The sequence below is a fragment of the Actinosynnema pretiosum genome (assembly GCF_024171695.1).
Taxonomy (GTDB): Bacteria; Actinomycetota; Actinomycetes; order Mycobacteriales; family Pseudonocardiaceae; genus Actinosynnema; species Actinosynnema pretiosum.
Genome location: NZ_JAMTCF010000021.1, coordinates 1 through 115,343, shown reverse-complemented (window position 1 = coordinate 115,343; position 115,343 = coordinate 1). Strand labels below are relative to the sequence as shown.

The window sequence follows — 115,343 nt, the reverse complement described above, 5'->3', positions numbered from 1 at the left end:
ACGTCATGACGTGGTGCTCCCCTCAGGGGTCGCGGTAGGGCGGTAGGTCGTCCGGGAGCGCCGTTCGCAGGCACTCCCGAAAGGCACGACCATGATCAGGTTCACCTCCGAGCAGCCCCTCGACGGCGGTCTGCTCGAACGCGCGTTCACCCTCGACGGCGTTCCCGGCCTCCTGTGGACGTCCGCGACCGCCCCCGGAACCGCTCCCGCGACCACCCCGCCGATCCTGCTCGGCCACCCCGGCGGGCTGGACGGGATGCGTCCCCGGCTGCTGGAGCGGGCCCGGCAGTGCGTCGCGTCCGGGTTCGCCGCCGCCACCCTCGAACTGCCCGGCGCTGGCGACCGGCCCCGGCTGCCCGGCGTCGACCTGGCCCGCGCCGACCTGCGCCGCGCGCTGGAGGCCGGGGAGGCGGTGGGCGGCGACGTCGTCGACCGGCTCGTCCTCCCGCTGGTCGAGCTGGCCGTCCCCGAGTGGCGGGGGCTCGTCGACGGGCTGCTCGCGCTGCCCGGCGTCGGCGGACCGGTCGGGTACTCCGGTGGGTGATCTCGATCGGGGTGCGGTTGGCGGCCGTCGAACCCCGCATCGCGGCCGCGGTGCTGTTCGCCGGGAGCTACGTGCCCCGGAGCATCGTCGAGGAGGCCCGGCGGGTCTCGATCCCGCTGCTGGTCCTGCTCCAGTGGGACGACCGGTGGAACGACCGGGGGATGGCGCTCGACCTGTTCGACGCACTCGGGTCGACCGAGAAGACCCTGCACGCCAACACCGGCGGGCACACCGGGGTCCCCGCGTTCGAGGGGGATGACGTCGACCGGTTCTTCCGGCGGCACCTGGGGTGAGTCGCGGGGCCGGGGGCGCGCGCGTCCCCGGCCTCAGCCCTCCCGCGCCTCGCGCTCGACCATGCCCACCAGGGTCGCGACCAGCTCCTCGGCCGGGACGCCCCACTTCGCCTCCGACGGGTCGCCGTTGGCCTCCATGGTCGTGATGCCGTGCGCGCTGGTCAGCAGCAGGCCCGCGAACCGGGGCGCCTCGGCCCGGCCCACCAGGTCGGTGACGGCGGCCAGGAACTCCGCCTCCGCGCGGCCCGCCGCGGCCCGCGCCGCCCCGACCGCCGCCTCGTCGCCCGCCGGGTGGGCGAACATCAGGCGGTACAGGTGCGGTCGGCGCCTGCCGACGGCCATCAGGACGCCCAGCGCCCCGGTCAGCCTGGTCGCCGGGGAGCCCGCGCCGCCCGCGCGCACCGCCCCCGCCTCGGCGGCCAACCGGTCGAGGGCCTCGGCGGCGATCGTGGACAGCAGGCTGTCCTTGTCCGGGAAGTGCCGGTAGGGCGCCCCTCGGGTGACGCCCGCTCGGGCGCCCACCTCGCGCAGGGTGACCGCCTCGGGGCCGCCCTCGTCCAGCAGTCCGGCCGCCGCGTCCAGGAGGGCGCGTCGGGTCGCAGCAGCCGACTCGGCTCGGGTGACCATGACCCGAGCATACAGTTGACGCTGTCATCCGATTTGGCTACCGTCAACCGGGTGACAACGTCATCTGAAATGTCGTCCGGTGATCGCCCGCTCGCCGTCGTGACGGGCGCGTCCACCGGGATCGGCGCCGCCACCGCCCGCGAGCTGGCCGGGCGGGGGTTCCACGTGCTCGCCGGGGTGCGGCGGGAGCGGGACGGCGACGCGCTGCGCGGGTCCGGCGTCGAGCCGGTGCTGCTGGACATCACCCGTCCGGAGCAGGTCGCCGCGCTCGTTGACCGGATCGGGGGACGCGGGCTGCGGGCGCTGGTCAACAACGCCGCCGTGTCCGTCAACGCGCCCGTCGAGGCGCTGCCGCTCGACGCGTGGCGGGAGCTGTTCGAGGTCAACCTGTTCGGCCACGTCGCCGTCACCCAGGCGGTGCTGCCCGCGCTGCTGCGCGACGGCGGCGGGCGGGTGGTGAACATCAGCTCGGTCGGCGGCCGGGTCGCCATGGCCACGTACGGGCCGTACGCGGGGACCAAGTTCGCGCTGGAGGCCGTCAGCGACGCCCTCCGCCGCGAACTCGCGCCGCACGGGGTGCGGGTGGTGGTCGTGGAGCCCGGCGGGGTGCGCACCCGGATGGGCGACCGGGGGATCGCCACCACCAGGCGGCGGGCCGAGGGCATGTCCGACGAGCTGCGCGCCCGGTACGGGCCGCTGGTGGAGGCGGTCACCGCGCACACGGCCGCGCACCTCGAACGGGGGATCTCACCCGAGCGGGCGGCCTCGGTGGTGGCGAAGGCGGTCACGGCGCGCAAGCCCCGCACCCGGTACGCCGCCGGTCTCGACGCGGCCGTGCTCACCAGGCTGGCGCGGGTGCTGCCGGATCGCCTCCTGGACCGGGTCGCCGCCGCCAGCCTGCGGCCTTACTTCCCGGCGACCTGACTGGCGGGGTAGACCGCCGGGGCCTGACCAGCGAGGGCCTGACCAGCGGGTGGGCTGTCTGCCGGGCGGCTTGGCTGCCTGGTGGCTTGGCCGCCGGGCGGCCTGCTTGCCGAGCGACTTGGCTGCCGGGGGCTTGCCGAGCGACTTAACCGCCAAGCGTCCTGTCTGCTGACTGGCTTGTCTGCCAGGCGACCTGACCGCCATGCGGCCTACCTGCCGGGCCATCTGACCGTCGCTGCACGCCTCCGGCACCCTGACCGTCCCGCGCGCCCACCCCTCTGCCTCTGTCCCTGCCCTGCCCCCACACCGGGCTTTTCCGCGTCCCGCCTTCGGTGCCTCACCTGCGCCCGTTGCGGTCACCGGGTCGCGGGTTCGGTCGTGAGCGTCCCGGCCTCGGTGTCCAGGTGCCCGACCGGTCCCAGGGCCAGGGACAGCGGGGTGTCGCCGTGGCCCACGTCCAGACCGCCGAGCACCGGCGCGGACAGCGCGCCCAGGCGGTCCCGCAGCACGTCGAGCACGGTCCAGCCCCGGTCCTCGTAGTCCTCGAAGCCGGGGAACCGGCCCAGCGCCACGCCCCGCACGCCGCGCAGCGCGCCGGAGCGCATCAGCTGGGTGAGCTGCCGGTCCACCTGCCCCAGCCCGATGCCGCGCGGGGCCTCCAGGAACAGGATCGCGCCGTCCAGCGGCGGCAGCCCCGCGCCCACCGCGCCCGCCACCGTGCCCAGGTGCCCGCCACCGTGCCCAGGTGCCCGCCCAGCACCGGTCCCGAGGCGGCGCCGGGGAAGCCGACCGCCGCCGTCAGCGCCGCCGGGTCCCGGCGCAGGACCGCGCCCGCGCCCGTCAGCAGGGCGCGGGTGGACTCGGCGGAGCGCGCGCCGGACAGGAAGCCGTGCACGCCCGCGATCCGGCAGTTCCGCCACAGCGCCAGGTGCAGCGCGGTGATGTCGCTGAACCCCACCAGCGGTTTCGGGTCCGCGCGCACGGCGTCGTAGTCGACCAGGTCGACGATCCGGTACGCGCCCGCGCCGCCCCGCGTGGCGAACAGGGCGCGCACACCGGGGTCCCGGTACGCCTCGTTCAGGTCGGCCGCGCGGTCCTCGTCGCGGCCCGCGAGGAAGCCCCGGCGGTCCAGCGCGTGCGCGCCGACCTCCGGGACCAGGCCCCAGGACTCCGGCACGCGCGCGGACTCCGCGAGCAGCTCCTCGCTCGGGTAGCTGGCCGGGGAGACCAGGCGGACGCGGTCGCCCTCGGTCAGGCGCGGCGGGATCAGGGTGGTGGGCACGGGGGTGATCGTGGCAGCGGGAGGGGCGGTGGCTCCGGGCGTCCCGCAGCGCGGACGCGTGGACGCGGTGACCGGATTGCCGTCTGGCTCACCAGACCGGCGGTCCCCCGATCGGCAGACCCGTGCTCACCCCGTGCTGGCGCGCACCCGCAGCGAGGTCGGCAGCACGCGGGTGCTCGGCGGCTCACCTGCCAGCCTGGCCAGCAGCTCGCGCACGGCGGCCCGCCCGCCCTCCTCCATCGGCAGCGCGACCGTGGTCAGGCTCGGGTGGCACACCGCCGAGTACAGCAGGTCGTCGAACCCGACCACGGCCATCCGATCGGGGACGACCACCCCTCGTTCGCGCAAGCGCTCCAGCGCGCCGAGCGCCATCAGGTCGTTGTACGCGACCAGCGCCGTCACCCCCGCGCTCAGCGCCTCGTCCGCGCCCAGCTCACCCCCGGTGAACGAGGGCGGGAACGGCCCGAGCGCGCGCAGCTCCACCCCGTGCTCGCCCGCCGCCACCCGCAACCCGGCGAGCCGCTCCCCGTTGGACCACGCCTCGTCCGGCCCGGCCAGGTAGGCGCACCGCCGGTGCCCGAGCAGCGCCAACCGCGCCACCGCCGCCTCCGCGCCGGAGCGGCTGTCCATCAGCACCGCCGACACGCCGGGCAGCGGCCGGTTGAGCAGCACCGTCGTGCGCAGGGCCACCAGCTCGGCCAGCTCGCTGCCGCTGGTCAGCGGCGAGCACAGCACCAGCCCGTCCACCTGGGGCGCGAGCGACCGCACCAGCGCGGCCTCCTGCCGCGCGGAACCCCCGCTGTCGCAGAAGAACACCGACCGCCCGGACTCGCGCGCGCTCGCCTGCGCGCCGCGCATGACGCCGGGGTAGAACGGGTTGCCCAGGTCGGGCACGACGATGCCGAGGTTGCCGGTCCGCCCGGTGATGAGGCTGCGGGCGGCCGGGTTCGGCTGGTACCCGAGCCGGTGGGCGACCTCCAGCACGCGCACCCTGGTCTCCGCGCGCACCAGCTCGGGCGCGGTGAGCGCCCGCGACACCGTGGACACCGACACCTGCGCCTGCCGCGCGACGTCGCGGATGGTGACCGGGCGGGTGGTGACCGGCATGGCAGAGAGGATCGGTCGGCGCTGCGGCGACGTCAAGATCGGACCTGCGGCCCTCCGCCGCGCGGGGGAGCGGCGGAGGGGCGGGTGGGGGGGTCAGTACTCCGGTTCGGGGGAGTGGGGGCTGAGCCGCTTCTTGATGTAGATGGTGCAGTAGCCCATGCCGATGACGCCGCGCTCCTGGAGCGAGGCCAGCTCGCGGCCGACGGTGCCGGGGGCGGCGCCGATGGCGGCGGCGAGGTCGGCCTGGGTGAGGCCCAGGTCGAGCATGACGCCCTCCGGGGTGGGCACGCCGCTCACGACCTGCTGGCGGCCGAGGAAGGCGACGAGCCTGCCTCGGACGTCCATCGTGGAGTGCGCGAGGTGCATGTCCCGGACGCGGAGCTCGTTCGCCAGCACGGCGAGCGCGGTGCGGGTGACCTCGCGTCGGTACTCGACGAAGTCGGTGAACCGCTCGCGCGGCACGGCGAGCGCGCGGGTCGGCTTGGTCGCGGTGTAGGTGATGTGGGCGGGGCTCCTCAGCAGCGCGTCGGCGGTGCCGGGGGCGTCACCGGGGAAGAAGAGGGTGATGAGCATCGGCGGGCTGTCGGGCAGCGCGGTCCGCGTCGCCTTCACCACGCCGCCGGTCAGCAGGTAGACGGCGGGGTGGTCGTCGCCCTGCGGGATGAGCGTCTCCCCCCTGCCGAACGAGGTGGGCCTGCCGAACCGCTGCAGGTGCGACCGGTCGCGGGGGGACAGCTGGTCGAGGAGGCTGCCGGGCCTGCGGGGCGAGGCCCCTCCGCGCGTCGTCGCGGAGGGGCCGGGGGCGGAGGGGCCGAGGGCGCGCGTCACGCCATCACCCCGGTGAGCACGAGGAGGATCGGCGGGAGCCCGGCGACCAGGCTCGTGACCGCGATCAGCGTGCGACCCAGTGCGTTGGGCACCCTGGCGGACAGCAGCCACACGATGAACGCGGTGAACACCAGGTAGAGGATGATCAGCGCGGCGAAAATGATCAACGCTGGGTAGCTAGGCAACAATCTGCCCACCCTTCCGTGTCTCTTGGCGAGTTCGGGTGAAACTTTTGAGTGAAAGGTGACGAGCGGAAGCGACTGGTAGTGGTCGATTCCACCTATCGAGACTAGATGTACGTCTCAGGCGTGGGAAGAGCGTTCCGCAGCCACCGTTCATCCGAATTCGACAAAAGCCGCTGTTGTGCGGACTGGGGCGCTACCGAGGGTCGCAAGTCAGGTCCGTATGGAGGACGGTGGCACTACTGCATACGCGGTGCCGCTGAAAACTGTTCACGAAAAAACTGGACCCGAATGCAACTTTTGCTGGAAAGCAGTACGGTGGTCCAGGCCATAATCATGGTCGCGGAAGCTCCGTGTCTCTTGGCGAGTTCGGGATTCCCGCAGGTAGATGGGGAGGTGGGCTCGGGGGTGGTAGCCCGCGCCCACCTTCTGCCTTTAGGGTGATCTGGGCCACTCTCACGCGCCGGGTCGGTCGGGACTTTACTTTAAAGTAACTCCAAGTGACCGCCGTGTGGCGGGCGTCGCGTTATGGGTGATACGCATCACAACTCTGCGTGTCGCAGAAAAGTGAATTAGCCGTACGGCTGTCCGCCTTTGTGGCGTCTTCGATCCGGGGGGGCATGTGCCCAGGTCGTGAGGTTTTCAAAAAACCTTTTCATGTTTTTTGAGGCACGTTTGGCCATTTCCGCATTCTTGCGGCCATTCAGTCGCCCTCGTGGGGAATCTTCGCGTTAGCGGTGCTGTTAGCGCTGCCCCAACGCCTTCCCGAGGGCTGGCACGCCGGAAGTAGCCGGTCCTACCCTGCTGGCCCGCCGACGAAAGGGGCCCGTCATGATCCGGACCTTCGCGCTCGCCCTCGTCTCCGCCTTCGGGCTCAGCTTGGTCGCCACCGGGACCGCCAGTGCCTGCAGCTGCTTCCCCGGCACCATCGGCGAGCACTTCGACCGGGCCGACGAGGTGTTCGTCGGGACCGTGGTGCGGGCCGGGCGGGACTTCGGGGACAGCGACGACCCCTACGACGACCGGTCCGTCTACCGGGTGAAGGTCAGCGTCCCGCTCAAGGGGGACGTCGGGGCCTGGGTGAACGTGGTCACCGCGACCGACAGCGCCCAGTGCGGGCTGTGGCTCCAGGTCGGCAAGCGGTACCTGGTGTTCGGGGCCGAGGGGGAGCGGGCCAACGAGGTCGAGGCCAACCTGTGCGGGGGGACCCAGCCCGTGTGACCCCGTACCGCGTGACACCACTGCGTGACCCGGCCGTGTGACCCCCGGAAGAACGAAGCGGGGCCGGGCCGGGGGATCAGTCCCCCGGCCCGGCCCCGCCCCGGTTCAGTACTGCGGGCCTGACGGCTCGTGCGAGTACTCCTCCTCGTCGCGGTCCACCAGGTCCTCGCGGTCCGCCAGCTCCTCCGTCGCGCTCAACGGCCTCGACTCGTCCACCGCGCCCAGCGCCTCCAGCTTCGCCCCGTCGGCGTCGATGAACTCGTCCACGGTCGGCTCACCCGGTTCAACAGACATGCCACCCGACTACCCGCCGGACCCCTGCCCGACACCCCAAGCCCGACACCCCAGGCCCAACACCTCAAGCCCAACCCCCTCAGCTCAGCGCAGGCAGCAGCTCCTTCTCCGCGAAGTCCAGGAACTCCTCCTGCTGCTCCCCGCCCACCTGGATCAGCGCCAGATCCGTGAACCCCGCGTCCCGGAACCGCGCCACCGCCTCCACGATCGCCCCCACGTCCGGCCCGCACGGCATCCCCGCCGCCACGTCCTCCGGCCGCACCGCCTGCGTCGCCGCCGCGAACCCGGTCGGGCCGGGCAGCTCCGCGTTCACCTTCCACCCGCCCGCGAACCACCGGAACTGCTCGTGCGCCCGCCGCACCGCCGCCTCCCGGTCCGGGTCCCAGCAGATCGGCAGCTGCCCGACCTTCCGCCCGCCCCCGCCCTGGAACGTGTCCCACCCGCGCACCAGGTCCGCGTCCGGCTCCACCGCCACCATCACGTCCGCCAGCGGCGCGAAGGCCTGCACCGACTGCGACCCCGACACCGCGACCGCGATCGGCACCCGCTTCTCCGGCAGGTCCCACAGCTTCGCCGAGTCCACCCGGAAGTGCTGCCCCGCGTAGTCCGAGTACCCGCCGTCGAACAGCTTGACGATGATCTCCAGCGCCTCGCGCAGCATCTCGTGCCGCACGTTCACCGGCGGCCACCCCTGCCCGACCACGTGCTCGTTCAGGTTCTCGCCCGCGCCGAGCCCCAGGGTGAACCGGTCGTCCGACAGCAGCTGCACCGTCGCCGCCTTCTGGGCGACCACGGCCGGGTGGTAGCGCATGGTCGGGCAGGTCACGTACGTCATCAGCTCGACCCGCTCGGTGACCTGCGCGACCGCGCCCAGCACGCTCCACGCGTACGGCGCGTGCCCCTGCTCGGCCAGCCACGGCGAGAAGTGGTCGCTGATCACCTCGAAGTCGAACCCGGCCGCCTCGGCCCGCGCCGCGTGCCGGACCAGGTCCTTCGGACCCGCCTGCTCGGTCATCAGGGTGTAGCCGATCCGCATGGGAGTTTCCTTCCGGGGGTGGGACGTCCGCGGGGTGTGGTTGCCCTGGTCGGGAGGGGGTTAACCGCGCGGGAGCGCGCTCGTCCGAGCCGGAGGGCCCGCCGCTCACCTCATCGGGCCGCGCTCACACCGCCCGCGCCATGACCACCCGCGTCGCCGGGTCGAGCCCGTGCGCGGCCTCGCGCGCCACCAGCTCCCGCAGCCCCGGCCCCGGCTCCGCCACCTCCGCGAACCCCAGCCGCCGGTAGTACGGCGCGTTCCACGGCACGTCCCGGAACGTCGTCAGCGTCACCGCCGCCAGCCCTTCGCCGCGCGCCCACCCCGCCACGTGGTCCAGCAGCGCCGCCCCCAGCCGCTCACCGGCGCGCTCGGGGGTCGTGCACACCTGCTCCACGTGCGCCCCGCCGTCCACCACCGCGACCGCGACCCACGCCACCGGCTCCGGGTCCACCAGCACCCACGCGCGCAGCGACGCCAGCACGTCCACCGACATCGGCTCGTCGTCCGCGATCTCCGGCATCCCGACCGCGCGGAACGCCTCACCGCCGCGCGCCTCGATCGCGCGCAGCGCGGGGAAGTCCTCGGGAGCGGCCACCCTGATCAGCACACCGCCGATCCTCAGTCCTGCGCCAGCTCCCGCTCAACCGATTTCCCGAGCGCCACCAGCAGCTTCGCCGCCAGCTCGCCCAGCTCCTCGTCCGACGACCCGGCGCAGTCCAGCTCCAGCTGCACCACGCTCCCGCTGACCCCGGCCAGCTCCGCGCGCAGCCGCGCCCCCGGACCGCCCTCGGCCAGCGGCTCCCAGGTCAGCTCCAACCGGTCGAAGTCGGCGAGCACCCGGAACTGGCGCGGGCGCCCGGCCACCGACACGATCAGCACGTCCCCGTTGACCCCGACCACGGCCAGCGGTTCCGGCAGCCACTCGGCGAGCCTCGGCGGTTCGGCCGCCGCCGCGAACACCAGGTCCGGCAGCGCCCCCACCTCACCGCGCACCAGCACGTGCTCACCCCGCTCGGAAGACGATTCTTCTTCAGGTCCCGGACTTCTGCTCTGGTACCCGTGGAGCGGGCGCGGAAACGGGCCGTCCGGACGCCGCAGAGGCGACGTCCGGGTAGTGCGGGAACAACCGGTCCAGGTCGGTGCGCACGAACACCCGGCGCACGTGCGGCGGCACGGCGGCCAGCCGCAGCCAGCCGCCCTCCCGCTGCGCCCGCGCCCGCGTGCGCACCAGCACGCTCATCGCCTGCGCCCCGCAGAACGACACCCCGGACATGTCCAGCACCACCCGGTCGCGGCCCTCCGCGATCAGCCGGTCCAGCTTCTCCAGCACCTTCCTGGCACCCGTGAGGTCCAGCTCCCCGGCCACGTCCACCACCGCGCACCCGGTGCGGTGGGACTCGACCGACAACGCCAGCATCCCTGTTTCCCCTTCACGCCACTACGACCAACCCGTCATCCCCACCCACCACCGCCCGCTCCAGCAGCAGGCCCTCCTTGGTGGACCACGGGCATATCTCGACCACGTCCCGCGCGAGCGCGGCCATCAGCGCCTCGGCGACCGCCGCGCCCGCCGCGGACTGCTCCGCGCGGTGCCGCGAGATCCCCGGCAGCCTGGCCCGCTTGCTCGCGGGCATCCCCGCCAGCCTCGGCGACCACCGCCGCAGGTCCTCCAGCCACAGCGCGCGCCGCACCAGCGGCCCCTCGTGCTGCGGCCGGGCCCCGGACAGCCTCGCCAACTGCTGGAACACCTTCGAGCAGCCCACCGCCCGGTGGCCCGCCGCGTCCAACCCGGCCAGCTCCGCGCGCAGCCGCCGGTCCAGCTCCCGCCTGTCCACGCCGCCGCGCGTCACGGTGCGCGCGCCCAGCGGGAACGAGCGGGTGTACGACGGCGCCGCGTCCGAACCCGCCGCCACCTCCACCGTCCCGCCGCCCACGTCCAGCACCAGCAGCGGCCCGGCCGCGAAGCCGAACCAGTTCCTGGCCGCCACGTAGGCCAGCCGCGCCTCCTCCTCGCCGGGCAGCACCCGCACGTCGACGCCGGTGCGCTTGCGCACCTCGGCGAGCACCTCGCGGGCGTTCGCGGCGTCCCGGATCACCGAGGTCGCGAACGCCGCCGGGTCGGACACCCCGGCCTGCCGCGCCGCCGAGGCGGCCGATCGCACCGCCGCGCACACGGCGGCCACTCCCTCCGGGCCGATCCTGCGGTCGCGCGTGAGCGCGCGGTCCAGCCGCAGTCGGGTCTTGTGCGAGAGCACCGGGTTCAGGGGTGATCCCTCGACCACCACCAAGTGGGCGCTGAAGCACCCGATGTCCAGTACTGCCGCTCTTCCGGGTCGCCCGGCCACCGCACCTCCCCTGGCTGCACGAGAGCGGGGGCGGGGTTCCCACTCGTACAGGTGGTTAAACCACAAATTGAGTGAGGTTCGCTCGGCTAGAGCAATACCCGCAGTGGTATTCCATGCGAAGGCCTCACACTTGCGGGCTAAGGCGACCCTAACAGCGCGGGGACTCTGCGTGGTGGAATCGCCCCCGTGGTGTGTCACACGTGCGGGGGAGTTCGGGGAGGTGCGCTTTCCCGCCCGGCGGGTGCGGCGCACGCTCGGGTGCGGGGAGCCGCCCGCGTGCGACGCGGGCGGCCCCCGTTCGACCGGCGGAGTTCGTTGCGGCGCAAGGGAAAGCGGGCGGCGGGGGAGCGGGCCGGTGGGCGCGGCCGGTCGCGGGTCGGGCGCGGTGCGGCGGTCGCGGTGGTCGCCGGGGAACCCGTGCTGGTCGTCGCGGAGCGGTGGTGGGCGCGGGTCCGAGCGGCCCGGCTCGCGGCGGCGGGCGGTGGTCCGGCGGCGCGCACGCGCGTGGACCGGCCCAGCGCAGAACGATTCGGTCTCGCATCGCCGGGCGTCCGCCTGGTGGGACGCGCGGGAAGGCGCTTGCCGGGGCGCCACGACCCGCCGCGAACGGACGGTGGTGGCGGGACTCACACCGACGATCTTGAGCGTCCGGCGGGCGCTCCCGCCGACCGGGCGGAGCCCAGGGCTCAGGCGCCCGAGCCCTCCGCGAGCTCGGCCCACACGACCTTGCCGGACGAGGTCAGGTCCGTGCCCCACGCGCTGCTCAGCTCGCGCACGATGATCAACCCGCGACCGCGCGCCGAACCGACCTCCACCGGGCGCGGTTCGGGCAGCTTCCGGGAGGTGTCCGCCACCGCGATGCGCAGGCCGGACGCGGTGCGGGTCAGGGTCAGGGTCAGCGGGCCGCTCGCGTGGTCGACGCCGTTCGACACCAGCTCGGTGACCACCAGCGCCGCGTCGTCCTGCAGGTCGTCGGACAGCCCCCAGGTCCGCGCGGACTCGCCCACGACCCGGCGCGCGCGCGCCGAGGAGCCGCTCTCCGCGGGCAGGGTGACCGCCACCGGCACCACAGGCTCGTTCCGCACAATACGCTCCCGTTGATCGGCCGTAGCGGCATCGTCGCACACCTGCCTCCTCGCCCACCCAGTGGTCGCGCCCCTAGGGTCGGTGCTGCACGATCTGTGGCGGCACGAACCTCGTGCGGGAAGGCGCGGTGCGATGGACTTGCGGGTGCGCGGTGAGGAACGCGGCGACTGGAGGGTGGTCGTCGTGACCGGCGAACTGGACGCCGACACGGTTCCGGTGTTGTCGGACCACCTGGAGGAGACACCGGCTCGGCGGATCGTGGTCGATCTCGCCGGGGTGACCTTCATGGACACCACCGGGTTGTCGCTGGTGCTGGACTGGCACCGCAGGCTGGTGGACACCGGCGCGGGCGACTTCCGGCTGGCCTCGCTGCAGCCGTCGGTGCACAAGCTGTTCCGGCTCACCGAGCTGGTCGACGTGATGCGCATCCACGACTCCGTGGACGAGGCGCTGGCCTGAGGCGGGCGCGGTGGGGGCGGCGCCGGGGACACCGGCGCCGCCGCCCCCGTCAGTCCTGCTCCACCCCCAGGTAGAACGCGATCAACCGCAGCAGGTGGTCGGTGTCCACCGGCTTGGTCACGTAGTCCGTCGCGCCCGACGCCAGCGACTTCTCCCGGTCGCCCTTCATCGCCTTCGCCGTCACCGCGATCACCGGCAGGTCCTCGTAGCGGGCCATCGCCCGGATCGCCGACATCGTCGCGTTGCCGTCCAGCTCCGGCATCATGATGTCCATCAGCACCAGCGTCACGTCGTCGTACTGCTCCAGCGCGCGCACCCCGGTGATCCCGTTGTCCGCGTAGATCACCTGGAGCCCGTGCAGCTCCAGCACGCTGGTCAGCGCGAACACGTTGCGCAGGTCGTCGTCGACGATCAGCACCTTCTCGCCGTGGAACCGCATCGGCGCGGGCGGCAGCTCGGCGGGCGCCACCACGGCCTCCGCCGGTTCGTCCACCGGGGTCAGCAGCTCCGGCAGCGCCTCCGGCTGCGGCCGGACGTCCACCAGGCTCTGGTCGCCCAGCGGCAGGTAGAGGGTGAACGTCGAGCCGAAGCCCGGTTCGCTGCGCACGTCCAGCCTGCCCTCCAGCAGCGCCGACAGCTCCCGGCTGATCGACAGGCCCAGGCCCGTCCCGCCGTACTTGCGGCTCGTGGTCCCGTCGGCCTGCTGGAACGCCTCGAAGATCACCGACAGCTTCTCCGCCGGGATGCCGATGCCGGTGTCCTGCACGTCGAACGCCACGCTCGGCCCGGCCGTGCGGATGCGCAGCCGGATTTCACCTTCGTGGGTGAACTTGACCGCGTTGGACAGCAGGTTGCGCAGGATCTGCTGGAGCCGGTGCTCGTCGGTGTGCAGCGTGGACGGCACGTCCGGCTGCACCGACACGTCGAAGTCCAGGCCCTTCTCGGCGGCCAGCGGCAGGGTCAGCGACTCCACGTACCCCACCACGTCCGACACCCGCACCGGGTCGGTCTGCACCTGCATGTGCCCGGACTCGACCTTGGTCAGGTCCAGGATGTCGTCGATCAGCTGGAGCAGGTCCGTGCCGGAGGAGTGGATCGTGCGGGCGAACTCCACCTGCTTCGGGTTGAGGTTCCCGTCCAGGTTGTCGGTCAGCAGCTTCGCCAGGATCAGCAGGCTGTTCAGCGGCGTGCGCAGCTCGTGCGACATGTTCGCCATGAACTCCGACTTGTACTTCGAGGCCGACGACAGCTGCCGCGCCCGGTCCTCCAGCTCCACCGAGCCCGCCCGCAGCTCCTCGGTCAGCCGCTGCGACTCCACCAGCAGGCTGTCCGTGCGCGCGTTGGCCTGCATGGTGTTCACGTTGACGCCGATGTTCTCCTTGAGCTGGTCCAGCAGGTCCAGGTGGCTGTGCCCGAACTCGCCGAACGAGGCCAGCTCGATCACGCCCAGCGCCTCGCCCTGGAACATCACCGGCACGATCACGATGCTCGCGGGCGTCGCCGCGCCCAGCCCCGAGCCGATCTCCAGGTAGCCGCGCGGCACGGACGAGACCACGACGGTCTTGCGGTCCGCCGCGACCTGCCCGACCAGCCCCTCGCCGAGCTGGAACCGCTTGGGCCGACCGCCCGCGCGCCGCCCGTAGGTCGCGGTCAGCTCCAGCGCCCCGGACTCCTCGTCGACCAGGTAGAACGCGCCGTGCTGCGCCCCCACCAGCGGGGTCAGCTCGCTCATCACCAGGCGCGCCAGCGCGTCCAGGTCCCGGTGGCCCTGCATCAGGCCGGACAGCCGGGCCAGGTTCGTCTTGAGCCAGTCCTGCTCGCGGTTCGCGCGGGTGGTCTCCTTGAGGTTGGAGATCATCCGGTTGATGTTGTCCTTCAGCTCGGCGACCTCGCCCGAGGCGTCGACGGTGACCTGCCTGGTCAGGTCGCCCTCGGTCACCGCCGTGGCCACCACCGCGATCGCGCGCACCTGCGTGGTCAGGTTGCCCGCCAGCTGGTTCACGCTCTCGGTGAGCTTCTGCCAGGTGCCGGACACCCCGTCGACCTCGGCCTGGCCGCCGAGCTTGCCCTCGGTGCCGACCTCCTTCGCCACGCGGGTGACCTCGTCGGCGAACGAGGAGAGCTGGTCGACCATCGTGTTGATGGTGGTCTTGAGCTCCAGGATCTCGCCGCGCGCGTCCACGTCGATCTTGCGGGTGAGGTCGCCGCGCGCCACCGCCGTGGTCACCTGCGCGATGTTGCGGACCTGGCTGGTGAGGTTGTTCGCCATGAAGTTGACGTTCTCGGTCAGGTCCTTCCAGGTGCCCGCCACGCCGGGGACGCGGGCCTGGCCGCCGAGTCGCCCGTCGGTGCCGACCTCGCGGGCGACGCGGGTGACCTCGTCGGCGAACGCGGACAGCGTGTCGACCATGCGGTTGATCGTGTCGGCCAGCGCGGCGATCTCGCCCTTGGCCTCCACGGTGATCTTCTTGGACAGGTCGCCGCCCGCGACCGCCGTGGACACCAGCGCGATCGACCGCACCTGGCTGGACAGGTTGTCCGCCATGACGTTGACGTTGTCGGTGAGGTCCTTCCAGGTCCCGGCGACGCCGGGGACGCGGGCCTGGCCGCCGAGTCGGCCGTCGGTGCCGACCTCGCGGGCGACGCGGGTGACCTCGTCGGCGAACGACGAGAGCTGGTCGACCATCGTGTTGATGGTGCTCTTGAGCTCCAGGATCTCGCCGCGCGCGTCGACGGTGATCTTCTGGGACAGGTCGCCGCCCGCCACCGCCGTGGTCACCTGGGCGATCGAGCGCACCTGCGCGGTGAGGTTGTTCGCCATGAAGTTCACGCTGTCGGTGAGGTCGCGCCAGGTCCCGGCGACGCCCGGCACCTGCGCCTGGCCGCCGAGGCGGCCGTCGGTGCCGACCTCGCGCGCCACGCGGGTCACCTCGTCCGCGAACGAGGAGAGCTGGTCGACCATCGTGTTGAGGGTCTCCTTGAGCTCCAGGATCTCCCCGCGCGCGGTCACCGTGATCTTCTGCGACAGGTCGCCGCGCGCCACCGCCGTCGCCACGCCCGCGATGTTGCGGACCTGGCTGGTGAGGTTGCCCGCCATGAAGTTCACGCTGTCGGTGAGGTCGCGCCACGTCCCGCCGACGCCCGGCACCTGCGCCTGCCCGCCGAGCCTGCCGTCGCTGCCCACCTCGCGGGCCACGCGGGTCACCTCGGCGGCGAACGAGGACAGCTGGTCGACCATCGTGTTGATCGTGGTCTTGAGCTGGAGGATCTCGCCGCGCGCGTCCACGTCGATCTTCTGCGACAGGTCGCCCTGCGCCACCGCCGTGGTCACCTGCGCGATGTTGCGGACCTGGCTGGTCAGGTTGCCCGCCATCGAGTTCACGCTCTCGGTGAGCTTCTGCCAGGTCCCCGAGACGCCCTCGACCTCGGCCTGGCCGCCGAGCTTGCCCTCGGTGCCGACCTCGCGGGCGACGCGCGTGACCTCGTCGGCGAACGAGGAGAGCTGGTCGACCATCGTGTTGAGGGTGTTCTTCAGCTCCAGGATCTCGCCGCGCGCGTCGACGGTGATCTTCTGGGACAGGTCGCCGCGCGCCACGGCCGTCGCCACCTGGGCGATGTTGCGCACCTGGGCGGTCAGGTTGCCCGCCATGAAGTTGACGTTGTCGGTCAGGTCCTTCCAGGTCCCCGCGACCCCGGACACCTGCGCCTGGCCGCCGAGGCGGCCGTCCGTGCCGACCTCGCGGGCCACGCGCGTCACCTCGTCGGCGAACGAGGAGAGCTGGTCGACCATGGTGTTCATGGTCTCCTTCAGCTCCAGCATCTCGCCCGCGACGGTGATGGTGATCTTCTGGGACAGGTCGCCCTGCGCCACCGCCGTCGCCACCTGGGCGATGTCGCGGACCTGCGCGGTCAGGTTGCCCGACATGAAGTTGACGTTGTCGGTCAGGTCCTTCCAGGTCCCGGCCACCCCCGGCACCACGGCCTGACCGCCGAGGCGGCCGTCCGTGCCGATCTCGCGCGCCACGCGGGTCACCTCGCCCGCGAACGTGCGCAGCGTCGACGTCATCGAGTCGAAGCTGTCGACCAGCGCGGCCAGCTCGCCCCGCGAGCTCACGGTCAGCTCCTGCGACAGGTCGCCGCGCGCCACCGCCGCCAGCACCCGGCTCAGCTCGGTCGTGGGTGCGCTCAGGTCGTCGATCAGCCCGTTCACCGAGTCGGTCGCCATCGCCCAGCCGCCGGGGCCGCCCGCGCCGGGGCTGAGCCGCTCGCCGAGCCTGCCCTCCTGGCCGACGGACTGCCGCACCCGAACCAGTTCGCCCACGAGCGCCTGGTTGCGCTCGGCGATCTCGTTGAACACGGTGGCCACCTCGGCGAACCTGCTGCCGAACGGCACCACCAGGCGGCGGCGGAAGTTCCCGTCGCGCATCTCCCTCAGTGCGGCCAGCAGCCGGTCCAGGGTCACGTCCGTGTCGTCCCGAGCGGTCGTCACTCCAGCCTCCGAATGTCCAGCGGGTCCCGCGCTTCGCAGCAGTGCGGGGCCGCGCGCCGGTGCGCCCTGGTCCCGCGCTGGGGCTCAGCGGGTTTGCTCCTTGCCTGTGGCCGCAGCCTCTGTGGGCAAGCCTGCCACTGTCCGACCGGCCGCGTGCCGGTGCGGTCCGATAAGTTGGGGACAGACCCGACACACAGGAGCCGGAGATGGCCCAGGGGTATTGGCGCGGGGCCGGACAGGGGCCCGCCGCGAGTGCCGAGGGGGGCGGTCAGGAGGGCACGGCGGAGGGCTTCACCCCGGAGAACTGGCGCCTGCTCGTCGGCGGACTCCACGAGGCCGTCGTCGTGCTCGACCCGGAAGGCGTCGTGCGCCTGGCCAACCCCCCGGCCGAGGCGCTGTTCCCGGACGCCCGCGTCGGCGCCGCCGCCGCGCCCGGAGGGCGGTCCCGGCAGCTCGGCGACGGGTGGGTCGCGCACTACCGGACGCCCGACGACCTCCTCGACGGAGTGGCGCGGCGGCTCGACGGGGTGATCGACCGGGACGCCGCGCTGCGGGCGGTGGTCGAACTCGCGCCCGCGGTTCACGCGGTCGTGGTGGTGCCGGGGCAGCGCGGGCGGCTGGAGTGGTGGCGGCGGTCCCCCGGCGGGGACGTGGTGGTGAGCCGGGGCACCCGGCAGGTCGCCGAGGGCGCGCCGGGGCTGACGGACGTGCTGGACGGGGTGCGGGACAGCGCCGAGCTGGTGGAGCCGGGCGACGCGCCGTGGGGGCTGCCCTCGGGCGAGGCCCCCAAGGCGACCGCCGTGCCGCTCACGCCGGGTGCGGCGCTGGTGTGCTTCGGGCCGTCCGGGGACGCGGAGCTGCTGCGCCGGTTCGCCGAGCGGGCGACGGCCGCGATCGCGGTGGGGGAGCGGTTCGGGGAGCAGCGGCGGACCGTGGACGCGCTGCGCGCGGGGCTGCTGCCGACCCCGCTGCCGCAGGTCGCGGGGGCGCGGCTGGCGCAGGTGTTCGAGCCCGCGCACCGGGCGACGATGATCGGCGGGGACTTCTACGACGTCCACCCGAGGGAGGACGGGAGCGCGGCGTTCGCGCTGGGGGACGTGGCGGGCAACGGGGTCGAGGCGGCGGTGCACAGCGGGCGGGTGCGGCAGAGCCTGCACACGCTGCTGCTGGTGGAGCAGCGGCCCGCGCAGTTGCTGCACCTGCTGAACACGGCGCTGCGGGCGGCGGGGAGCCGGTTGTTCACCACGATCGTGGTGGGGACGTTCGTCCCGGTGCAGGCCGGGGGGTTGCGGATGACGCTCGCGGCCGGTGGGCACCCGTCGCCGCTGGTGCTGCGGACCGGGGGACGGGTGGACGAGATCGCGGTGCGCGGGGGGATCGTGGGGGTGCTGCCCGAGGTCCGGTTCAGCCAGGCCACGGTGACGTTGTCACCGGGGGAGACGCTGCTGCTGTACAGCGACGGGGTGACGGAGGCCCGGTCTCGGGGGGATCGGGCGGAGCTGTTCGGGGACGAGCGGTTGTCCGAGGCGCTGGCCGGGTGCGCGGGGCTCGGGGCCGAGGAGATCGCGGAGCGGTTGCGGGGGGTCGTGTTCGAGTGGTTGGGGGACGCGGAGCACGACGACCTGACGTTGCTGGTGGTGCAGGCGGAGGGGTGAGCGGCAGGCGGGCCGGACGCCACCCGGCCCGCCGGGAAAACGGCGGTGACCGATCTATTCGGCCGACCGGCCGCGCCGCGGATCGAGCGTGAAGATCAATTAATCGGCTGCTTCGGGAACGCGCGTCGCCGTGCGGTGATGGGAACACGTTTGTAACCTGACACGAAATTCGACAGCAGGCGCTCAGGTTTTCCGGCCGGCTGAAAATCGTCAAATCCGGACAGAAGTTCGTCGAACAGCGTCTTCACGGTCACCCTGGCCACGCTGTGGCCGACACAGTAGTGAGGACCGATTCCGAAGGCCAGGTGCTTGTTCGGCTTCCTGCGGATGTCGAACGTCGACCCGTTCGCGAACTCCGCGTCGTCCCGGTTCGCCGAGCCCAGCCACACCACCACCGCCTCGCCCTCCCTGACCAGCGTCCCCCGCAGCTCCACGTCGCGGGTCGCGTAGCGCAGCATGTGGTTGACCGGCGACGCCCAGCGCAGCGCCTCCTCGACGCCGCTCGCGCCGACCTCGGCGAGGTTCCGCGACCAGTCCGGGAGCACGTCCGTGCCGATGAACTCGGCGAACACGAAGTTCGGGGCGTGCGGGGTGGTCACGTTGGCGCCCAGCAGCAGGCTGTAGCAGTTCGCGACCACCTCGCTGGGCGACATGAACCGGCCGTCGAACCTGGTGGTCAGCAGCACGCTGAGCAGGTCGTCGCCGAGCTGGTCGCGGCGGAAGGTCACCAGGTCCTGGAAGTAGACGAACAGCTCGCGGTGCGCGGTGGTGAGCGTGGCCTCCTTGCCGTCGGCGACCTGGAAGTCCGGGTCGTCCGCCGCCACGCACGCCGAGGTCAAATCGCTCAGCCACGCCCAGTCCGACTCGGGCAGGCCGATCATCGTCCCGGTCACCGACATCGGCAGCAGCCGCATCGCCTCGGCCAGGTCGAACGCGCCGCCGTCCGCCAGCGGTTCGAGCAGCCGCACCACCAGGTCGCGGATCATCTCCCGCTGCTTGTCCACCGAGCGGATGGCCAGCGCCTTCTTCAACCTGGCCTGCATCCTGGTGTGCCGTGGCGGGTCGGTGACCACCAGCTGCTGGCCGGAGGCCGGGTCGTCCACGCCCAGCAGCTCCAGCATGGTGCCGCGCTCCGAGGTGAACAGTTCGGGGTGGCGCAGGACGTGGTCGGTCTCGGCGAACGTCACCACCGACCAGTAGCCCCGCCGCTCGTCCACCTGGCTCCAGCTCAGCGAGTCCAGCGCGCGCAACCGCGCCCACTCCGCGTGCGGGTCGCCGGTCGTGTAGAGCCTCGGGTCGATCAGGTCCGGGCGGCCCCCGTGGTGCACCGGGCAGCCCGTCACGCCGTGAACCGTCATGCGCGCGTTCCTCTCATCGCACGACCGGGTGGTCGAGGAGGCGGGCACTCGGGCGCGCGGGCACGCCGCCGCCGCGGGGCCCGCCCGCTGCGCCGGTCGTGGTAGCGCTGAATCGCCCGAAGTGTCGGAGAAAAATAGTCCGGTTGGACCGCGAAGATCCGTCTGAAATGGTCAAACCCGGATTTCGATCGAGTGAAGCACGGGCCTTCGCGACGTGTCAAGAAGTTTCCGAAGTGGCCCGAGGAGTGGTTCTGCAAATCACCGAAGAGGCTTGCTTGACCGCTCTTCCAATGGGGGTTAGCTTTCGAACTCGAAAGGCTTGAACTGGGGCTTGAACTGGGGCTTTGAACATCCGCTGTTCTGTTGGACGCCGTGCTGCCCAAAGCGGGTCGGCGGTGATTTGTCGTGTCGGTTTTCCGCCGTTCCGCTGAAGTTCGCGGGGGAGTGCTGCTCGCATGTCCGCTGTCCGAGACCACACCTGGTACCACGCCACACCCGCCCAGCAGGGCATCTGGATCCTCGACCGGATCGAGCGGCTCAGGCCCACCTACCTGATCCCCTCGGTCATCGAGTTCACCGGGCCCGTCGACCACGCCGCGCTGGTCGACTCGGTCGAGCGCGTCCTGGCCAGGCACCCCGCGCTGCGCTCGCGGTTCCGCCTCAACACCACCAGCCTCCGCGTCGAGTACCGCACGGACGGCGAGCCCGCCGAGGTCGGCCTCATCGACGCCCGCGCCGAGGGCTGGACCGAGGACGAGCTCGCCAGGCTCGTCGAGGCGCTCTGCTACACCCCGTTCGAGCTCGACGACGAGCCGCCCGCCCGAGCCGAGGTGATCAAGCTCGACGGGGGGACCACGCTGCTGGTGCTCACCGTGCACCACATCGTCTTCGACGCGACGTCCCGGCGGATCGTGCTCGACGAGGTCGGCGCGCTCTACCGCGACGGCCCCGACGCGCCGCTGCCCGACCGGCCGCACCCGGCCGACCTGCTCGTCGCCCCGCCCGCCGCCGACCTGGCGGAGCGGATCGCCGACGCGGTGGAGCGCCTGCGCGGCGCGCCCACCACCGTCGACCTGCCCTACGACCGCGCCCCCGACGACGAGCTGTCCATGCTCGGCTCGCTGCGGGGCGCCGACCTGGACGCCGCCACCACCGAGGGCGTGCTGCGCGCGTCCGCCGAGGAGGGCTGCACCCCGTTCATGACCGGGGTGGCCCTGCTCGCGGGCGCGCTGGCCCGCCGGGGCGCCCAGCGGGACTTCCTGTTCTCCGTGGTGTGGCCCGGCCGCGACGACCCGGCCTCCGCCGAGGCCGTCGGCATGTTCATGACCACCCTGGTGCTGCGCGTCGCGCTGGACGCGTCGACCACCTGGCGCGATCTGCTGGGCGTCGCGCGCACCGCGTGCCTGGAGACGTTCGTCGACGCGGACGTTCCGCTGGACGCGCTGGCCTCGGAGCTGGACCCGGACCGGGACGTGGGCAGGCTGCCGATGACCCCGGTCCTGGTCAACCTCGCCGAGGTGCCCGCGCCGATCCGGCTCGCGCCCGGCGTCACCGGCCGCTACCGGCCGCTGGAACCCCAGTACAGCAAGTGGGACCTCGCGCTGTTCGTGCACGTCGACGAGAGCGTCGGGGACACCGGGAGCGCCGGGGACGCGGGGAGTGCCGGGAACCCCGGCAGCCCCGGACCGGGCGCCCGTCTGCGGCTGTCGCTGGACCACCCGACCGACCTGTTCACCGAGTCCACGGTCGACGCCCTGCTCGCCGCACTGCGGCGGTGCGCGCACGACCTGGCCCGTTCACCGGAGGAAGCCGTGCTCGAACCCGCTCGCGAGACCCGCGACCTGACCGACCCCGCCGCGCGCCTCGACCTCGTGCGCTCGGTGTGGGCGGAGGTCCTCGGCCACGACACCTTCGGCGACGACACCAGCTTCTTCGACGCGGGCGGCGACTCGCTGCGCCTGGTCGTGCTGGTGGAGCGCCTGCGCGAGCTGTCCGGCCGCGCCGTGCGCACGGCCGACCTGTTCCGCGCGGGCACCGCGAGGGGCCACGCCGAACTGCTCACCGACGAGGCCGCCGCCAGCACCCAGCGGCCCGCGCGGGCTGGTGGCCGCGACCGGCTGCTCGGCGCCGTCCGCGACCGGCGCCCGAGCTGATCGGGGACGGCGGCGTGGTGACGACGACGACCCTGGACGCGCTCGCGTCCGACGTGCTCGGCGCGGACGTGGACCCCGCGCGCAGCTTCGTCGCCTCCGGCGGCGACTCGCTGCGCGCCATGCGCCTGGTGGCGCTCGCCCGCGAGCGGTTGGGCCTGCGGTTACCCGTGGCCGACCTGCTCGGCGGCTCCCCGCTGGCCGAGGTGTTCGCGGGCGCCACCCCCGACCCGGTGCGCCAGGAGGCCGCAGGCGACGCCGGGCCGGGCGCGGACGGGCGGGTGCCGCCCGGCGGAGCCGCGACGGCAGGCAGCCCGGTCTCCCCCGGCGCGCCTGCGGACCGGGGCGGGCGGCCGGACCCGGTCGGGCGGGCGCTGTCCGGCGGCCCGGCTTCTCCCGGCGGGTCGACGACTCTTGGCGGCCCGGCTTCTCCCGACGGGCCGACGACTCTTGGTGGGTCGACGACTCCCGGCGGGCCGACGACTTCTGGCGGGGAAGCGCTTCTCGGCGGCTCCCTCCCCTCCGGCGCGCCGACGACTTCCGGCGTTCCGGCCTCGTCCGGCGCCGCAGCCCTCCCCGGCCACCCGGCGACCGGGGGTCTCCCGACGACCCCCGGCCAGCCGGTGTCCTCGGGGGAGCTGTCCCCGGCGCAGCGCGGCATGTGGCTGATCGAACGGGTCACCGGCGGGTCGCCCTACAACCTGGTGTTCCTGTGCTTCGTCGAGTCCGGGGCGCTGCGCGTCGACGCCCTGGAGGGCGCGCTGGCGCTGGTCGCCGCCCGGCACCCCGGCCTGCGCACGGTCTACCGCGACCTGGGCGACGACCAGGTCGCCCCCGTGGTGCTGCCCGACCACCGGCCCCCCGTCGAGCGGGTCGTGGTCGAGGGCGGCGGCTTCGCCGAGCGGGTGCGGCGGGTGGCCGCCGAGCGGGGCCGCGCCCCGTTCGACCTCGCCGCCGCGCCCGCCCACCGGCTGGTCCTGGTCGAGCGCGCCGACGGTCGCCAGGCCGTCGTGCTCGCCGCGCACCACATGGTGCTCGACGGCTGGGCGGTCGGTCTGCTCCTGGAGGAGCTGTTCGCCCGGCACGCCGAGATCGCCCTGGGCGCGCCGACCGGGGAGCACGCGCCCGGCCCGTCGGCCGAGGTGCTGGCGCGCGCCCACGAGCGGGCCCGCGCGGACGGCGACTGGGACCGGGCCGCCGACTTCTGGGCCACCCACCTCGCGGGCGTGCCGACCGTGCTCGAACCGCCCGCCGACCGGCCCCGGCCCGAGGTGCGCGACGCCGAGGGCGCCCGCACCGGCGTGGACCTCGGCCCCGAGGCCACGGCGATCGCGCTCCGGCGCGCCCACGAGCTCGGCGTCACCCCGTTCGCCTACCTGCTCGCCGCGTTCGGCCTCGCGCTGAGCCGGTGGACCGGGGCCCGGCGGCTGCTCGTCGGCGTCCCGCTCACCGGTCGCGACAGCTCCGAGCTCACCGGTTACGTCGGCGTCGCGGGCAACCTCGTCCCGGTGCTCGTAGAGGTCGACGACGACGCCACCACCGCCGACCACCTGCGCTCGGTCCACCGCTCCCTCGCGCTGTCCATCGCGGCGGGCGCCCTGCCGTTCGACGAGGCCGTCGCCCGGCTCGGCGTCCAGCGCAGCCCCTCGGGGCACCCGCTGGTGCAGGTGTCGTTCGGGATGCACGACCAGCTCGTGCCCCAGGAGATCACCACCCCCGTCGCGGGCCTGCGCGTCGAGGAGGGCCACGGCGGCGGCGCCCAGTTCGACCTGTCGCTGCTGATCGGCCGCTCCGCGCCCGCGCTCGCCGGGCACCTGGAGTACTCGTCGTCGCTGTACTCCGAGCACGAGGTGCGCGGGTTCGCCGACGACTTCGCCACCGCCGTCGCGCAGCTCGCCCTGGACACCCGCCTGGAGGACGCGCGCTGCCTGTCCCCGGCCCGCCTGGCCCGGCTCGCCGACGCGGGCGGCACGCCCCGCGCCGCGCACCCGTGGACCGTCGACGGGCTGTTCCGCGAGGTCGTGCGGCGCGCCCCCGACGCGATCGCGGTCCGGGAGGGCGAGGTCGAGCTGACCTACGCCGGGCTCGCCGCCGCCGCCGCGAGGCAGGCCGCGCTGCTGCGCGCCTCGGGCGTGCGGCCCGGCGACCGGGTGCTCCTCGGCCTGGAGCGCTCGATCGCCGAGGTGGTCGCCGCGCTCGCCGTGATCGCGCTCGGCGCGGCCTACGTCGGCGTCGACCTGTCCACCACCCCCGCGCACACCGACCGCGTCATCGGGATCGCCGCGCCCACCGCCGCGCTCGTCGCCCCCGAGCACGCGGACCGGATCGCCGCGCTGGGCGTTCCGGTGACGCCCACCTGGTCACCGGACTGGGAGAGCCGACCGGGCGACGAGCTGCCCGAACCGGTCACCCACGTCGGGTCGCCCGCCTACACCGCCTTCACCTCCGGCTCCACCGGCAAGCCCAAGGGCGTGCTCGTCCCGCACCGCGCGGTCGTCCGGCTCGTCCACGACTCCGGCTTCGTCCGCCTCGGCCCCGGCGAGCGGGTGCTGCGGCTGTCCCCGCTGGCCTTCGACGCCTCCACGCTGGAGCTGTGGGGCCCGCTGCTCACCGGCGCGACCCTGGAGGTGCTGCCCGCAGGCCTGCCCACCCCCGGCGACCTCGCCGAGTTCCTGCTGGAGCGCCGGGTCACCGTCGCCTGGCTCACCGCAGGCCTGTTCCGGCTCGTGGTGGACTTCGCGCCGCACGGGCTCGGCGGACTGCGGCAGCTGCTCACCGGCGGCGACGTCGTCCCGCACGAGCACGTGGCCCGCCTGCTGCGCGCCCACCCCGGCCTGGTCGTCACCAACGGCTACGGGCCCACCGAGAACACCACGTTCACCACCACGCACAGCGTCACCGACCCCGACGAGGTCGACGGCCCGCTGCCCATCGGCACGCCCCTGCCCGGCACCGGCGTGCACGTGCTCGACGAGCGGGGCAGGCTCGTGCCGCCCGGCGCGGTCGGCGAGCTGCACGCCTCCGGGGCGGGCCTGGCCGACGGCTACCTCGACGACGAGGCCGAGACCGCGCGCGCCTTCGGCCGCTTCTCGCCGGACGTGCCCGAGCGGCTCTACCGCACCGGCGACCTGGTGCGCTTCGACTCGGCGGGCAGGCTCCGGTTCCTCGGCAGGCGCGACGACCAGGTGAAGCTGCGCGGCTACCGCGTCGAGCTGTCGGCGGTCGCCGCGGCCCTCACCGCCGACGAGCGGGTCAAGGACGCGGTCGTCGCGGTGACCGAGGGCGACAGCGCGGACAAGCGGCTCATGGCCGCGGTCGTGCCCGAGCCCGGAGTCCAGGTCGGCACGGCCGAGCTGCGCGACGCGCTCGCGGGCAGGCTGCCGTCCTACATGGTGCCGGTGCTGTGGGCGCTGGTGGACCGGGTCCCCCTGACCGGCAACGGGAAGGTCGACCGGCGCGCGCTGGCCGCCGTCGCCGGGCCGCCGAGCGCGCCACCGCCCACCGCGGACCTCTCGGTCGCGGTCGGGCTGTTCGCCGAGGCGGTCGGCGGGGAGGCCACCGACTACCCGGCCGACGCGGACTTCTTCACCGTCGGCGGGAACTCCCTCGGCGTCGTCCGGCTGGTCAAGCTCGTGCGGAAGCGGACCGGGGCGAGCGTGCGGGTGCGCGACTTCCTGCGCGACCCCACCCCGGCCGGGCTGCGCAGGCTCGTCGAGGAGGCCCGGTGAGCCGGGGGACGGCGGTGGCCGTCATCGGGATGGCGTGCCGGTTCCCCGGCGCGCCCGACGTGGAGCGGTACTGGCGGCTGCTGCGCGCGGGCGCCGAGGGCATCAGCCGGTTCAGCCAGGCCGACCTGCTCGCGGCCGGGGTCGACCCGGAGCTGATCCGCAAACCGGGGTTCGTGCCCGCCATGGGCCTGATCCCCGGCTCGCGCGGCTTCGACTGGTCGTACTTCGGCTACAGCAGGGCCGAGGCGGCGGGCATCGACCCGCAGCAGCGCGTGTTCCTGGAGTGCGCGGTGGCCGCGCTGGACGACGCGGCCGTTGACCCGACCCGCTTCCCCGGCTGGATCGGGATCTACGGCGGCGCGGACCGGGTCAGCGCCACCCCCGACGAGGAGCTCGGCGAGATGGTCGGCTACCTCGGGGTCGAGCGGGACTTCCTGGCCACCAGGGTCGCCTACAAGCTCGGCCTGCGCGGGCCCGCCGCGACCGTGCAGACCGCCTGCTCGACCTCGCTGACCGCCGTGCACATGGCGGCGGCCAGCCTGCGCGGCGACGAGTGCGACCTCGCGCTCGCGGGCGGCGTCGCGGTGATGGGCGACGGCGAGCTCGGCTACCTCCACGAACCGGGCGGCGTGCTGTCGCCGGACGGGCACTGCCGCCCGTTCGACGCGCTCGCCTCCGGCACGGTGCCCAGCGAGGGCGTCGGCGTCGTGGTGCTCAAGCGCCTGGCGGACGCGGAGCGCGACGGCGACCGGGTGCTCGGCGTCCTGCTCGGCTCCGCCATCAACAACGACGGGTCGGACAAGGTCGGCTACACCGCGCCCTCGGTGTCCGGGCAGCGCGACGTCATCCGCTACGCGCAGCACGTCGCGGGCGTCGACCCGCTGGACGTGGACTACGTGGAGGCGCACGGCACCGGGACCAGGATCGGCGACCCGGTGGAGGTGCAGGCGCTCACCGACGTGTTCGGGCCCGCCTCCGACCGGGTCGGCTGGTGCGGGCTCGGCGCGGTCAAGAGCAACCTCGGGCACACCGGGTCGGCGGCGGGCGTCGCCGGGCTGATCAAGGCGGTGCTCATGGTCGGCCGGGGCGAGCTGGTGCCGACGGTGCACTTCACCACGCCGAACCCGCTGCAGGAGTTGGAGACCACGCCGTTCGCCGTGGGCTCGCGGCTGGAGCCGTGGCCGGACCGGGGGACCCGGCTGGCGGCGGTCAGCTCGTTCGGCGTTGGCGGGACCAACGCGCACGTCATCGTGCAGCAACCGCCCGCGCGCACCGGGCGGGCCGGGCGCGGGGCGCGGGTGCTGGCGCTGTCCGGGGCGACGCCGGAGGCGCTCGACCGGGCGCGCGGCGCGCTCGCCGACGCCCTGGCGGGCGCGGTGACCTCGGGTGCGCCGGGGGGAACCGGCGGCGTCGTCGGCGGGGAAACCGCTGGGGCGTCGGGGAGTGGTGGGAACAGCGGCGCGGTGGGCGTTGGCGCGCTGGAGACCGGTGGTTCCGGTGACGCGGTGGGCGTTGGCGCACTGGGGACTGGTGGTTCCGGTGGCCCGGCAACCGTTGCCGCACCTGCGATCGGCGACGTGGTGACCTCGGGCGCGCCCGCCGCCGGTGACACCGCCGTCGTCGGCGCGCTCGCGGTCGGTGGGATCGCCGTCGACGGGATCGGCGACACCGCCGCCACCGGTGCGGAGGTCGTCGTCGTGCTCGGCGAAGCCGGGGCCTCGGGGGCCGAATCCGTCGTCCTGCTCACCGGAGCGGGCGACCGGGAGGGCCGCGAGCGGCCTAGCGCCCCCGCCCCGCTCCCGGAACCGCTCGCGCTCGGCGACGTCGCCAGGACGCTCGCCGACCGGCGCGCCCACCCGCACCGGCAGGCCCTCGTCGCCCCGGACCTCGCGGGCGCCGCCGAGCTGCTCGCCGACCCGCCCAGCACCACCGCCCCCGGCGGGCTGGACCGCGTCGCGTTCCTGCTGCCCGGCCACGGCGTGCTCGGCTCCCCGGCGGGCGCGACGGCGCACGGGCTGCTGCCCGCGTTCCGCGCCGCCTTCGACGAGCTGCGCTCGCTCGCGCTCGGCAGGCACGGCGTCGACCTGACGCCCGTCGTCGACCCGGCGGCCGACCCGCGGTGGTTCGACGACATCGTGCACCAGCAGCTCGGCCTGCTCGCACTCGGCGTCGCGCTCGGCGAGCAGCTCGCCGAGTGGGGCCTGCGGCCCGCCGCGCTGCTGGGCAACAGCGTCGGCGAGTACCCGGCGGCGGCCATCGCGGGCCTGTGGTCCTGGGCCGACGCCGTCGACCTGGTCCACCTGCGCGCCAGCGGCATGGCCGCGACCGAACCGGGGCTGATGGCCGCCGTCGACGCCACCGAGGAGCTGCTGACCGACCGGCTGGCCGGGCTCGACGTGGTGCTGGCGGTGCGCGGCACCAACCGGTTCGTCGTGTCCGGCCCGGTGGCCGCGATGGAGACCGCGCTGTCCAGGCTGACCGACGTGGACGTCCGGGTGCAGACCGCCTCCCTCGCCGCCCACGGCCCGCTCATGGTGCCCGCCTCGGTCGAGCTGGGCGCGGCCGTCGCCGCGGTGGCCAGCTCGGAACCCCGGTTCCGGCTGGTGTCCAACCGGACCGGGACGTGGGCGCGGGACGTGCGCGAACCCGACTACTGGGCGGGCCAGCTGCGCTCCCCGGTGCTGCTGGAGGACGCGGTCGGCGCCCTCGTCGACGACGGCCTCGACACCTTCGTCGAGCTCGGCCCCGGCGCGTCCATGCTGTCCGCGCTGCGCAGGCACCCGCGCTGGCGGCCCGGAAGCACCACCATCCCGCTGCTCGGCCGCACCGGGTCCGAGCACGACCTGCTGCGCGCCCTCGGCGCCCTGTGGGAGCGCGGCGTCGACGAGGCGCTCGACGTGCTGCGCGACCCCGACGACCGGCCGGTGTCCCTCCCCACCTACCCGTTCGCCACCGACGTCCCCGAGGCGCCCCCGGCGCGCCCGGCGGCCACCACCACCCGCCGGGCGGGCGACGACCCGGTGCGCGCGGGCGTCGAGCGGCTCTGGTGCTCGGCCCTGGGCGTGCCGTCGGCCGCGAGCGCGGACGACTTCCGCTCGCTGGGCGGCGAGTCGCTCGTCGCGGTCGGCCTGCTCGGGCGCGTCCGCGACGAGCTGGGGGCCACCGTGCCCGTCACCGAGTTCCTGCTCCGGCCCACGTTCGGCGCCCTCGTCGACCTGGTCCGCGCGGCGGGACCCGCGCCCGCCGAGCCGGACGCCGTCGACGTGGTCCCCCTGGCGGAGGGCCAGGGCAGGCCGCTGTTCCTCATCGCCGACGCCTCGGGCAACGCGCTGATCTACCGGCGGCTCGCCGAGGCGCTGGAGGTCCCCGTGCTCGCCCTGGAACCCCGCCACGACCTCGGAACCGTCGAGGAGCGCGCCTCGCGGCACGTCGACGCCCTGCTGCGCGCCTCCGACGGCCCCCACGCCATCGGCGGCTGGTCCTTCGGGGCCGTCCTCGCCCACGAGGTGGCCAGGCAGCTCACCGAGCGGGGCGAGCGGGTCGGCCCGGTGCTGCTGCTCGACGCCTACGTGCGCGGCAGGCCGGGACGTCCCAGCGGCAGCGACCCCGGCTTCCGCTGGGACGGGGCGCGCACCCTGCTCGACGCCGCGCTCGGCCTCGGCCCGGTCGGCAGGGCGGTGCGCCGCGATCCGGCGCTGCGCGCGGCCATCCGGGCCAAGGCCCGCACCCTGGCCACCTACCGGCCTGCCGCGCTGCCCGTGCGCGCGGCGCTCTTCCGAGCGGGCGGCGACCGCGCCGCCGCCACCCGCCTCGCCCCGCTCTACCTGGGCGGCGTCGAGGTCCACCCGGTGCCCGGCGACCACTGGTCGATGCTCGCCGAGCCGCACGTCCACGACCTGGCCCGCCGCATCGGCGGGGTGCTGGCCAACGCGGAGAGGACCGAGCATGTCCGCTGAACCGAGCGCGCCCGAGCAGGCGGGGGCGCCCACCCCGGCCCCCGACCGGCCGCTGTTCCGCAACCGCGACTTCCAGGCGCTGTGGATCAGCCAGTTCCTCGCCGCCATCGGCAAGGAGGCCGCCGAGATCGCCTACCCGCTGCTGATCCTCGCCACCACCGGCTCCGCGACCTACGCGGGCGCCGTCAGCGCGGTGCAGCTGGTCGTGGCCGGGGTCATGTCCCTGCCCGGCGGCTCGCTCACCGACCGGTTCGACCGCAGGCTCATCATGGTCGTCTGCGACCTGGCGCGGGTGCTCCTGCTCGTGCTCTTCAGCTTCCTGGTGTGGACCGACCAGGTGCACGTCGTCGCCACGTTCGCCGTCGTCGTGCTGTCCTCGGCGTTCCTCGGCGTGTCCAACCCGGCCGGGCTCGCCGCGATCAAGCAGCTCGTGCCGCCCTCGCAGCTCACCCAGGCCACCGCGCAGAACCAGATCCGGTTCTTCGGCGCCACCGTCATCGGCCCGCCCATCGGCGGCAGCCTGTTCGGCATCGCCCGCGCCCTGCCGTTCCTGTCCGCGGCCGTGTCGTTCCTGGCGTCCGCGCTGCTGCTGTTCCTCATCCGCAAGCCCACCCAGGCGCCCAGGCCCGAGCGGACCGCCGCGACCACCCCCACCGGGGAGCGCGGCACGATCGCCGGGTTCCGCGCCATCGCCCGCCAGCCGGTGATCCTGATCCTGGTGATCTGGGCGATGGGCTCGAACATGGCGTTCAACCACTCCGGCATGTTCCTGGCGCTCATCGCCACCGCCCAGGACCGGGGCGCGTCCGAGGCCGTCATCGGCACCACGCTCGCCATCGCGGGCGGCGGCGGCCTGGTCGGCTCGCTGCTGGCCGCGCCGATCCTCAAGCACGTGCGCCCCACCGTGATCCTCTACTACGCGGTGTGGATCGGCCCGGTGTGCGCCGCGCTGCTCACGTTCATCCCCGGCGTCCTGCCGCTCGGCGTCGCCGTCGCCTGCGTGTTCCTGCGCGCGGGCGTCGTCGGCGCCCTGATCTACGGCTACATCGCGGCGCTGATCCCCGACCGGCTGCAGGGCAGGGTCATCGGCGCGGTCATGTTCCTCGGCATGATCGCCCAGCCGATCGGCATCTTCTCCATCGGCGCGATCTTCGACCTGGCCGGGCCCACCTGGGTGTTCGCCGCCATGTCGGTCGCGGGCGCCGCAGCCGCGCTCCCCACGTTCAGCAAGCACATCCGCAGGCTGCCCTCGCCCGAGGAGCTGGCGGCCAGGCAGAGCACGGAGGACGCGTCATGACCGTGGAACTTCCCGAGTCCAAGGCGGGCGGCACCCTGCCCGCCGAGTTCTGCACCCGGCCGGGTCCCAACCCGTACCCGTCCTACGCCGCCGCGCGCGAGCAGTCGCCGGTGCACCCGATCGACTACCCGAACCCGGCCGAGGCGTACGTGGTCACCGACTACGAGACCGTCGTCCAGGCGTTCACCGACCCCCGGCTGTCCAAGAGCGTCGACAACGCGCCCGGCTTCTTCCGCGACGCCCTGCGCGAGAGCAGCCCCGTGCTCATCAAGAACATGCTGACCTCCGACCCGCCCAAGCACACCCGGCTGCGCAAGCTCCTCGGCAACGCGTTCGTGCCGCGCAGGCTCAAGCTGCTGCGCCCTCGGGTCCAGGAGATCACCGACGACCTGATCGACGCGCTTCCCGAGACCGGGGTCGTCGACCTGTACAACGACTTCGCGCTCCCGCTGCCCATGCGGGTCATCTGCGAGTTCCTCGGCGTGCCACCGGAGGACCGGGACGTCCTGCACGACTGGGGCATGGTGCTGAGCAACGCGCCCTACGCCGACGAGGAGGGCAACCGGCGGCTCAAGGAGGCCAGCGAGGGCATCGAGTCCTACCTGCTCGCCCACATGTCCGCCCGGCGCGCCGACCCGCGCGAGGACCTCACCAGCGTCGTGCTGCGCTCGGCCGACGAGGAGGGCGGCGGCTACACCGACGACGAGATCGTCTCCACCCTGGTGCTGCTGGTCATCGCGGGCCACAAGACCACCTCGAACCTCATCGGCAACGGCACCCAGGCCCTGCTGCGCCACCCCGAGCAGTTCCGGCTGCTGCTCGACCGGCCGGAGCTGGTCACCACCGCCATCGAGGAGTTCCTGCGCTACGAGGGCCCCGTCTACCGGGCGCCGCAGCGGTTCGCCAGCGAGGACATGGACATCGCGGGCCACCCGGTCGGGCGCAACAGCGTCGTGCACCTGATGCTGAACTCGGCCAACCGGGACCCCGCCGTGTTCGAGGACCCCGACCGGCTCGACATCACCCGCAAGCCCAACCGGCACCTGTCGTTCGGGTACAGCGTGCACTTCTGCCCTGGTGCGCCGCTGTCCAGGGTCGAGGGCGACGTCGCGTTCACCACGCTGCTGCGCAGGCTCCCCGGCCTGCGGCTGGCCGTCCCCGACGACCAGGTGCCGTGGCGCTACGACAACTCCGCGAGCCGGGGCGTCGAGCGGCTGCCGATCACCTACGACCGCAGGCTCCCCCGGTGACGGCCAGGCTGCTCTGCCTGCCGTTCGGGGGCAGCGGGGCCGCGTTCTTCCAGCCGTGGACCGGCCTGGCCGCCGAAGGGCTGGAGGTCGTGCCCGCCCGGCTGCCCGGCCGCGAGCGGCTCGTGGACGTCGAGCCGCACCGGGACGTGCACGAGGCCGTCGACCGGTTGGAGGTCGAGCTGGCCGGGACGGGGCGGGTGCTGCTGTTCGGGCACAGCGTCGGCGCGGTCCTGGCCTACGAGCTGGCGCACCGGCTGGTCGCCACCCCCGGCGTCGAGGTGCTGCGGCTGTTCGTCAGCGGCTCGCCGGAGCCTGGCACGCAGCGCTCGCTGCGCGCGACCGGCATCGAGGACGACGACGAGTTCCTCGCCCGCGTCCAGCTCATCTCCGGCTACACCCACGACGCGTTCGGGCACCCCGACCTGCGGGAGCTGCTGCTGCCCACCCTGCGCGCGGACGTGGAGATGCACGAGGAGTACCGGCCCAGCACGCGGGAGCCCCTGCCGGTCCCGATCACCGCGCTGCGCGGCGCGGACGACTCGCTCGTGTCGGCGTGGCAGCTGGCCGAGTGGGCGGCGGTCACCTCGGCGGGGTTCGAGGCGGTCGAGCTGCCGGGGCCGCACATGTACCTGGTGGAGGAGGCCGCGTCGATCATGGCTTTGGTCAACGCCGCGCTGGCCGCCGCGGCGGCGCCCTCGGGCGGTGGCGTGTCCTCTGGCGGGGCTGCGTTCTCGGGCGGTGGCGCGTTCTCGGGCGGTGGCGCGTGACCGCAGGCAAAACCCGCAGACCGGCGCGACCGGTCGCTACCGTGGCACGACGCCGCCGTCGGAAGGGAACAGGACAGTCATGAAGAAGCGCACGATCGGCGCCGGAGCGGGCAGTCGAGAGGTCACCGTGCTCGGCCTCGGGGCGATGCCGTTCGGGAGCAGCGTCGACGAGGAGACCTCGTTCGCCGTGCTCGACCGGTACGTCGCCGCGGGTGGCACGTTCATCGACACGGCGAACAACTACGCCTTCTGGCACGACCGCTCGCAGGGCGGGCAGAGCGAGGCGTTACTGGGCAGGTGGCGCGCCTCGCGCGGCATCGGCGACGAGGTCGTCATCGCGACCAAGGTCGGAGGCAGGCCCAACGCCTCCGGGCTGAGCTTCGCCGACACGGGCAAGTTCGAGAACATCGAGGGCCTGTCCGCGAAGTCGATCCGCGCCGCCGCCGACCGCAGCCGCGCCGCGCTCGGCGTCGAGCGGCTCGATCTGCTGTACGCCCACGTCGAGGACCCCGGCACCCCCGTCGAGGAGACCGTGGGCGCGTTCGGCGAGCTGGTCGCCGAAGGCGCGGTCGGGCTGCTCGGCGTGTGCAACCACTGGCTGTGGCGGGTGGAGCGGGCGCGCTCGGCGGCGGCCTCGGCCGGGGTGGCCGGTTATGAGGTGCTCCAGTACCAGCACAGCTACCTGAGGGCCCGGACCGACCTGCCGGGCCGCCGCTCCCCGAGGGGTGGGCAGGGCTTCGCCTCCGGCGAGCTGCTGACCTACGTCGAGGAGAACCCCGGGGTGTCCCTGGTGGCCTACTCGCCGCTGCTGTCGGGGGCCTACGTGCGCGACGACCGGCCGTTCGAGGACGAGTACGACCACCCCGGCACGGCCGTGCGGCTGGCCGCGCTGCGCCGGGTCGCGGACGAGACCGGGGCGACGCTCAACCAGGTGGTGCTGGCGTGGCTGATCGGTCATGGCGTGACGCCCCTGGTGGGCGCGTCGTCTGTGGCGCAGATCGAGGACAGCTTGGGGGCGGTTGATCTGGAGTTGTCGGCTGAGCAGGTTGCGGTTCTGGATGAGGCTCGGTGAAGAGGAAGATCAAGAGCTGAAGGGCTCGCCTCGCCGGCGGGGCAGGCCTCCAAAAAAGAGGGGGACGAGCTCTGCCGGCCGGTGACCGTTTTGTTGGTGGTGCGGTTTACCCCTGCGGTGGGCGGGGTCCCTCTTCTCCGTTTGGCCTCCTTTCAGGCAAGCACACTCGTCAAGACGCCGTTTGACTCGGGCGGTCTTCCGGGCGGTGCGGCGGCATCTTGACGAGCGTGCTCGGGCTTCGCCAGGCCAAACGGAGAAGAGGGACGCGGGAGTGGGGCTGCGTGGGCTCGCTTCGCTCGCCCCGCAGCCCGCGAGTGCGTCTTGCTGACTGCTTGGCTTGCGTGCAAGGGGTTTTGCACGTGCTCGAACACCTTCACCTTGCTGTTTAAGGTGAAGGCCCGGTTCGGGGCCGCGTTGCCGTCCGTGTCGCGGCGGGCGTGGTCGAACGTTGGCAAGTCGGGGCCTCCAGGGGGCGGTGCGTTGATCATTGTTGCGTCGGAACTGCCCGCGTGGAGGGGAGTGGAGGGGAATCGTGTTGGTCAGGCGCGTGCTCTCGCCAGCACCTCGTCCTCCGTCAGCGCGCCCTGCGGGTGGTGGCTCAGGCACATCGGCAGGCGCAGCTTGGTGAAGCCGGTGCCCTCCGTCGCGCCGTAGAAGCGGCCCGCGCCCAAGCGGGAGACGTCGTCCACCCGGCCGCCGCGTGCTGCGGCCAGTTCCACGGCCGTCTGGACCTGGGCCGACGCGTTCAGCCTGCCGAAGAACTGGGTCGCGGTGTTGCCGGTGACCGAGTTGTGCAGGCCCTTCGGGGCCTGGGTCGCGAAGACCACGCCCAGGCCGTACTTCCTGGCCTGCGCCGCCAGCAGCCTCGTGCTCGCGCTCGACACCACCTCGCCGCGCGACGGCGCGAAGGTCTGGGCCTCGTCGAGGACCAGCAAACCGCCCAGGGGGCGGTCACCGGCCGGGTTACGGCGGACCCACGCGAACAGGGCCTGCTGGAGCTGGTGCGCGAACGCCTGGCGCTGGCCGTCCGTCGGCAGGCCGACGCAGCTGATCACCGACACCCGCGCCCGTGCGCCCGGCGCCGGGCGGAGCAGCTCGCCGGGGTCCAGGCGGTGGCCCGTCCCGCCGAACAGGGGGTCGGTGATGATCGCCGCGTGCAGGCTGTCGGCCATCTCGGCGGCCAACCTGACGGCGTCGCGCATCGTGCTCGCGCCCTCCGGCAGGTCGTGCAGGAACGCCGCGAACTCCGCCACGTCCCGGCCGCCGCGTCCGGCGAACGCGGCCAGCGCCTCGGTCAGCACCGCCCTGCCGTGCACCAGCCTGCGGCCGGACAGGGCGATCTTGGGCAGCAGGCCCGCCACGGCCGCGTCGACCGCGCCCCTGAACTCGTCCGGGTCGGCCCGCACCGCGCCGAAGTCCGGCAGCGGGTCCAGCACGAGCGGCCTGCCGGACTCGCGGCCCGGCGTCCACACCACCACGTCCGTGCCGGTGAGGTAGCGGTGGGCGCGGTCGGCGTCGCCGGGGGACCAGCCCTCGGGTGGGGACGGCCACGGGTCGCCCAGGCGGGCCAGGTCGTTGTTGGTGTCCAGGAGGATCGAGGACACGCCGTGCAGCGCGGCCTCCTCCACCAGGCGGCGCAGCAGCACGGTCTTCCCGGAACCGGTGCCCGCGAACACGGCCACGTGCTTGCGCAGCAGGACGAGGGGGAGGGTGAACGGGCGACCGGTGGCCGCGTCCGCGCCCAGGGTGATCGTGGCGTCGTGGGGCGCCGGGATGGGCTGGGCAGCGGGCTGTCGCGCGGGCGACTCGGAGACCGACTCGCGCGTCACGGAGGTGCGCGTCACCGACTCGCCCGTCGTGGAGACGCGGGTCGACTCGCGCGCCGGGTGGTCGGACGCCGCCGCGTCGGACCAGCCAGGGGACGGCTCGAACGGGTCGGGCGCGAACGGCTGGGGCGTGAACAGGCTTCCCGCCAGGCGGGACGGCTCGGCAGGCGGCCAGCCGCGTTCGGGCCAGGACGGCTCGGGGGCGCGTTGTGGCGGTGGCGCGGGCAGCGCGCAGACCTGCTCCTCGTACTCGCGCTCCGGCCACACCGGCTCCTCGGGGGCCGACGGGCGCTGCGGAGCCGGTGTGGCCGCGTCCCCCACCGGCGGCAGCACCCGCCGCAGCAGCGGGGTCCGGCTCGCGGGCGTGCGCGCGGCCAGCCACGCCAGCAGTCCGGCGGGCGCCTGGCCGACCAGTTCGCGCAGCGCCCAGAACGTGCGCAGGTCCTCCTCCGCCAGCGGCAGGACCTCGCCGCCCGCCGCGACCAGCTCGCCCACCGCCCGCGCCGTCTGCGGGCCGCCCGAGAACGGCGTGCCGCGCAGCACCACCAGGCGGCGCTTGCCGGTCCCGCCGAACACGCCCGCCTCCAGGCACGCCGAGCGCAGCCGCGCCAGCACCGCCGTGCTGTGGCCGTGCGCGATCGCCCGGAACGACCACCACACCTCGTCCTCGCTGGCCTCGTCCAGGGTCTGCCGCAACCGGGCGTGCAGCGCGGGCTTGCGGCCCGGCGGCGGGTCGAGCACGAGGTCGCCGCCGTGCTCCACCGCGTAGCAGCGCAGCGCCGCCGACAGCAGCTCCGGCACCAGCTCGTCCTCGCGCGCCGGGTCCAGCGGCGCCCTGACGTCCGCTGCCGCACGCGCGCGGGCGAACCGCTCGTCCAGCTCCGCCAACCCGCCCGCGTCCGCCTCGGGGGCCGCCACCTCCGCCGGGCCCTCCGCGAAGTCCCGCAGCTCCACCTCGGCGTCGTGGGCCAGGCACCACCGCACGTGCTCCTCGACCCGCTGCAACAACCGCCTCGGCGTCGAGTGCGCCACCTCCGCCCCGCCGAACGCCTCCCGCGCCACCGGCCACGTCGGGTGCGGCGGCGCGAAGCCCTCCTCCGCGTACAGCGCGCCCAGGTGCCGCTGCACGATCGCCTCCGCCACCCCCGAGCTGGGCATGGCGGTGCGCAGGTCCAGCACCGAGAACCGCCCGGCCGCCGAGCTGACCCCGTGCTCCGACATCAGCTGCCACGACCGGGGAAGGCACGCCACCACCAGCACCGTCCGCCGGGTCTCCTCGCGCAACCGCATCAGCCCGTCGGCGAGCCGGTCCGCCAGCCCCACCCGGCCCGCCACGTCCGGGGTCTGCGTGATCACCGAGTCGATCTGGTCGACCGCCATCACCACCGGACCGGTCAGCGCGAAGATCCGCGACAGGTCGCCCAGCACCAGCTGCGCGGGCCGCGACCGCAGGTGGAACCCCCACTCCGCCCGGTCGGCCTCGTCGATGCCCTCGTCCTCCAGCGCCAGGAACCGGTGCCCGACCTCGCTCGGCCGCCCCCGCGCCCGGTACAGCACCAGCGCCCGCAGCGTGTCCTGGCACTCCAGCGCCACCTGCGGGTCCAGCTCGCGCACCCGGTCCACCAGCTCGTCCAGGTACTCCCGGCTGATCGGGATCGTGCCGCGCAGCCGCAGCCGCGACTCGTCGGTGTGCCCGGTGGCGGTGGCCAGCGCGTCCAGCATCGTGCCGAGCTGGTCGCCCTCGCGGGTGTTGAGCCCGCTGACCGCCCCGTGCACCGCGCCCGCCCAGAACGACCGGTCGTCCAGCAGCTTGAGCAGGAAGAACCACCCGCCGCGCGCCTGCGCCTCCTGCCGCAACCAGCCGAGCAGGTGCGTCTTGCCGACCCCGCGCTCCCCGCGCAGCACCACCCCGATCGGCGTCGAGCGCGGCCTGCGCGCGGCGGACGCCACGGCCCGCGACAGCTCGGCGGCGACCAGCCCGTGCAGCTCCGGCACGTGGTGCGCCAGCGGGCTCCAGATGTCGTCGGGCGCGACCGCCGAGTTGAAGTGCACGGCCTGCAGCGCGTGCCGCCGCTCGTCGTCCAGGCCCGGTCCGGCGAGCATCACGGCGCCACGACCAGCAGGTGCCTCGCCGTCCCGCCCAGCACGAGCGCGGCCTCGCGGTCCCGGTCGGTCAGCGCCTTCTGGTCGTCCTCGCCCCACAGGTGCACGCCCTCGCGCAGCGCCAGCTCGCCCAGCGCCCGGTCCACGTCCGCGCGCGGCACCCCGAGCAGCCGCTCCCGCAGGTCTGCCAGCCGCACCGGACCGCCCTTGCCGCCACCGGCCGCGCCGTGCGCCGCGAGCACCAGCGCCACCGGGTCCGGCCGGAACACCTCGGCCACCGTGCCCCCGGTCGCGTCCAGGTGCCGCCCCAGCCCGGCCAGCACCGAGGCCAGCGCGCCACCGGCGTACCCGGACCTCGGGTGCCTCGGCGCGCCCAGCTCCTCGGCGCAGCGCACCGCGCCCCGGTCGGTCAGCTCGTGCGCGAAGCCCCGGCCGACCTTCGTGCTGGTCACCAGCCCCAGGTCGTTGAGCCGCCGCCTGGCCGCCCCGTCCAGGGTGAACCCGGCGACCTCCCGCAGCTGCGGGTTGGTCAGCTCGCGGGCCTCGGCCATGAGCACGAGCAGCACCGCCCGCTCGTGCAGGGTCAGCCGCTCCTCGGACATGCGATCCCCCAGTGGTCTGCCGAACTTCCGTGGTTGATCGTGCCCCACCGGCCGTCCGTTACCGAGCGCTGCTCCACGCGGACCTGTCGGCCCCCGCCCGCGCGGCCATAGGCTCGTTCGGGTGCCGCACCCGTGTTCGCACAGCGCACAGGAGGTCGGATGGCCGTTCTCACGTCCCTCGCCGACGGCGTCGAGGAGGTGGTGCGCGACGGGGACACCACCGCCTTCGAGGGGTTCACGCACCTGATCCCGTTCGAGGCGGGCAACGAGGCCATCCGGCAGGGCCGCCGCGACCTCACCCTGGTGCGGATGACCCCCGACGTGATCTACGACCGGATGATCGGCGCGGGCTGCGCGCGCAAGCTCGTGTTCTCCTGGGGCGGCAACCCCGGAGTGGGCTCGCTGCACCGGTTCCGCGACGCCGTCGAGCACGGCTGGCCCGCGCCGCTGGAGCTGGAGGAGCACAGCCACGCGGGCATGGCCAACCGGTACGCCGCCGCCGCGTCCGGGCTGCCGTTCGCGGTGCTGCGCGGGTACGCGGGCACGGACCTGGTGGGGCGCACCGACAGCATCAAGCAGATCACCTGCCCGTTCACCGGGGAGGTGCTCGCGGCGGTGTCCGCGCTGCGGCTGGACAGCGCGGTCGTGCACGCCCAGCGCGCCGACCGGGAGGGCAACGTGCAGTACTGGGGGATCACCGGGGTGCAGAAGGAGGCGGTGCTCGCCGCGAAGCGGTCGCTGGTGACCGTGGAGGAGGTCGTGGACGTGCTGGAGCCGGTGCCCGGCGCGGTCGTGCTGCCGCACTGGGTGGTCGACCGGGTCGCCGTCGTGCCGGGAGGGGCGCACCCCTCGTACGCGCACGGCTACTCCACCCGCGACAACGCCGCGTACTCCGCGTGGGACGCGATCAGCCGCAGCCGCGAGGAGTTCTCCCGCTGGTTGGGAGGACTGCGGTGACCGGGCACACCTCGGACGAGATGATGACGGTCGCCGCCGCGCGGGCCCTGCGCGACGGCGCGGTGTGCTTCGTCGGCATCGGGCTGCCCAGCACCGCGGCGAACCTGGCGCGGCGCACGCACGCGCCCGACCTCGTGCTGGTCTACGAGTCCGGCACGATCGGCGCGAAGCCGGACGTGCTGCCGCTGTCCATCGGCGACGGCGTGCTCGCGGAGACGGCGGTGAGCGTGATCGGGGTGCCTGAGGTCTTCAACTACTGGTTGCAGCCGGGGCGGATCGACGTCGGGTTCCTCGGGGCCGCGCAGGTCGACCGGTTCGCGAACATCAACACCACGGCGGTGGGGGACTACGGGGCGCCGTCGGTGCGGTTGCCGGGGGCCGGTGGGGCGCCGGAGATCGCGGCGTCGTGCGGGGAGGTCGTGGTGGTGGTGCGGCAGAGCAGGCGGGTGTTCGTGGAGCGGGTCGACTTCGTCACCTCGTTCGGGCACGGGTCGGGGCCGGGGGAGCGGGAGCGGCTCGGGCTCACCGGGGCCGGGCCGCAGGTGGTGATCACCGATCTCGGGGTGCTGCGGCCGGACCCGCGGACGTGCGAGCTGGTGCTGACGGCGCTGCACCCAGGGGTGGACGTGGCGACCGCGCGCGAGCGCACCGAGTGGGACCTGCGGGTGGCGGAGGACTTGGAGGAGAGCGCGCCGCCGAGCGCGGAGGAGTTGGCGGTGCTGCGGGAGCTGACCGCGCGCAGGGGTGGGTGAGCGGACCGGTCATCCGGACACCCAGGCGTCCGGGAACCTGGGCGTCCGGGCACCCGAGCCGTTGAGCTGAGCCGTTGGGCCGAACTGGGCCGATCGGGCCGTTGAGCCGACCGGGCCGTTGAGCTGATCGAGAGGGGCCGCGTTGCCGAGCACGACGATCCCCGAGTACCGGCGGGACCACGGGTCCCAGCCGCCGGTGGACTTCCCGGCGTACCGCTCCAACGCGCTGCGCGCCCCGCGCAGACCGCTGGTGCTCCTGCCTCAGCGGCTCACCGAGGTGACCGGGCCGCTGCTCGGCGCGGACCGGGTGGGGGAGCACGACCACGACCTCACCGCCGGTCACCCCGGTGAGCCGATCGGGCAGCGGATCACCCTGTCCGGGCGGGTGCTCGACGGTGGTGGGCGGCCGGTGGCCGGTGCGCTCGTGGAGGTGTGGCAGGCGAACGCGGCCGGTCGCTACCGGCACGACGCCGACCGGCACCCCGCGCCGCTCGACCCGAACTTCACCGGGGTCGGGCGGTGCGTCACGGACCCGACCGGGGCGTACTCGTTCACCACCGTCCGGCCGGGCGCGTACCCGTGGCGCAACCACGACAACGCCTGGCGGCCCGCGCACGTCCACTTCTCGCTGTTCGGCTCCGCGTTCACCCAGCGGCTGATCACCCAGGTGTACTTCCCCGGCGACCCGCTGCTGCCGCTGGACCCGGTGTTCAACTCGGTGCGCGACGAGGCGGCCCGCGCGTCGCTGGTGGCCGCGTTCGACCTGGGCCGCACGGTGCCCGAGCGGTCGCTGGGCTACCGCTGGGACATCGTGCTGCGCGGCAAGGACCCCACGCCGCTGGGGGACGACGATGACTGAGCGGTGGCGGCCCACGCCGTCGCAGACCGTCGGCCCGTTCCACGGCGTCGCCCTGCCGTGGGCGGACGGCTGCTACGCCGTGGCCGAGGGCACGCCGGGCGCGTTCTGGATCACCGGGACCGTGCGGGACGGGGCGGGCGAGCCGGTCGCCGACGCGGTCGTGGAGACCTGGCAGGCCGACCCCGACGGCCGGTTCGACCACCCCGACGACCCGCGCGGTCCGGTGTCGCGCCACGGTTTCCGGGGCTTCTCGCGCAGCGACACCGCGCCGTCGGGGGAGTTCCGGCTGCTGACCGTGAAACCCGGCCCGGTGCCGTTCGGCGACGGCCGCGCGCAGGCCCCGCACCTGGACGTCTCGGTGTTCTGCCGTGGGCTGCTGGTGCGGCTGGTCACCCGGATCTACTTCCCCGACGAGCCCGCCAACGCCGACGACCCGGTGCTGGCGGCGATCCCCGCCCCGGCCGCGCGAGCCACGCTCGTCGCTGCGGCGGCGCCCGGCGGGTACCGCTTCGACATCCACCTGCAGGGGGAACGTGAAACCGTCTTCTTCGACCTCTGACCGGGCCGCCGGGCCGTTGCCGCACCACGTGGACAGCGGCCCGCGCGACGCCCCGGTGCTCGTGCTGGGCAGCTCGCTCGGCACCACCACGGCCCTGTGGGACCCGCTGCTCCCGGTGCTGGAGCGGCACTTCCGGGTGATCCGCGTCGACCACCCCGGCCACGGCGGCAGCGCGCCGCGCGCGTTCCGCGACGTCGGCGACCTCGGGCGGGGGGTGCTCGCGCTGCTGGACTCGCTGGGGGTGCGGGCGTTCCGGCACGCCGGGGTGTCGCTGGGGGCGATGGTCGGCGTGTGGTTGGCCGCGCACGCCCCGGACCGGGTGGAGCGGCTGGCCCTGTGCTGCACCACGGCGTTCTTCGACGACCCCGAGCCGTGGCGCGCGCGGGCGGACCTGGTGCTGGCGCGCGGCGTCGGCGCGACCGCCGAGGGCACGGCGGCCCGGTGGTTCACCCCGGCGTTCGGGGCGCGCGGGGCGGGGCTGCTGGCGGGCCTGTCCGAGGTGGACCCGCTGTCGTACGCGGCGGCGTGCGGCGCGCTGGCGAGGCTGGACCTGCGGCCACTGCTGCCGGGGATCACCGCGCCCACGCTGGTGATCGCGGGGGCGGAGGACACGGGGACACCGCCGGAGCACGGGAAGGCGATCGCGGAAGCGGTGCCGGGCGCGGAGTTCCACGTGGTGCCAGGGGCGCACCTGGCTGTGGTGGAGTCGCCGGACGCGGTCGCGGAGCTGCTGGTGCCGCACCTGGTGGGGCGGCCGTGAGCGGCGAGGTGGGGGGAGGCGAGGCGGGGGGAGGCGCTGCCGGGGAGGCGTCGAGAGGCGCTGCCGGGGGCAGGGAGGCGGGCGGTTCGACCCGCTCGGCCGGGCCTGAACCGGGCGCTGCGGGGCTGGGCGCTGAAGGGGCGGGCGGGTCGGTCCACCCGGCTGGGTCCGCTCCGGAGGCCACGAGCGGCCCGGGCCCCCTGGCACCCGACGGGCGGGTTGCCTCCGAGCCCCCGGTGCGCCCCGGCCTGCAGGCGCCCGGTGGGGCGCAGGTCGCTTCCGAGTCTCCGGTGCGCCCAGGTTCCGAGGCGTTCGGCCGGGCGCCTTCCGCCTCCGGCTCTCCTGCGCACCACGATTCCCAGGGGCCAGGTGGGGCGCCGGTCGCCCCCGACGGCCCGGTGCGTCCCGCCGCCCAACCTGACCCTGCTGCCCAACTCGGCCCTGCCGCCCACCCCGCCCCTGCCAGCCGACTCGGCCCTGCCGCCCCCGGCGCGCCGGACCGCTACGAGGCGGGCATGGCCGTGCGGCGGGCGGTGCTCGGGGACGCGCACGTCGACCGGGCCGCCCAGGACCCGTTCGGCGCGGACTTCCAGCGCTACGCCACCGAGACCGCCTGGGGCGCGGTGTGGACCCGGCCCGGTCTCGACCTGCGGACCCGGTCGTGCGTGGCGCTGTCCGTGCTCGCCGCGCTCGGCCACGAGCGGGAGCTGGCGCTGCACGTCGCCGGGGCGCTGCGCAACGGCGTCAGCCGCGACGAGATCGCGGAGGTGCTGCTCCAGGTCGGCGCGTACGCCGGGCTGCCCGCCGCGAACCGGGCGTTCGAGGTGGCGCGGCGGGTGCTCGCCGATGGCTGACTTCGTCCAGTCGCTGGCCAGGGGGCTGCTGGTGATCAGGGCGTTCGACGCCGACCACCCGGAGCTGACGCTCAGCCAGGTCGCCAGGATCACCGGGTTGACCAGGGCGGCGGCCCGGAGGTTCCTGCACACGCTGGTCGCGCTCGGGTACGTGCGCTCGGACGGCAGGCTGTTCGCGCTGCGCCCGCAGGTGCTCCAGCTCGGCCACGCCTACCTGTCCAGCCTGTCCCTGCCCGCCCTGGCCCAGCCGCACCTGGAGAAGCTCGCCGCGCAGGTCCGCGAGTCGTGCTCGATGTCGGTGCTCGACGGCGACCGGGTGGTGTACGTGGCGCGCGTGCCGACCAAGCGGATCATGTCCGTGACGATCAGCGTGGGCACCCGCTTCCCCGCCCACGCGACCGCGATGGGCCGCGTCCTGCTCGCCGCGCAGGACCGGGCGTGGCTGGACGAGTACCTGGCGAAGGCGCGGCTGGAGCGGTTGACGGCGCGCACGGTCGTCGACGCGCGGCGGTTGCGGCACGAGCTGGACCTGGTGCGCGGTCAGGGGTGGGCGCTGGTCGACCAGGAGCTGGAGGACGGCCTGCGCTCCTTGGCGGTCCCGGTGCGCGGCCCGCGCGGGGTGGTGGCGGCGGTGAACGTGTCCGCGCACACCAGCCGGGGCAACGCGCTGTCCGTCCGCGACGACCTCCTCGCGCCGTTGCAGGCGGCGGCGAAGCTGATCGAGGAGGACCTGCGGCAGTGAGCCGGGGGCGGTCCCGCGGCGATGGCGGGCCGCCCCTCGGCGCTTTCACCCCAGGGTCAGGTTGATCTTGCCCGCCCTGGCGTCGTCCTCGGTGTAGGAGATCTTCCCCCGGTGCGCCACCTCGACCTGGTAGATCCGCTCGCCGTCCGGGACGTCCTCGACGGCGAAGTTGAACCGGCACATCCCGAGGGACAGGTAGTTCGAGTTCGTCAGCTCGCTGATGGCGACGATCTTGCCCGAGGCGTCGTAGACGGTGACCTGCGTGCCCTCGGAGATGTCGTCGTACCCCCCGGTGCCCGCGCAGTCCCCGACGGCGGCGTAACCGGAACCGCCATCCATCAGCGTCATGCTGCCCCGCAGGGTGAACGGCCCGGACTCCGGCTCGTCCCGCCCTGCGCTGACGGCGGTCGCGTCACCACCTCCGGCGTCCACCCCCGAACCGGACCCCGAGCCCGAACCCGAACCCGAACCGCCGAAGAGCAGCGCCCCGGTCACCACCAGCCCGCCGACCAGCACGATGCCGCCGACGAGCATCCTGAACGCGCGTCCGCCCAACTGCCCCTCGGCCCGAACCGGCCCGTCACCCGCTTCCGGCGCGCTGAGTGAGGCAGGGAGGGGGACCAGTTCCGGCAGCACGGCAGCGGGCGGTGCCTGCGGCGGCATCGACGCGGGCGGCGTTGAGCCCGGCGCCTGCGCGTACGGCGTCGCCCCTGGTTCCGGCGCGGGCAGGCCAGGTCCCGGCATCGGCGCGTGCGGTGCCGACCCCGGTGCCTGTGCGCCCGATACCTGCGCGGGCAGCCCAGATCCCGGCGCTTGTGCGTGTGGCATCGCCCCTGGTTCCGGCGCGGGCAGCCCAGATCCCGGCATCGGCACGCTCGGCACCGTCCCCGCTTCCAGCGCAGGCGGCACCGCCCCGGCTGCCTGCGCGGCCGGGGTTTCCGGGGCGTGGCCCGCCGGAGGCGGCACCGCCTGTGCTTGCGCGGGCAGCCCCAACCCCGGTTCCGGCGCGGGCGGCGCGGCGGGTGACGGCTGCGCCGGGTCGGGTGTGGCGGGTGAGTCGGTCACGTGCTCTCCGGGTGGCCGTGCGGTCGCTACGCCCGGAAGTCGAGCGCGTGCGACCACTCGTTACGCCGGAACGGCGCTGTTCAGCCGTTCTGCCGCTGCCCCACCCGACGCAAACGCTTGCCCGTCACCCGGTCGTGTCACCTCCCCCGGTCAGCTCGCTACCCAACCAGCCAGCTCGCCACCACCTGGCCAGCTCGCCACACCCATGCGCCGGCCAGGACTCCGGCCCGCGTTCACGCCTGCGTTTCCGTTCAGCGCCCGCGCCTCAGCCCGAGCCCGTGCCACTGCCCTGAGCCCGTGCCTCCACCCGGCGTCCACGCCTCAGCGCCGCGCCTCTGCCCAGCCCCCGTCCCGCGTCACCACCCCCGTTCCCCGCTCACCCCCACTCCCCGCTCACCAGTTCCCGGTCTCCGGCCCCAACGCCCCGTGCGCCAACCCCGCCGCCCCGTTCACGTAGTTCGCCACCACCGCCCCGGTCGCCGTCCGGTCCACCGAGCTCAGCTCGAAGGTCACCGGCGCCTCCCCGAACAGCCGCTTCCCCGACCCCACCAGCACCGGGAACGTGATCACCTGCAGCTCGTCCACCAGCCCGCGCTCCAGCAGCGCCCGCACGAGCGTCCCGCTCCCGTGCACCTGGATCTCCCCGCCCTCCTCGGCCTTGAGCGCCGCGACCGCCACCGCCAGCTCCCCGCTCAGCACGCTCGCCCCCCGCCACTCCGGCGTCAGCGGCGAGCTCGTCACCACGTGCTTGGGGATCGCGTTGAACCGCTCGCCGATCGGGTCGTCCTCGGGCGCCAGCGGCCAGCTGGTCGCGAAGATGTCGTACGTCCGCCGCCCGAGCAGCAGCGCCCCCGCCCGCCGCACGTACCCGGCCATCAGCTCGCCCAGCCCGTCCTCGTGGAACGGCACCAGCCACCCGCCCTGCTCGAACCCGCCGGACCGGTCCTCGTCCGGTCCGCCCGGTCCCTGCACGACGCCGTCCAGCGACTGGAAGGCGGTGACCACCAGCTTGCGCATCTCAGCTCTCCGCTCGGTAGCGGGACGTGCTCGTCCCGACACCGAACGTCTACCAGTGACCCCCGACAAGAACGGGCCTCGCCGCCGTCACCAGATCAGGGAGATCCCGGCCGCCGTCACCACGACCGCCACCAGACCGTCCAGCACCCGCCACGCGGACGGCCGCGCGAACACCCCGGCCAGCCGCCCGGCCCCGAACCCGAGCGCGCAGAACCACGCCGCGCTCGCCACCATCGCCCCGCCGCCGAACCACCACCGCAGGTCGCCCCACGCGGTCGAGGCGGTGCCGAGCAGCAGCACGGTGTCCAGGTAGACGTGCGGGTTGAGCCAGGTCAGGGCCAGGCACGTGGCGACCAGCGCCGAGGCCGCCACCGGCGCCGCCGCCAGCCCGCCGCCCGGCCGCAGCGCCCGGCGCAGCGCGAGCGCCCCGTAGGCGAGCAGGAACGCCGCGCCGAGCCAGCGCACGACCTCCAGCAGCGGCGGCCACGACGTGAGCAGCCCGCCGAGCCCGCCGACCCCGATGGCGATGAGCAGGACGTCGGAGACCGCGCAGATCGCGACGACCAGCGGGACGCGGTCGCGCAGGACGCCCTGGCGCAGCACGAGCGCGTTCTGCGACCCGATCACGACGATCAACGACAACCCGGTGCCCAGCCCCGCGGCCACGGCGTACATCAGTTCCACAGCGATGAACCGTAAGGACCAATCTCTGGTAAGCCCAGCTAAAGTTCTTTACGCAGCATTAGCCGTGCTGTTGGAACGCCGGTGACCGGGTGCGGCCACCGGCGTCACCTCAGGCCAGGTGGGTGCGCGCGATGCGCACGGGCCCGATCTCCACGGTGGTCCGCGCGGGCACCAGCGCGACGGCCGCCAGCAGCAGCCCCGCCAGAACCGCGACCAGCACGACCACCCGCGCTATTCCAGCCCAGGTGGCGAGAGGTGATCGGTCCGACCGAAGAAAAGCGGTCCACCCGGCGCAGGTCGACGGCCGGACGGCGCGCGGTGCGGGGCGGGTTGGTCGACGTCGGCGGGCGCGTCTTATTGTCGTCATCGAAAGGACGGCCTCTCTGCTCTGCGCGGACGGGAGGCGGGCGGTCGGAAACCTCGTCGGGAAACGACCGCCCACCCGTGCCTTCCCGCCACCGAAATCTTTCGGCGGCGGGTGTTCCGCGTCGGACCGGCGAGGCTGAACGCGATACCGCTGCAACGGTCTCGCGTTCGCCAACGGGCGGCCCTCTCATCGGGGGCCGCCCGTTGTTGTGCCTGCCTGACGCCATTCCGAATTTACTGGCCCGCCGAGGTCGGGAACCGCCTTCGGCGCCGGGGAATGGCTGAGCGGCAGGACGGAGCGCTGAGCGGTGCGGCCGGTTCGCACAACCCCGCCCCATGACTAGTCCGGGTGAATTCCAATTGTCGCTAATGCATTTCGGCGCACCCGGCGGCAAACTCCCGCCCCCCGCGTCCCGGTGTCCGCAACCCGTTCCCGGTACCCTCGCCCCCCGTGGTGGAACTCCCCCAGGACTGCGTGCGCACCCTCCTGGCAGTGCTGGACGAGGGCACCTTCGACGCCGCCGCGAAGGCCCTGCACATCACCCCGTCCGCCGTCAGCCAGCGCATCCGGCAGCTGGAGCAGCGCACCGGCCGGGTGCTGCTGGTGCGCTCGCGGCCGGTCGTGGCGACCGAGTCCGGGGCGGCCATCGCGCGGTACGGCCGCCAGCTCGCGCGGCTCGCCGAGGACACCGGGGCCGAGCTGGAGCTGGCGACCACCGAGTCGGCCGTGCCGGTAGCGGTCAACGCGGACTCGCTGTCCACCTGGTTCCGGGCCGTGGTGCGGGAGCTGGCCGGGGACGTGCGGCTGGCGCTGCACCGCGAGGACCAGGACCACACCGCCGAGCTGCTGCGGCGGGGGCAGGTGGTGGCCGCCGTGACGTCGTCGCCGACCCCCGTGCAGGGCTGCGCGGTCCGGCCGCTCGGGCGGATGCGGTACTACGCGGTGGCCACGCCCGAGTTCGCCGCGCGCTGGCTGCCGGGCGGGGTCGGACGGCTGCCCGACGCGCCGGTCGCGGTGTTCGACGACAAGGACGACCTGCAGGACGCGTTCTGCCGCGACCTCACCGGGCGTCCGGCGTCGACGCGGCGGCACCACCTGCCGGACGGGCCGATCTTCGTGGACGCGGTCACCTCCGGCGCGGCGTGGGCGCTGCTGACCGAGGCGCAGATCGCGCGCACCGCCGGGCTCGTGCGCCTCGTGCCGGACCGCCCGGCGGACGTGCCGCTGCACTGGCAGCAGTGGAAGCTGGACTCGCCGCAGATCGCGCGCGTGGCGGACGCGGTCTTCCGCGCGGCGGCGACCGAGCTGCACCCCTGACGACCCCGACCGCCCCCGTTGACGGGCCTGCCGCCGGTTCCTAGAGTGCGCCTGGCAAGCGCTTTCCCGCCGCCACCGCGATCAACGACGATCCGCAGCGAAGGGCGAGAGCCATGACCTTGAGCAGAAGGACCCTGCTGGCAGCGGGCGGCGCGACCCTGGGGGCGGCCGGTCTCGGCGCGGGCGCGCTCCCCGCGCACGGCGCCGCGTGGGAGAACGTGATCAGCGGCTCGTTCGCGAGCTACGGGGCCCTCGAATCCGCCTGGAACTACCGCTACCCCTGGGGTTCGGACCACAACGGCTCGGCGCGCATGTACGCCTCGGCCTCCGACCACAACCACGTGTTCCTGGAGAGCGGCGGCGTGCTGGGCATCCGCGCGACCCGCATCAACTGGGACGAGGGCAACAGCTCGGCCGACCCCCACCTCCCGATCCGGTACCACTCGGGCGCGGTGCACGCCAAGCAGCACGTGGTGGTGAGCGACCAGTTCCCCAACTGGGAGGTGAAGGGCGAGTTCCAGGCGCCCTCGGCGCGCGGCACGTGGCCCGCGTTCTGGCTGACCGGCGTCAACTCGTGGCCGCCGGAGAGCGACATCCTGGAGTTCAAGGGGGACAGCAGGAACTGGTCGAACACCTACCGGAACGCCTCGGGCGGGTGGTCGAACACCCTGACGACGGTGTCGAACCCCGGCGGGTGGCACGCGTACCGGGCGTGGATCGCGAAGGTCAGCGCCACGGACGTGGACATCCACTACTACGTGGACGACAGGTGGGTCGGCCAGCACCGGGGCGCGGGCTTCGTGAAGCAGCCGCTGTGGTTGATCATCAACCTGCAGATGGAGGGCTCGTCCGGCTCGCCGGGGCCTTCGGCGGAGACGCTGTACCGGGCGCGGAACGTGTACGTGGGTCGCACGCGCGCCTGACTGCCGGGGCGCGGCATCACGACCACGACTCGGGGGTGGCGGGCGGGGGCCTCGATCCCGTCCGCCACGGCCCACGCGCCGCTCGCGAACCGCTGCCGTCAACGGACCGTTCGCTGGCGGTTGCGGCCTGCGGTCCGTTCGCGGGCGGGCTGGCCGACGGACCGTTCGCCCGCACTCTGCGGACCGTTCGCTCGTTGCGCTGGCCAGTGAACGGTCCGTTCGCTCGTCGCGTTAGCCAATGGACCATTCGCCCGTGCTCTGCGGACCATTCACCCGCAGCCTGCGGTCCGTTCGCTCGTCGTGTTGGTGAACGGACCACTCGCCCACAGTCTGCGGACCACTCGCCCACAGTCTGCGGACCGTTCGCTCGTAGTCTGCGGACCGTTCACTCGCCTTTCGTTGCTGCCTGCCGTTGTCCGAGCGGGGACGCAGGTCCGGTGAACGGACCGTTCGCCCTCGGTCTGCGGACCTTTCGCCCGTAGTCTGCGGACCGTTCGTCCTCTGCCGCTGCCTGCTGTCGTCGAGCGAAGGCGCAGGCCCGGTGAACGGACCGTTCGCCAACCGCCCAACCGCCCACCACTCACCGCCCGCCTGCCCACCGCCCGCCTGCCCACCACTCACCACCCACCCCCCTCCCGGTTTCACCCCGCTCCAGGCCGGGCAAGCTGGTGGGGGAGGGGGTGGCCATCGTGGCGACAGGTGCCGGCCTGCTGACCGCAGGCGCGCTCGTGGGCGTCGTCGTGGTCGGCGCGAGCGTCGCCTCCTCCGAGCCCGCCGACCCGTGGGCCGACCTCGGGCTCAAGCAGACCTCCCAAGCCACCCCGCAGACCGGTCAGGACTGCGCCGCCGTCATGTTCGGCGAGGTCCGCCAGGTCGCCGCCAACCGCGAGTGCCGCTCGATCACCCGCACCCTCCTCGTCGTGTCCGACGGCAAGGGGACCTCCGCCGCCGTCACGGTGTCCTGGGTCGAGTTCGGGCAGCGCCGGGACGCGCGCGAGTTCCGGCGCGTCGAGGACGTCCACGGCACCGGCGACATCACCCCGCTCCCCGGCGCCGCGGCGGGCATCCGGGACGTCGCCTTCTCCGCCCTGCACTACACGTCGGCGCTGAACGCGTCGACGGTGATCGTCGCCGAGGCCGAGCCCCTCGAAGGCGCCCCCGGCGACGACCTGCTCCGCGAGATCACCGGCGTCGCGGTCCTGCTCGACCGCCCCACCGGGTGACGATCACGCCGCCGCGCAGCTCGCCGCCGGAGGCGTGGTGAGCGGTCCGCTCACCAAGAACCCGAACGTCGTGCTCCGCCCCGCCCCGAGCGACCCGTTGTACGACGCGTTCCGCGCCGTCACCACCCCGCCCGCCGTGGTCACGGTCGCGTTCCACGCCGCCGTCACCGCCTGCCCGCTCGCGATCGGCCACGTCACCGTCCAGCCCTTCACCGCCGCAGCGCCCGCCGTCACGACCACCTCGCCCTGGAACCCGCCGCCCCACTGCCCGATCACCCGGTACACCGCCGAGCACGCCCCCGCCGAACCCCCGCCGAACGCCGCCGCGATCGCGTCGTACGCGGGCTTGGGCCGGAACGACTCGTCGAACGGCAGCGCCGCGCCCTCACCGGGGAACACCGACGGGATCCACGAGTACTTGTCCGACAACCCCCACGTCGTCACGCCCACGCACCCGGTCACCGCCACGCACGCCGACACCACCGCCGAGTAGTCCGCCGCCTGCGCGGCCAGCTTCGCCGCGTCCGCCGGGGTGTTCATCCGGATGTCCAGCTCGGTGAACGCGACCTCCACCCCGAGGTCCGCGAACCGCTGGATGTTCTGCCGCACTGTCGACGGCACCTGCCCCAGGATCAGGTGCCCCTGCAATCCGACCCCGTGGATGGGCACGCCGCTCTCGATGAAGGACTTCACCATCTCGTACACCGCGTCGCTCTTCGCGCCGATCCCGTCGATGTTGTAGTCGTTGTAGAGCATCCTGCACAGGCGTGGCCTGCATGAATACTCTCGACAAGGTCTTTGACCAGCCAAAATGATGGTGGTTAGGGTTGGTGACGGGTGGCGTGTGGTGGCGACGATCTATACCGGATCTGTACCGGGGGTCCTGCGGGTGGGGGAGCCCTCTAGGCGACCTGAACGTCTGCTGTCAACTCGCCAGGCTGAGCATTATCGGCGATGGGCTGATCAAGCTCAAAGTCTTCGCCGAGTGCGCTGTCGACTAGATTGCGAGTCCGGTCGACCGCTTCGGGCCATTCATGTGCATACACGTTCAGTGTGGTTATAGGTGATGCGTGCCCTAGTGCCGCTTGGACAGTTTTCACAGATGCGCCGCAGTGGATGAGCAGTGTTGCAAAGTAATGTCTAAGGCCATGTATTCCGAAGTTGTCTGGTACACCTGCAACGGATGCGCGTGCCGCCCTCCAAGGGCCTCCCCAATGGCCTCCCGTTACTGCTTGACCTCGCGCGCTCGTGAAAACCAGGTCAAAACTCCTCACCCTTTTGTTTTTTCCGTTGTTTTCCCGCATTTTTACCGGAGTTGAAGGGAAATTTTCAAGATGCTCAATGAGGACCCTTTCGACTACCCTGGGGAGTTCTACGGTACGTTTTGATGTTTTTGTCTTAGGTGGGCCGACGTAAACCTCTCCGCGTACTCGCTTAATCTGTTGCCTTACGTGGATCTCGCGTCGCTCAAAATCGATGTCGTCGCGCTCCAAGCCAAATATTTCACAAAGGCGAAGACCGCATCCGGCTGCGATGTAAACGGCGGCCCGGTAACGTTCATTCATTGCCTTATGTAGCTCGGCGACCTGCCGAGGTGAAGGAATCCAGTATTTATTTCGTTCAATTTCAGGAAGTCTGATCCTTGTGCAAGGGCTAACGCTGATGACTCTATCCGAAACGGCAGTGTTAAAAATAGATTTAAGGTAGCTGTAGATTGTGTGGATGCTGGTTGGGGCCAGAACCGATTCCCTGCTCTTTACCCACGCTCGAATGTTTTTGGAAACAATTTGGTTCATTGGTATGTGACCGAGGTGGGGGTAGACGTGTAGGCGCATTGCGATCTCAACATTTACGACAGTGCCGGGCTGGTGCAACTGGATAGCTCGCCAAGATTCGACATACTCGGAAAACTTGACCCTCCCGGCTTGGGGGTCAATGTATGTTCCTCGGGAAATGTCTGCGTTTACAGTCGCATTGTAATCCTTTGCATCTTCATACCTTGCGAATGCCTCCGTTTTGGTTCTTAGCGTAATTGGGTCTTGCCAGCTGACGCGCCAACGTTTTCCTCTTCCGTACCGAGCAGTGCGGGCGCGCTTACCGTTCTTGTCCTGTTTGGTTGACGATAGCCAAAGGTCATGGATCGTCAAATCTAAGCCTTTCGGATTTTGCGGAACAGCGCATTTTAGCGTGCAATTTTAATGAAACATAAGGGTTGTGCGACTGTTTTAATGGGCTGTGCTTACGGAGGCGCTGGCAGATGGGCGGCCTTCGCGCAGGAGTTCCACGCCAAGCGCAAGTGCCCGCTCTACCTGGTTCGGCGCAAGCGCTTCGCTCACCCAGACGGTGAGGGTGTCGTGATCGACGACAACCCGGTTGACGGGCCAGGGTGCAACACGGAGGGTCACGCTGCCGAGCAGGTTGGCGGCGGCGTGGGCAAGCGCAAGGGCTGTAGTGGGGTCTGCGTGCACCCCGTAATTTTGCGGTCTGACGTGGAATTACGGCTACCTACTGGCCGGTAATCGCACAGATGTTCTAATTTACTTTCTGTAGCCAGGTAGGGGGCAACCGAGCACCCCGCAAGGTCACTCGGATGGCTTAACGTCACCCTCCGTGCCCCAAGGTGCTCCCCCCTGGTCTTCCCCCGCCACCGACCCTACCGAGTACCGGTCCGGAGCGGCAGCGATATCCGTATCGCTCGGGGGCGTCTGAGCGCTACGCAGCTCCCGGCGTGCCCCTGCGAGGTCTCCCTCCTCCAGTAGTGCGAGCGCGCGCTCCTGTGCCGACGCCGCCCGATCCTCGCGTCGCCGCAGCTCTCCGCGCAGTGACGACGTGGGCACGGACCTCAGGTCCAGTCCCTCAACGACGGTCACCGGTGCGCCCAGCTCGGCGGCGGTGGCGAACCCTGCCGCCACGAAGACGGTCGCGACGTTCAGCCCAAAGCCTTCCGCCACGGCGCGTGCGGTCTCCACGTTGGGTAGCGCCCCCTCGCGCCAGGCGCCGAGTCGTCCCCGTGCGATCCCTGTCGCCTTCTCGAAGTCCGGCCCTGACCACCCGAGGGAGTCGAGGTGGTGTTTGACGAAGGGCCACCAGCCCGGCGACGAGGGGCTTTCATCCCGTTCGTTCTGCATAGCGAACATGCTACGGCCAGTAAACGTGATCGGCGGAACATTCAGAGGTTGCCGACCCCTACCTGTGCAGATACAGCCCGTATGGACTAACGGGGCTGGTTTGTTGTGCCGAACGAACATGTTGCGTTGAGCGAACAAGAGGGCTACTGTCCGCCCTGTCGGTTCGTTCGGCGTTACATGTTCGCTTGACGTTACAAAGGAGGTCCTGTGCGGCACACGATCCGCATCCGGCCTGCGGCGCTCGCAGCTGCGATGGCCAGCGCGGGCATCGAGAAGCAGGCCACGCTGCTCCGACTCACGGAAATTTCGCGCACGTCTCTCTACGACGTGATGCGCGACGAGCAGGAGCCCGGCGGCGGGGTCATCGGCTCCCTGCTCGCAGTCCTGCCAGCTACGTTCGACGACCTGTTCGAGGTCGTGCCGCGGCATCACGGGGTTGGGCGGGCCGCCGCGTGATGGCGCACGCCCTACCGCCGCTGGCGACGGCCGCCGAGGTGTCCGCCTACCTGCGCACCCCCCTCGAAACCCTCAAGTACTGGCGCGCTCGTAGGCGAGGGCCTGCCTGGGTCAAGGTCGGCGCCGCCGTCCGCTACCGCCGGGAGGACGTCGAGCAGTACCTCGCGGCCAACACCCAGCAGCCCCGATCTCCCCAGCAGTCCCGGCGCCGTAACCGCGCCGCCTAGGCCCGTCGCTTGCAAGGGGACCCGCCCCGGGGCCATCCGGGGCGGGTCCAGTGAACACACCAGAATCAGAGGAGTCCGCGTGTCCACTGTGCAGGCTAACGCCCGCCCAACACCCGACACCAACACCGCACCACCCCCCACCCACCGGGGCACCACCAACCGCAACCGCCGCGGCAGCGCGGCCGACCGCCGCGCGCGCCGTGCCTGGCTGGTCGCCAAGTACGGCGACGACGGGCGTGTGCTGTGCTTCGAGTGCCGCACCGTGCTGACTGTGGACACCCTGAGCGTGGACCGGGTCGTGCCCGGCGTGCTGGGCGGCACCTACCACCGCAGCAACATCAGGCCGATGTGCCTGCGCTGTAACTCTTGCGCGGGCGGGGTGCTCGTGCACCAGCTGCACAACGGGCAGGCGGTCACGCCGCCGCTCGCCGTCGAGCTGGTTCCCGTTCTGGTGTCCGTCCGGTGCCACCCGAGCGGGCAGCGCACCTACCGGGGCGCGCAGCTGGCGCGCGTCGTTGACGAGCTGGCGCGCCTGGGCATGGTCGCCATCGTCGACCGCCGTCGCGGTGTCCGGGTGGTCACGCCGGTGCCGCGGGAGGTGACCGCGTGACGCGGCTGCGGGAAGTGGTGGTGTTCGGGGTGGTGCTGCTGGTGGCGTTGGCCGCGTTGCTGGTTCTCGCGCTGGTGTTCGGGGTGGTGCTCGGTGATGACTGATCGGACCGAGCTGTTGGTGAACGTGCCGCCGTCCTTGGTGCGGGAGCTGGTCGACGTGCTCAACCGGGCCGGTTACCGGATGCCCCGGCACGATGCAATGTCCATTTTGGACTATGAGGCGGGGGTTTACCGGGCGGTGGCCGCGCTGGTCAACGCCTACACCGACTCCGACCCGTTCAGCGGCCGGGTGGCGCAGGTCTACGAGGTGCGGCTGTCCAGCCTGGCGCTGCGGCCGATGCCGCCGCTCCCCCCGCGCGGCGCGGCGGTCCGGGTGGAGGCCGACGTGCACCACCCCGATCTGTTCGACGCGGCGGCGCGCTACTGCGCGCACGCCGGGTCCGTGGCGGTGACCGGCATGGGCGACGTGGTCGCCGACCTCGCGGCCCACCTCGACGCCCAGCGCTCCGGGGGCACCGTGTACGACGTCACGACGGGAGATGACGGCAACCGATGACCCACTACAACAGGGTCACGCCCGGACCGGTGGGCGGGCAGGAACCCCGCCGGTCCGAGGTGGAGATCGGCCAGGCCCTCGACGCGGCGCACCGCATGAGCGCGACCGCAGGCCCCGACGACGGGCCTCTAGCGGAGCTGGGCGCCACCTACGCCGCGCTCGGCGAGCTGCTGGAAGCCTGGCAGCGGCGGGAGGTTACCGACCCGCAGGAGTTCGAGTCCCAGTGCGCCGACCTCGCGGAGCGCCTGCAAGCGCTCGGCGCCGCGCAGCTGCGGCACGCCGAGCAACGCGCCGCCGCATGGACGGCCGCAGCCGTCATGCCCCGACGGGCGGGGGTGAGGTAGGTGGCGCGCTCGTACGCGAACATCGTCACGGCAATCTGGCGCGACGCCGACTTCCGCGCGCTGAATGCCAGCGAACAGCGGCTCTACTTCCTGCTCGTCACGCAACCGGACATCACCGCCGTGGGGACGTTGGCGCTCACGGTGGGCCGCTGGGCGAGCTATGCCACGGACACCACGGCCGCCAGCGTGCGTACAGCGCTGGAGGGGTTGGAGCGTGGTCGGTTCGTGTTGGTGGACTGGGACACCGAGGAGGCGCTAGTCCGCTCGTTCGTGCGGCACGACAACGGTTGGGGGAACTCGAAAAGGCGTCCGGTGATCATGCGGGCAGCGGGAGAGATCGTCTCCCCGGTGCTCGTGCGGGCTCTGCTCGGCGAGTTCGCCGCACTGGGGCTGTCCACCGATGCCCTATCCGATGCCCTATCGGGTGGGGCACCCGACGCGGCACCGGCACGGCCGGTCGGCACCCCGGTTCCGCCGCTGTCCGCACCGGTTGGTCCCGCTCCGGGACGCTCCACGTCGGGGCAGCCGTTTTCGCAGGTGGATAGCCTATCGGGTGCGGTATCCGGTAGCGCATTCGGTAGCGCATCGGCTTCCCACGGGGTTGTGGAGTGTCTAGTAAGTAGTGAAGTACCCCAACCCTCAACCCTTGTTCCCCGCGCCTCCGGCGCAGCCGCCGCGACCGGCGGACCGACGAAGCGCAAGGGCGGCAAGGACGGCGCGTCCGCGCGGGCTACCCGCCTGCCCGCCGACTGGGCACCCACCGACGCGCACCGCGACCGGGCCGCGCAACTGGGCCTCGACCTGGCCCACCAGGCGGAGCTATTTCGGCTGCACGCCGAGACCAACGGCCGCACCGCGAAGCAGTGGAACGCCGCGTTCACCACGTGGCTGATCAAGGCCCGCGAATTCGACCGGTCCGGTCACGCCCCGCGCGCGCTGCCCGCCGTCGCCGGTGACCGCGACGCCGTCACCGAGTGGCTGCGCGGGGAGTACGCGGCAGGCCGCACCCGGCCGATCGTCGAGCGCACCGGGCTGCACTACACGCGCCCCGATCTGCCACTCGACGTCACCGGCCGTGAGGCCGCCGAGGCGTGGGCCATCGACCACGCACGCCAGTGGATCAACGACCACCACCAGCTGATCATCAATCGAGTCATCACGAGGGCTGCGTCATGACCTACCCCGACACCCTGAGTGACCCGCTCGGCGCGTTTGACGCCGAGCTGTACCTGATCGGCCTTCTCCAGCCCGTGACGATGCGGACGCTGCGGGATGAGGCGCTGTCCGCCGTCGACCCGCGATGGTTCGCGGACCCGATGTTCGGCGCGGTGTGGGCCGCGGCGCGTGCGCTGCGCGACGACGAGCAGCCGATCAGCGCCCGGACCCTGCTCGGGCACCTGCGCGACGTCGATACCTCGCCGAACAGCGTGGCGCGCGCCGAGCGGCTGCTGTCCCGCTACGCCGGTTACACCCCGCCCGCCGCCGAGTACCCGCACCACGTGGCCGCCGTGGTCCGCTGTGGACGGCTGCGGGAGCTGGTCGCGGTGTGCGACGCGATCAAGGCCGAGGCCGTCGCCGCCGAGGACCCCGCGCAGGCGCTCGGCGCTGCGTACGACCGGCTCGCCGCGCTGGACAGCGACGCCGAGGAGACCACCGACGTGCAGCGCTACGGCGACCTGCTCGACAAGTTCGTCGAGGAGCAGCGCAACCCGTCCGCCGCGCTGGTGATCCCGACGCCGTGGATCGCCCTCAACGACGTGTTGAACGGTGGACTTCGGGCGGGGCGGGTGTACGTGATCGGCGCACGTCCCGGCGATGGCAAGTCCATCAGTGCGCACCAGATGGCGCACCGGGCCGCCGAACTGGGACATCCGGCGGTCGTGTTCAGCGCGGAGATGGGCGCGGGTGAGGTGACCGACCGGATGGTTTCCAGCGGGGCCCTGGTCGAGCAGTCGCACATCACCCGCCGCCGCTTGGACCAGGGCGCGTGGTCGCAGGTGAACTCCTACGTCGACCGGGCGCGGCACTACCCGCTCTCGGTGGTGGACCGCCCGAACCTGACCGTGAGCTATATCAAGGCTGTGTGCCGCAACGAGAAGCGCCGCAAAGGGCTTGACGTGGTGGTGATCGACTACCTCCAGCTCGTCGGCAGTGAGCACCGCGGGGCCCGCCGTGAGGAGGAGGTCGCGGCGATCAGCCGTCAGCTCAAGCAGCTTTCCCGCGAACTGGGCGTCGCGGTGATCATCGCAGCGCAGCTCAACCGCGAGTCGGTGCGCAACAACAGGCGGCCGGTTGCGGCAGACCTGCGCGAGTCCGGCGGCATCGAGGCCGACGCGGACGTGGTGATCCTGCATTCCCGCCCCGTCATCGAGGAGGGCGACCTCAAGGGGGAGCCCGGTTGGACAGTCCTGTTCGACCTCGTGAAGAACAGGATCGGCCGGGCGGCGCTGGTCGAGCTGGACTGGCGGGCGCACTATGCCACGATCGGCAGCCCGCAGCAGCAGGCTCGCCTTGCCGCTGTGCGGCCCACTGGCGGTGCGTGATGATCACCCCGGCCCCCAGTCCAGAGCCCAGCGACGAGGACGTCACGCGCACCGTGGCGGCCGTCGAGCACCACCTCGCCGCGCACGCACCGGCCGAGCCCGCCGCCGTGCTGGCACTCCCGGACACCCGGCGCGTGCAGGAACTGCGCGCCGAGGTCGCCGAGGCACACGCCCTGGTCGATCTCCAGGACGACCCGGCACCGCTGCTGGTGGACACCGAGCGCGTGCGCCGCGCCCGCAAGCGCGCCGCCGAGGCCGGTCGCCTGCACGCCCTCGCGCAGAACCCCGCGGCGCTGGCGCTGCTGGCCTCCCGCGTGCGCCTGGTGCTCACCGTCGTGGCGGTGGCCGCGCTGCTCGGCGCGCTGGCCTGGTCCACCACCGGTACGCACGCCACGCTCACCCGCAGCGTGCCCGTGTACTCCGTCGCGTGGTGGGGCGCGTGGGCGGTAGAGCCGGTGATCTCCCTGCTGCTGCTGGTGGTTGTCGGTGCCAAGGCGTTCCTAGCCGCGCGCGGACGTGTGCTCCACCACCGGCACCTGACCATCGTGGAGTACAGCGCGCTCACGGCGACGCTCACGCTCAACGTGTGGCCGTACCTGCCGGTGGTGCTGTCGCCGCAGGAGTTCGACCCCATGCAGCTGCTCGCCCACGCGGTCGGCCCGCTGGTGGCGGTCGGCGCGGTGGCCGTCCTGCCGCCGATCTGGACCGCGTTCGCCGAGCTGGACCACGGGCTACCGGTAGGCCCCGACTCCCTACCGACTAGGCCCGTGTACAGGCAAGACGACCCCGCCGCCGTCCCGGCGCGGGACCGGGCCGCCGAGTCCAGGACCGCCCTACTGGTAGAGCGCGCCCGGCTGCTGATCGATGCCGGGCAACTACCCGCCGACCCCTCGGCGACGCGCTTGCGCGCGGCGCTGGGGTGCGGCACCGATGCGGCCCGCCAGGTCCGCGACGCGCTACGCGGCGGCACTCACTAGCCGCCCCCGGTGGAGGGACGCGGCCTGCCCACGTCCCTCCACCCCCGACCCGACCACCGCGCGCGCACCGCGCGCCCTACCCCCGAGGTGCACCCGATGACCACCACCGACCCGACTACCGACCCCGCCGTGCTGGCCGTGGCCACCGCGCTCGCCGCAGTCTGGGAGATCCCCGGCAGCCTGCCCGACGACTGGCACGCCGAGGCCCGCGCCGCGCTCGCCGCCGCCGCGCCCCTGCTGCTGACCGAGGTCGCCGACGCCCTGATGCAGGCCGCCGACGACGTGCAGGTGAGCGCGCCCCTCGGCGACCTGGTCGCCACCGCCGAGGCCGCCGCCCGCCGCGCGGTAGTCGACGCGTTGCTCGGCGCCGCCCACCGGGCGACCGCGGCCGTGCTCACCCGCCACCACGTGCAGGGCGCTACCGGTGCGTGACCCGTCGAGCCCGGCCCGGCTGCTCGCCGCGCGCGATCCAGGGGGTGTCCGATGATCTGGTGCACCATCGCGGGGTGCGACTCGTCGGAACCGACTCCCGGCGATTCGCTGGTGTGCGACCGCTGCCGCGAGCGGTTGCACACTGGGTTGAGGTGGATCGAGTTCCACCTCGCCCACCTCACCCCGGTCCGCAGCGTTCGCCCGCAGCTCGTCGCCACCAGCTCCGGTTTCGGCTCGGCATCCCCGGCGGATGACGCGGTGCTCGTGATGCTCGACCCGCGCAGCGCCGCCACCGGCGTCGGCCGTTCGCGCACCGGTCCCGACGACGACGAGCACCCGCTGCTGTCCGCCCCTGCGGTGCTCGGCGGGTGGGCGCGCCAGGTCTACGAGTTGCGTACCCCGCCGAGCCTGCGCGCGCTCATTCCCGCGCCGCGCACGGTGCGGGAGGCGGTGAGCACCCTGCTGGCCGCGCTCGGGTGGATCTGCACGCAGCCGTGGGTGCCCGACTTCGCCGCCGAGCTGCACCAGCTGCGTCGTCAGCTGGCCGCCGCCACCGGTGAGGCCCCGCCCCCGGTGGTCGCCACCTGCACCGCCCCCCGTGACGACCTGGCCGCAGCCGTCGACGGACGCGCGGTGTGCGACGGTGGCATCGTGGTGTGCGAACGGGAGGACGCGCGTAGTGGCCTGGTGACTCCCATCGGGGCGCGTTGTTTGGTGTGCCACCGGGTGTACACCGCGTTTGAGCTGATCGACCTTGCCCAGAGCAGAGAGGGGTGCCCCCGACCGTGAGCCTGGTGCAGATCCGTATCACCGCCGCCGACCGCCTCCCCACCGGCCGGGTCTCCGCCGAGGAGGTTCTGCGGCTGCTACGCGCCGAGGCCGACCGCACCGGCGAGGACCGGTTGCGGGTGACCGCGTCCACACTGCGCGGCTGGAAATCCAGGCCGGGCGTGCCGGTCAGCCCCGGCCCCGGCTACAACGTGGCCGAGGTAGTCGCCTACCTGCGCACTCGCAGGCTCCGCGGCCAACACCGCACAATCGCTTGACGCTGATCACTCCACGTGAGACAGTTTCGACGCCGATCTATACCCAAAATCGGGTGACCGGCCCAACTTCACACCGCTACCGCAACCCAGAGGCCCGACACCGATCCGGTGTCGGGCCTCTGCGTTCCCCGCTGCGTCCACCTCCCCAGGGGCGCGGGGAACGGCCGGTAGCCGACCACATCCCCTGGGGAGATGACAATGCGTAACTACGAACTGCACTGCGGCGACGCGCTCGCCGTGCTGCCAACCCTCGCACCGGGCTCGGTGGAGGCGGTGATCGCGGACCCGCCGTACAACTCGGGCGGGCGCAGCAGCACCGAACGGCGCCAGCAGACGGCCGTGGAGAAGTACGTCAGCAGCGACTCGGTCACAGCTGCCACGTTCCCCGACTTCACCGGCGACCAGCGCGATCAGCGCGGATACGTGGCGTGGCTGTCCCTGGTCCTCTCACACTGCCTGCGCGCCACCGCACCGGGCGGACACGCGCTCGTGTTCACCGACTGGCGCCAGCTCCCGGCCACCTCCGACGCGCTTCAGGCCGCCGGGTGGTTGTGGCAGGGAACCCTGGTGTGGCACAAGCCCATCAGCCGCCCGAAGCGCGGCGGCTTCCGTTCCGCCGCCGAGTACATCCTGTGGGGCAGCAATGGCAAGTACGCCACCGACAGGGATCTCTACCTGCCAGGCATCTTCAGCGCGTCACAGCCCAGAGGCCGCCAGCGCCGCCACATCACGCAGAAGCCCGTGACCGGGCTGCTCGACGAGCTGGTGCGGATCGTGCCCGACGCAGGCACGGTGCTCGACCCGTTCGCAGGCGCGGGGTCGACGGGCGTGGCCGCGCTCCAGTCCGGACGGCGGTTCGTCGGTGTCGAGCTTTCCCCTCAGTACCACCGGATCGCCAGCGAGCGCCTGGCCGAGGCCGATGCTCATCAGACCACCTGACCCGGCGAGGGTCGGAGCGCGTCCCCCCGCGCTCTGACCCTCGCCCTTCCGGGAATGCGGGAGGCAGCGGTGTCCTTGCCTCGCACTTGCACCACCCCCGGCTGCGCAGAGTTGGCGGTCTACCGGGGGCGGTGCGCGGGGTGCGCCGTTGAGGTGGAGCGCCAGCAGCGCAGTACCGTCCCGACCAAGCTGGCCCGGACCTGGCGCGAACGGCGACGCCGGGCCGACGTCGTCGCCGAGCACCGCGCCGCGCTCGGCGACTGGTGCCCCGGCTGGCAACGACCGGGCCACCGCAGCACGGACCTGGTCGCCGATGACGTCGTGCCGGTGGCACTGAGCGGTCGGCCGTCGGCTGAGCTGCGAGTGCTGTGCCGCAGCTGCAACAGCCGGAAGGGAACGCGCGCATGATCGGTTGGCCGAAGTCCAGGGCCGCCACGCTGGCCGCCGTCGAGGCCATGCGATCACCGATGATCCGCATCGAGGCTAACGCCCGCGACGTCACCCGGCACGCCCCGCGCCGATTGCCACTGTGCCTGGCCGGTCCCGCACACCCGAGCCGCAGCCCTGTGACCTGCGGAAACAGTATCGCACCCGAGACAAGGGCAAGCCTCTGACCTGCGGAAATGTACCCCTGGGGGGTGCCCCCCCTGGCCGGTTTCCCGCCGCCGCCGCGTGGAAGGTCCCTCGCTGTCCGCGAGGCTGAAAAAATCCGAGGTGGTGGCCGATGGCCGACGACGTGGACACCCCGCAGCCGCCCGCCGGGCTGGACCAGGCGGGTGCCGCGCTGTGGCGCGACCTGCACGAGCTGACCGCGTTCGATCCGGCGCAGACCATCCTGGTCCGGGAGGCGTGCCGGATCGTCGACCGGCTCGACGAGCTGGACCGCCAGCTATCCGGCGCGGGCGCGCGCATGGTGCACGTGCGGGAAGACCGTGAGGACGACACCACGTTCCACCTGGTCGTTGACGGTGCGCTGTCCGAGGCCCGGCAACAGCAGAACGTGCTCAAGCAACTGCTCGTCACGTTGCGCCTGCCGGACACCAAGACCGGGAAGCGTCCTCAGCTCCGAGGGGCACGAGGCGCATACCAGCCGTCCGGGACGGTCGCCGTTGGCGGGACGGTGTCACCGCTGGAACGGGCTCGGCGGCGCAGCGCAGGCGCCTAAGTCTCGACGGTCGGGTTCACCGGCGCCCGCGGGGCAGCGCGCGGCGCCCGGTGACCGGGCGCCGGTCGGCGCGCTCCGACGGTGCCCACCGAGAACCGCGGGGCTGCTCGGGGACGGTGTCCGCGACCGGACCGGTGGGCTCGGGCAAGGTGGTCGTCTCGACGTGCAGGTAGACCGCCCACCCGAGAATGCCGTCCGCCCGGTATGCCTCGGCCGGGTAGACCAGCAGGCTCAACAGCGGGCGCAGCGCCGTGAGGACAGCCCGCAGCTCGGGCTCCTCCCCGGTCAGTTTCAGCCGCACCCGCCCGCCCTGGTCCGGTACCAGAGTGAATGCCGCGGCTAGCTCGGGTACCGCCAACTCCGCCACGGGTTCGTTCGCGTGCGGGCGGGCCTGGCCGAACAGTCGCACGCCGTCGGACCGGTTCCTCATTCCGGCGCTGCGCGAGCGCATCGCCAGCTCCAGCGACTCACCGAGCGCGGCGACCAGGCGCCTCGCTGCCCCGCCTTCTCCCATCACGTGCACGTCAACCGCCATAGAGCAGACGCTATCCCTTACCTGGCAACAGAAATAGGCCGATTTGCGGGCCGGTACGGCACCAGCGCGGGCGGTGGCGCGCTGCGGGGAGGTGATCCCCGTGGGGTGGTCGGGCCCGCTGTTCGAGGGGCACAAGTGCTCGCTCGGCTACGAGATCGCGGCATGGATCGAGGCGAACTGCGTCCACGGCCCCGGTGACGTCCAAGGCCGTCCGGTCCAGCTCGACGATGAACGCTTGGACTTCCTGGTCGACGTCTACGAACTGGACCCGACCACCGGAAAGCGGCTCTACGACGAGGCCGTCATCTCCCGGATGAAGGGGTGGGCGAAAAGCGAGCTGGCGGCGTGGATCGTGCTTGCCGAGGCGTTCGCGGCCGTCCGGTTTTCCCATTGGGACGAGAGCGGCCAACCGGTCGGGCGGCGCGTCCGCTCGCCCCTGATCAAGATCCTGGCCACCGAAGAGGGGCAGGCTGCGGAGAACACGTACGCGGTCGTCGCCTACATCGTCCACGTCGGCAGGACCCGCGGGAACCCGGTGTTCGAGGGCGTGGACTACGGCCGGGACTGGAAGACCTCTACGCGCATCCTGCTGCCCACCGACGACGGCGCCCTGGCCGACGAGTTCGCGGACTTCGACGAGGATGCGGGCGGCGGCAAAATCCTTTACTGCACAACGGGTTCCGCTTCCAAGGACGGCGGCAAGGAAAGCTTCGTCGTCGCCGACGAGACGCACCTGTACATCCTGCGCGAACTGATCGCCATGTACGAGACGGTCTCCCGGAACCTGGCCAAGCGCGGACTTGCCGAGCCTTGGTTGCTCCAGACGACCACGATGTACCGGCGCGGTGAGCTGTCCGTCGCGGAAACGACGTTCCGGGAGTACAAGGAGCGCGGCGCCGAGCTGGGGCTGTACGTCAACCACCGGCAGGCCAGCGGGAAGTTCGACCTGGCGGACAAGGAGCACACGCTCCGGCAGATCCGCCAGGCCCGCGGCAAAGCGCACTTCCTTGATCCCGAACGCATCTACCGCAAGATGCTGCGCCAGCAGGACCCTGCGGACGCCGAACGGTACTTCCTGAACCGGGGTTCGGTTGCCTCGGACACGTGGATCGACCCGCAGCACTGGGAGTGCGGGACCCGGCTCGGCGCGCAGGCCCACCCGCTCGCACCCGGTGACGAGATCACCGTCGGGTTCGACGGTTCGATCAATGACGACGCGACCGTCCTCATCGGGTGCAGGCTGTCCGACGGCCTGCTGTTCGTGCTGGGGATCTGGGCCAAGCCCGACGGGCCGCGCGGCGCGCACTGGTCGGTGCCGCGCGGCGAGGTGAACGAGCGCGTCGCCGCTGCGTTCCGCACCTACCGGGTGCGGCTGATGTACTGCGACCCGCACGAGTGGCGCAGCGACATCGAGACGTGGGTCAAGCTCTACGGCGGCCAGGAGCAGCGCGTCCGCGCCTACGAGACCAACGGCGACAAGCGCGCCGGTGAGGCTCTGGACCGGCTGCGCGCCGACCTGATCGCGGGCCTGGTGCCCAACGACGGCGACACGACGATGGCCGAGCACGTCGGCAACGCCTACGTCAGAAGGGCCCGCGGCATGAGGCTGATCCGCAAGGAGACCCCGCGCTCGAACCGCAAGATCGACGCCTTGATGGGCGGCGCGCTGGCCTACCAGGCGCGCGCCGACGTCCTCACCGCCGCACCGGTCAAACAGCGGCACATCTCGACCGTCTACTACGGATTCAACTGACGATCGGGGGTGACGCTTGGACCCCCGTACCGCAGCCGAGTGCAGGGAACTGGGCCTCTACGAGCTTAGGCAGCGCAGACCGGACCTGGACCGCTGGAAGGGGTACGCCACCGGCACCGGGCAGGACCGCCCCTACGCGCCCGACGGCGTCAGCAACGAGTACCTGCGGCTGCGCGAAATGAGCATGGCGCCGTGGCTGGACCTGGTCGAGAAGGCCGCCGTGCAGCGCCAGGCCGTCGACGGGTTCCGCACCAACGCCGACGGCCGCCCGGACGAGGAAGCTGACGCGGCCACGTGGGAAATCTGGCGCACGAACCAGCTCCATGGCCGTCAGTCGATGGTCTACAGCGACCGCATGGTGTACGGACAGGGCATCGTGTCGGTGTGGCCGCAGCAGGGTGCCCTGCCGCTGATCACACCGGAGTCGCCGCGCCGGGTCTTCCTGTTCCCGCACGACGACAACCCGTTCCGCATCGGGTGGGCAGTCAAGAACTGGACCACCAAGACCCCGAGTCGGACGACCGGTCAGCCGCAGTGGACGGACGTAGAGCACGCGGTGGTCTACGACGAGACCAGCTGGATTCGGTACCGCCGAACAGCGATGGCGGGCGGCGCCGGGTGGCTCGGCGGTGGCTGGACACTGGTCGCCAGCGGCACGCACCCGCACGGCATCCCGTTCGTCGCCTTCCCCAACGACCAGGACTCCGAGGGACGCTGCTACTCGGAAATCGAGCGCTTGATCCCGTTGCAGGACAGCATCAACACGACGCGATTCAACCTGATGTTGGCCATGCAGTTCGCCGCTTTCCGGCAGCGCGGCGTGATTGGTTTCGACCCGCTGATGCGCGACGCCGAGGGCAGGCCCATCCCGCAGGTCGACGCCGAGGGGCGCCCGATCATCGACCCGCACACCGGACAGCCCAAACCGTTGATGTCGCCGGTGCCGCGCGCGGGCGTCGATCGGACATGGGTTTTCCCCGGTGCTGATACGAAAATCTTCGAGTTCAGCGAGTCCGATCTCAGGGCGTACGCCGACGCCATGTCGTCGCACGTGCAGCACCTCTCGGCGACGTCGCAGACCCCGCCGCACTACCTGCTCGGTCAGCTGTCGAACCTGAGCGCCGAGGCGTTGACCGCCGCCGAGACCACGCTCACGCGCAAGGTTGCGGCGGCGTGCACCACCGACGCCGCGGCGTGGGAGGAGGTCATGGGCAAGGCCGCGCTGTTGGCCGGTTCGGGAACGAAACCCTTTGCCACGCAGGCGATGTGGCGCAAGACGGAGAGCGTGAGCATCGGTCAGGTGGTCGATGCGATCACCAAGTTGGTGGGCGGTCCGGTACTCGCGCCCGAGTCCGGGCGGGAGATGATCCCCGGTGCTACCCCGCAGGACCAGGAGCGCTGGCGTTCGCAGTTCACGCAGCACCAGGCCGCCGCAGCAGCCCGCCTGGCGGGCGGTGACCTGGCCTCGGTGCTGACCATGCCGAAGTTCCAGCAGCCCGGCGAGCCCGTGGCGGCGTGATGGGGCTCGGCGGGGAACTGCTTGCGCTGGGCACCGAGCACTACCGGCGGCAACAGGGCCTGGTCTACCGCGCCACCGACCTCGCCGAGCGCGCGTGGGTGGACGGCTCGGCGTCGTGGCCCGACGTGGCGGCGGTGCTGGCCGAGGCGGTCATGATCGCGCAGACCGCAGCGGCTGGTGGTGCGCAGGACTACGTGGGCGCCGCGCTGACCGCGCAGGGGGTCGAGGCGGCGTTCGACGGCGAGGTGCCCGCCGAGGCGTTCGGCGGGCTGGTCGACTCGGCGCTATCGCTGCTGGACACGTTGATCCTGGCGCCGGTGTCGGTGCGCGCCAGAGCGCTCGACGCGGGGTTGCCGCTCGCCGAGGCGCAGCGTCGCGCACAGCTCACGGTCGTGACGCTGGTGTCGACCGCGGTGGCCGACGCGGGACGGCAGGCCGAGGGGGTTGCCGGGATCGCGTCGCCGCGCACCCGCGGTTACGTGCGGATGCTGGTACCGCCCACGTGCGCGCGATGCGCCGTGCTGGCGGGCCGGGTCTACGGACGCCGGACGGCGTTCCGTCGTCACCACCGCTGCGACTGCCGGCACATCCCCGCGGCGGAGAGCGCCCCGGACTTGACCACCTCGCCCCGGCAGTATTTCGACGCCCTGAGCGAGTCCGAACAGGATCGGGTGTTCACGAGCGCGGGCGCGCAGGCCATCCGGGACGGGGCCGACATCGGCCAGGTGGTCAACGCCCGGCAGGGCGCGTATGGGCTGGCGGGCGCCGGTTCCCGGATCACGCCGGAGGAGGCTGCCGCGCTCCGCGAGGGACGCGCGGCCGGACGCCTGCGGCCGGTCACCGTGGACGGCCGCGAGGTCTACGTCACCACCGAGGGCACCACCGTGCGCGGCCTGGCCGGACAGCGGCTTGCCGCCGAGGGCTTGGCGCGGCTGCTCGGCGACCGCTACCGGCGCGCCACCACGCCGCGCCTGATGCCCGAATCGATCTACGAACTGGCCGACGACCGGGAGCACGCACTGCGGCTGCTCCGGCGGTTCGGCTACCTGCTGTGACCCGCGACGGGTCCGGCTCTCACCGGCCCTGAGCGCGATGCCGGGGCCCGACCCCCGAGGGGACCCCCGATGTACCGCACCAACGGCCGGACCATGTCCCGTTACCTGCGCACGGCCCCGCAGGGCGGCGAGCCCAACGGCACCACCGGTGGTGGCGGTGCCGGCACGCAGCCCGCCCCGGCACCGACGGCCGACGATCAGCTCGGTGATGCCGGCAAGAAGGCGCTCACCGAAGAGCGCAAGCAGCGCGGTGCCGCAGAGAAGCGCGCCGCCGCGCTCGAAGCCGAGTTGCAGCAGCTCCGCGACGCGAACAAGAGCGCCGAGGAGAAGGCTCTCGACGCCGCCCGCCGGGAGGGTGCCAACACTGCGACCACGGCGGCGAACGCCCGCCTGGTCTCCGCCGAGGTGCGCATCGCAGCCGCATCGGGCGGGTTCGCCGACCCCGGCGACGCCCTGGCTGCACTGCGCGAGCAGTTGTCCGCGGTAAAGGTCACCGACACCGGTGAGGTCGACCAGGCCGCTGTGAAGCAGCTCGTCGACGAGCTGGCCAAGGCAAAGCCCTACCTGCTCAAGCAGAGCACCACTGGGACCGCGTCCCCGGCGGACGCGGGTATCGGCGCCGGGGGCACCACCTCAGGCGCGCCCGTCGCCCCCGGACTGGGTCGGCTCAGCGCCGCCTACGCGGCCGGAGCGAAGAAGTAGCCCGATTCCCCCGCCCTGGTCGGCCGCTGCCGCCGAGGGGCATCCAGAAAGGACGGAAACCCCGTCATGGCAGTGACTCTTGCCCAGGCCGCCGTGCTCTCACAGAACCAGTTGGCGCGCGGCGTGATGGAAGTGTTCGTGCAGGAATCCCCGATTCTGGACCGGCTTCCGCTGATGCAGATCGAGGGCAACGCCTACTCCTACAACAAGGAGGGGACGCTGCCGGACGTGGCGTTCCGCGGCGTGAACGAGGCGTACACCGAGTCCACCGGTACCTTCGTGCAGGCCAGCGAGTCCCTGGCGATCCTCGGCGGTGACGCCGACGTGGACACCTTCATCCAGCGGACCCGCAGCAACCTCACCGACCAGCGCGCGCAGCAGACCCGCGCCAAGGTCAAGTCCGCCTCCTACAAGTTCCAGGATTACTTCTTCAACGGCGACGTGGTCGTTGACCCGAAGGGGTTCGACGGGCTCCGGAAGCGGCTCACCGGCCCTCAGGTCATCGATGCGGGAACCAACGGTCTGCCCGTGGTCGGCAACGGCGGCTCGGACGCACAGGACTTCTTCGACCAACTGGAAGCGCTGTTCGCGGCTGTTCGCGGTGGGCCGGACGTGGCGTACGCCAACGCGGCGGTGATCGCCAAGATCAAGAGCGCGGGTCGCCGGCTCGGCGGCGTGGAGATGGTCAAGGAGGACATGACCGGCAAGCGCGTGGCCACGTGGAACGGGGTGCCGATCCTGGACCCCGGCACCACGAGAGCTGGCACGGACATCCTGCCGCAGAACGAGACGATGGGCACCGCCACCAACACCAGCTCCGTCTACGCGGTGAAGTTCGGCCAGGACGAGAGCGATGAGGCCGTGACGGGCCTGACCAACGGCGGGGTGGACGTGCGCGACCTTGGCGAGGTCGACGACAAGCCCGCGTACCGGACCCGCATCGAGTTCTTCTGCGGGATGGCGACCTTCGGCGGTCGCGCGGCTGCGCGGCTGCGCGGCGTGCTGTCCCGGTGACGAAAGGAGGTAGCCCAGTGGCTGCCCGCAAGACCAGCAATCAGACCACCCTGGACAGTCACTTGGACCGGCCGTCCGTGACCGCGACCGGTGACGGCCCCGCGGACACCACCGACCCCGCCGAGGTCGCCGTCTCCGCCGTGCCGGACAAGGCGGCGGCGGCCTTGGCCGGACACGGCATGGTCAACGCGGTGATCCCGGTGGGACGCACGGACGCGCAGGCGCCGAGCGCTCCATCGAGGATCGAGACGTACCAGCGCGTTCGACCGGACGGCCAGCGGGTCACCGTCACCCACGACCTGACCGCAGGCACGACAACCGCCACGCCGGTGACGGACTGACGGGGAGGGCCCCATGCTGACCCTGACCGTGCAGGATGTGCGCGACCGCGCGCCGACCGGCACCGTGCTGCCTGGCGACGAGGACCGCGTCGCCGCGCTGCTCGCCGACGCGCTGGCCGAGGCCCGCCGCGTTGCCCCGGTCCTGGTCACCACCGACGACCCGGACGTGCTCCGCGTCGCCGGTGGCGTCGTCTGCTGGGCAGTGCTGGTCCGCATGGGCCTGACCCCCGGCAAGACCGCCGAGCAGTACGGCGGCGAGTACAGCTACGAGCAGGAGCGCGCCAGCGGCGGCGGCATGTTCAGCCTCGACCAGCTCGACCAGCTCCGCAGCCTCACGCCGATGATCCCCGAGGCGGGGGTTTACGAACTGGTCCACAACGGCGCGCACCCGCCGATCGGAGACCCGCGGTGACCACGAAGCGCACCACCGCACCGGTACAGCCGGTACACGAAGTCGTGCGGGTCCGCGACGGCGCAGGGCGGGTCCACCACGCCTCGCGGTGGGCGCCCTGGGTCGTCGCCGCCCTGGCCGCAGGGACGGCGCACCTGATCGACGGGGAGGGGGTGCCCGATGGGCAGGCCACGACTGGACCGCGAGGTGCGCGTGAGCCGTCCGGGCCCGGTGTCGCCGATCCCTGATCCGGTCACCGGTGAGCCGGTACACCTGGCTCCGGTCATCTCGACCGGGTGGGCCGCGATCTGGCGCCGCTCGACGACCGTCAGCGGCAACGCGACCACCACCGCGGCTGTGCGGGTCACCGACCACGGCGCGCTGTTCGAGCGCGCGTTGTCCGGTGTGCTCGTCGCTGGCGCCACGGTGCTCGACCTCACCACCGGCACGCGCTACGTGGTGGACAGCGCCCCCGGCGACCGGGGCGGCTTCCTTGCTGCGGCCTTGGTGCTGATCTCCGACATGCAGGAGGTGCCCCCGTGACCGTGAGCGCCCGCGTCACCGTCTACCCGGAGCAGTCCGTCCGTGAGGCTCTGACCGCGTCCTACGACGGCCGCGTCACCATCGCCTCGACGATCGCGGAGGAAGCCCGCGACACCGCGCGCGTGCTCACCGGTGCGTTCCGCGACGGCATCGGCGTGGTGGCCGACGGTGATCACGTCCGCGTCGTCGACACCGACCCGCTCGGCGCGTTCAAGGAATACGGGACCGCGGACAGCGAGGCGCAGGCGACATTGACCGACGCCGCTCGCCGCCACGGCAGGTACCGCGGCACCAGGCCGAGGCGGTGATCCCGGCGTGCCCTTGGTGCTGCCCTGGTTGGCCGGTGCGGTCCTCGCGCACCTGCGGGCCGACCCGGTGTTCGTCCAGTCCGCGCCTGCGGGCATCGGTCCCCGGACACCGGACCCGCTGCGCGGACCGTTCGCCCGCGTGCAGGTCCCCTCCGTCGCCTCGATCGACGGCCACGGAATCGCGTTCGCCCCGCTGGTGCAGGTGTCCGGGTGGGCTCCACCGAGCAGCACCGCCGACCCCGAGGGGCAGGCGTGGGCGATCGCGGCTGAGGCAGCCCGCGTGCTCGGTGCCGTGCGCGCGAGCACCTGGCGGACCGTCACCTACTCCCTGCGCCTGGTCGACGGGCCGCAGCCGCACGCACCAGACACCACCCGCGGCGCGGGCACACCCCTGTACGGCGCTTTCGTGCGTGCCGAGCTGCGCCTGCAACTCCACGAATGACCTGATTTTCCTTACAGCACAACGCTTTCAGCCCCGCATAGTGCGGGAGTGCAGGAGATCCCATGTCCCAGGCCAACGCCGCGCAGGCGGTGCTGTGGGTCGACGGCGACGCCTGGCGGGGACCAGGCGGGGCGGTCATCCCCGCCGATGTCTTCGGCAACAGCCCGACCACCGGCGACACCACCCCGGCCGCGATGTCCGCATTCGGCGGCGTCAAAGCCGGTTTCAACATCACCCCCACCCAGGACGTCAAGTCGTACGACGTGTGGAACAACGAATCCGGGGGCCCGTTCTTCGAGCACGAGGGGCAGACCACCACCCGAATCCGGTTCCGCGTCTCGCAGTACTCCAAGGCGGCCATCCTCACCAAGCTGCGCGGCGGCAGCATCACCGAGACGACCGCAGGTGCCGGTCAGTGGCGGTGGAACCGTGGCACCGAGGGTGACGAGTTCTCCCTGCTGCTCCAGCTGCGCGGCCCCGGCGGTCGCAAGATGGCGTTCTGGATCGAACGGGCGAAACTCTCCCAGGACCCCGAAGAGATCAAGAACGACGACGACCTCGACGGTTGGGAATTCGAGATCACCTGTCTCGCACCGTCCATCGAGTCCGAGGCCGTAGTACCGCTGAGCAACTGGAACCCCCTCGCGGCATGACCACGAAACCATTGCAGAACAAGGAGAAAGCCATGCCCGCGACCCGCAAGAGCGCCCAGCCTGCCGATGTGGAGGACCTGGGCGCGCTCGTCGTCGCCCGCCAGCTCACCCCGGCACCCAAGCGGCTGTTCGGGCTCGACTTCGCCGTGCGGCGCGACCTGACCCCCGAGGAGTACGTCGAGTACTGGCACACCGTCTCCAAGGGTCAGGACGCCGCATCACTGGCCATGCTGCTCACCGAACCCGCGCTCGCCGAGCAGCTAAACGCCCAGCTCGACGTGCTCCCGCGCGAGCACATGAACGTGATCTTGGCGCGGATCATGCGCACCGCCGGGGTACTCACCCGCACCCCTGCCGACGAGGACCAGGACGCAGCCGAGGGGGTCGACGAACAGGGGGGACGCTCGGCGTCCTCCTGACGGTCCTCGGACCGTGGTGGGACGCCCTGACCGCCGATTTCGCCCGGTACTACCCCTGGTCGCTGCGGAACGCCTGGAGCACGCTGCCTGTCGCCGACTTCCTGGCGTGCGTGCGCGGGCTCCCACCAGAAAGCGCGCTCGCCCGCCAAGAGGGCGCGTGGAGCCTGTTGGAGGAGAACGTGGCGCAGCTGGTCGACGTGGCCAGCCATCTCGCCGAGACCGCGTGGACGGACCGCGTCACTGACCCGGACGACCCCGAAGTCAAGGCAGCCCGCGCACGCACGGCCGGGCGACGGCCCCCCAGGCACGCACCTGTGGTCCCGGTGGCACTGCGTCCGGCCGCGATCGGCGAGCAACTGCTCCGCGCCTACACCGAGCGCCTTGCTGGACTCGGCGCCACCGCCGTCGAACCGGAGACCACGGGGCAGGACGGCGGCCTCGGGTCCGACGGGTTCGACACCCTGGCCGCCGTGTTCGCGGGTCGTCTCCGGCAGCAGTAGGACGGCACACCGCGGGGAGGTGACGATGCCCGGCGGCGCGCTCGACATCCTGATTCGCCCCGATTTCGGCACCTGGCAACGAGACCTCGACACCGGCCTGAACCAGTCCGCAAGCCGGGTCTCCGGTGGCATGAAGACCCTCGGCCTGGCCATCGTGGGAGGTACCGCGCTGGCCGCCAAGGGGTTCACCGAGGCGATCCAGCTCGGCAACGAGTACACCGGTGCCCTGAACGAGATCAGCGCGGTGAGCGAGGCCACCGGGTTCGAGATGGCCCGCGTGTCCGAAGTGGCCAACGAACTCGGCTCCGACCTCACGCTCCCGGCGACCAGCGCCGCCGACGCCGCCAGCGCCATGCGGGAACTGGCCAAGGGCGGACTGGACATCGACCAGGCGATGACCGCCGCGCGCGGCACTCTGCAACTGGCCGCCGCCGCGCAGGTCGAGGCCGCAGAAGCCGCAGGCGTGCAGTCCGACGCACTGAACCAATTCGGCTTGGCCGCCGACCAGGCGAGCCACGTCGCCGACGTGCTGGCCAACGTGGCGAATGCCGCATCCGGCGAGATCATGGACGTGGCGAACGCCCTCCAGTACGTCGGGCCGGTGGCGCAGTCCGTCGGGGTGTCGATCGACGAGGTGGCCTCGGCTATCGGTGTCGTTGCCACGCAAGGCATTCGAGGGGAGCAGGCCGGTACGTCCCTGCGGGGGATGCTGGCCAGTCTCGCCGCCCCGAGCGGCCCCGCGTCCAAGGCACTGGGCGAGTTGGGTATCACCGCGTTCGACGCCACCGGTCGGTTCGTCGGGTTGCGCTCGATCACCGAACAGCTGTCCGAGGCGCAGCAGCGCATGACGCAGGAGTCGTTCGCCGCAGCCGCCGCGACCGCGTTCGGCACCGAGGGCATGACCGTGGCGGCATCACTCGCGGCCAGCGGTGCCACCGCGTTCGATGACATGGCGGAAGCCGTTGGTAGGCAGGGCGGTGCGGCCGACGTCGCCGCCGCCAAGACGGCCGGGCTCGGCGGCGCGATGGACGCGTTGCAGTCGCAGCTGGAGTCCGCTGCGATCGGGATCTACGACGCGGTTGACGAACCGCTGGAGCGCGTGGTGCGCGCGACCGCGACGCGCCTTGACCAGTTGGGCCCGGCGGTGGCCTCGCGGCTGGAAACCACGGTCGCGGCCGGGGAGCTGTACGGACCTCGGTTGGCTGCGGCGATCGAGGCCCGCGCCGACGTCGTCGGTGCTGCGGTGTCCGACGTGCTGGGGCCGCTGGGCACCGGCGCGCTCGAACCGCTCAACACCTCGGTGAACACCGGCATCGAGCTGTGGAACGACTTCACCGGCGTGCTGGACACCACCGTGCAGGCCGCCCGCCCGGTGGCCCGCGAGGTAGGCGAGCTGGCCACCGCATCGGGCGAGGGCACCGGCGTGGTCGGCACCCTGTCCACCGTGGTCGGGGTGCTCGGGGGCGCCGTCGAGGCGCTGTCGGGCGTCCTGGTGCCCGTGGGCAAGGCACTGAGCACTGTGCTGGGGCTGTTCAACGACCTGCCGGGCCCGGTGCAGACCGGCATCCTCGCGTTGGGCGCGTTCCGTCTCGCGCAGGGGCGCCTCGGCGACAGCACCGTGCTGTCCGGTCTGCGGCAGTTCAGCGGCGAGATGCGCACCCAGCAGGCTCTCGCGCAGAGCGGCGGCCAGGAGGTTGGCAAGCTCGGTGCCGCGATGGCCGCCTACCGCACCAGCACCGTGCCCGCGGTGGAGAGCGCGCGCGCGTTCACCGATCAGACCGCCGCTATCCGCGCGGGCGCCGCCGCCACCGGCGAGCCCATCGGGCGCATGTCCGCCGCGATGGGCACGCTCGCCGAGCGTTCGCCAGCGCTCGCAGCGGTCCGGGGCAGCTTCGAGCAGGCCGCCGTTGGTGCGACCCGGTTCGGCACGGCTGCGGGGGTCGCTGCGGCCAGCGGCACCGCGCTGCGGGTGGGGACCGGTGCGCTGGTGTCCGCCCTCGGTGGGCCGGTGGGCCTGGCCATCGGCGGTGTGGCGCTGGGGCTGTCCCTGCTATCCGGCCGCCAGGAAGCGGCGGCGGAACGGGCTCGGCAGCACAGCTCGGCGGTGGACGCGCTCGCGGCTGCGCTGAGCGAGTCCTCCGGGCGCATCACCGAGTCGGTGCGCGCGCACCAGGCGCAGCAGCTCCAGTCCGAGAAGGTCGCCGAGTCCGGGCGGACGGTCGCTGACGCGGCCCGCGCGGCGGGGATCAGCCTGTCCGATCTGACCGAGGCCACCCTCGGCAACTCGGACGCGCTCGACGGGGTGCGCGGCCGGTTGAACTCGATCATTCAGGAGCAGACCCGCTGGGTGACTAACAGCACCGGATGGAAATCCGGTGTCGTCAGTGAGACGAAAAGTCTTACAGAGCAAGGAAAAGCGGCACAAGACCTGCTCGGTGAGATCGACGGGCTGGCCCGGCAGTACCAGGAGGCTGACCAGAAGCAACGCGACCTCGACCAGGCGCTACGCGAGGGCCGGGCATCGATGGTCGACGGCACGGCGTCCGGTAGGGAATTCGCCGCCGCGATGGGCGTCCTGGCCGACGAGACCGGCAGCGCCGACGACAAGGCCCGCGCGCTCAAGAACGCGCTCGACGCGCTCTCGGGCGGCTCGGTGGACCTGGTGGCCGCGCAGTCCAGGATGCACGAGCAGTTGGCTCGGTTGTCCGAGAAGTTCGGTGAGAACGTCGACCGCACGAAGGGGTGGGGCGGGGAGCTGCTGACCGCGCAGGGACGCTTGGACACGACGCAGGAGAACGCCCGCGGGCTGCACAGCGTGTTGACCGACCTGCGCGATGCCACCGCTGACACCGCGCTGAAAACCTACGAGCTGGCGCGGGCGCAGGGCGAGGACGTCACGACGGCGCTGGCGAAAGCGGGTGCCGAGGTCGCCAGCGCACGTGACGGGTTCTACGCGGCGGCCGAGGCTATGGGCATCGGCCGCGCCGAGGCCGAGGCGCTGGCGAACCAGTACGGGTTGCTCCCCAGCCAGGTGGTCACGCTGATCGATGCCCAGGACGTCGACAAGACCACGCTGGAACTCCAGTTGCTCAAGTGGCAGGCCGAGCAGGTACCGGACCGCCGCAGCATCACGGTGGAGACGCTGTCGGACCAGGCCGTCGAGCGGTTGCGCGCGGTCGGGCTGGAAGTCAACAACGTGCCCGGCGGCAAGGAGATCGTGTTGCGGGGCAACGATTCCGACTTCAATCAGAAGATCGCCGCCGCCACCGCACCGGCCACGAAGTACGTCACGGTCATCTACACCAGCGGCAAATCCATGCCCAACGGTCCGATGGCGGTCAACCACGACGGCAACCTGCTCGCCCCGTCCGTCGTGGCCTACGCCGACGGCGGCATCCACCCGCTCACGCCGATGCGCGGCGGGTGGGCTCAGTTCGTCGATCCGAACACCTGGCGGGTGATCGGGGACCGGATGACCCACCGGGAGGCGTACATCCCGGTGAACGGGTCGACGCGTTCGACCGGCATCCTCGCCGAGACCGCGCGGTTGATGGGCTACGACCTGATCCGCCGGTTCGCCTCGGGCGGGCTGGCCACCCCGGCAGCGTCGGCGCCGGTACCCGCCAGCGCTGCCGCCACCGGCGTACCGGTGATCACCAACAACATCTCGGTGCAGCGCAACCAGGACGCACACGTCATGGCCGCGGTGATCTCCAGCACCGCCGCGTGGCAGGCCCGCACCAGGCGGTAGGAGGTGATCGGATGGCGCGTCCCATCACGCGGCCGACGTGGTCGGTGGACGGGTGGACCGGCAACGCGATCGACGACGACGACACCGCGTGGTTCGTGCACACCGATGCCGGGTGGTTCGGCCCGGTCGAGGTCCGCTCCGACGACACCGACCGGGCCAACTACCACGGCACCTACTCCACCGCCGAGCAGTGGCGGACCGCGCGCGTGATCACCCTGACCGGGATGTGCGCGGCCCGCACGCCCGAAAGGGCGGACCGGGCCGTGAACACGTTCAACGCACTGTTGAGCCGCGGTGCCGCGCGCCTGGTCGTCGCCGAGCCCGTGCTCACCAAATCCGCCGTGGTGCGCAAGGTGGCCGCACAGCTCGAACGGACCTCACCGACCCGGTTTGACTGGCAGCTGGTGTTGACCGCGGCAGACCCGGTCAAGTACGGGGCAACACTGCGCGCCTCGACCTCCCTGCCGCTGGCCGGTGGCGGCCTGGACTGGGAATCCGGACGTGACTCGGTGACGCGGGTGAACCTGGCGCGCAACCCGGTCGGATGGCCTCACAGCACTGTGCAGTGGTTGCCGCACAACGACAAGTCGGTGTCATCGAGCAGCGAGTACACGACGGCGATTCCCGGCGTGGACGCGGTGCAGACGACCGCCAGGGCGACGTGCACGGCGGCGGGCCCGATCGGTTCGCGCCAGGTCGTTCCGGGGATCATCGCCGGACGGCGGTACGTGGTCTCGCTCTGGGCTCGGCACACCACCGGCGGAATAGCCACGCTCTCGCTGGCCTGGCACACCGAAGCCGGTGCCGACACCGGCGTCGGCACCGGCGACCGCATCGAGGTCCCCTTGAACACCTGGGGGCCGTGGACACCACTGCACCTGGCCGCGGATGCACCACCGGGCGCGTCCGCGGTCACGGTGTCGGTGAGCGTGGCCTCGGCCGAGGTCGGCGAACTGCTCGACACCACGGCGCTGCTGGTGGAGGAACACGCCAGCGGGACAACCGACCCCGGCCCCTACTTCGACGGCCACAGCACGGGGTGCGCCTGGTCCTCCGAGCCGTGGGGCAGCACGTCCTACGACAGCCCCGTCGGGCTGGACTGGTCGGGCGGCCTGGACTGGGGCGCTCCCGCCAGCACCGGAAGCATGGTGCTGGCCAACAGCGGCGGCGCCGAGGTCTGGCCGGTCTACACGATCACCGGCCCCGTGACCGCCCCGCGTCTGTACCTGCCCAGCACCGGGGAAACGCTTCTCTACAGCGGGGTCCTGGCCGCAGCCACCGACACCACGCCTGCGGACCGGCTCGTAATCGACACCCACCCGCACCGGCTGACCACCTGGCTCAACGGCCGCGCCGAGCGCTACCTCGACGAGGCCGAGTGGTGGCCGATCCCGCCCGGTGAGGACGTCCGAGTCGCGTTCGGCAGTGCCGACCCCGCGCCCACGAGCGCGACCGCCGAGGCCGAATGGGCGCCCGGCTGGTGGTAACCCCGCCCCCGCTTCTTCCCACCCCGTTAGGAGGTGTCGCGTGCCCACAGGAGCCGACCTCGATCACGTCTGGACCCTGCAAGGCCAGAACAGCGCACGCAGCGGCCGTCTGCACGACGCCGCGATGCTCTACCCCGGCGTCGGTGGGCCGATGGCCTACCGGGACGGCGTGCTCGTCTCGGCGACCGACCCGACCGACGGTATCGTCAACGATCTGCGCATCCTGCCTGCGGCCGGTACTCCCTCGCGGAGCCTGCGCGTCCTGCCCGGACAGTGCATCGTGACCCCCAGCGGCACCGGCCCCTACCTGGCGACGCTGGAAGCAACCGGCCTGATCACGCTCGACGAAGCGCACGCCACGTTGCCGCGCGTGGACTCCGTGTTCGTGCGCGTGCAGGACGACGCGGTGGGCGGCGGCGGCATCACCCGCGGCACACTGCACCCGGTCACCGGGGAGCCGGCCTCGACGCCGGTGGCCCCGCCCACCCCGTCGGGCTGCTCCCGGATCGGCGACGTGACCGTCCCGAGCCTGGCCACGATGCCCATCACCCAGCTCGGCGGCGCGCAGATCATGTTGCGACGCAAGGGAACGACGTTACGCGGGGGCGCGCGCTACCTCCTGGAAGACGACAACGCCGCCGAGGCCGGGCCGCACATCGGCGCCGAACGCATCCACGCGCGGATGCTCCAAATCTGGACCGGGTCCGGGTGGGACACCATCCGGCGGCTCGGTGACACCCGCCCCTCGCTGACCGCCGTGCTACGCCGCGACGACGGTCAGGAGATCGTCAACGGCACCGGGCGGGATACCAACCTCGGAATTTTCCAGGCAAGCACGACCGGCACCGGCTGGAACACCTCTTACCTGTCCCGCGGCGCCAGCCATCCCCGCGACGGGCTGTGGTGGCTGGAAATGTCGTTGCTCAGCGACGTGGCCAGCGCGCGCTACATCGACGCCTCTTTCACCCAGGTCACCAACAGCGGAACGACCCCGCACAACTTCCCCACCAAAGACACCGCGACGACCGGATTCGGCGGCACCGGTGGTACCAGACTGGTCCGGGTACCACCGGGCGAATCGCTGAGGGTGCTGTTCGACGCCTACAAGAACAACGCCCCGGACGCGCGCATCCTGTCGGGCTCGTACGTGCGGCTCGTGTGGCTCGGTGAGTCGTGAGGCGGGCGTGGACCTGCTACACCGTCGACACCGTCACGGGCAGGATCATCGGAACCCTGCCTTACCGGGGAACGCTGGGGTGGGAGTTCGGCGTCAACCTCGGTGGCCAGGTCCAGGTGAGCGTGCCCGCGCGCCAGCTCGACCGCGGCCCGCGTGCGCTGCGCACGATGGTCGAACCCTGGCGGACGTCGCTGGTGCTCGCATGGGGGCGATACCTGGTGCAGGGCGGACCGATCATGACCCACCGGTGGGACGACTCCAGCGGCACGCTGCTGGTGGGCGCCGGGGGGATGTGGGCGGTACTCAACCGCCGGATTCTCAAGGCGGCCGACCATGACGGACCGATCACCGACGAGGCCGCCGACGTGGTCCTGTCGGGACTGAGCCTGCACGGTGTCGCCGTGCGCCTGGTCCAGTTGGCCACCACCGGACCGTGGGGCGCACTGCCGATCGCGTTCCCCGAGCCCGGCCCCGGCACGACGACGCGCACGTACTTCGGGTACGACCTGGCCACCGTGGGGGAACGGCTCATGCAGCTGACCCAGCTCGACCACGGACCCGATGTCGAGCTGCACCCCCGATGGTCGACCCGGCCCGGCCACGTCGAGTGGGAGCTACGCATCGGCGCTCCCCAGCTCGGTGTGCGTCAACCACAGCAGGGCGTGCGGTACGGCGCCGGGCTGCGGCACCTGTCCGTGGACACCGACGCCAGCGCCACCACGCACGACGCCAGGACACCCGGACAGGGCATGGAACGCGCACAACCGGTCGGCCGCGCGGCGGACATGACGTTGCCCGCAGCGGGTCACCCGCTCTTGCAGAGCATCGACCGGACGCACACCTCGGCCGTGGACGTCGCCACTTTGGACGGCCACGCCGCCGCCACCCTCGCGCTGCACGGGCACCCCGTGGAGACCTGGACCGGCACGGTACGGGTCGACGGCGCCATTCCCGGCGGTGATCACGCCGGTGTGGGGTTGGGGTCGTTCGGCGCCGGTGACCAGCTGAGCATCGGGGTACACCGCCACGCCTGGATTCCGGACGGCCAGTACACCCGCCGTGCGATCACGATCAGCTCGGCCAGCGCTCCCGACGAGTTCGACGTCCTGTTCGCCCCCGATGTGGAGGTGGCCTAGTGCTCACACCCCCCTCGCACGACGACCTACAACGCCAGATCGACCAGGTGCGCGCCGAGCTTGTCGAGCTGTCCCGCCGCACGCTGCGGTCGGCGCGGATCTCCGGCGGTGGGCTGTCGATCACCGACGGCGCCGAGCTTTCGGTACTGCACCACGAAACCGGGGCGTGGCTGCTGCACGTGGGCAACGGCATCGGCCCTGATGCCGGGAAGTACTTCTTCACCCTGCGCCGCGACGACGGGTCACCCGCCGTCGAGATCGGCACCGCCACCGGCGTAGCCGCAGGAGAGCAGTACTGGTCCCTGTGGGATCGTGCCGGGAACGTGGTCGCCAGCGACGATGTGGTGAGCGGGTCGGGGCTGGCGCGGCCGTGGGTGCCGATGCCCACCACGACCATCCTGTCCAGCAGCATCCCGACCACGGCGAGTACGGCGTTCGTGTCCGTGCAGAGCACCGGGTGGGTGCTCAAGCAGCAACCTCTCGCGGCGCTCCAGGCTGTGCTGCTGTCCACCGGCGGCGCGACGGGGAGCGCCAGGTACACCGTCAACGGGGTGCAGGTGGGCCCCACCTTGCCGATCACCGCCGGGCAGTTCGGCTGGACCTCGATCCAGAACGTCGACCTGCCCGGCGGCTACAACAGCTATGTGCGGCTGGAACTACAGGTTCAGCGCATCAACACGGCGGGCGCGGTGGGCGGCGTTTTCGTTGCCACCCAACGACAATCACTGTGATGGCGGCGGCACCGCGTTCGGGCCCGGCTCACTGCGGGGCATCGGCTGCGGCTGCGGGGTGATCCCCGGTGGGTTCACCTCGGGCGGTGGCGGCGGGCCGGGGTCGACCGGGTTCAGCGGCGGGTCGACCGGCTGCGGCTCCGGCTCGGGCTGCGGCTCGGGCTCGGGCTCGGGTGCCGGGTCCTGTGGCGGATCGACGGGTTGTGCGGTGGTCACCGCTCCAGTATCCGCCGGTACCACGGGCAAGGGCGCCTCGACGACGCTGCTCGTCGTGGTCTCGGTGGCGCTGCTGCTGGTCGTGCTCGCAGGCACCACCACCAGCTCGGCCGACGTGCTGGCCGGGGTCGACCCGCTCACCGGGTTCGCACCACCGGCGGCCACCGCCGCCGCGATGCTGCCGCCGAGCACGAGCACGGCGACCGAGGCAGCGGTTACTACCGCAGCCCTGCGCTGATTCATCCAAACCCCCTGATCAGGACCTATAAGAGTGCCTGTTGATCACATCGCGCAACGAGGTTCGCACGCTACGTCCGTCACCCGGTTGCAGTAGAGGAGGGGTGATGCAGGACCTCGCCACGCTGCTCACGGCGATCGCCGGACTGGTCACCGCTCTCGGTGGGGCGTTCGCGTTGGTCGTCTCCACCCTGCGGGTGTCCAGGCGCGAGCGCCCCGCTGCCGCGCGCCGCGTCGCCGAGGCGCTGGCAAAGGCCGCCGACGACGGCGAGATCACAGCCGACAAGCTGGCCGAGGCACTGGAGTACATGCGAGAGGAGGAGACATGACAGAGGATCGCATCGGCGCGGCCGTCCGCCAGGCCGCCGACCAGGCTCGAGACGACGCAGGACACCGCGGCATCCGCCTGGCACTGGCAGCGCTACTCGTCGGCCTGGCCGTACTCGCCGGGGCTGTCTGGTCCGGCTGGCGCAGCATCGACGCATTGCGGGACCGAGCCGACGCGAACGCGGTGGTCGCGCAACAGCTCGCCGAGCAGATCCGCGCCGACGGCGGGACCCCCGTGGTCCAACCGCCGCACCCCGCCGAGCAAGGCGCCCCCGGCCCCGCAGGGGAGCCTGGCGCTGCGGGAGAGCCTGGCCCACAAGGACCGGCCGGGCGAGACGGCCGCGACGGCGCGATACCGCCATGCCTCACCGAGCCCACGCAGTGCCGCGGCCCGACCGGGCAGCCCGGTGCCGACGGGGTGGCCGGTCCAGCGGGTGAACCCGGCACGGACGGGACACCGGGCCCCGCTGGTGAGCCCGGTCCGCCAGGACCCACCGGGCCCCCGCCGACGAGCTGGACGTGGGTCGACGCCGATGGCCGCACGCAGTCCTGCACCCGCGACCTGTCCTCAACGGACAACACCCCGACCTACACGTGCACGGCACCGTCCAACGGGCCACCGGGCACCACCACGAACACCAGGAGGACACCGTGATCTACGGAGTCGACGTATCCGCATACCAGCCGGGTTTCGACTTCGCCGCCGCGCGTTCCGAGGGCTTCGACTTCGCCTTCATCAAGGCCACCGAGGGCTCCACCTGGCGTTCACCGAACTACCACGACCAGCTCGCCCGCGCCCGGTCCGCCGGGATGCTCGTCGCCGCGTACCACTACATGCGCGGCGACGACGTGGGCGGGCAGCTCGGGAACGTGCGCGCGGTGGTGGGCACCGACGTGCCCGTGGTGCTCGACGTCGAGGACGGCGCGGGCCACCTCGGCACCATCCGGGCGCTCGTCGACCGGCTGCGCGCCGCCGGGTACCGCTCGCCGCTGATCTACCTGCCGCAGTGGTACTGGTCGGGCCGCATGGGCTCACCCGACCTGTCCGGCCTGCCGCCACTGTGGCACTCGCGCTACCCGGACAACGTGGTGCGGCGCAAGGAGCAGTTCGCCCTCGGGGGCGAGTACTGGCCCAGCTTCGGCGGGCTGCGCACCGAGATCGCCCAGTTCACCTCGTCGCTGGCCGTCGCCAACTACCCGAACGGGCGAATCGACGGCAACGCCTACCAAGGCACCCGCCAGGAACTCCAGGACCTACTAGAGGGAGAGAACATGCCCAGCGCACAGGAGATCGCGCACGCGGTCGTCGACGAGATCGAGCGACGGCGCTACGACACCGACGGCGACGGCCAGCCCGACCGGTCGATCATCAACAACACCATCCAGGGCATGTGGAGCGCACAGGGGGCCGAGGCCGCAGCGCGGGACGCGCTCGCGGCGGCACAGCGCGCCGAGGCGACGGGCGCCGGTCTCCAGGCCGCCGTGACCACGCTGGCCGAGGCCGTGGCGGCGGGCCGGTCCGACCTGACCGCCGCCGAGATCGAGGCGGCGGTGCACCGGGCGCTGACCGAGGGCCTGGTCGCCGTTGACCTGACCATCAACGCCCGCCCGACCGAGGCCGCGGAGGTGACCGGTGAGCGCTGAGCAGGTGGAGCGGTACCCGCTGCGCGGGATCGGCAAGAGGCTCGCGGCGACGCTGACCGTGCTCGGCGGCACGGTGGGCGCGCTGGCCACGGTCGGCGCGATCACCGCCGAGCAGGACAGCGCCGTGCGGGCGCTGCTGGCGGCCGTGGCCGCGCTGCTGCCCGCCGTGACGGCGGCGCTGACCGCGTTCGGCGTCGTGCGCGCGGGAGAGGAGGTCGTGACCCCGGTCGCCGACCCACGCGATGATGCAGGACGCGCGCTCAAGGCGGTCACCCCCCTTGGGGACAGTGCAACTTTCCGGCACCTCTGACCAGCAGGAAGCCCCACGCAGTCGCTGACTGCGTGGGGCTTTTCCTTCACTTTTCGACCGGCAGGGGTGGGGGACCGCCGTCGAGAGGGTCCTCCCCATCAGACAGTTCGGCTCCTTGGGATGGGCTGTCAGGCGCGGGCTCTCCGGGCGGGGAGAGTTCCACTGGAATGCCAGGAAGCCGATCGGGATGCGCCCTATAGGGCGGCAAGATCATTCGCACGATCTCCACGAACAGACTGCCCACGCCCTCCAGTAACTCCCGCAACGCGCGGATCGTCTCGACACGCTGAGACCCCTTGGTCCCGCTCAGAGCGACGGCAAGTACGAGCGCCAACCCGGCTAGGAGCACAGCGCAGACAACCCCGAGGGCCACCGTCACACCCTGTACCGGATTCGCCAAGTAGTCAGATGAGAGCACGGCGCGAGGCTAGCGCAGCCCGGCAGCAGAGGGGGCGATTCCAATTAATGACTGTGCCAGAGGAAAGTCTTCTAAGCAACTTTAAAACCTAGACATAAACACTTTCGGGTGAAAAATGTTTCGAACGCATATTAAGGACTCCCGCATCTGCTAGAAAGCGGAAGTGCAACACGAAAGTTGCGGCTTGCCCGGAAAGATGTGACCCGAACCGCAGCGGCGGGTAGAGCGCCCTTCCCCGCCAAACTGCGGCCTACAAGCGTCGACGCACGCTCAGCCGATGTGCGCCCACCGCGTCCCGGACGCAGTCCCTCGCGGGCGGGTCCGACAAGGAATTCCCGGTGCGCGAGGCGCAAATAGTGCACATCACCCCTGCCGCTCTACCCGGATAGGGCGGGTATGCTGCTGTGCATGACGACGATCAGGCAGATTGACGCCCGCATCAAATCGCTGCAAAACCGCCTTGACGAGGTCTCTGGAACGCAGGACCTCATCGTGGAGAAGATGGCGTCGGACATCGAGGAGATCCGCCGGGGGATGTCGCTCATCCTCGCCATGCTGTCGCGTGATCCCGAACTCGCCAAACTGCTCACCCCCGACACCCAGGAGCCCTCCAAGGACCAGCAGGGGTGAGCTTCACCAGCAGTTTTGCCGAAGCTCACCGTCCCCGCCGCCGGACAAGGAACCGGCGGCGGGGACGACACCAATTCAGCTCACTTCTTCTTCTTGGGGTCGGGTTCGTCAGGCTGGACCTGGTCGTTGGCGGGCTTCGGGTTCTTCTCGGTCGGGGACTTGATCGAGGCACCCTTGCTCAGACCGGTGTTCGGCCCCGTCCCCGCCTTGCCGGTTAAGTCAGAACTCGCGTTCTTCCCCTTCGGCGCTTCTTCCTTTTTTCCGTCGTCCTTGTCTTTGTCCTTTCCCACGGTTTCTCCTTCCTTCGTGCGGGATTTTCGCCTCCCGCGTGCTGGGCGTTCGTGGCGATCAGGGCGGGGGTCTGCACGGCGGTCGTACCGCGCAGACCCCCGCCCTGTCGTCCCGCAGGTCTTCCCCCTGTCGCCCTGGAGATGACCTGCGGGGAGGTGGCGCGCGGTGCCCTGGTCCGCGCGCCCGGTGTGCGCGGGCCGACAACGGGGTGATCGGCCCTGCACGAGTCGTTGTGGTCAGTGGGTCGAACGTCCTCGGGCGTCCGGGCCATCGAACGCGATCGTGCTCAGCCGGGTGAAGCGCGCGGCGTAGACGGCCACCTCGCCGGGGTCGGTCAGGACGATGCCGCCGCTCGGCGTCTCCACCAGCACCGAGGTGTCGTCGAAGATCCGGTAGCCGACCTCACGGCCCGGAGTGAGGGCGGCGTTGGGCAGGACGCCCACCAGCACATCCCTGCGGCTCTGCGCCCTGGCGATCACGTTCCGCTGGCCGGGCAGCAGGGTTGCCCACTTCGGCATGAGCAGGACGTTCTTGCGGCCGTAGACCTCTTGCGGCAGATCGGCAAGGCCGGTGAGCGCGAACACCCTCACCAGCTTGGAGCGCGCGTCCAGCTTCACCGTGTGCAGGTCCCCCGGCCACACACGCCTCGACCGCATGGTCCGGTAGCGGGTCACACTGATCGCCTGCGCGAGTTCCAGCGCCCGTGCCCCCTCGTCCCGCGGCAGGTCGTAGAGGGCGACCAGGTTCTCCACGTCGGCGGGGTCGGCCCTGGCCAACCCCCGCTCCAGTTTGGACAGCTTCCCCTGGCTGATCCCCGCGCGTTCGCCCGCGACCCTGCCGCTCATCCCCTGGTTGTGCCGACCAGCGCGCAGCAACCGCCCCAGGACGTCCTGCATGGCCGCGATCGACTTCGGCGACCTGTCGGACACCCGCGCGCCGCCCCCCTTCCCGTCGTGTCCGGGGTCCTGCGTGGTCATCGTCGCCCCCACTCCAGCAGCAGGGCCGTGGCGCTGATCGCCGGCGGGTTCGGGAGCCACACCGTCCGGTCCGGGGCGTACTGCTCCCGGCGGGCGGCGGCGATCACCTCGTGTGGCACCCGGTGCGCCCTGCCCTCGCGGACGTGCTGCACCGCCAGCGGCGCCCACCCCTCGTGGGCCCGCCCGCGCAGCAGCCCTGCGGACAGCAGCAGCACGGCGTCGACGGCCCCGGCCGCGATCGACTGGACACGGCCCGAGTCGGGCGCGGTCATCAGGGTGCCGCCGTCGCCCACCCCGAGGGGACGCAGCCACTTGTCGCTGACCACCACCCGAACCTGCTCGGCCGGGCCGGTCCACGCCGCGTCCACGTTCCGACCCCCGCCCCAGGACGCCACGCTCAGCCAGCAGTCCGGGCCGTCCCACCCGTTCTGCCAGTTCGACTCCAGCCGCAGCCTGCTCGCTGCGGTGATCAGCCCCGCACGCGCGCCCTGCTCCAGCGCCACGCCCGCCGCCAGGCGCGCCGCCGCCTCGGCGGTCTTCCGCGCCGCCGGGTCCTGGCCCAGCGCGGTGGCCAGCGCCACCGCCCACCGGCCGTCCTCGGTCACGATGTGGTGGTGGGCGTCCCGGTTCCACAGGTGCTGTCCCTGGTCGCTGGAGTGGTAGACCTGCGGGCGGGCGCGGTCAGCGACCGCGACCGTCGTCCTCGTCGCCGTCATCGCTGTTTCCATCGGTCTCCACCTCCGGGGAGAGTCCTGCCTCGGCGTGCGCTGCCCAGCGGGCCATGAAGTCGGCCTGGTCGTGGTCTCCGCGCTTGAGCGCCTGGAGAGCCTGCTTGCCCAGCCGGGCGGCGGCGGCCTTGAGTTCCTTCTCGGGGGTCAGGTCATCGGGGGTGCCGCTCACGATGCCCCCGACCGTCGCTGTCCCACCGCCGTCACCGGGGGCTCGGGTGGTTTCCCGTGCCCGTCCGGTCGTGGCAGGTCGTGCCCTCCTCGCAGCCCGGACGCCCCGCCGTCACCGGGGGCTCGGAGGTCTCGGCGGGCTCGGGCTTGTCGTTGGGCACGGTGGTTCCTCTCCGGGTAGGGCTGGCCGATGGAGCAGGGCCAGCAGTTCACCCCGGCTCACGGCCGGGAAGGTGTTCCTGCTCAGGACGGGATAGACCGGGTTCTCCAGCAGATCGGCCACGTCGTCGCCGATGACGTCCATCTCCACGGTCGGGGCGTCGTCGAACCACACCGCGCCCGCGCCCGCGTCGACGTCCGCGCGGGGTTCCTGCCGCGGCCACACCGGCACCGCCTCCGAGCGCGGGCGACGCGGGGCCGGTGGCGCGGGCGGGCGGTGGCGCGCGACGAGGTCGGCCACGGTCAGCGCGTGCGGACGACCTTCCAGCCCGTGCCGCCTCACTGCGGCACCTCACCCCAGTTGATCGCCTCCACCTCGTCGGCGAGCTGACCGCGCCGCCCTTCCCGCTTGCGCTGCTCGTAGGCTTTGCCCGCAGGTGTGGGGGACTCGGCGGCGTTCTGCTTGCCGAGCGCGTGGTTCCAGCACGGCGTGCAGGTCTCCTCCGCGTGCTGCGCCGACATCAGGTCGGCGACAGGCACGCGGATCGCGCACCACGTCATCGGGCGCGTGGACCACTGCGTGATCGGGTTGGGCAGCAGGTGGTTTTTGGCCGGGGCGTGCTCGTCGTCGGGGTGCTGCATCACCAGCATCCACTGCCACCCCTGCGGGGCGGATGTGCCCAACATCAGGCCCGCCCCCTCGTCGCCGCTGCGGCGGGAGGGCTACCGGGAGGACACCCTCCCGCCGCAAGGGTCCCCACCGTCCGCCCGGTAGGTGAGGGCTGCTGGCCACATCGGGCGGCCAGCAGCGTGGGAGCGGCGGGGACGTGAGTCGGGGGACAGGAGGACGCCCCCGCCGCTTTAACTGTCGACGTGGACGAAGAGGAACCGCCCGTCGACGGCCCGCGATAGCTGCGAGTGCTCATGCAGTCATCGCGGGCGGGACCACTGCCCGCAGGTGTGACGAGCGCGCGGGCAGCGGTACCAACCACATGTCGCCGGGTTTGAGGGGAGGTGACCGGCGGCTTGTGGAGCTGGTGGGAACCAAGTGCATGGAGGTCCGCCAGGATGGCCGCGAACCGGTGTCGGCGTAGCCGTACGCGCAGCCTCCAGCGCCATACCGCAACGAACAGGCCGAGTCCCACGGGCAGGACCAACAGGACTGCGGTCTCGGGCGGTGTCGAGTTCATGTCACGCCTTCCCCAGTGAGACGTTGAGACCCCGGCCCGCGTCCGGCATGGGCAACTGTGACCTCGCGCGGGCCGGGGGCGAGGCCGCTCGCTCCGGCGCTCAGCCCCGCAAACTTAACGGTAAATCTTACCGGTAACTTTTGCTAGTACTCCGAACGGGGGACGTGTCGTCACGGTAGGTGTTGACCATCGTGGTCACCCGGATGTTGCACACTGTTCCTGGTGTCTCAGACGTCAGGAGCGAAGCAGTGGGCAAGGAGCCGTCACCAGTCCTCTACAAGGCTGAGCTTGGACGGGCAATGCGACGAGCGCGCGAAGCGGCGGGGCTCACCCGTGATGCGGTCGCAGACAAGCTTGGTTGCTCGCTCTCGAAAATCACGACGATCGAGTTGGGCAAGGTCGCAGTCCGGAGGCTGGACTTGCCGGTCTTGCTTGACCTGTACGGACTGGAAGGGCAAGAGCGCTCGGATCTGGAACACCTGGCCGAGTCCGCCCGTCAGCGCAATACGCACGCACCCTGGGCGGCGGTCATCCCCGAGCGGCTGCGGAGATTCTTCGCGACTGAAGAAACCTCGGACGTGATCACCACCTACCAGCCCGGCTTGTTGCATGGCTTGGTGCAGACCGAAAGCTATGCCCGTGCCGTGATCATCAGCAGCAATCCTTCGCTCACGCCGCTAGAGGTAGAGCAGATTGTTCAATCGCGCCTTGCTCGACAGGCGCTGCTCACCGGTGACTCGCCCCCAAAAATCACTTTGGTGATCGACGAGCACGTCCTGCGCATCCCGGTTGGCGGGCGAAAAGTGATGCGGGAACAGCTCAATCACCTTGCGGCGCAAGCGGCTGCGGGGTTGGTTCACCTTCGGGTGATTCCCACCGCAATCGGCGCGCATCCAGGGCTGGGCGTGCCACCGTTCATGCTGCTCACTCCGACGGGTAGTGACAGTCCTACCTGCTACATCGAGACGTTCGCGGATGGAATCTTCGTGGATGGTCCCGACCGGCTGTCTCAGTATCAGAATCTACTCACCGAAATGCAGCTGGTAGCACTGTCGGAGGAAGAGTCTTTGTCGCTGGTTGCTATCGTTGCCGAGCAACTGTGACCTCAAGGAGGCAGGCATGACAACTGAGGTGGTGGGGTGGCGCTGGCGAAAGAGCAGCAGGTCGAACGGCGGCGGTGGCGCCTGCGTGGAAATTGGGCTCAGTACCAATGACAACGTGAGTTCAAGGGCTGTGAGGGACTCGAAGAACCCTGACGGTGGAACCTTGATCTTCAACAGGGGCACCGCAGCTCGGTTCATCGCTAGCTTGCGGTCAGGGCAGCTGGACCGCTGAGCCGCGTCTGACGGCGACCCCGACGCTAAGAACGTCGGGGTCGCCGCACTGCCGGAGCCATCTGTACCGGATCTTTACCCGCAACGTCTCGCGGTGCTACGTCGCTGGTCATGGCTTGGTCCACATAGAGTGCTTCACTTGTCGTTGTAGTACAACTTGGCGTCCGGATCGGCCGCGTGGGCGGCGCGGAACGCGTCGGCGATGTACCCGTCGCCGAGCTTGCGCTGCCAGAACTCCTGCCGCCGGGCGCCGTCCTCGGCGAACGCCTCGTTCACCACGTCCCAGGCGATCACCTTCCCCCGGTAGTGGCCCGCGACGGCGGTGATGTGGTCGATCATCGCCTGGTGCAGGTCGGCGGGCTCCAGGGCCTTGACCCACTCGGGGGTCTGGCTGTGCCACACGAGCGTGTGGCCGCGCACCCGCTGCCCGGCCGCGACCCCGCCCGCCACGACCTGGTCGCCCGGCCCGAAGTTGAAGGCTCCCCGCGCGGGTTCGGTGGTGTCCCACTTCAGCTCGTTGCCGGGTGTGAGCACGCCCGCCTCGCGCGCGCTGAGGTCCCGGTACGCCGGGTCGTTCAGCTCGCTGACGATCATGGCGTTGCCGAAGTACTTGCCCTTGGCCGCCGCGAGGTCGCGCAGCGGCGCGGCGTCCGGGGCCGGAGCGGTCGCGGGGAGCGCCGCCCCACCGCCCGGTGCGGCCAGCGCGCCCGGAGCGCTCAAACCCGGCAACGCGGCCAGCGCCGCCACAGCCAGGGTGCCGATCCACTTCGTCGTGCCCATCGACCACACCTCCCAGTTGCCCGCAACAGGAACTGGGAGCGCTCCCAGGAAGGGACGCTAGCAGCTCGGACAGCCCCGTGGAACACCCCCGGTGCGGACTTCCCGCAAGTCCCGACCACCGCGCGCCCGCCGGTCGTGCACCCGCCCCGGCGCCCGGTTAGCGTCGCAAGATGACACAGGCAGTCGTGGTGGGAGCCGGTCTGGCCGGGTTGAGCGCCGCTCGCGAGCTCGCGGACGCCGGAGTCCGCGTCACCGTCCTGGAAGCCGCCGACGCCCCCGGCGGGCGCGTGCGCACCGACGTGGTCGACGGCGTGCCCCTGGACCGGGGCTTCCAGATCCTGCTCCCCGCCTACCCCGAACTCGCGCGCCTCGACCTGGCCCGCCTCGACCTGCGCCCGTTCCGCCCAGGGGTCTTCGTCGAGGACGACGGCCGCCACGACCTCCTCGCCGACCCCCGCCAGGGCCGCCACGCCTGGCAGGGCCTGCTGCGCCAGCACGTCCTCACCGCCCCCGACCTCGCCCGCCTCGCCGCGCTGACCGCCCGCGCCGCCCTCGCCCCCGACCTGCGCCCGCCCGACCTCGCCACCCGCGACGCGCTGGCCGCCTTCTCCCCGTCCGCGCTGGAGAAGCTCTTCCGCCCCTTCCTGTCCGGCGTCTTCCTGGAGGACCGCCTGGACACCTCGTCCCGCTTCTTCCGCCTGGTCTGGCGCTGCTTCGCGCTCGGCGGCGCGGCCCTGCCCGCGCGCGGGGTCCAAGCCCTGCCCGACCTGCTCGCCGAGGGCCTGGACGTGCGCACCGGCCAGCGGGTCGCCGCCGTGCGCGGACCGCGCGTGGAGCTGGAGGGCGGCGAGCGCGTCGAGGCCGACGCGGTGGTCGTCGCGACCGACGGCGACACCGCCGCCCGCCTGCTGCCCGGTGTCGCCGCGCCGCGCTGGAACTCCGTCACCACCTGGTACTTCCGCCCGGACGAACCGCCGCTGCGCGACCCGGCGCTCGTCGTCGGCGCCGGTCGGGCGATCAACTCGGCCGTCATCTCCGAGGTCGTGCCGCGACCCGTTCCGGTGGTGCAGGTTTCAACCCCCCACCCGCTGGCCGAATCCGAGGTGCGTGCCGAACTCCGCGCGCTCTACGGCACCGCCACCGCCGGGTGGGAGGTGCTGGCCCGCTGCGAGATCCCCCGCGCCCTCCCCGCGATGCCCGCGCCGCACCCGCTGCGCCGCCCGGTCCGGGCCGGCGGCGGCTACGTGTGCGGCGACCACCGCGACACCTCGTCCATCCAGGGCGCGCTGTTCTCCGGTCGCCGGGCCGCGCGGGCGGTCCTCACCGACCTCGGCCTGCGGGAAAGCCAGCGCTGACAACCTTTTCCGGCCTGGCTCGTTAGTCACGGGGGACGTCCCACCGCGCGGCGCCGAGGACCCTGACGACTCCGGAGCGGTCGCGTCGGGCGCGTCCCACGACAGACCACGAACCCCTGAGGAGACACCACAGTGACCGACCTGTCACGTCGGAGCGTGCTGCGCGGGGCCTTCGCCGCGGGCGCCGCCGCACTCGCTGCGGGCGCCGTCGTCCGGACCGCGCAAGCGACCCCCGCCACCGGTCCCGCCGCGCTCGCCGCGGGCCGGAGCACCCGACCCGTCGGCCCGGCGTCCACGCACCTGTCCGTCGCCTCCGGCGGTGGCCGCTGGCGCACCCGCACCGCGTCCGGCTGGGGCGACTGGCGCACCCTGGCCTCCTGCCCGGCGGGCCACGAGAACCCGGCGCACGCGCGCGCCCTGCTGCCGCTGGGGCCCGGTGTGGTCGAGTACGAGGTCGACGTCCCCACCGCCACCTCGGTCACCGAGCTGAGCACCTCGGGCGCCACCGCACGCTCGACCGGGGAGGCCAGGATCGCCGGGCGCGCCACCGGGAAGCAGTACTTCCCGCGCGCCGCCTGGGGCGCCGACGAGTCGCTGCGCTTCCGCGAGGACGGCTCGGAGGCCTTCCCCGCCGCGTACTTCCCGGTGCAGACCCTGACCGTGCACCACACCGCGCTGCCCGTCGGCGCGGACCCGGCGGCCGACATCCGCGCGATCTACCGGGACCACGCCGTCAACCAGGACTTCGGCGACATCGGCTACCACCTGCTGATCGACCCGCAGGGCGGCGTCTACGAGGGCCGCTGGTCCGGGACCGACCAGCTCCCGGTGTTCGGCGAACCCGACGGCGGGGCGCCGCGGATGTCCAACGGGGCGCACGTGGGCGGCTACAACGCGGGCAACGTCGGCGTCTGCGTCATGGGCGACTTCACCACCGAGCCGCCGAGCGCGCAGGCGGTCGACTCGCTGGTGGCCGTGCTGGCCGCCATCAGCAAGGCGTGCGGGCTGGACCCGTTGGGGCGCAAGGACCACGTGAACCCGATCAGCGGCGCGACGAAGTCCGTGGACACCATCTCCGGCCACCGCGACTGGCTGGCCACCCAGTGCCCCGGCGAGCGGTTCTTCCCGGAGCTGGCGGGGATCCGCGCCGAGGTGGCGAAGCGGGTGAGCGGGTACTGATCCCGCCCGGCCCCGCGCGGAACCTCCCGCGCGGGGCCGCCTCGCGTCCACAGTGGACTCAAAGTGGCGGGTCGGTGCGGACCGGTTCCCGTGCCCGACGCGCACCGGGGCCGCCGCACGGGAAGCAGCCTGCGCGCGGGCTCCGCAGGCTCGGCCCGGTCGGTGGTGAGCGCGCCTTGCCGCAGCGGACCGCCGACCGACGTCAGGACCGCCCGGCCGCGACCGGAACCCGGTCCGCCTAGGGGCGAAGCCCCGGACCGGGTTCGCCGCCACCGGAAACCGCGGCGCCCGCGCGCGACGGCCCGAGGTCCGCCGGACCCGCGACCGCTCCGGGGGCGCCACCGGCCCGCGTCCCCGACCACGCCGCCCACAGCGTCGCGTACCGCCCGCCCACCGCCAGGAGCGCCGCGTGCGTCCCGCTCTCCACGACCCGCCCGGCCTCCAGCACCACCACCCGGTCCGCCTCGGCGGCCTGCGTCAACCGGTGCGCCACCAGCAACCCCGTGCGCCCGTCCAGCGCCCGCGCCGCCGCGACCTCCAGCTCCCCGGCGCCCGCGCTGCCCGCCTCCGCCGTCGCCTCGTCCAGCACCGCCACCGGCGGGTCCGCCAGCACCAGCCGCGCCAGCGCCAACTGCTGCGCCTGCGCCGCCGTCACCCGCCGCCCGCCCTCGCCGACCACGGTCTCCAGCCCCTCGGGCAGCGCCCGCGCCCACCGCAGCGCGCCCACCCGCTCCAGCGCCTCCTCGACGTCCGCCACCGACGCGCCCGGCCGCGCCAACCGCAGGTCCTCCACCAGCGGCCCGGCGAACACGTGCACCTCCTGCGTGATCAGCGCGACCGATCGCGCCGCCCGCTCCAGCGGAGCCCCGCCGACGAGCACCGTGCCGGACGTCGGCCGGTGCACCCCCGCGATGATCTTCGCCAGGGTGGTCTTGCCCGCGCCGGACGCGCCGACCAGCGCCACCCGCTCACCGGGCTTCACCTCCAGGTCCACCCCGCGCACCACCGGGTGCCCCGCCACGTACTCGTGCCCCACCCCGGCCAGCGACACCCCGGCGTCGCCGGGCGCGGGAAGTCCCGGCGCGGCAACGGGATCGTGTGCGGCGAGGGGATCGGGGGAGTCGGGACCGGCGGGAGCGCCCGCCGGAGCGCTCGTGCTCGCTGCGGAACCCGCGCCCGCCGAGGAGTCCGCCCGCTCGTCAGTCCGCTCGTCCGCCACCCCCACCAGCCGCGCCAGCGACGCGGACGCGGCCTGCGCGTCGTCGGCCAGCGCGAGCGCGGCGTTGATCGGGTTGAACAGCCCGTGGAAGTACAGCGCCGCCGCCGTGGCGGCCCCCACCGTCACCGAACCGCCCTGCACCAACCAGAACCCCACCACCAGCAGCCCGCCGAGCCCGACGAACTCGGCCGCGTTGAGCCTGCCGTAGAACCGGGTCAGCAGCCTGATCCCGCGCAGCGCCAGGGACACCGCCTCGTCCGACCGCTCCCGCACCCGCTCCGCGTGCCGCTCGGCCAGCCCGAACGCCCGCACCGTCGCCGCCCCGCCGATCGAGTCCAGCAGTTGCTGCTGCTGCGCCCCGACCGCCACCCGCTGCGCCGCGTACAGCCGCACCGCCCGCCCGCCGTACCACCGCACGGTGTGCGCCTGGATGGGCGCGGCCAGCAGCACCGGGATCAGGAACCGCCAGTCCAGCACCCCGATCCCGACCACGGTCAGCCCGATCGTCAGCGCCGACCGCGCCATCACCGGCAGCGCGTTGCGCACCCCGTCCGCGACCACCTGCACGTCCCGCGTCACCCGCGAGGTCAGGTCGCCCGCCCCGGCCTCCTCGACCCGCTCCAGCGGCAGCAGCAGCGCCCGCTCCACGAACCGCTCCCGCAGCCGCGCCAGCACTCCCTCGCCGAGCCGCGCCACCAGCGTCACCCCGACCGCCGCGCACGCCCCCTGCGCCACCGCCACGCACGCCAGCGCCACCACCGGCCAGGTGATCGCCTCCGGCCCGCGCCCGGCGCCGACCAGGTCGACGATCCGGCCGAGCAGGGGAGCGGTGGCCAGGCCGACCGCGGCGCCGGTGAACAGCACCGAGAACGCCGCCACCGCGAGCTTCCAGCGCGGCGCGACCAGTTCGCCGAGCGCGGCGCGCACGCGGGCGGGTGAGGCGATCGGGAGGAGCTTTCGGGTCACCGCGCACCGCCGGTCGTCGCAGGGATCACTGGCACGAAAGGGGGGTAAGCGCATTCCGGTCGCGCGGGGGAGATCACCCGAGCACCGCCGACCGGTAGTCCGCGCGCGCCACCAGGTCCGCGTGCGCACCCTGCGCCACCACGACCCCGGCGCTCAGGTGCACCACCCGGTCGGCGGCGGCCAGCAGCGCGGGGCTGGCCGCCACGACGATCGTGGTCCGCCCGGCCCGCACCCGCCGCACCCCGTCGGCCAGCGCCACCTCGGTCACCGCGTCCACGGCGGTCGTCGGGTCGTGCAGCACCAGCACCGGCGCGGCTGCCGCGAGCGCCCGAGCCAGCGCGACCCGCTGCCGCTGCCCGCCGGAGAGCGAGCGCCCGCGCTCGGACACCACCGTCCCCAGCCCGTCCGGCAGCGCGCGGGCCACGTCGTCCACCCGCGCCGCCGCCACCGCCTCGTCCACGTGGTCCCCGCCGTCCAGCACGTTCTCCAGCACGGTCCCGCCGAACAGGTCGGCCTCGTGCGAGGCGACCAGCAGCGCGGACCGCCGGGCAGGACCGTCCACTTCGGACAGCGCGACCCCGTCCAGCAGCACCGCCCCGGACTCCGGGTCCACCTCCCGCGCCAGCAGCGCCAGCAGGGCCGCCGCCTCGGCGGGGTCGTCCGCCACCACGCCCACGAACTCCCCGGCGGACACCGAGAACGACACGCCGCGCAGCGGTCCGGACACCACGTCCACCAGCGCCACGTCCCCGGCCGCGACCGGGGGCACCCGCGAGCCGGGCGGCACGGCGGGCGGCGCGCCCAGCACCGCGTCGACCCGCGCGGCCGACGCCCTGGCCTGCGCCAGCAACCCGTTGACCCAGGAGAAGATGGCCAGCGGCCACAGCAGGAACTGCGCCAGCCCGACCGCCGCGACCAGCTGCCCCACGGTGATCTCGCCGTTCGCGGCCAGCCGCCCGCCGACCAGCGCCACGACCGCCAGGAACACCCCGGTGACCGCGAGCATCCACCCGTCCAGCCAGGCCCGCGAGCGCGCCGCCCGCACGGCCGCCGCCGCTGACTCCGCGCTGGTGCCCCGGTACCGGGCCGCTGCCGCGGCCTCGGCCCCGATGCCCTTGAGCGCCCGGATGCCCGCGACCAGGTCGGCCGCGACCCCGGAGGCCGCCGCCGCCCGCTCCTGCTCGGCGTCGCTGCGCCGTTCGAGCGGTTTGCCCAGCAGGTGCGCCAGGCCGAGCATCAGCGGCGCGGCCACCAGCACGAGCAGTCCCAGCGCTGTGGAAACCCGAAGCAGCGCCACCGCGCCGACGAGCAGCCCGACGACGGCGGCGATGGCGGTCGGCAGCGCCGCGTTCACCCGTCCGACGCGCTGCGCGTCGCCCGTGGCGATGCTGGCCAGCTCGCCCGACAGCCGGTCCACGCCGCCTTCCGCCAGCACCCGGCGGGCCAGCCGGACCCGCACGTCGTGCTCCGCCCGGTGGGCGGCCCGCTCGCCCGCGCGCAGCGAGAAGCGGAAAGCGTTGGACAGCACCAGGAACACCGCGCCGAGCAGTCCGATCCACAGGCCGAGCCGCACGCCGTCGCCGGTCGCCACGGCCTCGTCGACGATCACGCCGATCACCAGCGGGACGGCGGCCTCGCAAGCTTGGTGGAGCGCGCCAAGGGCTCCTGCGGCGGCGACCGGCCGCCACTGCCCGGTGACCACGTCCGAAAGGACTTTTTTCACCGCAGCACCTTCCAGGGGTACGGAGAGTGAGGTTAGCCTAACCGTAAGAGAGGTCTGGATCACTCTCGTGAGGCGTTGAGGTTAGGTTAGGGTAACCAAAGTTTGATCAACCCAATGTCGCACCGATGGGACAGCCATGCCACAGTTCCCGGTCTTCGACGTCCTCGGCGTCGGCTTCGGCCCCTCCAACCTGGCCCTCGCCATCGCCGTCTCCGAGCACAACGCCACCGCGTCGCCCGGCGAGGCCGTCACCGCTCACTTCCTTGAGCGCCAGCCCGCCTTCGGGTGGCACCGGGGCATGTTGATGGACGACGCGACGATGCAGGTCTCCTTCCTCAAGGACCTGGTCACGCTGCGGAACCCGACCAGCTCGTTCAGCTTCCTGAACTACCTGCACCAGCGCGGCAGGCTCAGCGACTTCATCAACCACAAGAACCTCTTCCCGCTGCGCGTGGAGTTCAACGACTACTTCGAGTGGTCCGCCGCGCAGCTGGCCGACCAGGTCTCGTACCGCACCGAGGTCGTCGCCATCGCCCCCGTCGAGCAGGACGGCGCGATCGCCCACTTCGACGTCACCTCCCGCACCGCCGACGGCGGGCTGGAGGTCCGCCGGACCCGCAACCTCGTGTTCGCCACGGGGTTGCGGGTCAACCTCCCCGAGGGCGTCGTGCCCTCCGAGCGGGTCTGGCACAACCACGAGTTCCTCGCGCGCGTCCCCGCGCTGGGCGACCCGAAGCGCGTCGTCGTGGTCGGCGCCGGGCAGAGCGCCGCGGAGGTCACCGCCTTCCTGCACGAGCGCTTCCCGGCCGCCGAGGTGTGCGGCGTGTTCGCCCGCTACGGCTACAGCCCCGCCGACGACTCCTCCTTCGCCAACCGGATCTTCGACCCGGCCGCCGTGGACGACTACTTCGGCGCGCCCGACGAGATCAAGCGCCGCATCATGGGCTACCACGCCAACACCAACTACGCCGTGGTCGACACCGACCTGATCGACGAGCTGTACCGGCGCGTCTACCGCGAGAAGGTGCTGGGCGCGAACCGGTTGCGGCTGCTGAACCTCTCGCACGTCACCGGCCTGGCCGAGACCGCCGACGGCGTCCGCGTCACCGTCGAGTCCCTGGCCACCGGCGAGTCCGAGGAGCTGACCGCCGACGCGGTCGTCTACGCCACCGGCTACCACGAGGCCGACCCGACGCCGCTGCTCGGCGAGCTGGCCGGGCGCTGCCTGCGCGACCCCGACGACCGGCTCAGGGTGGACCGCGACTACCGCGTCACCACCTCCGCCGACGTCGAGGCGGGCATCTACCTGCAGGGCGGCACCGAGCACAGCCACGGCATCTCCTCGGCACTGCTGTCCAACACCGCCGTGCGGGTCGGGGAGATCCTCCGATCCGTGCTCGACCGCCGCCCCGCGGCGATCCCGTCCCAGCAGGAGTACGCGATCAGCGGCTCCAGCTCCAGCTAGACCCACCACCACACGAGAAACCTCGGACGGGCAGCGGTGCCCGTCCGGCGGAAGGGAAACCAACCACAATGTCCGGCATCTCCAGGCTGGTGGCCGCCGTCGCCGCGGCGGCACTGGCGCTGACCGCGTGCGGGAGCGGCGGTGGCGCCGACGCGGGCGCCCCCAGCGCGACCGGCGACGCGGCGTCCGGCGCGTTCCCCGTCACCGTCGAGCACAAGTACGGCTCGACGGAGATCAAGGCCGAGCCGAAGCGCATCGTCACGCTCGGCCTGTCCGACCAGGAACCCGTGCTGGCACTGGGATCCAAGCCCGTCGGCGTCGTCGACTGGTTCAAGGAGCGCCCCTACGGCAACTGGCCGTGGACCAAGGAGCTGTGGGGCGACACCCAGCCGGAGATCGTCGGCGAGCGCGACGACGTGAGCATGGAGAAGATCGTCGCGCTCAAGCCCGACCTGATCGTCGCCGTGTACTCCGGGCTCCAGCAGGAGCACTACGACACGCTGTCCAAGATCGCGCCCGTCGTGGCGCAGCCCAAGGGCTTCGTGGACTACGGCGCGCCGTGGCAGGACCAGACCAAGCACATCGCCAAGGCGCTCGGCAAGAGCGAGAAGGCGCAGGAGCTGGTCGACGGCGTGGCCAAGCGGTTCGCCGACGCCAAGGCCGCCCACCCCGAGTGGCAGGGCAAGACCGCCGTCGTCGCCGACAGCTTCAAGCCCGGCCAGTACTCGGCGTTCGCCCCGACCGACCCGAAGGCCATCTTCGTCAAGGAGCTGGGCTTCACGCTCAAGGACGAGATCGGCGCGCTCGCGGGTGAGATGAACGTGGCCGAGTTCAGCGAGGAGCGGATGGACCTGCTGGAGGCCGACCGGGTCATCTGGCTGACCTCCGACCTCGCCGCGCAGGAGCGGGTCAAGGGCGTCGAGGCCTACCAGCGCCTCAAGGTCACCACCGAGAAGCGCGACCTGTTCCTGACCTACATGGACCCGCCGATCGGCGCCTCCATGTCGTTCAACACCGTGCTGAGCGTGCCCTACGGCATCGACCAGGTCGTGCCGCTGCTGGAGAAGATCGAGAACTAGTCGCAGCACCAGCCCTTCCGTCGCGGGTGGGGGCCGCCGAACCCGGCGCCCCCACCCGCGTCGTGCGCCCAGACCTGCGCGGAACCCATTGCGTGGAGGCCTTCCCATGACGTCGCTGCCGCTCACCGGCGCCCAGGCGGGCGTCTGGCTCGCCCAGCGGATCGAGCCGGACAACCCCGTCTACAACATCGGCTGGTACCTGGAACTGCGCGGCGAGCTCGACCTCGCCCGCCTGGAAACCGCGGTGCGGCAGGCGATCGCGGAGACGGGCGCGCTGCACGTGCGGTTCGACGAGCGGGGGCAGACCCCGGTCGAGCCCAGCGCCGTCGTCACGCACCTGGAGTTCGACTCCCCCGACGCGGCCCGCGCGTGGATGGACGAGGACCTCGGCGCGCTCACCGACCTGGCCGCCGGACCCCTGTTCCACCACGCTTTCCTGCGCCTCGGGGAGCGGCACCTGCTGTGGTACCAGCGGTACCACCACCTCGCCGTGGACGCCTACGGCTGCGTGCTGATCATGGCGCGCGCCCGCGAGCTGTACGCCGAGCCCGGCCCGCTGCGCCCCCGCCCGCTGGAGGCGTTCGTCGACGCCCAGCAGGCCTACCGGGACTCCCCGGCGCACGCCGCCGACCGCGAGTACTGGCACGCCAGGACCGCCGACCTGCCCGAGCCGGTGCGGCTGGTCCCGCGCGCGGACGGCCAGGTCCGCTCGGTCAACCGGCTGGTCGCGGAACTGCCCGAGGTCAAGGGCTCCCGCCAGGTCATCGCCGCCGTCGCCGCCTACGCGCACCGGGTCAGCGGCGCGCCGGAGGTCGTGCTCGGCCTGCCCGTGACCGGCCGCCGCGACCCGGTCTCCCGCACCACGCCCGCCATGGCCTCCACCGTCCTGCCGCTGCGGCTGCGGGTCCACCCCGGCAGCACGCTCACCGAGCTGGTCGCCCAGGCCGACGCGCAGGTGCGGGAGCTGCTGCCGCACAGCGGTTACCGGGGCGAGGACCTGGCCCGCGAGCTGGGCCTGCGCGACGGCATCGCCGAGCTGGTCGGCCCCACCGTCAACTACCTCGGCTTCGGCGCGGAGACCGGGTTCCCCGGCGTGGACACCGCGTTCCACATGCTCTCCCTCGGACCGGTCAACGACCTCACCGCGTCGTTCATGCCGTCCACCACCGGCACCCTGGTGATCTCCTTCGAGGCCAACGCCGCCGTGTGCGACGAGGCCGAGCTGGCCGAGCACCTGCGCCGGTTCCTGCGCGTGCTCGACGCCGACCCGGACCTGCCGATCGCCCGCGTCGACCTCACCGACGCCGACGAGCGCGCCGAGCTGCTCGACCTCGGCGCCAGCCCGCGCGAGACCGAGGACACCACCTGGCCGGGCGCGGTCGAGCGGCAGGCCGCCCGCGTCCCGGACTCGATCGCCGTGGTGTGCGAGGACGTCCGGCTCACCTACGCCGAGCTGAACGCCGCCGCCAACCGCAAGGCCCGCGCCCTGCGCGCGCTGGGCGTGGACCACGAGGACGTCGTCGGCCTCATGCTGCCGCGCTCCGCGGACCTGGTCGTCACCCTGCTCGCGATCATGAAGGCGGGCGCCGCGTACCTGCCGCTCGACCCCGACCACCCGCGCGAGCGCGTCACCGGCATGGTCGCCGACGCGGGCGCGAAGCTGGTGATCACCGAGGACTTCGCCTGGGAGCTGCCGGACGACGGCAGCGACCTCGGGCTGGACATCGAGCTGCACCAGGCCGCCTACGTCATCTACACCTCCGGCTCCACCGGGCGCCCCAAGGGCGTCGTCGTCACGCACGAGGGCGTCGGCAGCCTCATCGCCACCGCCGTCGACCGCATCGGCGTCACCGAGTCCAGCCGCGTCGCCCAGTTCGCGTCGGTCGGCTTCGACGTCGCGGTGTGGGACCTGTGCATGTCGCTGGGCGTGGGCGGGCGCGCGATCGTCGTGCCCTCGCACCGCCGCGTCGCCGGTCCCGAGCTGACCGACTACCTGGCCGAGCACGGCGCCACGCACATGATCCTGCCGCCGTCGCTGGTGGCCGCGCTGCCCGCCGAGTGCGAGCTGCCCGAGGGCGCGGTCCTGGTGGTGGGCACCGAGACCGTGCCGTCCGAGCTGATCGCCCGCTGGGCGCGCCGGATGGGCGTGGTCGCCGCGTACGGGCTCACCGAGGCCACCGTGAACTCCACGCTGTGGCCCGCGCAGCCGGACTGGGCCGGGCCGGTGCCGATCGGCGTTCCCGACCCCAACACCCGCTGCCACGTCCTGGACTCCGCGCTGCGGCCGGTGCCGGTGGGCGTGGAGGGCGAGCTGTACGTGGGCGGTCGCGGCCTGGCGCGCGGCTACCACGGGCAGCACGCGCTCACCGCCGCCCGCTTCGTCGCCGATCCCTTCGGCGAGCCCGGTTCCCGCATGTACCGCACCGGCGACCGGGTGCGCTGGCGGCTCGACGGCAGCCTGGACTTCCTGGGCCGCGCGGACGGCCAGGTCAAGATCCGGGGCTTCCGGGTCGAGCCCGGCGAGGTCGAGAGCGTGCTCATGGCCCAACCCGGCGTCGCGCAGGCGGCCGTGCGGGTGCGCCGCGACCACCGGGGCGTCAAGCGCCTGGTCGCCTACCTCACCGGGACCGCCGAGCCCGCCGCGCTGCGCGAGCGCGCCGCCGAGCTGCTGCCGGAGTACATGGTCCCCTCGGTCGTGGTGCCGATGGCCGGGCCGCTTCCCCTGACCCCCAACGGGAAGCTGGACGACAAGGCGCTGCCGGACCCGGACTGGACCGCGCTGGGCGGCGACGCCCCCGCCACCACCCCGGCCGAGCACGTCCTGGTCGACGCGTTCACCGCCGTGCTGGGTCTCAAGCCCGGCGTGCACGACAACTTCTTCGAGCTGGGCGGCGACAGCATCGTCGCCATGCAGGTGGTCTCGCGGGCCCGCGCCGCCGGTCTGGTGATCACCCCGGCGCAGGTGTTCGAGCACCGCACCCCGGCGAACCTGGCCGTCGCCTCCCGCCCCGTCGGCGCGCTGGCCGACGCGGACGTGGAGCTGCTGCCCGCCGACCTGGTCGCGCAGTTCCCCGGCGACCACGAGGTGCTGCCCGCTTCCCCGCTCCAGCGGGGCTTCTACTTCCACTCCCGCTTCGACGCGGACGACTCCTACCTGGTGCAGGAGGTCCTGTCGCTGGGCCGCGCGGTGCGGCGCGCCGACGTGCAGGGCCTGCTGGACCGGCACCCCGCGCTGCGCGCCGGGTTCGCCCAGGGCGCGCGCGGCGAGGTCGTGCAGCTCGTGCCGCCGCGACTGGACCTGCCCTGGCACGAGTACCCGGCCGACGCCGACCTGGAGCGGGTGCTCGCCACCGAGCGCGCGGGCGGCTTCGACCTGGAGCACCCGCCGCTGCTGCGGGCCGCCGCCGTCGGCGACAAGCTCGTCCTGACGCTGCACCACATCCTGGTCGACGGCTGGTCGGTCGGCCTGCTGCGCCGCGAGCTGGACGGCGTGGAGGTCGGCGCGCCCGACCACCTCGCCTACCACCGCTGGCTCGCCACCCGCGACGCCGACGCCGCCCGCGCCGCCTGGCGCGCCGCGCTGTCCGACGTGGACGAACCGACCCGCGTCGTCCCCGAACCCTCGCCCAGGCACGGCCAGCACAGCGCGTTCCTGAGCGCCGAGGCCACCGCCGCGCTCACCACCGCCGCCCGCAGGCTCGGCCTGACCACCGGCTCCGTGCTGCACGGCGCCTGGGGCCTGCTGATCGGCGGGCGCACCGGCCGCCGCGACGTGGTGTTCGGCAGCACCGTCGCCGGTCGCCCCGCCGAGGTCGAGGGCATCGAGTCGGCGGTCGGCCTGTTCATCAACACCGTGCCGGTGCGCCAGCGCTGGGCGCCCGCCGACACGCTCGCCCAGGTCCTCACCCGCTTCCAGGACGAGCAGGCCGCGCTGCTGGACCACCAGCACCTCGGCCTCGCGGAGATCCAGCGCGCGGCCGGTCAGGGCGAGCTGTTCGACACGCTCGTCGTGGTCGAGAACTTCCCCGACGTGGTCACCGACGTCGAGGTCCGCGACCGCGTCCACTACCCGCTTGCCCTGATCGCCATCCCCGGCGCGCGCCTGGAGCTGCGGATCAAGCACCGGGTGCCCGACGCCGAGGCGGTCGCGCTCGCCGACCGCCTGGTGCGGCTGCTGGAGGTCTTCGCCGCCGACCCGCACCGGCCGGTGGCCAGCGTCCCCCTCGTCACGCCCGGCGAGGCCGAGTGGCTGGCCGCGCAGACCGGGCAGCCGGTCGCCGTGCCCGAGGGCACCCTGGTCAGCCGCATCGCCGCGCGCGTCGCGGAGACCCCCGACGCGGTGGCCGTGGTGTTCGAGGGCGCCACCCTCACCTACGCCGAGCTCGACCGCCGCTCGGCCGCCGTCGCGCGCGGGCTGCGCGAGCGCGGCGCGGGGAAGGTCGTCGGCGTCGCGATCCCGCGCTCGGCGGAACTGGTCGTGGCGCTGCTGGGCGTCCTGCGCTCCGGGGCCGCCTACCTGCCGCTGGACCTGGACTACCCGGCGGACCGGGTCGAGTTCATGCTCGCCGACTCGGGCGCGGAAGTCGTGCTGCGCCAGGAGGACTGCCTCGCCGAGGACACCGCGCCCGACGCCGATCCACGGGACCCGCTGCCCGACGACCCGGCGTACCTGATCTACACCTCCGGCTCCACCGGGCGGCCCAAGGGCGTCGTCGTCGCGCACCGCGCCATCGTCAACCGGCTGGCCTGGATGCAGGACCACTACGGGCTGGCCCCCGACGACCGGGTGCTGCAGAAGACCCCGTCCAGCTTCGACGTGTCGGTGTGGGAGTTCTTCTGGCCGCTGTGCCAGGGCGCGGCGATCGTCCTGGCCCGCCCGGACGGCCACCGCGACCCCGCCTACCTCGCGGACCTGGTGCGGGAGCAGGGGATCACGACGCTGCACTTCGTGCCGTCGATGCTCGCCGCGTTCCTCGGCGTGCCCGAGGTCGCCGACGACCCGGCGTGGGCGCGCAGCCTGCGGCGGGCGTTCAGCAGCGGCGAGGCGCTGACCGGCGAGGTCGCGGGCCGCTGGCGCGCGCTCACCGGCGTGCCGCTGCACAACCTGTACGGGCCGACCGAGGCCGCCGTCGACGTCACCTGGTACCCGTTCCGGGGCGAGCCGGACCTGGCCGTGCCGATCGGCTTCCCGGTGTGGAACACCGGCCTGCACGTGCTCGACCCGCTGCTGCGCCAGGTCCCGGCCGGGACGCCGGGGGAGCTGCACCTCTCGGGCGCGCAGCTCGCCCTCGGCTACCACGGCCGCTTCGCGCTGACCGCCGAGCGGTTCGTCGCCTCCCCGTTCGGCGGGCCGGGGGAGCGGATGTACCGCACCGGCGACCTCGTCGTGCGCCGCGCGGACGGCGCGCTGGTGTACCTGGGCCGCACCGACCGGCAGGTCAAGGTGCGCGGCAACCGCGTCGAGCTGGGCGAGGTGGAGGCCGCGCTCGCCGCGCTGCCCGGCGTCGCCCAGGCCGCCGTCATCGCGCGGGACAACCAGCTCCTGGGCTACGTCACGCCCGCGACCGCCGACGTGGCCGCGCTGCGCGACGGGCTGTCCCGCGCCCTGCCCGCCGCCATGACCCCGCACGCCCTGGTCGCGCTGGCCGAGTTCCCGCTGTCCCCCAGCGGGAAGCTCGACCAGAACGCGCTGCCCGACCCCGCGCCGACCACCGCCGCCGAGCCGGGCAGGGCCGCCGCGACGGAGCGCGAGGAGCTGCTCTGCGGGATCGTCGCCGACGTCCTCGGCCTGCCCGCGATCGGGCCGGACGACGACTTCTTCGCGCTGGGCGGGGACAGCATCACGTCCATCGCCGTCTCCACCCGCGCCCGCCGCGCCGGTGCGGGGATCAGCCCGCGCGACGTCTTCGCGCACCGCACCGTCGCCGCGCTCGCCGCGCTGGAGCGCACCTCCGACGCCAGGGCCGACGACCGGCCGCTGCTGGAGCTGACCGAGGCCCAGCGCGCCGCACTGCCCCCGCACGAGGACGCCTGGCCGCTGTCCCCGCTGCAGGAGGGGTTGTTCTTCCACTCCAGCTACGACACGGGCGCGCTCGACGTCTACCTGTCCCAGGAGGTCCTGAGCTTCACCGGCCGGGTCGACGCCGACCGGCTGCGGGAGGCGGGCAGGCTGCTGCTGCGCCGCAACCCCAGCCTGCGCGCGGGTTTCACCAGCGACGGCGTGCCGCAGCCGGTGCAGTTCATCGCGCCGGACCTGGAGATCCCGCTGCGCGTGGTGGAGATCGGCGGGACCGACGTGGCGGGCGCCGCCGAGATCGAGGAGCTGCTCGCCGCCGACCGGCGCGAGCGGTTCGACCTCGCCGCGCCGCCGCTGGCCCGCTTCCTGCTGCTGCGCCTGCCGGACGGCCGCGACCGGCTCGTCATCACCCACCACCTGGTGCTGTGGGACGGCTGGTCGGCCTGGCTGTTCCTGGAGCAGCTGCTGGAGCTGCTCCGCGACGCGGACGCGGACCTGGCCGAACCCGGCTCGTACCGGGACTACCTGGTGTGGCTGGCCCGCCAGGACCACGACGCCGCGCTCGGCGCGTGGCGCACCGCCCTGTCGGGCCTGGCCGAACCGACCCTGGTCGCCCCGGTGGACCGCGCCCGCGAACCGGTCATCCCGGCCGAGCTGCACGCCGACCTGCCCGAGGAGCTGGCCGACCGGCTGCGCGCCCTGTCCCGCGCGCACGGCGTCACCGCGAACGCCGTGCACAACACCGCGTGGGCGCTCGTGCTGGCCGCCCAGGTCGGCCGGGACGACGTGGTGTTCGGCACCGCCGTCGCCGGTCGCCCCGTCGAGGTCGACGGGGTCGAGAACACCATCGGCATGTTCCTCAACACCATCCCCACCCGCGTCGCCGTCGACCCGCGCGAGAGCGTGCTGGCGCTGCTCAAGCGAGTGCAGGCCGAGCGGACCGCGCTGATGTCCTACGAGCACGTGGGACTGGGCGAGATCCAGCGCGAGGCCGGGCACCGGCAGCTGTTCGACACCCTGTTCGTGCTGCGCACCGGCGACGGCGACGACCGGTCCGCCGAGCTGGCCGCCAGGCACGGCGTCACCGGTGTGTCCAACGTGGACGGAACGCACTTCCCGCTCACCCTGATCATCACGCCCGGCCGCACCACGCGGGTCACCCTGGCCTCGCGCCCCGACCTGGTCGACGCCGACCAGGCGCGGGCCGTGCTCGACCGCTACACCACCGTGCTGGAGCGCCTGGTCACCCGGCCGGACGCGCTGCTCGGCGCGATCGACGTGCTGCCCGACGCCGAGCGCGCCGCGCTCGCCGCCGAGTGGGGCGCCAGCGCCAACCCGGTGGTCGACCGCACCATCGCCGAGCTCCTCGCCGAGCAGGCCGGACGCACGCCCGACGAGACCGCGCTGGTGTTCGGCGACCTGCGCCTGACCTACGCCGACCTGCAAGCCCGCGTCGACCGCTTGGCCTCCGTGCTCGTCGCGCGGGGCGCCGGTCCGGAGCGGGTGATCGCGCTCGCCCTGCCGCGCGGCGTGGACATGGTCGTCGCGCTGTTCGCCGTGCTGCGCACCGGGGCCGCGTACCTGCCGCTCGACCTGGACCACCCGGCCGACCGGCTGCGCCTGATGATCGCCGACACCGACCCGCTGCGCGTGCTGTCCACCGCGTCGGTCGGCCTCGTCGACGACGCGCTGCTCGTCGAGGACCTGCCGGACGCGCCGGAAGTCCTGGACTGGCCGAGGTTCTCGCTCGACCACCCGGCGTACGTCATCTACACCTCCGGCTCCACCGGCAGGCCCAAGGGCGTCGTCACCCCGTACCGGGGCCTGACGAACATGCAGCTCAACCACCAGCGCGCGATCTTCGCCCCCGCCATCGCCTCGGCGGGCGGGCGGCGGCTGCGGGTGGCCCACACCGTGTCGTTCGCGTTCGACATGTCGTGGGAGGAGCTGCTGTGGCTGGTGGAGGGCCACGAGGTGCACGTGTGCGACGAGGAGCTGCGCCGCGACGCCGCCGCGCTGGTCGCCTACTGCGACGAGCACCGGATCGACGTGGTCAACGTGACCCCGACCTACGCGCAGCTGCTGATCGAGGAGGGCCTGCTGGGCGGGCACGTCCCGCCGCTGGTGCTGCTCGGCGGCGAGGCCGTGCCGGACTCGGTGTGGCAGCGCCTGCGCGACACCCCCGGAACCTTCGGCTACAACCTGTACGGCCCCACCGAGTACACGATCAACACCCTCGGCGCGTCCACTGAGGACAGCGCGACCTCCACCGTGGGCCGGGCGATCTGGAACACCCGCGCCTACGTGCTCGACGCCCGCCTCCGCCCCGCGCCGCCCGGCTCGCCCGGTGAGCTGTACATCGCCGGGATCGGCCTGGCGCGCGGCTACCACGACCGGTTCGGCCTCACCGCGTCCCGCTTCGTCGCCGACCCGTTCGGCGCGCCAGGCGAGCGCATGTACCGCACCGGAGACCTGGTCAGGGCCCGCGCGGACGGGAACCTGGACTTCCTCGGCCGCACCGACGACCAGGTCAAGATCCGGGGCTACCGGGTCGAGCTGGGCGAGGTCACCTCGGCGCTCGCGGCGCTGCCCGGCGTCACCCACGCCGCCGTGGTCGTGGACGCCGGGCCGGGCGGGGTGAAGCGGCTCATCGGCTACGTCGTGTCCGAAGTGGACACCGCGCGGCTGCGCGAATCGCTCAAGTCCGGCCTGCCCGACTACATGGTGCCCGCCGCCGTCATGGCCGTGGACGCGCTGCCGCTGACCGTCAACGGCAAGCTCGACACCCGCGCCCTGCCCAAGCCCGTCGTCACCGGCGGCGCTGCCTCCCGCGAGCCCGCGAACGAGCGGGAGCGCGTGCTGCGCGAGCTGTTCGCCGACCTGCTCGGCGTGCCGGGAGCGGGCGTGGAGGACAGCTTCTTCGACCTGGGCGGGCACTCGCTGCTGGCCACCAGGCTGGTCAGCCGGGCCCGCACCGCGCTCGGCGTCGAGCTGTCGATCCGCGACCTGTTCGACGCCCCCACCCCGGCCCTGCTCGCAGCCCGCGCGAGCGGCGGGACCCCGGCAAGGCCACCCCTGCGCCCCGCGCGGTGGCCGGACGGGCGGCCGGACGAGCTGCCGCTCTCCCACGCGCAGCAGCGGCTCTGGCTCATCCAGCAGATGGAGGGCACCTCCGCCGCGTACAACTTCCCGCTGGTCCTCCGGCTGCGCGGCGAGCTGGACGTGGCCGCGCTGCGCGGCGCGTTCCGGCTGCTCACCGACCGGCACGAGGCGCTGCGCACGGTCTTCGGCGAGCGCGACGGCGTGCCGTTCCAGCGGGTGCTGACCGACGTCGACCCGGTGTTCCGCACCGCGGAGGCGACCGAGGCGCAGGCCGAGGACCTGGTCCGCGCCGAGGTGGGCAGGCCGTTCGACCTGGAGCGCGAGCTGCCGATGCGGGTCACCGTCGCGCGCCTGGCCGACGACGAGCACCTCGTCGTCGTGCTGCTGCACCACATCACGACCGACGAGTGGTCCGACCGGCCGTTCCTGCGCGACCTCGCCGAGTCCTACCGGGCGCTGCGCGCGGGCGAGGAGCCCGACCTGCCCGCGTTCCCCGTGCAGTACGCGGACTACGCGCTGTGGCAGCGGGAACTCCTGGACGTCGTCGGCGACGAGCAGCTCGGGCACTGGGAGCGCGCGCTCGCCGGGCTGCCCGAGGAGCTGGAGCTGCCGGTCGACCGGCCGAGGCCCGTGCGGCCGACGTTCCGGGGCGCGGACCTGGAGGTGGAGTTCCCGGCCGAGGTGGTCGCCGGGGTGCGCCGGATCGCCCAGGACACCGGGGCCAGCGCCTTCATGGTCCTGCAGGCCGCCGTGGCCGCGCTGCTCGGCGCGCTCGGCGCGGGCGACGACATCCCGCTCGGCGCGCCGATCGCCGGGCGCACCGACGAGGCGCTGGACGACCTGGTCGGGTTCTTCGTCAACACGCTGGTGCTGCGCGCGGACCTGACCGGCGACCCGAGCTTCACCGAGCTGGTCGGCCGGGTGCGGGAGACCTCGCTGGCCGCGTTCTCGCACCAGGACGTGCCGTTCGAGGCCGTGGTCGACCGGCTCAACCCGGTCCGCTCCGCCGCGCGCAACCCGCTGTTCCAGGTCATGGTCGGTTACCACAGCCGGGGCGCGGAGCAGTTCGCGCTCGACGGGCTCGCCGTCCTGTGGCAGCCGCACGAGACCGGCACCGCCAAGTTCGACCTGGTGTTCAGCTTCACCGACCAGGCGGGCGGCCCGATCGGCTGCCGCGTCGAGTACGCCACCGACCTGTTCGACGCGGCCACCGCGCACCGGCTCGCGCAGCGGTTGACCCGGTTGCTCGCGACCGTCGTCGCCGATCCCGGCGCGCCGGTCGGCGCGGTGGACCTGCTCGCCGACGACGAGCGGCGGCTCGTGCTGCGCGAGTTCAACGACACCGCGCGGGACGTGCCGGAGCTGACGTTCACCGAGCTGTTCGCGCGGGTCGTGGCGCGCAAGCCGGACGAGGTCGCGGTGGTCGACCGGACCCGCTCGGAGAGCTACGCCCGGCTCGACGCCCGCTCCAACCGCATCGCCAGGCTGCTGGCGGCGCGGGGCGTGCGGCGCGAGTCCGTGGTCGGCGTGGCCGTGCCGAAGTCGGTGGAGATGGTCGCGACCGTGCTGGCCGTGCTCAAGCTCGGGGCCGCCTACCTGCCGCTGGAGCTGTCGAACCCGGCGGACCGGATCGCCTACGTGGTCGAGGACTCCGGGGCCGAGCTGGTCGTCGCGACCAGCGAGGTGGAGGTTCCCGGCGCCGTCCCCAGGCTGGACCTGGACGCGGTCGCCGACGAGCTCGCCGCCGCCGACGAGTCCACTGTGGACGGCGGTCCCGCCTCGCTCGACTCGGCCATGTACGTCATCTACACCTCCGGCTCCACCGGGCGGCCGAAGGGCGTGGTCGTCCCGCACGAGGGCATCGCCAGCCTCGCGGCCACCGCGATCGACCGGATGGGCCTGACCGAGGACAGCCGGGTGCTCCAGTTCGCCTCGGTCGGCTTCGACGTCGCGGTGTTCGAGCTGACCATGGCGCTGTGCGTCGGCGGCAGGCTCGTGCTCGCACCGGACGAGGTGCGCGTCGCCGGGCCCGCGCTCACGGACTTCCTGCGGGACCGGCGGATCACGCACATGGTGCTGCCGCCGTCCCTGGTGTCCGCGCTGCCCGCCGACTGCGAGCTGCCCGACGGCTCGACGATCCTGGTCGGCACCGAGACCGTGCCGCCGGACCTGATCGGCCGCTGGGCCGGTCGGCTGAACCTGCTCGCCGCGTACGGGCTCACCGAGGCCACGGTGAACTCCACGCTGTGGCGCGCGGTTCCCGGCTGGGGCGGCGCGGTGCCGATCGGCGTGCCCGACCCGAACACCACCGTGCACGTGCTGGACTCCCGGCTGCGGCCGGTGCCGCCCGGCGTGGTGGGGGAGCTGTACGTGTCCGGGCGCGGGCTCGCGCGCGGCTACCTCGGCCGCCCCGACCTGACCGCGTCCCGGTTCGTGGCCTCGCCGTTCGGCCCGCCCGGCGCGCGGATGTACCGGACCGGCGACCGGGCGCGGTGGCGCGCGGACGGGAACGTGGACTTCCTCGGCCGGGTCGACACCCAGGTCAAGATCCGCGGGTTCCGGGTGGAGCTGGGCGAGGTGGAGGCGGTGCTCGCGGGGGCCGACGGCGTCGCCCAGTCGGCCGTGGTCGCCGACCGCGAGGGCGAGATCACCAGGCTGGTCGGGTACGTCGTGCCGCTGTCCGGCGAGGTCGAGCCGGACCCGTCCGGGCTGCGGGCGCGCGTCGCGGAACGCCTGCCGGAGTACATGGTCCCGGCCGCCGTCGTGGTCCTGCCCGGCCCGCTCCCGCTGACCCCCAACGGGAAGCTGGACCGGCGCGCGCTGCCCCGACCGGACTGGTCGGCCCTCGCGGGCGACGACCGGCCGAGCACGCCGGAGCAGAAGGCGGTGGCGGAGCTGTTCGCCGAGGTGCTCGGCGTCTCGCCGGGCGCGCACGACAGCTTCTTCGAGCTGGGCGGGCACTCGATGGCGTCGATGCGGCTGGTCGGGCGCATCCGCGCGGTGTTCGGGGTCGACCTGGCGCTGCGGGACGTGTTCGACTCGCCGACCGTCGCCGGGCTCGCGGGCAGGCTCAGCGGCGCGGTGTCCGAGCGGCCGAGGCTGCGGCGGATCGAGCGGCCGGTGGAGCTGCCGATGTCGGCGGTGCAGCGGGCGAGGTGGGCCACGCGGGGCGGGTGGGACCACGCGCTGGCGCTGCACGGGAGCTTCGACGCGGACGCTCTCGCTGCGGCGTACGGGGACGTGGTCGCCCGGCACGAGCCGCTGCGGGTCGTGCTGGACGGCCGGGTGCAGCGCCCGGTGCCCGCGCCGGAGCTGGAAACCGTTGTGGTGCGGGAACTCGACGCGGCGCTGTCGGCGTTCGCCCGCGAGGAGGTCGACCTGCTGGCCGGGCCGCCCGCGCGGGCGCGGCTGGTGGTGGCCGGGGAGCGGCAGGCGCTGCTGCTGACCATGCACTACCTGGCGGTGGACGAGTGGTCGGTGGTGCCGCTGGTCCGGGACCTGGTGCACGCCTACCGGGCGCGGGTTTCCGGCCGCGCGCCGACGTGGTCCGAGCTGCCGGTCGGGTACGCGGACTACGCGCTGTGGTCCGAGGAGGTCGCGGAGGTGGTGGGGGAGCGGCAGCGGGCGTTCTGGCGCGACGCGCTCCGCGACCTGCCGAGGCTGGAACTCCCCTACGCCGGAACGGCTCCCGGTCCGCGCTACGCGGCCGACGCGGTGCCGTTCGAGCTGCCCGCCTCGCTGCACGAGGCGATCGGCGCGGTGGCGTCGGCGACCGGGACGAGCCTGTTCATGGTGGTGCAGGCGGCGCTGGCGGTGGTGCTGTCCGAGCACGGCTCGGACGTGCCGATCGGCGCGCTGGTGGCCGGTCGGACCGAGGAGGCGCTGGCCGACGTGGTCGGGTCGTTCTTCACGCCGGTGGTGCTGCGCACCGACGTGGCCGGGTCGCCGACCTGGTCGGAGCTGCTCGCGCGGGTGCGGGAGGCGGACCTGGCGGCGTTCGACCACGCCGACGTGCTGCCCGACGCGGACCCGCAGGTCGTGGTGGTGCACCACGAGCGGGCGGCGCTCGGCGGCGAGCTGGGCGAGCTGGTCGCGGTGCCGACCGGGAGCACGACGGCGGAGCTGACGCTCAGCTTCTACGAACCCAGGGGCGGCGGACCCGTGCCCTGTTATCTGGTGTACTCGGTGGACCTGTTCGAGCGGGCCACGGTGGAGCGGTGGGCCGAGCGGTTGCGCGCCGAGCTGGACGCGCTGGTCGGCGACCTTGACGGGAGGATCGACTCATGAGCAATCCGTTCGACGACGCCGAGGGCGTCTTCCACGTGCTGGTGAACGCGGAGGGGCAGCACTCGCTGTGGCCCGCGTTCGCGGAGGTGCCCGCCGGTTGGGACCCGGTGTTCGGGCCGACCGGGCGCGAGGAGTGCGTGGCGTACGTGGAGGAGAACTGGACCGACCTGCGGCCGGTGAGCCTGCGGTGAGGTGGTGGTCGGGGGCGCCGCGCTCTGCGGGCGCCCCCGGCCGCTGCTCCGCTACGCGCAGCTCGCCAGCAGCGCGGGCGCCAGCAGGACCAGCGCGTTCACCGGCCAGTAGCGCGCGGCCGGGAGACCGCTGAGCTTGAACAGCACGGCGTTCAGCAGCAGGAACACCAGCAGCACCGGGGTCAGCAGCGACAGCACGGCGGCGACGTCCGGCGGGTCCGACGGGCCGGGTCCGGCGACCTCGACCAGCAGCGCGAACCCCCACGCCAGCGGCAGGGCGGAGAGCACGCCCAGCACCGCGTTCGCCGCCAGCGCCACCGGCAGCGGCCAGGCCCTGCGGTTCCCCGTCATTCCCACACCACCACGTTGCGGCGCGTCGGGGTGGACGTCGGGTCGGTGTCGAACAGCTCCGGCGACCGGCGCCTGATCCGCTCCACGTCCGCGAACACCGCGCGCAGGTGCGTGCGCATGGCGGCCCGCGCGCCCGCCACGTCCCCGGCGGCGACGGCGGCGTGGATCGCGACGTGCTGCGCCACGAACTCCTCGGGCGAGCGCGCGTCGTACAACCCGAGCCTGCGCGCGCGGTCCAGGTGCCCCTTGGCGGCGACGACGGTCCCCCACGCGTTCCCGTGCCCGCTCAGCCGGAGGAGGCCGTGGTGGAACTCCTCGTCGAGCTCGAAGAACTCCTCAAGCCCCTCCGCGACGCGCTGCCGCTCCAGGTTGGTGGCGAGCTCGGCGAGCAGGTCGGCGTCGAGGGTGGGCGGGAGGTCCTCCAGGGCGGCCAGCTCGACGGCCTCGCGCAGGAACTGGGCGTCGGCGACCTTGTCGGGGTCGACCCGGCAGACGAACGAGCCGATCTTGGGGAAGACCTGAACCAGGCCCTCCTCGGCGAGGAGGATGAGGCTCTCGCGCACGGGCGTCCGACTGACCCCGAGCTCGGCGGCCAGCTCGTTCTCGGACAACGCGGAACCGGGAGCCAGGTCGAGGGTGAGCACCCTGCGGCGCAGCGCCTCGTAGATGGCCCGCCGGTTGGTCTTCTTCCCTGCACCTGCCACGGGGTCATCATAGGGTCGGGGTGGGGCGGGGATCGGGGGAGCGGGCGGGGAGTGGGCGGGGAGCGCGTGCGGGGGTGGGGCGGGGCGGCGACCCGCTGGAACCGCTGCTGTTGGGGCCTCTGCTGCTGCAACCGCCGTTGTTGGAGCTGCACTGCAACGCCGCTGTAGGCACCGCCGCTGTAGAAGCCGCGCTGCAACCGCCGCTGTTGGAGCCGCCGCTGTAGGAGTTGCGCTGCAACCGCTGCTGTAGGGGCGTTGAAATCACCGCTGCGGGGATCGCCACCTTGTGGACCCCCACCCCGCTGGTACCCATTCGTGCTGGCCCTTCAGCGGGTGAACGGGCCGCTCGCTCATGGTTGAACGGTCCGTTCAACTTGCTTGGTTGTGGGGTGAGCGGGCTGCATGTCTGTGGTTGAACGGTCCGTTCAACTCGCTTGGTTGTTGGGTGAATGGGCTGCATGTCTGTGGTTGAACGGTCCGTTCAACCGGCGGGTCGTCGTTCCCGCTGTTTGTCGTTGCCCTGGAGACTGCCGCTGTCTCGCCGCTCCGCTGTTGGCCCGCCGAACTACTGGTCTTGTCGCCGTTGAACGGTCCGTTCACTCCCGGTTGAACGGACCGTTCAACCGGTGCTTCGCGCTTTTAGCGACCCGTTGCCCGCCGCGTAGTCGTCGCCCTACCGGTTCCATCACCCGCCGGAGTGACCCTCCCGTGTCGTGCCACCGTCCGTCTTCCGGTGCGCTCCCGCCCCGGCACGCTCGCCCCGTGCCCCGTGCCCCGTGCCCCGTGCCCCGTGCCCCGTGCCCCGTGCCCCGTGCCCCGTGCCCCGTGCCCCGTGCCCCGTGCCCCGTGCCC

At 72.8% G+C, this 115,343-nt stretch carries 102 protein-coding genes and 1 pseudogene; 67 read left to right on the top strand and 36 right to left on the bottom strand.

The window, feature by feature from the left end:
• Window positions 1-94: 94 nt before the first annotated feature.
• Window positions 95-837, top strand: a pseudogene (locus tag LV78_RS33620) (dienelactone hydrolase family protein).
• 33 nt (window positions 838-870) lie between these two features.
• On the opposite strand, the gene LV78_RS33615 reads toward LV78_RS33620, so the two are convergent.
• Window positions 871-1,464, bottom strand: coding sequence for a TetR/AcrR family transcriptional regulator (locus LV78_RS33615; protein ID WP_253850017.1), 594 nt, complete (start codon window positions 1,462-1,464; stop codon window positions 871-873).
• Window positions 1,465-1,515: 51 nt separating this feature from the next.
• Between LV78_RS33615 and LV78_RS33610 the strand changes: the two genes are divergently transcribed.
• Window positions 1,516-2,388, top strand: coding sequence for an SDR family oxidoreductase (locus LV78_RS33610; protein WP_253850016.1), 873 nt, complete (start codon window positions 1,516-1,518; stop codon window positions 2,386-2,388).
• A gap of 356 nt (window positions 2,389-2,744) precedes the next feature.
• Here LV78_RS33610 and LV78_RS33605 read toward each other — a convergent pair whose 3' ends face one another.
• The 5 genes from LV78_RS33605 to LV78_RS33585 all read right to left on the bottom strand — a co-directional run bounded on the left by LV78_RS33605 (window position 2,745) and on the right by LV78_RS33585 (window position 5,772).
• Window positions 2,745-3,092 carry a hypothetical protein gene (locus tag LV78_RS33605; RefSeq protein ID WP_253850015.1) on the bottom strand — a complete coding sequence of 116 codons (348 nt, stop codon included), beginning with the start codon at window positions 3,090-3,092 and terminating at the stop codon, window positions 2,745-2,747.
• Entirely contained in the window at window positions 2,993-3,670 is a 678-nt protein-coding gene (locus LV78_RS33600) for a S66 peptidase family protein (protein WP_253850014.1), read from the bottom strand. The genes LV78_RS33605 and LV78_RS33600 overlap by 100 nt, the downstream gene beginning before the upstream one ends.
• 126 nt (window positions 3,671-3,796) lie before the next feature.
• On the bottom strand, window positions 3,797-4,777 hold the full coding sequence (locus LV78_RS33595) for a LacI family DNA-binding transcriptional regulator (RefSeq protein ID WP_253850013.1): 981 nt from the start codon (window positions 4,775-4,777) through the stop codon (window positions 3,797-3,799).
• 93 nt (window positions 4,778-4,870) lie between these two features.
• On the bottom strand, window positions 4,871-5,605 hold the full coding sequence (locus LV78_RS33590; protein WP_253850012.1) for a Crp/Fnr family transcriptional regulator: 735 nt from the start codon (window positions 5,603-5,605) through the stop codon (window positions 4,871-4,873).
• Window positions 5,602-5,772, bottom strand: a complete 171-nt coding sequence (locus LV78_RS33585) for a hypothetical protein (protein WP_253850011.1) — start codon at window positions 5,770-5,772, stop codon at window positions 5,602-5,604. The genes LV78_RS33590 and LV78_RS33585 overlap by 4 nt, the downstream gene beginning before the upstream one ends.
• Before the next feature lie 846 nt (window positions 5,773-6,618).
• Between LV78_RS33585 and LV78_RS33580 the strand changes: the two genes are divergently transcribed.
• On the top strand, window positions 6,619-7,008 hold the full coding sequence (locus LV78_RS33580) for a hypothetical protein (RefSeq protein WP_253850010.1): 390 nt from the start codon (window positions 6,619-6,621) through the stop codon (window positions 7,006-7,008).
• A 105-nt stretch (window positions 7,009-7,113) separates the two neighbouring features.
• Here the strand turns inward: LV78_RS33580 and LV78_RS33575 are convergent, their stop codons facing one another.
• From LV78_RS33575 to LV78_RS33545, 7 genes are all read right to left on the bottom strand, one after another.
• Complete coding sequence (locus LV78_RS33575; RefSeq protein WP_253850009.1) at window positions 7,114-7,302, bottom strand: hypothetical protein; 189 nt, start codon at window positions 7,300-7,302, stop codon at window positions 7,114-7,116.
• Between the two features lie 79 nt (window positions 7,303-7,381).
• A complete protein-coding gene (locus LV78_RS33570; RefSeq protein WP_253850008.1) occupies window positions 7,382-8,338 on the bottom strand; it encodes an LLM class F420-dependent oxidoreductase in 957 nt (318 codons plus the stop codon).
• Window positions 8,339-8,462: 124 nt separating this feature from the next.
• A complete protein-coding gene (locus tag LV78_RS33565; RefSeq protein WP_372495014.1) occupies window positions 8,463-8,945 on the bottom strand; it encodes a GNAT family N-acetyltransferase in 483 nt (160 codons plus the stop codon).
• Between the two features lie 11 nt (window positions 8,946-8,956).
• Entirely contained in the window at window positions 8,957-9,337 is a 381-nt protein-coding gene (locus tag LV78_RS33560) for a hypothetical protein (protein ID WP_253850007.1), read from the bottom strand.
• 31 nt (window positions 9,338-9,368) lie between these two features.
• Complete coding sequence (locus tag LV78_RS33555) at window positions 9,369-9,755, bottom strand: STAS domain-containing protein (protein WP_096496005.1); 387 nt, start codon at window positions 9,753-9,755, stop codon at window positions 9,369-9,371.
• A 13-nt stretch (window positions 9,756-9,768) separates the two neighbouring features.
• Entirely contained in the window at window positions 9,769-10,683 is a 915-nt protein-coding gene (locus LV78_RS33550) for a Ppx/GppA phosphatase family protein (RefSeq protein ID WP_253850006.1), read from the bottom strand.
• A 686-nt stretch (window positions 10,684-11,369) separates the two neighbouring features.
• A complete protein-coding gene (locus tag LV78_RS33545; protein ID WP_253850005.1) occupies window positions 11,370-11,768 on the bottom strand; it encodes an ATP-binding protein in 399 nt (132 codons plus the stop codon).
• Window positions 11,769-11,913: 145 nt separating this feature from the next.
• Here LV78_RS33545 and LV78_RS33540 point away from each other — a divergent pair, with 145 nt between their 5' ends.
• Window positions 11,914-12,228 carry an STAS domain-containing protein gene (locus LV78_RS33540; protein ID WP_253850004.1) on the top strand — a complete coding sequence of 105 codons (315 nt, stop codon included), beginning with the start codon at window positions 11,914-11,916 and terminating at the stop codon, window positions 12,226-12,228.
• Window positions 12,229-12,277: 49 nt separating this feature from the next.
• Here LV78_RS33540 and LV78_RS33535 read toward each other — a convergent pair whose 3' ends face one another.
• Window positions 12,278-16,717: a HAMP domain-containing protein gene (locus LV78_RS33535; RefSeq protein WP_253850003.1), complete on the bottom strand. Its 4,440-nt coding sequence runs from the start codon at window positions 16,715-16,717 to the stop codon at window positions 12,278-12,280.
• A 206-nt stretch (window positions 16,718-16,923) separates the two neighbouring features.
• Between LV78_RS33535 and LV78_RS33530 the strand changes: the two genes are divergently transcribed.
• Window positions 16,924-18,372, top strand: coding sequence for a PP2C family protein-serine/threonine phosphatase (locus tag LV78_RS33530; protein ID WP_253850002.1), 1,449 nt, complete (start codon window positions 16,924-16,926; stop codon window positions 18,370-18,372).
• A 95-nt stretch (window positions 18,373-18,467) separates the two neighbouring features.
• Here the strand turns inward: LV78_RS33530 and LV78_RS33525 are convergent, their stop codons facing one another.
• A complete protein-coding gene (locus LV78_RS33525) occupies window positions 18,468-19,730 on the bottom strand; it encodes a cytochrome P450 (protein WP_253850001.1) in 1,263 nt (420 codons plus the stop codon).
• A gap of 455 nt (window positions 19,731-20,185) precedes the next feature.
• Here LV78_RS33525 and LV78_RS33520 point away from each other — a divergent pair, with 455 nt between their 5' ends.
• From LV78_RS33520 to LV78_RS33490, 7 genes are all read left to right on the top strand, one after another.
• Window positions 20,186-21,883, top strand: coding sequence for a condensation domain-containing protein (locus LV78_RS33520; RefSeq protein WP_253850000.1), 1,698 nt, complete (start codon window positions 20,186-20,188; stop codon window positions 21,881-21,883).
• Window positions 21,884-21,900: 17 nt separating this feature from the next.
• The gene (locus tag LV78_RS33515; RefSeq protein ID WP_253849999.1) at window positions 21,901-25,608 is read left to right on the top strand and encodes a non-ribosomal peptide synthetase; all 3,708 of its coding nucleotides are present in this window, start codon (window positions 21,901-21,903) and stop codon (window positions 25,606-25,608) included.
• Window positions 25,605-29,564 carry a type I polyketide synthase gene (locus LV78_RS33510; protein WP_253849998.1) on the top strand — a complete coding sequence of 1,320 codons (3,960 nt, stop codon included), beginning with the start codon at window positions 25,605-25,607 and terminating at the stop codon, window positions 29,562-29,564. The genes LV78_RS33515 and LV78_RS33510 overlap by 4 nt, the downstream gene beginning before the upstream one ends.
• Complete coding sequence (locus LV78_RS33505) at window positions 29,554-30,861, top strand: MFS transporter (RefSeq protein ID WP_253849997.1); 1,308 nt, start codon at window positions 29,554-29,556, stop codon at window positions 30,859-30,861. Before LV78_RS33510 ends, LV78_RS33505 begins: the two co-directional genes overlap by 11 nt.
• Complete coding sequence (locus LV78_RS33500) at window positions 30,858-32,111, top strand: cytochrome P450 family protein (RefSeq protein ID WP_253849996.1); 1,254 nt, start codon at window positions 30,858-30,860, stop codon at window positions 32,109-32,111. The genes LV78_RS33505 and LV78_RS33500 overlap by 4 nt, the downstream gene beginning before the upstream one ends.
• On the top strand, window positions 32,108-32,878 hold the full coding sequence (locus tag LV78_RS33495) for a thioesterase II family protein (protein WP_253849995.1): 771 nt from the start codon (window positions 32,108-32,110) through the stop codon (window positions 32,876-32,878). Before LV78_RS33500 ends, LV78_RS33495 begins: the two co-directional genes overlap by 4 nt.
• 79 nt (window positions 32,879-32,957) lie before the next feature.
• Window positions 32,958-33,950 (top strand): aldo/keto reductase, encoded by a 993-nt coding sequence (locus LV78_RS33490; RefSeq protein ID WP_253849994.1) that lies wholly within the window; start codon window positions 32,958-32,960, stop codon window positions 33,948-33,950.
• A gap of 539 nt (window positions 33,951-34,489) precedes the next feature.
• Here LV78_RS33490 and LV78_RS33485 read toward each other — a convergent pair.
• On the bottom strand, window positions 34,490-37,879 hold the full coding sequence (locus LV78_RS33485) for a helicase HerA domain-containing protein (protein WP_301307828.1): 3,390 nt from the start codon (window positions 37,877-37,879) through the stop codon (window positions 34,490-34,492).
• Window positions 37,879-38,481 carry a hypothetical protein gene (locus LV78_RS33480; protein WP_253849993.1) on the bottom strand — a complete coding sequence of 201 codons (603 nt, stop codon included), beginning with the start codon at window positions 38,479-38,481 and terminating at the stop codon, window positions 37,879-37,881. The genes LV78_RS33485 and LV78_RS33480 overlap by 1 nt, the downstream gene beginning before the upstream one ends.
• A 159-nt stretch (window positions 38,482-38,640) precedes the next feature.
• Here LV78_RS33480 and LV78_RS33475 point away from each other — a divergent pair, with 159 nt between their 5' ends.
• The 7 genes from LV78_RS33475 to LV78_RS33445 all read left to right on the top strand — a co-directional run bounded on the left by LV78_RS33475 (window position 38,641) and on the right by LV78_RS33445 (window position 43,964).
• Entirely contained in the window at window positions 38,641-39,438 is a 798-nt protein-coding gene (locus tag LV78_RS33475; RefSeq protein ID WP_253849992.1) for a CoA transferase subunit A, read from the top strand.
• A 20-nt stretch (window positions 39,439-39,458) separates the two neighbouring features.
• Window positions 39,459-40,190: a CoA-transferase subunit beta gene (locus LV78_RS33470; RefSeq protein ID WP_253850059.1), complete on the top strand. Its 732-nt coding sequence runs from the start codon at window positions 39,459-39,461 to the stop codon at window positions 40,188-40,190.
• Window positions 40,191-40,332: 142 nt separating this feature from the next.
• Window positions 40,333-41,049: a protocatechuate 3,4-dioxygenase subunit beta gene (pcaH, locus tag LV78_RS33465; RefSeq protein ID WP_253849991.1), complete on the top strand. Its 717-nt coding sequence runs from the start codon at window positions 40,333-40,335 to the stop codon at window positions 41,047-41,049.
• Complete coding sequence (pcaG, locus tag LV78_RS33460) at window positions 41,042-41,608, top strand: protocatechuate 3,4-dioxygenase subunit alpha (protein WP_253849990.1); 567 nt, start codon at window positions 41,042-41,044, stop codon at window positions 41,606-41,608. The genes pcaH and pcaG overlap by 8 nt, the downstream gene beginning before the upstream one ends.
• The gene (locus LV78_RS33455; RefSeq protein ID WP_253849989.1) at window positions 41,583-42,368 is read left to right on the top strand and encodes an alpha/beta fold hydrolase; all 786 of its coding nucleotides are present in this window, start codon (window positions 41,583-41,585) and stop codon (window positions 42,366-42,368) included. Before pcaG ends, LV78_RS33455 begins: the two co-directional genes overlap by 26 nt.
• A gap of 515 nt (window positions 42,369-42,883) precedes the next feature.
• The gene (locus LV78_RS33450; protein WP_253849988.1) at window positions 42,884-43,222 is read left to right on the top strand and encodes a carboxymuconolactone decarboxylase family protein; all 339 of its coding nucleotides are present in this window, start codon (window positions 42,884-42,886) and stop codon (window positions 43,220-43,222) included.
• Complete coding sequence (locus tag LV78_RS33445; protein ID WP_253849987.1) at window positions 43,215-43,964, top strand: IclR family transcriptional regulator domain-containing protein; 750 nt, start codon at window positions 43,215-43,217, stop codon at window positions 43,962-43,964. Before LV78_RS33450 ends, LV78_RS33445 begins: the two co-directional genes overlap by 8 nt.
• A 45-nt stretch (window positions 43,965-44,009) precedes the next feature.
• Here the strand turns inward: LV78_RS33445 and LV78_RS33440 are convergent, their stop codons facing one another.
• From LV78_RS33440 to LV78_RS33430, 3 genes are all read right to left on the bottom strand, one after another.
• A complete protein-coding gene (locus tag LV78_RS33440) occupies window positions 44,010-44,519 on the bottom strand; it encodes a hypothetical protein (protein ID WP_253849986.1) in 510 nt (169 codons plus the stop codon).
• Window positions 44,520-45,422: 903 nt separating this feature from the next.
• Window positions 45,423-46,046, bottom strand: coding sequence for a dihydrofolate reductase family protein (locus LV78_RS33435; protein WP_253849985.1), 624 nt, complete (start codon window positions 46,044-46,046; stop codon window positions 45,423-45,425).
• Between the two features lie 87 nt (window positions 46,047-46,133).
• On the bottom strand, window positions 46,134-46,721 hold the full coding sequence (locus LV78_RS33430; protein WP_253850058.1) for a LysE/ArgO family amino acid transporter: 588 nt from the start codon (window positions 46,719-46,721) through the stop codon (window positions 46,134-46,136).
• Between the two features lie 826 nt (window positions 46,722-47,547).
• Here LV78_RS33430 and LV78_RS33425 point away from each other — a divergent pair.
• The 3 genes from LV78_RS33425 (at window position 47,548) to LV78_RS33415 (ending at window position 50,560) form a co-directional block, all read left to right on the top strand.
• Window positions 47,548-48,414, top strand: coding sequence for a LysR family transcriptional regulator ArgP (locus tag LV78_RS33425; protein ID WP_253849984.1), 867 nt, complete (start codon window positions 47,548-47,550; stop codon window positions 48,412-48,414).
• A 113-nt stretch (window positions 48,415-48,527) separates the two neighbouring features.
• Window positions 48,528-49,337 (top strand): family 16 glycosylhydrolase, encoded by an 810-nt coding sequence (locus LV78_RS33420; protein ID WP_253849983.1) that lies wholly within the window; start codon window positions 48,528-48,530, stop codon window positions 49,335-49,337.
• A gap of 689 nt (window positions 49,338-50,026) precedes the next feature.
• Complete coding sequence (locus LV78_RS33415; protein WP_253849982.1) at window positions 50,027-50,560, top strand: hypothetical protein; 534 nt, start codon at window positions 50,027-50,029, stop codon at window positions 50,558-50,560.
• Between the two features lie 3 nt (window positions 50,561-50,563).
• Here LV78_RS33415 and LV78_RS33410 read toward each other — a convergent pair whose 3' ends face one another.
• The 3 genes from LV78_RS33410 to LV78_RS33400 form a co-directional block, all read right to left on the bottom strand.
• On the bottom strand, window positions 50,564-51,316 hold the full coding sequence (locus tag LV78_RS33410; RefSeq protein ID WP_253849981.1) for an endo-1,4-beta-xylanase: 753 nt from the start codon (window positions 51,314-51,316) through the stop codon (window positions 50,564-50,566).
• Window positions 51,317-51,462: 146 nt separating this feature from the next.
• Entirely contained in the window at window positions 51,463-52,356 is an 894-nt protein-coding gene (locus LV78_RS33405; protein WP_256373274.1) for a tyrosine-type recombinase/integrase, read from the bottom strand.
• A gap of 786 nt (window positions 52,357-53,142) precedes the next feature.
• Complete coding sequence (locus LV78_RS33400; RefSeq protein WP_157767852.1) at window positions 53,143-53,688, bottom strand: hypothetical protein; 546 nt, start codon at window positions 53,686-53,688, stop codon at window positions 53,143-53,145.
• Between the two features lie 207 nt (window positions 53,689-53,895).
• Here LV78_RS33400 and LV78_RS33395 point away from each other — a divergent pair, with 207 nt between their 5' ends.
• From LV78_RS33395 to LV78_RS33330, 14 genes are all read left to right on the top strand, one after another.
• Window positions 53,896-54,144, top strand: coding sequence for a helix-turn-helix domain-containing protein (locus LV78_RS33395; RefSeq protein WP_096495987.1), 249 nt, complete (start codon window positions 53,896-53,898; stop codon window positions 54,142-54,144).
• Window positions 54,144-54,371 (top strand): helix-turn-helix domain-containing protein, encoded by a 228-nt coding sequence (locus LV78_RS33390; RefSeq protein WP_096497990.1) that lies wholly within the window; start codon window positions 54,144-54,146, stop codon window positions 54,369-54,371. Before LV78_RS33395 ends, LV78_RS33390 begins: the two co-directional genes overlap by 1 nt.
• Before the next feature lie 79 nt (window positions 54,372-54,450).
• The gene (locus LV78_RS33385) at window positions 54,451-54,981 is read left to right on the top strand and encodes an HNH endonuclease (protein ID WP_177154343.1); all 531 of its coding nucleotides are present in this window, start codon (window positions 54,451-54,453) and stop codon (window positions 54,979-54,981) included.
• 96 nt (window positions 54,982-55,077) lie between these two features.
• A complete protein-coding gene (locus tag LV78_RS33380) occupies window positions 55,078-55,539 on the top strand; it encodes a hypothetical protein (protein ID WP_157767851.1) in 462 nt (153 codons plus the stop codon).
• Window positions 55,536-55,883, top strand: a complete 348-nt coding sequence (locus tag LV78_RS33375) for a hypothetical protein (RefSeq protein ID WP_096495985.1) — start codon at window positions 55,536-55,538, stop codon at window positions 55,881-55,883. Before LV78_RS33380 ends, LV78_RS33375 begins: the two co-directional genes overlap by 4 nt.
• Window positions 55,884-57,059, top strand: coding sequence for a hypothetical protein (locus tag LV78_RS33370; protein ID WP_096495984.1), 1,176 nt, complete (start codon window positions 55,884-55,886; stop codon window positions 57,057-57,059).
• Window positions 57,056-58,426: a replicative DNA helicase gene (locus LV78_RS33365; RefSeq protein ID WP_096495983.1), complete on the top strand. Its 1,371-nt coding sequence runs from the start codon at window positions 57,056-57,058 to the stop codon at window positions 58,424-58,426. Before LV78_RS33370 ends, LV78_RS33365 begins: the two co-directional genes overlap by 4 nt.
• Window positions 58,426-59,403, top strand: a complete 978-nt coding sequence (locus LV78_RS33360) for a hypothetical protein (protein ID WP_096495982.1) — start codon at window positions 58,426-58,428, stop codon at window positions 59,401-59,403. Before LV78_RS33365 ends, LV78_RS33360 begins: the two co-directional genes overlap by 1 nt.
• Before the next feature lie 96 nt (window positions 59,404-59,499).
• Window positions 59,500-59,835, top strand: coding sequence for a hypothetical protein (locus LV78_RS33355; RefSeq protein ID WP_096495981.1), 336 nt, complete (start codon window positions 59,500-59,502; stop codon window positions 59,833-59,835).
• 51 nt (window positions 59,836-59,886) lie between these two features.
• Complete coding sequence (locus LV78_RS33350) at window positions 59,887-60,624, top strand: hypothetical protein (RefSeq protein ID WP_096495980.1); 738 nt, start codon at window positions 59,887-59,889, stop codon at window positions 60,622-60,624.
• 5 nt (window positions 60,625-60,629) lie between these two features.
• Window positions 60,630-60,881 carry a hypothetical protein gene (locus tag LV78_RS33345; RefSeq protein ID WP_253849980.1) on the top strand — a complete coding sequence of 84 codons (252 nt, stop codon included), beginning with the start codon at window positions 60,630-60,632 and terminating at the stop codon, window positions 60,879-60,881.
• 198 nt (window positions 60,882-61,079) lie between these two features.
• The gene (locus LV78_RS33340; RefSeq protein ID WP_096495978.1) at window positions 61,080-61,820 is read left to right on the top strand and encodes a DNA-methyltransferase; all 741 of its coding nucleotides are present in this window, start codon (window positions 61,080-61,082) and stop codon (window positions 61,818-61,820) included.
• Window positions 61,821-61,973: 153 nt separating this feature from the next.
• Window positions 61,974-62,228 (top strand): HNH endonuclease family protein, encoded by a 255-nt coding sequence (locus tag LV78_RS33335; protein ID WP_157767849.1) that lies wholly within the window; start codon window positions 61,974-61,976, stop codon window positions 62,226-62,228.
• Window positions 62,229-62,544: 316 nt separating this feature from the next.
• On the top strand, window positions 62,545-62,985 hold the full coding sequence (locus tag LV78_RS33330; RefSeq protein ID WP_096495977.1) for a hypothetical protein: 441 nt from the start codon (window positions 62,545-62,547) through the stop codon (window positions 62,983-62,985).
• A 16-nt stretch (window positions 62,986-63,001) separates the two neighbouring features.
• Here LV78_RS33330 and LV78_RS33325 read toward each other — a convergent pair whose 3' ends face one another.
• Window positions 63,002-63,520, bottom strand: coding sequence for a hypothetical protein (locus LV78_RS33325; protein ID WP_096495976.1), 519 nt, complete (start codon window positions 63,518-63,520; stop codon window positions 63,002-63,004).
• 100 nt (window positions 63,521-63,620) lie between these two features.
• On the opposite strand from LV78_RS33325, the gene LV78_RS33320 reads away from it, so the two are divergent.
• The 18 genes from LV78_RS33320 to LV78_RS33235 all read left to right on the top strand — a co-directional run bounded on the left by LV78_RS33320 (window position 63,621) and on the right by LV78_RS33235 (window position 81,442).
• Entirely contained in the window at window positions 63,621-65,273 is a 1,653-nt protein-coding gene (locus tag LV78_RS33320) for a terminase large subunit domain-containing protein (RefSeq protein WP_096495975.1), read from the top strand.
• 16 nt (window positions 65,274-65,289) lie between these two features.
• Window positions 65,290-66,792, top strand: coding sequence for a phage portal protein (locus LV78_RS33315; protein ID WP_096495974.1), 1,503 nt, complete (start codon window positions 65,290-65,292; stop codon window positions 66,790-66,792).
• Window positions 66,792-67,847, top strand: coding sequence for a hypothetical protein (locus LV78_RS33310; protein WP_157767848.1), 1,056 nt, complete (start codon window positions 66,792-66,794; stop codon window positions 67,845-67,847). The genes LV78_RS33315 and LV78_RS33310 overlap by 1 nt, the downstream gene beginning before the upstream one ends.
• 69 nt (window positions 67,848-67,916) lie before the next feature.
• Complete coding sequence (locus tag LV78_RS33305; RefSeq protein ID WP_096495972.1) at window positions 67,917-68,549, top strand: hypothetical protein; 633 nt, start codon at window positions 67,917-67,919, stop codon at window positions 68,547-68,549.
• 66 nt (window positions 68,550-68,615) lie between these two features.
• Complete coding sequence (locus LV78_RS33300; protein ID WP_096495971.1) at window positions 68,616-69,563, top strand: major capsid protein; 948 nt, start codon at window positions 68,616-68,618, stop codon at window positions 69,561-69,563.
• A gap of 17 nt (window positions 69,564-69,580) precedes the next feature.
• Window positions 69,581-69,904, top strand: a complete 324-nt coding sequence (locus LV78_RS33295) for a hypothetical protein (RefSeq protein WP_096495970.1) — start codon at window positions 69,581-69,583, stop codon at window positions 69,902-69,904.
• A gap of 13 nt (window positions 69,905-69,917) precedes the next feature.
• The gene (locus LV78_RS33290) at window positions 69,918-70,316 is read left to right on the top strand and encodes a hypothetical protein (protein WP_096495969.1); all 399 of its coding nucleotides are present in this window, start codon (window positions 69,918-69,920) and stop codon (window positions 70,314-70,316) included.
• Window positions 70,317-70,475: 159 nt separating this feature from the next.
• Complete coding sequence (locus LV78_RS33285) at window positions 70,476-70,838, top strand: hypothetical protein (protein ID WP_157767847.1); 363 nt, start codon at window positions 70,476-70,478, stop codon at window positions 70,836-70,838.
• Window positions 70,835-71,146, top strand: a complete 312-nt coding sequence (locus LV78_RS33280) for an HK97 gp10 family phage protein (protein ID WP_232520000.1) — start codon at window positions 70,835-70,837, stop codon at window positions 71,144-71,146. Before LV78_RS33285 ends, LV78_RS33280 begins: the two co-directional genes overlap by 4 nt.
• A gap of 7 nt (window positions 71,147-71,153) precedes the next feature.
• On the top strand, window positions 71,154-71,588 hold the full coding sequence (locus LV78_RS33275; RefSeq protein WP_096495967.1) for a hypothetical protein: 435 nt from the start codon (window positions 71,154-71,156) through the stop codon (window positions 71,586-71,588).
• Window positions 71,589-71,650: 62 nt separating this feature from the next.
• Window positions 71,651-72,241, top strand: a complete 591-nt coding sequence (locus LV78_RS33270; RefSeq protein ID WP_096495966.1) for a hypothetical protein — start codon at window positions 71,651-71,653, stop codon at window positions 72,239-72,241.
• Window positions 72,238-72,660, top strand: coding sequence for a hypothetical protein (locus LV78_RS33265; RefSeq protein ID WP_157767846.1), 423 nt, complete (start codon window positions 72,238-72,240; stop codon window positions 72,658-72,660). Before LV78_RS33270 ends, LV78_RS33265 begins: the two co-directional genes overlap by 4 nt.
• 323 nt (window positions 72,661-72,983) lie before the next feature.
• Entirely contained in the window at window positions 72,984-73,160 is a 177-nt protein-coding gene (locus LV78_RS33260) for a hypothetical protein (protein ID WP_253849979.1), read from the top strand.
• A gap of 25 nt (window positions 73,161-73,185) precedes the next feature.
• Window positions 73,186-76,911: a phage tail tape measure protein gene (locus LV78_RS33255; RefSeq protein ID WP_096495963.1), complete on the top strand. Its 3,726-nt coding sequence runs from the start codon at window positions 73,186-73,188 to the stop codon at window positions 76,909-76,911.
• Between the two features lie 11 nt (window positions 76,912-76,922).
• A complete protein-coding gene (locus LV78_RS33250; RefSeq protein ID WP_096495962.1) occupies window positions 76,923-78,398 on the top strand; it encodes a phage tail family protein in 1,476 nt (491 codons plus the stop codon).
• 40 nt (window positions 78,399-78,438) lie between these two features.
• Window positions 78,439-79,575: a hypothetical protein gene (locus LV78_RS33245; protein WP_096495961.1), complete on the top strand. Its 1,137-nt coding sequence runs from the start codon at window positions 78,439-78,441 to the stop codon at window positions 79,573-79,575.
• A complete protein-coding gene (locus LV78_RS33240; protein ID WP_096495960.1) occupies window positions 79,572-80,711 on the top strand; it encodes a hypothetical protein in 1,140 nt (379 codons plus the stop codon). The genes LV78_RS33245 and LV78_RS33240 overlap by 4 nt, the downstream gene beginning before the upstream one ends.
• The gene (locus LV78_RS33235; RefSeq protein ID WP_096495959.1) at window positions 80,711-81,442 is read left to right on the top strand and encodes a hypothetical protein; all 732 of its coding nucleotides are present in this window, start codon (window positions 80,711-80,713) and stop codon (window positions 81,440-81,442) included. The genes LV78_RS33240 and LV78_RS33235 overlap by 1 nt, the downstream gene beginning before the upstream one ends.
• On the opposite strand, the gene LV78_RS33230 is transcribed toward LV78_RS33235, so the two are convergent.
• Window positions 81,434-81,658, bottom strand: coding sequence for a hypothetical protein (locus LV78_RS33230; protein WP_253849978.1), 225 nt, complete (start codon window positions 81,656-81,658; stop codon window positions 81,434-81,436). The two genes, LV78_RS33235 and LV78_RS33230, sit on opposite strands and share 9 nt — an antisense overlap.
• Here LV78_RS33230 and LV78_RS33225 point away from each other — a divergent pair.
• The 5 genes from LV78_RS33225 (at window position 81,651) to LV78_RS33205 (ending at window position 85,224) form a co-directional block, all read left to right on the top strand.
• Complete coding sequence (locus LV78_RS33225; RefSeq protein ID WP_253849977.1) at window positions 81,651-81,896, top strand: hypothetical protein; 246 nt, start codon at window positions 81,651-81,653, stop codon at window positions 81,894-81,896. The genes LV78_RS33230 and LV78_RS33225 overlap by 8 nt on opposite strands.
• 103 nt (window positions 81,897-81,999) lie before the next feature.
• The gene (locus LV78_RS33220) at window positions 82,000-82,224 is read left to right on the top strand and encodes a hypothetical protein (protein WP_253849976.1); all 225 of its coding nucleotides are present in this window, start codon (window positions 82,000-82,002) and stop codon (window positions 82,222-82,224) included.
• Between the two features lie 649 nt (window positions 82,225-82,873).
• Complete coding sequence (locus LV78_RS33215) at window positions 82,874-83,866, top strand: glycoside hydrolase family 25 protein (protein WP_096497988.1); 993 nt, start codon at window positions 82,874-82,876, stop codon at window positions 83,864-83,866.
• Window positions 83,856-84,176, top strand: a complete 321-nt coding sequence (locus LV78_RS33210) for a hypothetical protein (protein ID WP_096495955.1) — start codon at window positions 83,856-83,858, stop codon at window positions 84,174-84,176. Before LV78_RS33215 ends, LV78_RS33210 begins: the two co-directional genes overlap by 11 nt.
• An 826-nt stretch (window positions 84,177-85,002) precedes the next feature.
• On the top strand, window positions 85,003-85,224 hold the full coding sequence (locus tag LV78_RS33205; RefSeq protein WP_157767841.1) for a hypothetical protein: 222 nt from the start codon (window positions 85,003-85,005) through the stop codon (window positions 85,222-85,224).
• 80 nt (window positions 85,225-85,304) lie between these two features.
• On the opposite strand, the gene LV78_RS33200 is transcribed toward LV78_RS33205, so the two are convergent.
• From LV78_RS33200 to LV78_RS33175, 6 genes are all read right to left on the bottom strand, one after another.
• Window positions 85,305-85,514, bottom strand: coding sequence for a hypothetical protein (locus LV78_RS33200; protein WP_157767840.1), 210 nt, complete (start codon window positions 85,512-85,514; stop codon window positions 85,305-85,307).
• A gap of 237 nt (window positions 85,515-85,751) precedes the next feature.
• Entirely contained in the window at window positions 85,752-86,492 is a 741-nt protein-coding gene (locus LV78_RS33195) for a Scr1 family TA system antitoxin-like transcriptional regulator (protein ID WP_096495953.1), read from the bottom strand.
• Window positions 86,489-87,208, bottom strand: a complete 720-nt coding sequence (locus LV78_RS33190; RefSeq protein WP_096495952.1) for a hypothetical protein — start codon at window positions 87,206-87,208, stop codon at window positions 86,489-86,491. Before LV78_RS33190 ends, LV78_RS33195 begins: the two co-directional genes overlap by 4 nt.
• Window positions 87,174-87,392 carry a hypothetical protein gene (locus LV78_RS33185; protein WP_096495951.1) on the bottom strand — a complete coding sequence of 73 codons (219 nt, stop codon included), beginning with the start codon at window positions 87,390-87,392 and terminating at the stop codon, window positions 87,174-87,176. The genes LV78_RS33190 and LV78_RS33185 overlap by 35 nt, the downstream gene beginning before the upstream one ends.
• A 111-nt stretch (window positions 87,393-87,503) precedes the next feature.
• Complete coding sequence (locus LV78_RS33180; RefSeq protein WP_096495950.1) at window positions 87,504-87,893, bottom strand: hypothetical protein; 390 nt, start codon at window positions 87,891-87,893, stop codon at window positions 87,504-87,506.
• Window positions 87,890-88,237 carry a hypothetical protein gene (locus tag LV78_RS33175; RefSeq protein WP_157767839.1) on the bottom strand — a complete coding sequence of 116 codons (348 nt, stop codon included), beginning with the start codon at window positions 88,235-88,237 and terminating at the stop codon, window positions 87,890-87,892. The genes LV78_RS33180 and LV78_RS33175 overlap by 4 nt, the downstream gene beginning before the upstream one ends.
• Window positions 88,238-88,919: 682 nt before the next feature.
• Between LV78_RS33175 and LV78_RS33170 the strand changes: the two genes are divergently transcribed.
• Complete coding sequence (locus LV78_RS33170; RefSeq protein WP_096495948.1) at window positions 88,920-89,843, top strand: helix-turn-helix domain-containing protein; 924 nt, start codon at window positions 88,920-88,922, stop codon at window positions 89,841-89,843.
• A 16-nt stretch (window positions 89,844-89,859) separates the two neighbouring features.
• Complete coding sequence (locus LV78_RS33165) at window positions 89,860-90,075, top strand: DUF397 domain-containing protein (protein WP_096495947.1); 216 nt, start codon at window positions 89,860-89,862, stop codon at window positions 90,073-90,075.
• A 134-nt stretch (window positions 90,076-90,209) separates the two neighbouring features.
• Here the strand turns inward: LV78_RS33165 and LV78_RS33160 are convergent, their stop codons facing one another.
• Window positions 90,210-90,854, bottom strand: a complete 645-nt coding sequence (locus tag LV78_RS33160; protein WP_253849975.1) for an endo-1,4-beta-xylanase — start codon at window positions 90,852-90,854, stop codon at window positions 90,210-90,212.
• 170 nt (window positions 90,855-91,024) lie between these two features.
• Here LV78_RS33160 and LV78_RS33155 point away from each other — a divergent pair, with 170 nt between their 5' ends.
• Both LV78_RS33155 and LV78_RS33150 read left to right on the top strand, forming a co-directional pair.
• Window positions 91,025-92,209, top strand: a complete 1,185-nt coding sequence (locus LV78_RS33155) for an NAD(P)/FAD-dependent oxidoreductase (protein WP_253849974.1) — start codon at window positions 91,025-91,027, stop codon at window positions 92,207-92,209.
• Between the two features lie 132 nt (window positions 92,210-92,341).
• Window positions 92,342-93,388 carry a peptidoglycan recognition protein family protein gene (locus LV78_RS33150; RefSeq protein WP_253849973.1) on the top strand — a complete coding sequence of 349 codons (1,047 nt, stop codon included), beginning with the start codon at window positions 92,342-92,344 and terminating at the stop codon, window positions 93,386-93,388.
• 238 nt (window positions 93,389-93,626) lie between these two features.
• Here LV78_RS33150 and LV78_RS33145 read toward each other — a convergent pair whose 3' ends face one another.
• Entirely contained in the window at window positions 93,627-95,573 is a 1,947-nt protein-coding gene (locus LV78_RS33145) for an ABC transporter ATP-binding protein (protein WP_253849972.1), read from the bottom strand.
• 73 nt (window positions 95,574-95,646) lie between these two features.
• Window positions 95,647-97,296, bottom strand: coding sequence for an ABC transporter transmembrane domain-containing protein (locus tag LV78_RS33140; protein ID WP_253849971.1), 1,650 nt, complete (start codon window positions 97,294-97,296; stop codon window positions 95,647-95,649).
• A gap of 136 nt (window positions 97,297-97,432) precedes the next feature.
• Between LV78_RS33140 and LV78_RS33135 the strand changes: the two genes are divergently transcribed.
• The 4 genes from LV78_RS33135 to LV78_RS33120 all read left to right on the top strand — a co-directional run bounded on the left by LV78_RS33135 (window position 97,433) and on the right by LV78_RS33120 (window position 113,436).
• Window positions 97,433-98,761 carry a lysine N(6)-hydroxylase/L-ornithine N(5)-oxygenase family protein gene (locus tag LV78_RS33135; protein WP_253849970.1) on the top strand — a complete coding sequence of 443 codons (1,329 nt, stop codon included), beginning with the start codon at window positions 97,433-97,435 and terminating at the stop codon, window positions 98,759-98,761.
• A gap of 68 nt (window positions 98,762-98,829) precedes the next feature.
• Window positions 98,830-99,840, top strand: coding sequence for an iron-siderophore ABC transporter substrate-binding protein (locus LV78_RS33130; protein ID WP_253849969.1), 1,011 nt, complete (start codon window positions 98,830-98,832; stop codon window positions 99,838-99,840).
• A gap of 106 nt (window positions 99,841-99,946) precedes the next feature.
• Window positions 99,947-113,245, top strand: coding sequence for a non-ribosomal peptide synthetase (locus tag LV78_RS33125; RefSeq protein ID WP_253849968.1), 13,299 nt, complete (start codon window positions 99,947-99,949; stop codon window positions 113,243-113,245).
• Entirely contained in the window at window positions 113,242-113,436 is a 195-nt protein-coding gene (locus LV78_RS33120; protein ID WP_253849967.1) for an MbtH family protein, read from the top strand. Before LV78_RS33125 ends, LV78_RS33120 begins: the two co-directional genes overlap by 4 nt.
• Window positions 113,437-113,487: 51 nt before the next feature.
• Here LV78_RS33120 and LV78_RS33115 read toward each other — a convergent pair whose 3' ends face one another.
• Together LV78_RS33115 and LV78_RS41865 are read right to left on the bottom strand one after the other, a co-directional pair.
• Window positions 113,488-113,787 carry a hypothetical protein gene (locus LV78_RS33115; RefSeq protein WP_253849966.1) on the bottom strand — a complete coding sequence of 100 codons (300 nt, stop codon included), beginning with the start codon at window positions 113,785-113,787 and terminating at the stop codon, window positions 113,488-113,490.
• Window positions 113,784-114,491: a GntR family transcriptional regulator gene (locus LV78_RS41865; RefSeq protein ID WP_253849965.1), complete on the bottom strand. Its 708-nt coding sequence runs from the start codon at window positions 114,489-114,491 to the stop codon at window positions 113,784-113,786. Before LV78_RS41865 ends, LV78_RS33115 begins: the two co-directional genes overlap by 4 nt.
• Window positions 114,492-115,343: the final 852 nt, after the last annotated feature.

Coding starts and splice junctions, on each gene's coding strand:
- LV78_RS33205 (WP_157767841.1), top strand. CDS start 85,003: ATGACGACGATCAGGCAGATTGACGCCCGCATCAAATCGCTGCAAAAC.
- LV78_RS33255 (WP_096495963.1), top strand. CDS start 73,186: ATGCCCGGCGGCGCGCTCGACATCCTGATTCGCCCCGATTTCGGCACC.
- LV78_RS33305 (WP_096495972.1), top strand. CDS start 67,917: ATGTACCGCACCAACGGCCGGACCATGTCCCGTTACCTGCGCACGGCC.
- LV78_RS33525 (WP_253850001.1), bottom strand. CDS start 19,730: ATGACGGTTCACGGCGTGACGGGCTGCCCGGTGCACCACGGGGGCCGC.
- LV78_RS33430 (WP_253850058.1), bottom strand. CDS start 46,721: ATGTACGCCGTGGCCGCGGGGCTGGGCACCGGGTTGTCGTTGATCGTC.
- LV78_RS33450 (WP_253849988.1), top strand. CDS start 42,884: ATGGCCGTGCGGCGGGCGGTGCTCGGGGACGCGCACGTCGACCGGGCC.
- LV78_RS33445 (WP_253849987.1), top strand. CDS start 43,215: ATGGCTGACTTCGTCCAGTCGCTGGCCAGGGGGCTGCTGGTGATCAGG.
- LV78_RS33390 (WP_096497990.1), top strand. CDS start 54,144: ATGGCGCACGCCCTACCGCCGCTGGCGACGGCCGCCGAGGTGTCCGCC.
- LV78_RS33420 (WP_253849983.1), top strand. CDS start 48,528: ATGACCTTGAGCAGAAGGACCCTGCTGGCAGCGGGCGGCGCGACCCTG.
- LV78_RS33355 (WP_096495981.1), top strand. CDS start 59,500: ATGACCACCACCGACCCGACTACCGACCCCGCCGTGCTGGCCGTGGCC.
- LV78_RS33155 (WP_253849974.1), top strand. CDS start 91,025: ATGACACAGGCAGTCGTGGTGGGAGCCGGTCTGGCCGGGTTGAGCGCC.
- LV78_RS33615 (WP_253850017.1), bottom strand. CDS start 1,464: ATGGTCACCCGAGCCGAGTCGGCTGCTGCGACCCGACGCGCCCTCCTG.
- LV78_RS33400 (WP_157767852.1), bottom strand. CDS start 53,688: ATGCAGAACGAACGGGATGAAAGCCCCTCGTCGCCGGGCTGGTGGCCC.
- LV78_RS33470 (WP_253850059.1), top strand. CDS start 39,459: ATGATGACGGTCGCCGCCGCGCGGGCCCTGCGCGACGGCGCGGTGTGC.
- LV78_RS33570 (WP_253850008.1), bottom strand. CDS start 8,338: ATGCGGATCGGCTACACCCTGATGACCGAGCAGGCGGGTCCGAAGGAC.
- LV78_RS33160 (WP_253849975.1), bottom strand. CDS start 90,854: ATGGGCACGACGAAGTGGATCGGCACCCTGGCTGTGGCGGCGCTGGCC.
- LV78_RS33265 (WP_157767846.1), top strand. CDS start 72,238: ATGACCACGAAACCATTGCAGAACAAGGAGAAAGCCATGCCCGCGACC.
- LV78_RS33490 (WP_253849994.1), top strand. CDS start 32,958: ATGAAGAAGCGCACGATCGGCGCCGGAGCGGGCAGTCGAGAGGTCACC.
- LV78_RS33360 (WP_096495982.1), top strand. CDS start 58,426: ATGATCACCCCGGCCCCCAGTCCAGAGCCCAGCGACGAGGACGTCACG.
- LV78_RS33410 (WP_253849981.1), bottom strand. CDS start 51,316: ATGCTCTACAACGACTACAACATCGACGGGATCGGCGCGAAGAGCGAC.
- LV78_RS33500 (WP_253849996.1), top strand. CDS start 30,858: ATGACCGTGGAACTTCCCGAGTCCAAGGCGGGCGGCACCCTGCCCGCC.
- LV78_RS33310 (WP_157767848.1), top strand. CDS start 66,792: ATGGGGCTCGGCGGGGAACTGCTTGCGCTGGGCACCGAGCACTACCGG.
- LV78_RS33175 (WP_157767839.1), bottom strand. CDS start 88,237: ATGTTGGGCACATCCGCCCCGCAGGGGTGGCAGTGGATGCTGGTGATG.
- LV78_RS33195 (WP_096495953.1), bottom strand. CDS start 86,492: ATGACCACGCAGGACCCCGGACACGACGGGAAGGGGGGCGGCGCGCGG.
- LV78_RS33380 (WP_157767851.1), top strand. CDS start 55,078: ATGACTGATCGGACCGAGCTGTTGGTGAACGTGCCGCCGTCCTTGGTG.
- LV78_RS33480 (WP_253849993.1), bottom strand. CDS start 38,481: ATGTCCGAGGAGCGGCTGACCCTGCACGAGCGGGCGGTGCTGCTCGTG.
- LV78_RS33130 (WP_253849969.1), top strand. CDS start 98,830: ATGTCCGGCATCTCCAGGCTGGTGGCCGCCGTCGCCGCGGCGGCACTG.
- LV78_RS33575 (WP_253850009.1), bottom strand. CDS start 7,302: ATGTCTGTTGAACCGGGTGAGCCGACCGTGGACGAGTTCATCGACGCC.
- LV78_RS33505 (WP_253849997.1), top strand. CDS start 29,554: ATGTCCGCTGAACCGAGCGCGCCCGAGCAGGCGGGGGCGCCCACCCCG.
- LV78_RS33290 (WP_096495969.1), top strand. CDS start 69,918: ATGCTGACCCTGACCGTGCAGGATGTGCGCGACCGCGCGCCGACCGGC.
- LV78_RS33365 (WP_096495983.1), top strand. CDS start 57,056: ATGACCTACCCCGACACCCTGAGTGACCCGCTCGGCGCGTTTGACGCC.
- LV78_RS33530 (WP_253850002.1), top strand. CDS start 16,924: ATGGCCCAGGGGTATTGGCGCGGGGCCGGACAGGGGCCCGCCGCGAGT.
- LV78_RS33330 (WP_096495977.1), top strand. CDS start 62,545: ATGGCCGACGACGTGGACACCCCGCAGCCGCCCGCCGGGCTGGACCAG.
- LV78_RS33120 (WP_253849967.1), top strand. CDS start 113,242: ATGAGCAATCCGTTCGACGACGCCGAGGGCGTCTTCCACGTGCTGGTG.
- LV78_RS33475 (WP_253849992.1), top strand. CDS start 38,641: ATGGCCGTTCTCACGTCCCTCGCCGACGGCGTCGAGGAGGTGGTGCGC.
- LV78_RS33340 (WP_096495978.1), top strand. CDS start 61,080: ATGCGTAACTACGAACTGCACTGCGGCGACGCGCTCGCCGTGCTGCCA.
- LV78_RS33435 (WP_253849985.1), bottom strand. CDS start 46,046: ATGCGCAAGCTGGTGGTCACCGCCTTCCAGTCGCTGGACGGCGTCGTG.
- LV78_RS33250 (WP_096495962.1), top strand. CDS start 76,923: ATGGCGCGTCCCATCACGCGGCCGACGTGGTCGGTGGACGGGTGGACC.
- LV78_RS33285 (WP_157767847.1), top strand. CDS start 70,476: ATGGGCAGGCCACGACTGGACCGCGAGGTGCGCGTGAGCCGTCCGGGC.
- LV78_RS33165 (WP_096495947.1), top strand. CDS start 89,860: ATGACAACTGAGGTGGTGGGGTGGCGCTGGCGAAAGAGCAGCAGGTCG.
- LV78_RS33520 (WP_253850000.1), top strand. CDS start 20,186: ATGTCCGCTGTCCGAGACCACACCTGGTACCACGCCACACCCGCCCAG.
- LV78_RS33375 (WP_096495985.1), top strand. CDS start 55,536: ATGACCCACTACAACAGGGTCACGCCCGGACCGGTGGGCGGGCAGGAA.
- LV78_RS33350 (WP_096495980.1), top strand. CDS start 59,887: ATGATCTGGTGCACCATCGCGGGGTGCGACTCGTCGGAACCGACTCCC.
- LV78_RS33555 (WP_096496005.1), bottom strand. CDS start 9,755: ATGCTGGCGTTGTCGGTCGAGTCCCACCGCACCGGGTGCGCGGTGGTG.
- pcaG (WP_253849990.1), top strand. CDS start 41,042: ATGACTGAGCGGTGGCGGCCCACGCCGTCGCAGACCGTCGGCCCGTTC.
- LV78_RS33405 (WP_256373274.1), bottom strand. CDS start 52,356: ATGAACCAAATTGTTTCCAAAAACATTCGAGCGTGGGTAAAGAGCAGG.
- LV78_RS33125 (WP_253849968.1), top strand. CDS start 99,947: ATGACGTCGCTGCCGCTCACCGGCGCCCAGGCGGGCGTCTGGCTCGCC.
- LV78_RS33325 (WP_096495976.1), bottom strand. CDS start 63,520: ATGGCGGTTGACGTGCACGTGATGGGAGAAGGCGGGGCAGCGAGGCGC.
- LV78_RS33580 (WP_253850010.1), top strand. CDS start 6,619: ATGATCCGGACCTTCGCGCTCGCCCTCGTCTCCGCCTTCGGGCTCAGC.
- LV78_RS33190 (WP_096495952.1), bottom strand. CDS start 87,208: ATGACGGCGACGAGGACGACGGTCGCGGTCGCTGACCGCGCCCGCCCG.
- LV78_RS33300 (WP_096495971.1), top strand. CDS start 68,616: ATGGCAGTGACTCTTGCCCAGGCCGCCGTGCTCTCACAGAACCAGTTG.
- LV78_RS33485 (WP_301307828.1), bottom strand. CDS start 37,879: ATGCTCGCCGGACCGGGCCTGGACGACGAGCGGCGGCACGCGCTGCAG.
- LV78_RS33595 (WP_253850013.1), bottom strand. CDS start 4,777: ATGCCGGTCACCACCCGCCCGGTCACCATCCGCGACGTCGCGCGGCAG.
- LV78_RS33270 (WP_096495966.1), top strand. CDS start 71,651: ATGTCCCAGGCCAACGCCGCGCAGGCGGTGCTGTGGGTCGACGGCGAC.
- LV78_RS33115 (WP_253849966.1), bottom strand. CDS start 113,787: ATGACGGGGAACCGCAGGGCCTGGCCGCTGCCGGTGGCGCTGGCGGCG.
- LV78_RS33135 (WP_253849970.1), top strand. CDS start 97,433: ATGCCACAGTTCCCGGTCTTCGACGTCCTCGGCGTCGGCTTCGGCCCC.